Source organism: Micromonospora sp. NRRL B-16802 (assembly GCF_001279555.1).
GTDB classification, from domain to species: Bacteria; Actinomycetota; Actinomycetes; order Mycobacteriales; family Micromonosporaceae; genus Micromonospora; species Micromonospora profundi.
This window is the reverse complement of record NZ_LGEB01000075.1, coordinates 230,687-320,632: the sequence shown is the minus strand read 5'-3', so window position 1 is coordinate 320,632 and position 89,946 is coordinate 230,687. Positions and strand designations below refer to the sequence as shown.

70 protein-coding genes, 1 tRNA gene and 2 pseudogenes (1 of these 73 running past the window's edge) are annotated in these 89,946 nt (G+C 71.4%); 27 read left to right on the top strand and 46 right to left on the bottom strand.

What is annotated here, in order from left to right; all coding sequences use genetic code 11:
* Nucleotides 1-827: 827 nt before the first annotated feature.
* The 4 genes from uvrC to rsgA all read right to left on the bottom strand — a co-directional run bounded on the left by uvrC (nt 828) and on the right by rsgA (nt 8,084).
* Entirely contained in the window at nt 828-3,032 is a 2,205-nt protein-coding gene (gene uvrC, locus ADK66_RS22110; RefSeq protein ID WP_082377595.1) for an excinuclease ABC subunit UvrC, read from the bottom strand.
* 167 nt (nt 3,033-3,199) lie between these two features.
* A complete protein-coding gene (locus tag ADK66_RS22105) occupies nt 3,200-3,688 on the bottom strand; it encodes a Rieske (2Fe-2S) protein (protein WP_053658296.1) in 489 nt (162 codons plus the stop codon).
* A 190-nt stretch (nt 3,689-3,878) separates the two neighbouring features.
* Nucleotides 3,879-6,824 carry an excinuclease ABC subunit UvrA gene (uvrA, locus tag ADK66_RS22100; RefSeq protein ID WP_053658294.1) on the bottom strand — a complete coding sequence of 982 codons (2,946 nt, stop codon included), beginning with the start codon at nt 6,822-6,824 and terminating at the stop codon, nt 3,879-3,881.
* A gap of 189 nt (nt 6,825-7,013) precedes the next feature.
* Complete coding sequence (gene rsgA / locus ADK66_RS22095) at nt 7,014-8,084, bottom strand: ribosome small subunit-dependent GTPase A (protein WP_053658291.1); 1,071 nt, start codon at nt 8,082-8,084, stop codon at nt 7,014-7,016.
* Nucleotides 8,085-8,261: 177 nt separating this feature from the next.
* Between rsgA and ADK66_RS22090 the strand changes: the two genes are divergently transcribed.
* Together ADK66_RS22090 and ADK66_RS22085 are read left to right on the top strand one after the other, a co-directional pair.
* A complete protein-coding gene (locus tag ADK66_RS22090; protein WP_053658289.1) occupies nt 8,262-8,978 on the top strand; it encodes a maleylpyruvate isomerase family mycothiol-dependent enzyme in 717 nt (238 codons plus the stop codon).
* Between the two features lie 7 nt (nt 8,979-8,985).
* The gene (locus ADK66_RS22085; protein ID WP_053658287.1) at nt 8,986-9,639 is read left to right on the top strand and encodes an MBL fold metallo-hydrolase; all 654 of its coding nucleotides are present in this window, start codon (nt 8,986-8,988) and stop codon (nt 9,637-9,639) included.
* Here ADK66_RS22085 and ADK66_RS30875 read toward each other — a convergent pair.
* Nucleotides 9,634-10,266 (bottom strand): annotated as a pseudogene (locus tag ADK66_RS30875) (DedA family protein); the annotation flags it as partial. The gene ADK66_RS22085 and the pseudogene ADK66_RS30875 sit on opposite strands and share 6 nt — an antisense overlap.
* Nucleotides 10,267-10,361: 95 nt before the next feature.
* Nucleotides 10,362-11,057, bottom strand: a complete 696-nt coding sequence (locus tag ADK66_RS22075) for a methyltransferase (protein ID WP_053658283.1) — start codon at nt 11,055-11,057, stop codon at nt 10,362-10,364.
* A gap of 181 nt (nt 11,058-11,238) precedes the next feature.
* Here ADK66_RS22075 and ADK66_RS22070 point away from each other — a divergent pair, with 181 nt between their 5' ends.
* Nucleotides 11,239-11,442 (top strand): cold-shock protein, encoded by a 204-nt coding sequence (locus ADK66_RS22070; RefSeq protein ID WP_007462771.1) that lies wholly within the window; start codon nt 11,239-11,241, stop codon nt 11,440-11,442.
* A 48-nt stretch (nt 11,443-11,490) separates the two neighbouring features.
* Here ADK66_RS22070 and ADK66_RS22065 read toward each other — a convergent pair whose 3' ends face one another.
* The 5 genes from ADK66_RS22065 to ADK66_RS22045 all read right to left on the bottom strand — a co-directional run bounded on the left by ADK66_RS22065 (nt 11,491) and on the right by ADK66_RS22045 (nt 16,648).
* Entirely contained in the window at nt 11,491-12,759 is a 1,269-nt protein-coding gene (locus tag ADK66_RS22065) for an MFS transporter (RefSeq protein WP_053658281.1), read from the bottom strand.
* Nucleotides 12,756-13,331 (bottom strand): helix-turn-helix transcriptional regulator, encoded by a 576-nt coding sequence (locus ADK66_RS22060; RefSeq protein ID WP_053658280.1) that lies wholly within the window; start codon nt 13,329-13,331, stop codon nt 12,756-12,758. Before ADK66_RS22060 ends, ADK66_RS22065 begins: the two co-directional genes overlap by 4 nt.
* An 85-nt stretch (nt 13,332-13,416) precedes the next feature.
* Entirely contained in the window at nt 13,417-14,271 is an 855-nt protein-coding gene (locus ADK66_RS22055) for a hypothetical protein (protein ID WP_231640126.1), read from the bottom strand.
* A 181-nt stretch (nt 14,272-14,452) separates the two neighbouring features.
* A complete protein-coding gene (locus ADK66_RS22050) occupies nt 14,453-16,129 on the bottom strand; it encodes a CocE/NonD family hydrolase (RefSeq protein ID WP_053658276.1) in 1,677 nt (558 codons plus the stop codon).
* A gap of 3 nt (nt 16,130-16,132) precedes the next feature.
* Nucleotides 16,133-16,648 (bottom strand): MarR family winged helix-turn-helix transcriptional regulator, encoded by a 516-nt coding sequence (locus tag ADK66_RS22045; RefSeq protein ID WP_053658275.1) that lies wholly within the window; start codon nt 16,646-16,648, stop codon nt 16,133-16,135.
* 120 nt (nt 16,649-16,768) lie between these two features.
* On the opposite strand from ADK66_RS22045, the gene ADK66_RS22040 reads away from it, so the two are divergent.
* Nucleotides 16,769-18,898, top strand: coding sequence for an efflux RND transporter permease subunit (locus ADK66_RS22040; RefSeq protein ID WP_053658273.1), 2,130 nt, complete (start codon nt 16,769-16,771; stop codon nt 18,896-18,898).
* A gap of 58 nt (nt 18,899-18,956) precedes the next feature.
* On the opposite strand, the gene ADK66_RS22035 is transcribed toward ADK66_RS22040, so the two are convergent.
* Nucleotides 18,957-19,871 (bottom strand): lytic transglycosylase domain-containing protein, encoded by a 915-nt coding sequence (locus tag ADK66_RS22035; protein WP_053658271.1) that lies wholly within the window; start codon nt 19,869-19,871, stop codon nt 18,957-18,959.
* 9 nt (nt 19,872-19,880) lie between these two features.
* Nucleotides 19,881-21,281 (bottom strand): DedA family protein, encoded by a 1,401-nt coding sequence (locus ADK66_RS22030; RefSeq protein WP_053658269.1) that lies wholly within the window; start codon nt 21,279-21,281, stop codon nt 19,881-19,883.
* 133 nt (nt 21,282-21,414) lie between these two features.
* Here ADK66_RS22030 and typA point away from each other — a divergent pair, with 133 nt between their 5' ends.
* From typA to ADK66_RS22015, 3 genes are all read left to right on the top strand, one after another.
* Nucleotides 21,415-23,283 (top strand): translational GTPase TypA, encoded by a 1,869-nt coding sequence (typA, locus tag ADK66_RS22025; protein ID WP_053658267.1) that lies wholly within the window; start codon nt 21,415-21,417, stop codon nt 23,281-23,283.
* A gap of 112 nt (nt 23,284-23,395) precedes the next feature.
* Nucleotides 23,396-24,256, top strand: a complete 861-nt coding sequence (locus ADK66_RS22020; protein WP_053658265.1) for a serine hydrolase — start codon at nt 23,396-23,398, stop codon at nt 24,254-24,256.
* A 56-nt stretch (nt 24,257-24,312) separates the two neighbouring features.
* Nucleotides 24,313-25,014, top strand: coding sequence for a lysoplasmalogenase (locus ADK66_RS22015; protein WP_053658263.1), 702 nt, complete (start codon nt 24,313-24,315; stop codon nt 25,012-25,014).
* Here the strand turns inward: ADK66_RS22015 and ADK66_RS22010 are convergent.
* A complete protein-coding gene (locus tag ADK66_RS22010; RefSeq protein ID WP_053658262.1) occupies nt 24,983-25,780 on the bottom strand; it encodes a tyrosine-protein phosphatase in 798 nt (265 codons plus the stop codon). The genes ADK66_RS22015 and ADK66_RS22010 overlap by 32 nt on opposite strands.
* A 44-nt stretch (nt 25,781-25,824) precedes the next feature.
* On the opposite strand from ADK66_RS22010, the gene ADK66_RS22005 reads away from it, so the two are divergent.
* Nucleotides 25,825-26,922 carry a mandelate racemase/muconate lactonizing enzyme family protein gene (locus ADK66_RS22005; protein WP_053658260.1) on the top strand — a complete coding sequence of 366 codons (1,098 nt, stop codon included), beginning with the start codon at nt 25,825-25,827 and terminating at the stop codon, nt 26,920-26,922.
* Nucleotides 26,923-26,951: 29 nt separating this feature from the next.
* The gene (locus ADK66_RS22000) at nt 26,952-27,899 is read left to right on the top strand and encodes an NlpC/P60 family protein (protein ID WP_231640125.1); all 948 of its coding nucleotides are present in this window, start codon (nt 26,952-26,954) and stop codon (nt 27,897-27,899) included.
* A gap of 84 nt (nt 27,900-27,983) precedes the next feature.
* Here ADK66_RS22000 and ADK66_RS21995 read toward each other — a convergent pair whose 3' ends face one another.
* The 3 genes from ADK66_RS21995 to pnuC all read right to left on the bottom strand — a co-directional run bounded on the left by ADK66_RS21995 (nt 27,984) and on the right by pnuC (nt 31,070).
* The gene (locus tag ADK66_RS21995; protein WP_053658258.1) at nt 27,984-28,982 is read right to left on the bottom strand and encodes a TerC family protein; all 999 of its coding nucleotides are present in this window, start codon (nt 28,980-28,982) and stop codon (nt 27,984-27,986) included.
* A gap of 310 nt (nt 28,983-29,292) precedes the next feature.
* Nucleotides 29,293-30,417, bottom strand: a complete 1,125-nt coding sequence (locus tag ADK66_RS21990; RefSeq protein WP_231640124.1) for an AAA family ATPase — start codon at nt 30,415-30,417, stop codon at nt 29,293-29,295.
* Nucleotides 30,414-31,070, bottom strand: coding sequence for a nicotinamide riboside transporter PnuC (pnuC, locus tag ADK66_RS21985; protein ID WP_053658255.1), 657 nt, complete (start codon nt 31,068-31,070; stop codon nt 30,414-30,416). Before pnuC ends, ADK66_RS21990 begins: the two co-directional genes overlap by 4 nt.
* Before the next feature lie 94 nt (nt 31,071-31,164).
* Here pnuC and ADK66_RS21980 point away from each other — a divergent pair, with 94 nt between their 5' ends.
* Nucleotides 31,165-31,458, top strand: coding sequence for an antibiotic biosynthesis monooxygenase (locus ADK66_RS21980; RefSeq protein WP_053658253.1), 294 nt, complete (start codon nt 31,165-31,167; stop codon nt 31,456-31,458).
* A gap of 118 nt (nt 31,459-31,576) precedes the next feature.
* Here the strand turns inward: ADK66_RS21980 and ADK66_RS21975 are convergent, their stop codons facing one another.
* Both ADK66_RS21975 and uvrB read right to left on the bottom strand, forming a co-directional pair.
* Entirely contained in the window at nt 31,577-32,434 is an 858-nt protein-coding gene (locus ADK66_RS21975; protein ID WP_053658251.1) for a helix-turn-helix transcriptional regulator, read from the bottom strand.
* Nucleotides 32,435-32,607: 173 nt separating this feature from the next.
* Nucleotides 32,608-34,716: an excinuclease ABC subunit UvrB gene (uvrB, locus tag ADK66_RS21970; protein WP_053658249.1), complete on the bottom strand. Its 2,109-nt coding sequence runs from the start codon at nt 34,714-34,716 to the stop codon at nt 32,608-32,610.
* A gap of 300 nt (nt 34,717-35,016) precedes the next feature.
* Between uvrB and ADK66_RS21965 the strand changes: the two genes are divergently transcribed.
* The gene (locus ADK66_RS21965; protein WP_157552752.1) at nt 35,017-36,549 is read left to right on the top strand and encodes a hypothetical protein; all 1,533 of its coding nucleotides are present in this window, start codon (nt 35,017-35,019) and stop codon (nt 36,547-36,549) included.
* 30 nt (nt 36,550-36,579) lie between these two features.
* Here ADK66_RS21965 and coaE read toward each other — a convergent pair whose 3' ends face one another.
* Both coaE and rpsA read right to left on the bottom strand, forming a co-directional pair.
* Nucleotides 36,580-37,761, bottom strand: a complete 1,182-nt coding sequence (coaE, locus tag ADK66_RS21960) for a dephospho-CoA kinase (RefSeq protein ID WP_053658247.1) — start codon at nt 37,759-37,761, stop codon at nt 36,580-36,582.
* 364 nt (nt 37,762-38,125) lie between these two features.
* Entirely contained in the window at nt 38,126-39,631 is a 1,506-nt protein-coding gene (rpsA, locus tag ADK66_RS21955; RefSeq protein ID WP_053658244.1) for a 30S ribosomal protein S1, read from the bottom strand.
* 489 nt (nt 39,632-40,120) lie between these two features.
* Here rpsA and ADK66_RS21950 point away from each other — a divergent pair, with 489 nt between their 5' ends.
* The 3 genes and pseudogenes from ADK66_RS21950 to ADK66_RS21940 form a co-directional block, all read left to right on the top strand.
* A complete protein-coding gene (locus ADK66_RS21950) occupies nt 40,121-40,924 on the top strand; it encodes a class I SAM-dependent methyltransferase (protein WP_053658242.1) in 804 nt (267 codons plus the stop codon).
* A 55-nt stretch (nt 40,925-40,979) separates the two neighbouring features.
* Nucleotides 40,980-41,582: a Uma2 family endonuclease gene (locus tag ADK66_RS21945; protein ID WP_231640123.1), complete on the top strand. Its 603-nt coding sequence runs from the start codon at nt 40,980-40,982 to the stop codon at nt 41,580-41,582.
* A 144-nt stretch (nt 41,583-41,726) separates the two neighbouring features.
* A pseudogene (locus ADK66_RS21940) lies at nt 41,727-42,074 on the top strand (DUF3140 domain-containing protein); the annotation flags it as partial.
* A gap of 221 nt (nt 42,075-42,295) precedes the next feature.
* On the opposite strand, the gene polA reads toward ADK66_RS21940, so the two are convergent.
* The 8 genes from polA to ADK66_RS21900 all read right to left on the bottom strand — a co-directional run bounded on the left by polA (nt 42,296) and on the right by ADK66_RS21900 (nt 52,424).
* Complete coding sequence (gene polA / locus ADK66_RS21935) at nt 42,296-44,995, bottom strand: DNA polymerase I (RefSeq protein WP_053658237.1); 2,700 nt, start codon at nt 44,993-44,995, stop codon at nt 42,296-42,298.
* 182 nt (nt 44,996-45,177) lie between these two features.
* On the bottom strand, nt 45,178-45,891 hold the full coding sequence (locus tag ADK66_RS21930) for an ABC transporter ATP-binding protein (protein ID WP_053658236.1): 714 nt from the start codon (nt 45,889-45,891) through the stop codon (nt 45,178-45,180).
* On the bottom strand, nt 45,878-46,819 hold the full coding sequence (locus ADK66_RS21925) for an ABC transporter ATP-binding protein (protein WP_053658234.1): 942 nt from the start codon (nt 46,817-46,819) through the stop codon (nt 45,878-45,880). The genes ADK66_RS21930 and ADK66_RS21925 overlap by 14 nt, the downstream gene beginning before the upstream one ends.
* Nucleotides 46,812-47,990 carry a branched-chain amino acid ABC transporter permease gene (locus ADK66_RS21920; protein WP_053658232.1) on the bottom strand — a complete coding sequence of 393 codons (1,179 nt, stop codon included), beginning with the start codon at nt 47,988-47,990 and terminating at the stop codon, nt 46,812-46,814. Before ADK66_RS21920 ends, ADK66_RS21925 begins: the two co-directional genes overlap by 8 nt.
* Nucleotides 47,987-48,970, bottom strand: coding sequence for a branched-chain amino acid ABC transporter permease (locus ADK66_RS21915; protein WP_053658230.1), 984 nt, complete (start codon nt 48,968-48,970; stop codon nt 47,987-47,989). The genes ADK66_RS21920 and ADK66_RS21915 overlap by 4 nt, the downstream gene beginning before the upstream one ends.
* A gap of 67 nt (nt 48,971-49,037) precedes the next feature.
* On the bottom strand, nt 49,038-50,189 hold the full coding sequence (locus tag ADK66_RS21910; RefSeq protein WP_053658228.1) for a branched-chain amino acid ABC transporter substrate-binding protein: 1,152 nt from the start codon (nt 50,187-50,189) through the stop codon (nt 49,038-49,040).
* 367 nt (nt 50,190-50,556) lie between these two features.
* On the bottom strand, nt 50,557-51,747 hold the full coding sequence (locus tag ADK66_RS31545) for a hypothetical protein (RefSeq protein ID WP_053658226.1): 1,191 nt from the start codon (nt 51,745-51,747) through the stop codon (nt 50,557-50,559).
* Between the two features lie 56 nt (nt 51,748-51,803).
* Entirely contained in the window at nt 51,804-52,424 is a 621-nt protein-coding gene (locus ADK66_RS21900; protein WP_053658223.1) for an ANTAR domain-containing response regulator, read from the bottom strand.
* Nucleotides 52,425-52,506: 82 nt separating this feature from the next.
* Here ADK66_RS21900 and ADK66_RS21895 point away from each other — a divergent pair.
* A tRNA-Leu gene (locus tag ADK66_RS21895) sits at nt 52,507-52,589 on the top strand.
* A gap of 372 nt (nt 52,590-52,961) precedes the next feature.
* Here the strand turns inward: ADK66_RS21895 and ADK66_RS21890 are convergent.
* Nucleotides 52,962-54,140, bottom strand: coding sequence for a PLP-dependent aspartate aminotransferase family protein (locus ADK66_RS21890; protein ID WP_053658221.1), 1,179 nt, complete (start codon nt 54,138-54,140; stop codon nt 52,962-52,964).
* 83 nt (nt 54,141-54,223) lie between these two features.
* Between ADK66_RS21890 and ADK66_RS21885 the strand changes: the two genes are divergently transcribed.
* A complete protein-coding gene (locus ADK66_RS21885; RefSeq protein ID WP_053658219.1) occupies nt 54,224-54,703 on the top strand; it encodes an Lrp/AsnC family transcriptional regulator in 480 nt (159 codons plus the stop codon).
* An 87-nt stretch (nt 54,704-54,790) separates the two neighbouring features.
* On the top strand, nt 54,791-55,786 hold the full coding sequence (locus ADK66_RS21880) for an LLM class flavin-dependent oxidoreductase (protein ID WP_053658361.1): 996 nt from the start codon (nt 54,791-54,793) through the stop codon (nt 55,784-55,786).
* A 193-nt stretch (nt 55,787-55,979) separates the two neighbouring features.
* On the opposite strand, the gene ADK66_RS21875 is transcribed toward ADK66_RS21880, so the two are convergent.
* A complete protein-coding gene (locus ADK66_RS21875) occupies nt 55,980-58,256 on the bottom strand; it encodes a cellulose binding domain-containing protein (protein ID WP_053658217.1) in 2,277 nt (758 codons plus the stop codon).
* A 246-nt stretch (nt 58,257-58,502) separates the two neighbouring features.
* On the opposite strand from ADK66_RS21875, the gene ADK66_RS21870 reads away from it, so the two are divergent.
* Nucleotides 58,503-59,573, top strand: a complete 1,071-nt coding sequence (locus ADK66_RS21870; RefSeq protein ID WP_231640122.1) for a pyridoxal-dependent decarboxylase — start codon at nt 58,503-58,505, stop codon at nt 59,571-59,573.
* A gap of 272 nt (nt 59,574-59,845) precedes the next feature.
* Here ADK66_RS21870 and ADK66_RS21865 read toward each other — a convergent pair whose 3' ends face one another.
* Together ADK66_RS21865 and ADK66_RS21860 are read right to left on the bottom strand one after the other, a co-directional pair.
* The gene (locus tag ADK66_RS21865) at nt 59,846-60,811 is read right to left on the bottom strand and encodes a sulfite exporter TauE/SafE family protein (protein ID WP_053658215.1); all 966 of its coding nucleotides are present in this window, start codon (nt 60,809-60,811) and stop codon (nt 59,846-59,848) included.
* 133 nt (nt 60,812-60,944) lie between these two features.
* Nucleotides 60,945-61,409 (bottom strand): Rrf2 family transcriptional regulator, encoded by a 465-nt coding sequence (locus ADK66_RS21860; RefSeq protein ID WP_053658213.1) that lies wholly within the window; start codon nt 61,407-61,409, stop codon nt 60,945-60,947.
* A 265-nt stretch (nt 61,410-61,674) separates the two neighbouring features.
* On the opposite strand from ADK66_RS21860, the gene ADK66_RS21855 reads away from it, so the two are divergent.
* Nucleotides 61,675-62,337: a YceI family protein gene (locus tag ADK66_RS21855; protein WP_053658211.1), complete on the top strand. Its 663-nt coding sequence runs from the start codon at nt 61,675-61,677 to the stop codon at nt 62,335-62,337.
* A gap of 74 nt (nt 62,338-62,411) precedes the next feature.
* Here ADK66_RS21855 and ADK66_RS21850 read toward each other — a convergent pair whose 3' ends face one another.
* The 3 genes from ADK66_RS21850 to ADK66_RS21840 all read right to left on the bottom strand — a co-directional run bounded on the left by ADK66_RS21850 (nt 62,412) and on the right by ADK66_RS21840 (nt 65,420).
* Complete coding sequence (locus tag ADK66_RS21850) at nt 62,412-63,296, bottom strand: acyl-CoA thioesterase II (protein WP_053658209.1); 885 nt, start codon at nt 63,294-63,296, stop codon at nt 62,412-62,414.
* Nucleotides 63,293-64,741 (bottom strand): pyruvate kinase, encoded by a 1,449-nt coding sequence (gene pyk, locus ADK66_RS21845; protein WP_053658208.1) that lies wholly within the window; start codon nt 64,739-64,741, stop codon nt 63,293-63,295. The genes ADK66_RS21850 and pyk overlap by 4 nt, the downstream gene beginning before the upstream one ends.
* A 313-nt stretch (nt 64,742-65,054) precedes the next feature.
* On the bottom strand, nt 65,055-65,420 hold the full coding sequence (locus tag ADK66_RS21840; RefSeq protein ID WP_053658206.1) for a YciI family protein: 366 nt from the start codon (nt 65,418-65,420) through the stop codon (nt 65,055-65,057).
* A 234-nt stretch (nt 65,421-65,654) separates the two neighbouring features.
* On the opposite strand from ADK66_RS21840, the gene ADK66_RS21835 reads away from it, so the two are divergent.
* Nucleotides 65,655-66,527: an aldo/keto reductase gene (locus ADK66_RS21835; protein ID WP_053658204.1), complete on the top strand. Its 873-nt coding sequence runs from the start codon at nt 65,655-65,657 to the stop codon at nt 66,525-66,527.
* Nucleotides 66,528-66,575: 48 nt separating this feature from the next.
* On the opposite strand, the gene ADK66_RS21830 is transcribed toward ADK66_RS21835, so the two are convergent.
* Complete coding sequence (locus tag ADK66_RS21830; RefSeq protein ID WP_053658202.1) at nt 66,576-67,352, bottom strand: triacylglycerol lipase; 777 nt, start codon at nt 67,350-67,352, stop codon at nt 66,576-66,578.
* Nucleotides 67,353-67,675: 323 nt separating this feature from the next.
* Nucleotides 67,676-68,257, bottom strand: a complete 582-nt coding sequence (locus ADK66_RS21825; protein WP_197281601.1) for a TetR/AcrR family transcriptional regulator — start codon at nt 68,255-68,257, stop codon at nt 67,676-67,678.
* 217 nt (nt 68,258-68,474) lie between these two features.
* Between ADK66_RS21825 and ADK66_RS21820 the strand changes: the two genes are divergently transcribed.
* The 4 genes from ADK66_RS21820 (at nt 68,475) to ADK66_RS21805 (ending at nt 72,787) form a co-directional block, all read left to right on the top strand.
* Nucleotides 68,475-69,941, top strand: coding sequence for an MFS transporter (locus tag ADK66_RS21820; protein WP_053658199.1), 1,467 nt, complete (start codon nt 68,475-68,477; stop codon nt 69,939-69,941).
* A gap of 103 nt (nt 69,942-70,044) precedes the next feature.
* Nucleotides 70,045-71,022: an SEC-C domain-containing protein gene (locus ADK66_RS21815; protein ID WP_053658197.1), complete on the top strand. Its 978-nt coding sequence runs from the start codon at nt 70,045-70,047 to the stop codon at nt 71,020-71,022.
* Between the two features lie 170 nt (nt 71,023-71,192).
* Nucleotides 71,193-71,600 (top strand): hypothetical protein, encoded by a 408-nt coding sequence (locus ADK66_RS21810; RefSeq protein WP_053658195.1) that lies wholly within the window; start codon nt 71,193-71,195, stop codon nt 71,598-71,600.
* 137 nt (nt 71,601-71,737) lie between these two features.
* Nucleotides 71,738-72,787 (top strand): phosphotransferase family protein, encoded by a 1,050-nt coding sequence (locus ADK66_RS21805; RefSeq protein WP_231640121.1) that lies wholly within the window; start codon nt 71,738-71,740, stop codon nt 72,785-72,787.
* Here the strand turns inward: ADK66_RS21805 and ADK66_RS32360 are convergent.
* The 3 genes from ADK66_RS32360 to ADK66_RS21790 form a co-directional block, all read right to left on the bottom strand.
* Entirely contained in the window at nt 72,757-73,623 is an 867-nt protein-coding gene (locus ADK66_RS32360) for a hypothetical protein (protein WP_082377599.1), read from the bottom strand. The two genes, ADK66_RS21805 and ADK66_RS32360, sit on opposite strands and share 31 nt — an antisense overlap.
* A 2-nt stretch (nt 73,624-73,625) precedes the next feature.
* Entirely contained in the window at nt 73,626-76,205 is a 2,580-nt protein-coding gene (locus ADK66_RS21795) for an FtsK/SpoIIIE domain-containing protein (protein ID WP_053658191.1), read from the bottom strand.
* A 155-nt stretch (nt 76,206-76,360) separates the two neighbouring features.
* Nucleotides 76,361-77,158 carry an SGNH/GDSL hydrolase family protein gene (locus ADK66_RS21790; protein WP_053658189.1) on the bottom strand — a complete coding sequence of 266 codons (798 nt, stop codon included), beginning with the start codon at nt 77,156-77,158 and terminating at the stop codon, nt 76,361-76,363.
* A gap of 183 nt (nt 77,159-77,341) precedes the next feature.
* Here ADK66_RS21790 and ADK66_RS21785 point away from each other — a divergent pair, with 183 nt between their 5' ends.
* Nucleotides 77,342-78,892, top strand: a complete 1,551-nt coding sequence (locus tag ADK66_RS21785) for a M1 family metallopeptidase (protein WP_369814815.1) — start codon at nt 77,342-77,344, stop codon at nt 78,890-78,892.
* A 134-nt stretch (nt 78,893-79,026) separates the two neighbouring features.
* Here the strand turns inward: ADK66_RS21785 and ADK66_RS21780 are convergent, their stop codons facing one another.
* Together ADK66_RS21780 and gltB are read right to left on the bottom strand one after the other, a co-directional pair.
* Nucleotides 79,027-80,565: a glutamate synthase subunit beta gene (locus tag ADK66_RS21780; RefSeq protein WP_053658187.1), complete on the bottom strand. Its 1,539-nt coding sequence runs from the start codon at nt 80,563-80,565 to the stop codon at nt 79,027-79,029.
* Nucleotides 80,558-85,243, bottom strand: a complete 4,686-nt coding sequence (gene gltB / locus ADK66_RS21775) for a glutamate synthase large subunit (RefSeq protein ID WP_053658186.1) — start codon at nt 85,241-85,243, stop codon at nt 80,558-80,560. The genes ADK66_RS21780 and gltB overlap by 8 nt, the downstream gene beginning before the upstream one ends.
* 145 nt (nt 85,244-85,388) lie before the next feature.
* Here gltB and ADK66_RS21770 point away from each other — a divergent pair, with 145 nt between their 5' ends.
* A complete protein-coding gene (locus ADK66_RS21770) occupies nt 85,389-86,234 on the top strand; it encodes a GNAT family N-acetyltransferase (RefSeq protein WP_053658184.1) in 846 nt (281 codons plus the stop codon).
* Nucleotides 86,235-86,247: 13 nt separating this feature from the next.
* On the opposite strand, the gene ADK66_RS21765 is transcribed toward ADK66_RS21770, so the two are convergent.
* Together ADK66_RS21765 and lgt are read right to left on the bottom strand one after the other, a co-directional pair.
* The gene (locus tag ADK66_RS21765; RefSeq protein ID WP_053658180.1) at nt 86,248-87,435 is read right to left on the bottom strand and encodes an NAD(P)/FAD-dependent oxidoreductase; all 1,188 of its coding nucleotides are present in this window, start codon (nt 87,433-87,435) and stop codon (nt 86,248-86,250) included.
* Nucleotides 87,436-87,450: 15 nt separating this feature from the next.
* Entirely contained in the window at nt 87,451-88,602 is a 1,152-nt protein-coding gene (gene lgt / locus ADK66_RS21760; protein WP_053658177.1) for a prolipoprotein diacylglyceryl transferase, read from the bottom strand.
* A gap of 101 nt (nt 88,603-88,703) precedes the next feature.
* Here lgt and ADK66_RS21755 point away from each other — a divergent pair, with 101 nt between their 5' ends.
* Nucleotides 88,704-89,255 carry an NUDIX hydrolase gene (locus ADK66_RS21755; RefSeq protein ID WP_053658175.1) on the top strand — a complete coding sequence of 184 codons (552 nt, stop codon included), beginning with the start codon at nt 88,704-88,706 and terminating at the stop codon, nt 89,253-89,255.
* 146 nt (nt 89,256-89,401) lie between these two features.
* On the opposite strand, the gene trpA is transcribed toward ADK66_RS21755, so the two are convergent.
* Nucleotides 89,402-89,946 carry the 3' portion of a tryptophan synthase subunit alpha gene (gene trpA, locus ADK66_RS21750; RefSeq protein WP_053658173.1) on the bottom strand. 259 nt of this gene lie beyond the right edge of the window, so the window shows 545 of its 804 coding nt (coding positions 260-804); the start codon falls outside the window, past its right edge — the gene reads right to left on this strand; it ends in the stop codon at nt 89,402-89,404.

The following is an 89,946-nucleotide window of genomic DNA, read 5'->3' as shown; positions in this document are numbered from 1 at the left end:
TCAGAGCGGTCTTACGAATCAGATCGGTACGCATGATGGCGTGCTCCTCTGCAATGTCGGGGGCGACCCGCGTAACGCACCAATAGGGGGACGGTGCGCTGCGAGCAGGGGGAAGAAGTTTCGGGGGGATCTCACCCGGCGACCCGGGGGGCCTGCACGAGGTGGTCCAGGGATGTAACCAGCCGGGCCGGCGAGTCATTCCGCCGCGCTCCGGGGGATCTGCCCGACAGCCTCGGGGAGGCGCTGCTCGGGGTGGTTCAGGGGGATGTAACCGTGGCGGCCGGGCGGGTGTTCCCGGATACCGGAGACCGCCGGGCCGGGGGCCGGGGGGCCGCGACCTGTCGTCGGTTACCCCCTGTACAACCACCGGGCCCGGCCCATCATTCCGCCGCCACAGTGCCGCCGGCCACCCCACCCAAACCCCAAATGACCCCAACCCGGACACGCGACCTGCAGGTCGTGTCTGAACCCCGAGCCCGAACCGGACAAAACATCCGTCACGGGCCGACGCTCGGCGCAGGTCGGCGATGATCCCCTCGGCTTCCTTGAAATCGGGGCATCCTCGCGATCCGGACACCCCGATTTTCAGGAAAGCGAGTCGATCACCCGCGCCGACACCCGATATGCACCTCTTGTGAAGTTCTCCGCCAAGAGGTGCGCACCAGGCACCAACCTCATGACGCAGCCCACCTCAACGCTCGGCGCCGCACCGCTACCAAAGGCCAACCCCGACGCCAGGCGTCACCCTCACAACCGGAGGCCCACTGTCGCCAGGCGTCACTCCGCCAGCAGAAGCCACTCCGGGAGTGGCCACCCGTCGCCGGGCGTCACCTCACAGCAGGGGCCCCGCCACCAGACGCGGCTCCGCCTCCAGACGCGGCCCCGCCTCCGGGCGCCGCTTCGCTGCCGTCTGCCGGCGCGAAGCCATTTGCCGGGGCTGCGCCGTTTGCCAGAACAGCACCGCCTGCCGGAGCAGCACCGCTTGCCGAGGCTGCGCCATCTGCCGGAGCAGCATCGCCCGCCGGAGCAGCACCATCTGCCGAGGCGGCGCCATCCGCCGGGACGGCGCCGTTGGCGGACCCCTTGCCCGTGTCGAGGGCGGCCAGGATCGCCTCGGCGGTACGTCGGCCTACCCCGGGCACCTCGGTGATCTCGTCGACGCTCGCCGTGGACAGGCGCTTGAGGGAACCGAAGTGCCGCAGCAGCGCCTTGCGGCGTACGTCTCCGAGGCCGGGAACGTTGTCCAGGGCCGACTCGGTCATCCGCTTCGAGCGACGCTGGCGGTGGAACGTGATGGCGAAGCGGTGCGCCTCGTCTCGGACCCGTTGCAGCAGGTAGAGCCCTTCCGAGGTGCGCGGCAGGATGACGGGGAACTCGTCGTCGGGGAGCCAGACCTCCTCCAGCCGCTTGGCCAGGCCGCACAGCGCGACATCGTCGATGCCCAGGTCGGCGAGGGCCTGCGCGGCAGCCGCGACCTGCGGCGCACCGCCGTCGACGACCACCAGCTGCGGCGGGTACGCGAATTTCCGGGGCCGGCCGGTGGTCGGGTCGACAAGGGTGCCGACCTGCGGTTCGGCTTCGCCGTCGGGAGCAGCGGGGTCGTCGGCGGACTCCACGCCCACCTCCCCGGTCTCGGCCCGCGCGTCGAGGTAGCGGGCGAAGCGGCGGCGCAGCACCTCGGACATCGCGGAGAGGTCGTCGGTCGCGCCGCGGACGATGAACCGTCGGTACTCGCTCTTGCGGGGCAGCCCGTCTTCGAAGACCACCATGCTGGCGACGACGTCGGTGCCCTGGATCTGCGAGATGTCGAAGCACTCGATGCGCAGCGGCGAGGTGCGCATGTCGAGCGCCTCGCTGATCTCGTCGAGCGCCTTACCCCGGGTGGTGAGGTCGCCGGCCCGCTTCAGCTTGTGCCTGGCGAGGGCGTCCTTGGCGTTGCGCTCCACAGTCTCCATCAGCGAGCGCTTGTCGCCGCGCTGCGGCACCCGCAGCGACACCCGGCTGCCCCGGTGGTTGGTGAGCCATTCGGCAAGCGCCTCGGCGTCCGCGGGCAGCTCGGGCACCAGCAACTCGCGGGGTACGTCGGTTTCGCCGTGCTCGCCGCCGTACACCTGGGTGCAGAAGTGGTGGACGAGGTCTCCGGTCGTCAGTTCCTCGGTCTTCTCCACGACCCAGCCGCGCTGGCCGCGGACGCGGCCGTCGCGGACGTGGAAGACCTGCACGGCCGCCTCAAGGGGGTCGTCGGCGAACGCGACCACGTCGGCGTCGGTGCCGTCGCCAAGCACCACTGTCTGCTTCTCCATGGCCCGGCGCAGCGCTGCCACGTCGTCGCGCAGGCGGGCGGCCCGCTCGAACTCCAGCTTCTCGCTCGCCTCGGTCATCTCACGTTCGATCTTGCGGACCATGGTGTCGGTGCGCCCGGCCATGAAGTCGCAGAACCCGTCCACTATCGCTCGGTGCTCGTCGGCGGAGACGCTGCCGACGCACGGCGCCGAGCACTTGCCGATGTAGCCGAGCAGGCAGGGACGGCCGACCTGGCCGGCGCGCTTGAACACTCCGGCGGAGCACGTCCGGGCGGGGAACACCCGTAGCAGCAGGTCGAGGGTCTCCCGGATGGCCCAGGCGTGCGAATACGGACCGAAGTAGCGCACGCCCTTGCGCTTGGCGCCGCGCATCACCTGTAGCCGGGGGTACTCCTCGTCGAGGGTGACGGCCAGGTAGGGGTATGACTTGTCGTCGCGGTAGCGGACGTTGAAGCGGGGGTCGTACTGCTTGATCTCGGTGAACTCCTGCTGGAGCGCCTCGACCTCGGTGCCGACGGTGATCCAGTCCACCGATTCGGCGGTGGTGACCATCTGCCGGGTGCGCTCGTGCAGGTTCCAGATGTCGCCGAAGTAGGAATTGAGCCGGCTGCGCAGGTTCCTCGCCTTGCCGACGTAGATCACTCGGCCGGTGCCGTCGCGGAATCGGTAGACCCCCGGCGACTCCGGAATGGTGCCGGGCGCGGGACGGTAGGTCGAGGGGTCAGCCACGCCGACAAGCCTAGTCCGCACCACCGACACCCACCGCCGGCACTAGATCCACTCGTGTCCGGGGCGTCGGGATGTCCGCAGGTCACCGGACACCCCGACGCCCCAGGCCGCGAGTCGATCAAACCCAACCCCGCTGGGGTACGCGCCAACGGGGCGAGACCCGACGATCAGGCCAGCGAGATCTGATCCCCGGTGACCTTGATGTTCTTGGGCGGCAGTGGCTTGGTGGCTGGGCCGGCCTTCACCGAACCGTCCTCGATCGAGAACCTGCTGCCGTGGCAGGTGCAGTTGATGGTGCCGCCGTCGATGTTCGACACCGGGCAGTTCTGGTGCGTACAGATCGGGCTGAAGCCCTTGAACTGCCCTGCGGTCGGCTGGGTGATCACCACGCCCTCGGCGGCGAGGATCTTGCCGCCACCGACAGGGATGTCGGCGGTCGTGGCCAGCGACTGGGCGTCCTGCCGGTTGCCGCCGCCGGCGTCGCCGGTGCTCGGCACGGCCGGGCCGCCGCTGGTGGGGGCGGGGGTGGCGCCGTCGCCGGTGTCGTCGCTGCCGCAGGCAGCCAGGACGACGGCTGCGCCGGCCGCCCCGACGCCGGTGAGCAGAGCCCGTCGGGTCTGCGTACCTGGACCGGTCAGCGCCTGATCGTCACTCATGCCTCGCCTCTCTGTAGCCCGCCGGCCGGCCGAAGAGCCGGCCACACTTCTCCACACGGGCAACTGTGCCGGATGGTTCATCGCCGCATCGGTCGACTCGGGAATGGAACGGGGGCGGACCGGACCGGCTCGCGCACGCCGCGATCGGCGTGCGCGAGCCAGCGCCGGAGCCCGCCCCCGACACGTGCGGTCAGCGCGCGGCGGCCGCCACCTTGCGGCTGGCCCGCGCCTTGGTGGTGCCGTTGGCCTTGGCGGCGCGGGTGGTGGCCGCCGCCGCACCCTTGGCCTCGCCGTCGAGCTTGAGCACCCCGCGCAGGAACTGACCGGTGTGACTCTCGGGCACCTCGGCGACCTCCTCCGGGGTGCCGGTGGCGAGCACGGTGCCGCCGCGGTGCCCGCCCTCCGGGCCCATGTCGATCAGCCAGTCGGCCGTCTTGATCACGTCGAGGTTGTGCTCGATGGTGATCACCGTGTTGCCCTTGTCGACGAGTCCTTCCAGCACCATCAGCAGCTTGCGGATGTCCTCGAAGTGCAGGCCGGTGGTCGGCTCGTCGAGCACGTAGACCGTTCGCCCGGTGGAGCGCTTCTGAAGCTCGGAGGCCAGCTTGACCCGCTGCGCCTCACCGCCGGAGAGAGTCGGCGCGGGCTGGCCGAGGCGTACGTAGCCCAGACCGACGTCGACAAGCGTCTTGAGGTGCCGGTGGATGGCCGGGATGGCGGAGAAGAACTCGGCGGCCTCCTCGATCGGCATCTCCAGCACGTCCGAGACGGTCTTGCCCTTGTAGTGCACCTCAAGGGTCTCCCGGTTGTACCGGGCGCCCTTGCAGACCTCGCAGGGGACGTACACGTCGGGAAGGAAGTTCATCTCGATCTTGATGGTGCCGTCGCCGGAGCACGCCTCGCAGCGGCCACCCTTGACGTTGAACGAGAACCGGCCCGGCCCGTACCCCCGCACCTTGGCCTCGGTGGTCTCGGCGAAGAGCTTGCGGACGTGGTCCCAGACCCCGGTGTAGGTGGCCGGGTTGGAGCGCGGCGTGCGGCCGATCGGCGACTGGTCCACGCCGACGACCTTGTCCACGTGCTCCAGGCCGGAGACCCGGGTGTGCCGGCCGGGCACCAGCCGGGCGCCGTTGATCTGGTTGGCCAGGACCGCGTAGAGGATGTCGTTGACAAGCGTCGACTTGCCCGAGCCGCTGACCCCGGTGACCGCGATCAGCTGACCGAGCGGGAACCCGACGGTCAGGTTGCGCAGGTTGTGCTCCCGCGCGCCGTGCACCACCAGCTCGCGGTCCTTTGTCTGCGGGCGGCGCTGCTGCGGCGTCGGGATCGACCTGCGGCCCGCCAGGTACGCCCCGGTGAGCGACTCGGGGTTGTCCAGCAGCGCCGGCACCGACCCGCTGTGCACGATCTTGCCGCCGTGCTCGCCAGCGCCGGGGCCGATGTCGACGATCCAGTCGGCGGTGCGGATCGTGTCCTCGTCGTGCTCCACCACGATCAGCGTGTTGCCCAGCCCACGCAGCCGGATCAGGGTTTCGATCAGCCTGTGGTTGTCGCGTTGGTGCAGCCCGATCGACGGCTCGTCGAGCACGTAGAGCACACCCACCAGGCCGGAGCCGATCTGGGTGGCCAGCCGGATGCGCTGCGCCTCGCCGCCGGACAGGGTGCCCGCCGGCCGGTCCAGGGAGAGGTAGTCAAGGCCGACGTCGAGCAGGAACCGCAGCCGGGCGTTGATCTCCTTGAGGACGCGCTCGGCGATCATCTTCTGCCGGTCGGTCAGCTCGATGCCCGCGAGCAGGTCGGCGCACTCCCCCACGGACAGGTTGCAGACCTCGGCGATGCTCTTGCCGGCAAGCGTGACCGCCAGCACCTCGGGCTTGAGCCGCGCGCCGCCGCAGGCCGCGCACGGCACGTCGCGCATGTAGCCCTCGTACTTGTCGCGGGACCACTCGGACTCGGTGTCGGAGTGCCGGCGCTCGATCCACTGCACCACGCCCTCGAACCCGGTGTAGTAGGAGCGCTCGCGGCCGTACTTGTTGCGGTAGCGCACGTGCACCTGGTCGTCGGAGCCGTGCAGGATCGTCTTCTGCGCGCGGGCCGGCAGCGCCCGCCAGGGCGTGTCGACGTCGAAGTGCTGGGCCTCGCCGAGCGCCTCCAGCAGGCGGAGGAAGTATTCCAGGTTGTGCCCTGTGGACCAGGGCTGGATGGCGCCCTCGCGCAGGCTGCGCTCCGGGTCGGGCACCAGCAGCTCCGGGTCGACCTCCTTCTTGGTGCCCAGGCCCGTGCACTCCGGGCAGGCGCCGTAGGGCGCGTTGAAGGAGAAGACCCGCGGTTCGAGATCCTCGATGGCCAGCGGGTGGTCGTTGGGGCAGGCCAGGTGCTCGGAGTAGCGACGCTCCCGCTCCGGGTCGTCCTCCGGCAGGTCGACGAAGTCGAGCAGCACCAGCCCACTGGACAGGCCCAGCGCGGCCTCGACCGAGTCGGTAAGCCGCTGCTTGGCGCTCGGCTTGACGGTGAGCCGGTCGATCACCACCTCGATGGTGTGCTTCTCCTGCTTCTTGAGCTTCGGAGGCTCGGTCAGCGGGTGCACGACGCCGTCGACCCGGGCCCGGGCGTAGCCCTTGCCCTGGAGTTCGGCGAAGAGGTCGACGTACTCGCCCTTGCGACCGCGCACCACCGGGGCCAGCACCATGAACTTGGTGCCCTCGGCCATGGCCAGCACCCTGTCGACGATCTGCTGCGGGCTCTGCCGGGAGATCCGCTCGCCGCAGACCGGGCAGTGCGGCTCGCCGATCCGGGCGTAGAGCAGACGCAGGTAGTCGTAGACCTCGGTGATGGTGCCGACGGTCGAGCGCGGGTTGCGCGACGTCGACTTCTGGTCGATCGAGACGGCGGGGCTCAGCCCCTCGATGAAGTCGACGTCGGGCTTGTCCATCTGGCCGAGGAACTGCCGGGCGTACGACGACAGCGACTCCACGTAGCGCCGCTGGCCCTCGGCGAAGATCGTGTCGAAGGCCAGGCTCGACTTGCCCGACCCGGACAACCCGGTGAACACGATGAGTGCGTCCCGGGGCAGGTCGAGACTGACGTCACGCAGGTTGTGCTCGCGCGCGCCACGGATGATGAGTCGGTCGGCCACAGTGCGTGTACTCCCGGATGAAGGTGAAGCGGAGGGTTCTGTCCCGCTCTGCGATGATTCCGAGCGGTCGTGCGGGCGCGGAAAACGCGCCTCGGCAACTCTAGCCCCGAGGTACGACAGTTTCCCTCGCCCGCACATTCCCCCAGCTCAGCACGGTCGGCCGCATCGACCGACAGCCCGGGCCACGCGTCAGTAGCCGCCTGGTGACGGCGGGCGGACGGCCCTGCGCCGGGCCGCGCGCCAACCGCCGCGCCGTTCGGCGGCCAGCCGCGACTCCCGCCGCCGGCTCTCGTGGGCCACCTCCCCCTGCAACCGCCGCCAGCTCTCCCACCGCCGCGCGGTCAGTTCCCCGGTACGCAGCGCGTCCCGGACCGCGCAGGCCGGCTCGCCGTCGTGCCCGCAGTCGGCGTACCGGCAGCCCTGCGCCAGCCCGGCGATGTCGGCGAACGCCCGGTCCAGCCCGGCCACGCCGTCGAGCAGACCGACCGCCCGCACGCCGGGCGTGTCGATCACCGCCCCGCCGCCCGGGATCGGCACCAGGGCCCGCCAGGTAGTGGTGTGCCGGCCCTTGCCGTCGACCCGCCGGATCGCCTGTGTCGGCATCATCACGGTCCCCGCGAGGGCGTTGACCAGGCTCGACTTGCCGGCACCGGACGGACCGAGCAGGCCCAGCGTGCGGCCGGGCGCCACCTCGGCGCGCAGCGGTTCCAGCCCGACGCCGCGCTCGGCGCTTACCGGCAGCACCGGCACCCCGGGCGCCACAGTGGCGATCTGGCGGGCCAGTGCGTCGGGGTCGGCCGCGAGGTCGACCTTCGTCAGCACCACGAGCGGTCGCGCGCCGGACTCGTGGGCCAGCGAGAGCAGCCGCTCGATGCGGCCGACGTCCGGCTCCGGGTGTACGGGCTCGACCACCGCGGCGGCGTCGAGGTTCGCGGCCAGCACCTGGCCGCTGGCGTCCTTGCCGGCGGTACGGCGGATCAGCGCGGCCCGCCGGGGCAGCACGCAGGCCACCGTGATCCGGCGGTCCGGCCAGTGCGTGAGCAGCACCCAGTCACCCGCGCAGGGCAGCGCGGAGGGATCCTGGGCGGCGGCGGTGAGCACCGCCGGGCCGAGGCTGGCCCGGACGGGGCCGGCGGCGGTGAGCACCGTGCAGACCCCCCGGTCCACCCGGGCGACCCGGCCCGGGTGGTGCTCGCCACGTCGTGCGGCGTACTCCGCCCGGTCGGCGTCCCAGCCGAGGGCGGTCAGATCGATTGTCATGTCATCCTCATCGGTGTCGAAGCTGGTGATGGCGGAACACGCGTGCCACGTCCGGCATGAACACCACCTCCGTTCGACGTCCGGTGCCGCGTATGGCGCCGACGGTAGGTCGCTTGCCGACGCGCCGAAAGCGATTTCCCCAGCGACGGCGCGCCAGCGGACCGCTAGGGTCGACGCGTGACCACGGATCCGCTGCTGCTGATGGGCGAGGTGGACGCGGCCACCACACGGCTGATGCGTACCGCCGCCTCGTTCGACGCCGCCGACCTGGCGGCGGCGTCGCTGCTGCCGGGCTGGTCGCGCGGGCACGTGCTGGCGCATCTGGCCCGCAACGCGGACGGCTTCGTCAACCTGCTCACGGCGGCCCGCACCGGGGAGCCGCTGCCGATGTACGCCTCGCTGGCCGCCCGTACGGCGGACATCGAGGCCGGGGCCGACCGTCCGCCCGCCGAGCACCTGGACGACCTGCGGCGCAGCGCGGACCGGTTCGCCGAGGCGGTCGAGGCGATGCCGGCGGCGGCGTGGGGCGCGACGGTACGCGCGCGTCGGGGCCCGTGGCCGGCCGCCCTGCTCGTCTGGGGCCGCCTGCGTGAGATCGAGGTGCACCACCTCGACCTGGCCGCCGACTACCGACCCGGTGACTGGTCGGAGGCGTTCGCCCACCGGCTGCTGCGCGAGGCGGCCAGCCATCACGCCGACGGGCCGACCCCGCCGTCGATGGTGCTGCGCTTCGACGGCAGCCAGCACGATCTCGTCATCGGGGACCGGGCCGGCGCGCCGACAGTCAGCGGGCCGGCCTCCGACCTGGCCGCCTGGCTGACCGGCCGGGACTCCGGCCACACGCTCACCGTCGCACCCGACGGCCCACTGCCAACTCCACCGGAATGGATATAGACACCCCATGACCTACACCGGAGACGTCACCTCAGGCGGCGCACCAGCGGTACGGGAGCTGGACGGCCTCACCATCAGCAAGCTGTCGGTGGGCCCGATGGACAACAACGCCTACCTGCTGCGCTGCAACCACACCGGCGACCAGGTGCTCATCGACGCCGCCAACGAGGCGCCGCGGTTGCTGGAGTTGATCGGCGACGGCGGGCTGACCACAGTGGTGACCACCCACCAGCACATGGACCACTGGGTGGCGCTGGAGGAGGTCGTTGCCAAGACCGGCGCGCGGGCGCTGGTGCACGCCGACGACGCCGCCGGGCTGCCGATCGAGGCCGACCATCTCACCGACGGCGACACCGTCGCTGTGGGTGACTGCGCGCTGGAGGTCATCCACATCAAGGGGCACACGCCGGGTTCGATCGCGCTGCTCTACCGCGACCCGAACGGCACCCCGCACCTGTGGACTGGCGACAGCCTCTTCCCGGGTGGCGTGGGCAACACCGACAAGGACCCGGAGCGTTTCGCCGCGCTGATCGACGACGTCGAGCACAAGCTGTTCGACAGGCTCCCGGACGAGACGTGGTTCTACCCGGGCCACGGCAGCGACAGCACCCTCGCGGCGGAGCGTCCGGCCCTGCCACAGTGGCGCGCCCGGGGCTGGTGACGCCGGACGGGCCGGCGGGACGACTCGGACCACGCGCAGCCGCCGCCGCGCGCCCAGCAGCACGACGGCGGCCAGCAGCAGCCCGACCGCCATGGTGACCAGCAGCGGGCTGGGTGACCCCGGCAGCAGCCCGGCCAGCGACCGGGAGGCGGTGCCCAGCGCCAGGTAGAGCCCGGCCCAGGCCGCCCCGCCGATGGTCGCGCAGGCGAGGAACCGCCGGTACGACATCCGCAGCCCACCTGCGGCCAGGGGCAGCAGCGCGTTGAACACCGGCAGGAACGGCGCGACCATCAACATCGCGCCGCCGCCGCGGTGCAGGATGCCCTCCGCCGCGCTCCAGCGTGACTCGCCGATCCAGGTGCCGATCCGGCTGCGCCGCAGGTGTTCGGCGTACCGGCGGCCGGCGAGGAAGCTCAGCGACCAGCCGGCCAGGCAGCCGGTCAGCACCGCCGCGAAGGTGGCCAGCCCGGTGGCCGGTCGGCCCACTCCGACGGCGGCCAGGATCGCCACGTCACCGGGGACGAGGACGCCCACCAGCGGTACGGCGTCGAAGACCATGACCAGCCCGAGGGCACCCATCAGCACACCGATGGGCAGTTCCCCGACCTGAGCCAGCCATTGCGTCATGCTGCGTACGCTATGGCCGTCAGGCCACGATGGACATCCGGTCGCAGCCCCCACGGTGCCCTGGTATCGGCCTAGGGGTCACCCCTGAGGCGGCCTCAGGCGGGGCGCAGCACCTGTACGTGGCGCAGCGACGAGTCCACCGACGGTTCGGTGGTGGGCACCGGGTAGTCGGCGAGCACCGTCAACCCGTCCGCCGGCAGGTGCCCCCGGCCGGGGTCGCCGACGAGCACGTCGGCGCCGGCGGCGGCGGCCCGTTGCAGGAACGGCAGCACCCGGGCCGTCATGGCGCGGCTGTAGAAGGCGTCCCCGGCGACCACCAGGTCCGCCTCGGTGTCGACGTCGTCGAGCAGGTCGTCGCCGCTGGCGTCGACGTCGACCCGGTTGGCGCGGGCGTTGATCGTGACGGCCGCCACGGCGTACGGGTCGATGTCGTTGGCGACGACCCGTGCCGCGCCGGCGAGCGCGGCGGCGATGGCCACCAGCCCCGAGCCGGCGGCCAGGTCGAGGACCCTGCGGCCGGCGGCGAGTTCGGGATGGTCCAGCAGGTGCCGGGCCAGGGCCTGGCCACCAGCCCAGGCGGAGGCCCAGTAGGGCGGGGGCAGTGCGTGACCGACCGCTGCCTCCATTCGGGCCCACCACACGATGGCGTCCTCGGCCAGGTGCAGGCGTACCTCGGGGACGAACGGAGTGGGCATCAACCGGAGCCGGTCCAGGCCGTCGCCGGGCGCGTCGATCTCGCGCTCCAGCTCGGACAGCGCAGCGGCTGCGGTACCTTTCATCGGCGCAAGCATGCCCCAGTGGGGGATGGCGGGGGCGGGTTTCACATGCCGCCGCGCAGAGTTCACCCGACTTCACACAAAGACCTACGGCACTTCGGCCGGCAGAACGGGGCTTCGCCCGTTACTGTCGAACAGGTACGGGCGATCATCGGCCACAGGTCGGTGGTCAGCCGCTTTGAACAGGGAGAGATGCATGGCAACCGGCACGGTTAAGTGGTTCAACTCGGAAAAGGGCTTCGGCTTCATCGAGCAGGACGGTGGAGGGCCGGACGTGTTCGTCCACTACTCCGCCATCGCTTCGAGCGGCTACCGGGAGCTCAACGAGGGCCAGAAGGTCGAGTTCGAGGTGACCCAGGGGCAAAAGGGCCCGCAGGCGGACAACGTCCGCCCGATGTAGCTCCGTGCCGGTGACGGCGGTCGGTCTCCGGCCGCCGTCGCAGCGCACTCAAGACGCCGGGGCGGCGGGCAGGTCCCGCCGCCTCCGGATTGGCCCGATCAGCAGGATCAGCGGGGTGAGCGCCAACCAGGCGGTCATCGCGCTGATTGCTGTCCGGGCGCCGTATCGAGCCCCGAGGGCACCGGCCAGCACGGCCGCCAGCGGGATCGCGCCGTAGTTGAGCAGGTGCATGCTCGCCGTCACGCGGCCGAGCAGGTGATGCGGCGTGTACGTCTGCCGGAAGCTGCCCTTGACCACGTTGCCGATGGTCACACCGAGCCCGATCAGCAGGCCGCCGAGGGCCGGCCAGGCCAACCCGGTTGCGGGCCCGGCGAGTGGGATGAGCAGCGCGGGCGGGCCGGTGAGCACCGCCCCGATCAGCAGGGCCCGCGCGGTGCCGAAGCGCCGACCCACCACGGTGGCCAGCAACGCACCGATGATTCCGCCGGCGCTCATCACACCGACCAGCAGGCCCACCACGCCCGGCGCGAGCCGCAGGTCGCGTACCAGGAACACCACCAGGACCGCCTGGTAGCCGGTCAGCCCGATGTTGCTGGCCGCGCCGAAGACCGTCAGCACCCGCAGGTACGGGTCGCGGGCGACGAAGCGCAGTCCTTCGGCGACGTCCCGCCACAGCGACCGGGATGTCTTCGGCCTGTCGGGGCGTGTCTCGACGGTGCGGATGCGCAGCAGGAAGGCTGCGGAGAGCAGGAATGTGAGCGCGTCCAGCAGCAGCGCGGCGACGGCACCGGCGAGTTGGGCGATCAGGCCGGCGAGACCGGGACCGGCGACGTTGCTCACGGTCTGGGTGCCGTGCAGCTTCGCGTTGCCCTCGGGCAGTTGGTCGGGGCGCAGCAGCACCGGCAGGTAGACCTGGTGGGCGGTCTCGAAGAACACCCGGGCGGCGCCTGCGGTGGCCGCCACGAGCAGCAGGTGCCCGATCGTGAGCAGGTCGGCCACGGCGGCCAGCGGCACGCTGAGAAACGCCAGTGCGCAGAACACGTCACAGGCCACAAGCACCGGTCGACGTGACAGTCGGTCCACCCACGCGCCGGCCGGCAGCCCGATCAACAGCCAGGGCGCCCAGGCGGCGGCGGTGAGCACCGCCACCTGGAAGGTGCCGGCGTCGAGCACGGCCACCGCTACGAGCGGCAGCGCGACAGTGGTGACGTTACTGCCGACGCTGCTGACCGCCTGGCCGGCCCAGAGCAGCCGGAAGTCCCGGTGCCGCAGCAGCCCGCCAGGCGGCTCGCGATCGGTGCGGGTGGCAGTGGTCACGGCCGGGCCGGCACGCCGTAGGCGAACACGAACACCGGCTGCCTCTCGACCCCGTCGTCGGGGATGTCACGGTCGCCCCAACGCGCCAGCAGCTCGATCATCTCGCGGCTCAACGCGGCCAGTTCGTCAGGCGTGAGGTGCAGCCAGCGGTCGGTGGAGAACGGCGCGTCGGCCCAGGCGGCCTGCGCGGACTCGTCGGCGGCGTGCCACGCCCGGGCCAGGGCGACGTGCCGGTCCAGGTTGAGCGAGGTGGCGGCGTCGGCGACCGCCCGGGCTGCCGGGTCGGCGTCGAAGTCGGTGTTGGACCAGCGCACCCCCCGTGTGACCAGTTGCCACCAGCGCTCGCGGCGGTCCCGTGCCAGCTCGGGGGCCTCGGTGACGAGATCGGCGGCGGCGAGCACCTTGAGGTGATGGCTGACGTTCGCGGGCGCCTGGTCGGTGCGGTCGGCGAGCGTGCCGACGGTGGACGGCCCGTGCACTTTGAGCACGTCCATCAGGCGGCGGCGCAGCGGGTGGGACATGGCGGCCAGCACCCGCGAGTCGGTGACCTGGCGTACGTCGGGTCTCTCCATGACGCCAGCATCACACCCGCAACGACCATTGCGCAACAGTTATTGCCCAATGGTCGTTGCGGATCTTGTGTAGAGGCCCCCTACCTCAGGCGGCCAGTCGGCGTGCCAACTCGTCGACGACCTGCTTGGCCATAGTGGGCGGGATGGCCGCGGCGATCTTCTCCGGCGTCAGCCCGGCCAGCACCCCCCTGACGATCGCCGGCTCGTCGGTGAAGTCACGCCCCGACAACGAGCTGAGCGCGGTCTGCAGCGCGGTCAACTGCAGGCCGAGGCTCTTGAGGTTCGGGTGACCGGTCACCGGAGCGCCGGTGTCGTCCCGACCCTCCGCCAGCCGCAGGTAGACCTGCCCGATCGGGTTGCGACCGTCGAGGACCGTGAGGTTCTTGTGGATGGTGGCCAGCCATTTGTGCTCTTCGGGGGTCATGTCGTCCTCCAGGAGTCCGATGGAGCTGAGATAGCGGCGGAACAGGGGCCGCTGGTCGCGACCCGCCTTGATGGCGTCACGGAAGAAGCTGAAGTGGGTGTGCCAGCGGTGCGAGTCGTCCCCCGTGGTGCGCTTGCCGAGCCGGTCCCACCGCTTCACGGTCTTGCCGTCGGGGCTGTAGATGATTTCGCGGATGTCCCGGGTGTCTGCCGCGTTCGCGGCACACTGCCCCACGCACCAGGCCGAGAAGCTGGCCAGAGTGTGCGTACGGCCGCCGGAGCGGACCTCGAAGCCGCCGACGTCAAGCGCCGCCGCGTCGAGGGTCAGGCCGGTCCGGTCCCGGGACGACTCCACCACCGAGTAGTCGTTGGTGACCACCCGGTCCGATCCGCAGTGGTAGCCACCGCGATGGGCCGGGTCACCGACGATCCCGACCTCGGCCGGCTCCAGGTCGGCGGCGCGGGAGGTCTTCGGGTCGACGTCCAGATGGGTGAGGAGCAGGCTTCGAACGGCCAAAAGGTTAGCCGGGGCCCGGGTCATGGGGTCCCCCTTTCAGTGAGCGGGGGCCGGGCACGACGTCACACCGCGTACACGGTGCGGGGCTTCGGGCGAGCCCGGCCTGCTGGTGCACGGCGCCGGGCGTTGGGCCAAACCTAGCGCGCGCTTCCGGCAAACGCCCAGCTCACAGGGGCTACAGTCAGATTCGTGACGGAGGCGCATCAGTGTGGACGATCGGCAACAGCACCGCCGAGGAGTGCTCGGGGTCGTGCAGGACCTGCCTCTTTCCGGCACGCAGCGTGACCGCCGCGCCGAGCGGTTCACCGGTGCCCGGGTTACGCGCCCACCGCGGGTGTGCACCACCGGAGACCTGCACGCGCAACCGGTGGCCGGCCGCGAACCGGTACGCGGTCGGCCAGAGGGGCACCGGAACCCGCACCGCGCCGGACGGGTCCGTCGGGAACCGCCCTGGCGCGACCCGGACCAGCCCGTCGCACACGTTCCAGGACCGCCCTCGACGGTCCACGTCACACAGTCGAACGAAGACATCCAGGTACGGCAGCTCACTGCGGACGTGGATCTCGGCGCGTACCGGGCCGATCACCTCGACCGGCCGGGCCAGCGGGGCGCTGGTGTAGGTCAACACGTCGGGCCGGGCCTCGACGCGCCTGTTGTCCACCGGGCCGGCCCGCTGCGCGACAAGCAGCGGCCCACCGAGTGACGGGGTGGGATCGGCCGGGTCGTAGCGGAACTCGTCCGGCGCCGACGGGACGGGTGGGCGCACCGCAAGCTCACCGTCCGGGTGCAGGTGCCATGCCGTGTCGACGGCCGGTGGCGGCCAGTCCGGCAGGTCCCGCCAGCCGCCGTCGGCGCCGCTCACGTACAGCCGCACCGGCGCCTCTCCGATGCGGCGCGACGGGCCGCGCGGCGGTGCGCTCAGGTGCTCGTCGAGCCAGGTCAGCCCCTCCCGCAGGGCGGCCACGAACAGGCCAGGGCTGCCGTGTGTCCACGGGCCGACCACCAGGCGCGGCCGGGCGCCGGTGGCGCGCAGGGTGGCGTGGTCGTCGAGCTGGGCGGGCAGGAAGATGTCGTGCCAGCCGGTGACCATGAGCACCGGCGCCCGCACCCGGGCCACCCGGTCGGTGAACACCCGGGTCCGCCAGTACGCGGCGTCCGGCGTGTGGTGGCGCAGCCACTCCTGGAAGAACCCGATGGTGGCGCCGGTGGCGACCCGGTCCGCGCCGGCCAGAGGCAGGTGCTCAAGCGCGGCGGCCAACCGGGGCTGCCCGCGCTTGAGCTCCCACTGCCGGGCCAGCCACGGCACGGTCTGCGCGTGCAGCAGCTCCGCCCAGGTCAGCACGGTGTCCAGGGCGAAGGACTCCCCCGCGTACGTCGAGTCCCTGGTGGCCGAGGCTGTCACCACGGCGACCATCGCGCGCAGGTCGTCGTCGGCGTCGTCGGCAAGTGCCCACTGGGCGAAGCCCTGGTAGCTGACACCGAACATGCCGAGCGCTCCGGACCACCAGGGCTGGCGGCGCAGCCAGTCGAGGGTGTCCACCCCGTCGTCGCGCTCGTGCACCAGCGGCGCGAACGTCCCGCCCGAGCCGCCGGTGCCCCGGCAGGACTGGATCACCGCGTGCTTGCCGCGCGCGGCAAGCAGCCGGCCGAGCAGCCGCAACGGCCCACCCCGCCCGTACGGGGTGCGAATGAGCACTGTGGGCGCGTTCTCGTCGGCGGGCGCGTAGTGGTCGGTACGCAGCATCACGCCGTCGCGGACCCGGACGGGGATGTGGCGGGTGACCCGTACCGGGCCGGGGCGGGTCACTGGCAGCCGCAGCGCGGCGGAGGCGAGACGTGCGACGAGCCGGCCCGGCACCGGTCAGCCCGTCGGGCGGCGGGACTGCTCGGGTCGGGCGGCGCGGACCATGTCGCGGTGTGCCCGCACCGATTCGCTCATCTCCACCATGAACCGGTGCACCACGTGTAACTCGTCATCGCTGAAGCGGTCCATCACCGTGTCGGTGCGGGCGCCCAGGGGCCGGAAGAACTCCATGGCCAGGGCGGCGCCCTGGTCGGCGTAGTGCAGCAGCACCTTGCGCCGGTCGGCGGTGTCCCGGTCGCGGCGGATGTGCCCGGCCCGTTCCAGCCGGTCGATCAGGGCGGTGATGGAGCCGGAGGAGAGGTTGAGGTGTTCGCCGAGCCGGCCGGGGGTGATCGGGTCACCGCGCAGTTCGGCGTCCATGACCGCGATCAGGGCGTTGAGGTCGGTGGGGTTCAGGCCGTGCAGGTTCGCGAAGGCGTGGCCGACCTGCTGGGCGTCCACCGCGTACCGCCGGAGGTCAGTGGTGATCTCGGCGACGAGCCGTTCTCGGGGCGTGTCCCGCCGCCGGTACATGCCGTGAGTTGCCACGTCGCGCCGCTTCCCCCATCTCGTTTCCCGAGTTGCAGCTTAGAGTAGCCCTCGTTAATCTCGCTAATCAAGATACTCGACTTTCGAAGGACCTAGAGGTCACTGATGTCTGTGTTCACCAGGGTCGCCCGCGGGCGGTTGGCCGCCTGGATCACCGTGGCCGTCGCCGTCGTCGTCGGCGTGGTCGTCTTCGCCATCCCCCAGCCGGACAACCCCAAACCGGTCTCGGCGACCGGCCTGTCGGTGGAGTGGCAGTCGACCCAGGTGGAACGCCTACAGGAGCAACTGCCCTCCAGCGAGGTCCAGCCCGCCATCGTGGTGGTGAGCCGGGACGACGGCGGCGCGCTGAGCGAGGCCGACCGGGCCGCCCTCACCGCCCGCTCCGGCGACCTGGCCCGCTTCGCCGTGGGCGGGCAGGTCAGCCCGCCGCAGATCTCCCCGGACGGCAGTGTCGCGCTGCTCGCCGTGCCCGTCACCACCGACGGTGGCCAGGAGGCGGTGACCGCGAAGGTCGACGACCTGCGCGCGACGCTCTCCGGCCTTCCGGACGGGCTGAAGGCCGAGGTCACCGGCTCCCCCGCGTTCACCGCCGACCTGTCCTCGGTCTTCGACGGCGCCGACGTCACACTGCTCGCGGTGACCGCTGCAGTGGTCGCGGTGCTGCTGCTCATCACGTACCGCAGCCCGTTCCTGTGGATCGTGCCGCTCGTGGTGGTCGCGGCCACCGAGCAGATCACCCTGCGGGCGGTGGACACGATCGTCCCGGCCTTCGGCATCAACCTCCAGTCGGGCCAGGTCACCGGCATCGCCAGCGTGCTGGTCTTCGGCGCCGCCACCAACTACGCGCTGCTGCTCATCGCCCGCTACCGGGAGGAGTTGCGCCGCGAGGAGGACCGGTTCGCCGCGATGCGTGCCGCCCTGCGGCGTACCGCCGAGCCGATCCTGGCCAGCGGCTCGACAGTGGTGCTCGGCGTGCTCACCCTGCTGCTCAGCGAGCAGGAGACCAACCGGGCGCTGGCGGTCGCCTGCGCCACCGGTGTGATCCTCGCCATGCTCTCTGCCCTGTTCGTGCTCCCCGCCGTGCTGGTGCTCTTCGGCCGCGGCCTGTTCTGGCCGTTCGTCCCCCGGGTCGGCGGCCCGGTCCGTGAGGGCAAGATCTGGGGCCGACTCGGCAGCGCCGTGGAACGCCGCCCGGCGGTCGTGGCGGTGCTCGCCATCGTGCTGCTCGGCGGCCTCGCGCTGGGTGGGCTGGGCATCCGCACCGGCCTGTCGGAGACCGAGCAGTTCCGGGCCCAGCCCGAGGCGGTCACCGGCGCGCAGACCCTGGCCCGGGCCTTCCCCGCCGGCAGCACCCAGCCGGTGGCCGTGATCACCACCCCGGCGGCGGTACGGGCCGTCACCGACGTCGCCACCGGCGTGCCCGGTGTGGCCTCGGCCCGCCCCGGCGACGCCGGTGACGCCGTCGCCCAGGTCGACGTGGTGCTGGAGGCCGAGCCGGGCACCGCCGCCTCCGACCGGGCCGTCGAGGCGCTGCGCGAGGCGGTGGCCGCCGTGCCCGACTCCGCGCCGCCGGCCGCTCCGGGCGCGGACGCGCCGTCCGGGGCGATCGTCGGTGGTTCCGTGGCCGCAACGTACGACTCCGACGAGGCCAACAGCCGCGACCTGCGGCTGATCCTGCCGATCATCCTGCTGCTGGTCGCCGCCGTGCTCGTGCTGCTGCTGCGGGGCCTGCTCGCACCGGTGCTGCTGGTCCTCACCGTGATCGCGTCGTTCTTCGCCAGCCTCGGCGCGGCGTGGCTGCTCTTCGACCACGTGCTGGACTTCCCCGCCCTGGACAGCGGGGTCCTGCTGCTCGCCTTCGTGTTCCTGGTGGCGCTCGGCGTGGACTACAACATCTTCCTCGTCACCCGAGCCCGGGAGGACGCCCGCACGGCCGGCACCCGCGCCGGGATGCTCTCCGCACTGCGGGTCACCGGCGGCGTCATCACGAGCGCCGGAGTGCTGCTCGCCGCGGTGTTCGCCGTGCTCGGTGTGCTGCCGCTGATCACGCTGACCCAGATCGGCATCATCGTCTGCATCGGCGTACTCCTGGACACCCTGCTGGTCCGCACGGTGCTGGTGCCGGCGTTGGCGTTCATGCTCGGCGACCGCTTCTGGTGGCCGGGAAGCATCGGCGCCCGCCCGGAAGGGGACGACGCCCCGGCCCCGACGGCGCCGGCGACCACACAGGACTGACCGCACACGCGACGGGGCGGGGTCGGGTTCTCCACCCGGCCCCGCCCCGTCGGCGCATTCAGTAGGTGAGGCAGACGCACTCGGTCATCAACGCCCGGACGTTGCGCACGTAGGACGGGTTGGGGATGGTCAGCGGCTCGCCCTCCCGCGCCACCGCCCCGTGCCCGTAGTTGTACGCAGCGATCACGGCGTTGAGCAGGCAGGAGTTCAGCTCGGTGGTGCACAGGTCGGCGTCGAGTCGGAAATCCGACTCGAAGTACATGTCGCCGATGTACTTGGTCAGCCAGGCCAGGTAGTTGGCGCCGAGGTACGCGTTGTCGCGGTAGTCGGCGATGTCGTAGCTCTGCTCGAACCGCTGGTTCATCCAGGTCGCGGTGCCCGGCATCACCTGCATCAGCCCGACGCCGCCGTCGCAGGCGTAGATGTTGGACTGCCAGCCGCTCTCCTGCCAGGCGGTGGCCTTGACCAGGTCGAGCGGAATCTTGATGTCCGGTGCGGAGGTCGGCCAGTAGGTGCGGGCCGCCGCATCGGTGAGCGCTGCCTTCGCCGCCGCCCGGCTGGCCTGGGTGCCCTTGTACGAGGGCTTGCAGGACGCGGGGGCGGGCTTCGGGGGCGCCGGCGGGACCTTGGTCTCGGTGGGCGGCTTGGCCACCGCGCGCGGTTTCGGCGCCGTGGCCGCGGGCCGGCTCGGCTTCTTCGACGGCGTGGGCGGGGCAGACGCGCTGCGGCTCGGCGCCGCACCCATCGCCGCCACCCCACTGGGACTCGGCTCGGCGCTCGCCTCGTCGACCGGTTCGGTGCTCGTGTCGTCGGTCGGCTCCTCGGTGGCCGACACGGGGGCGGCCTGGCCCGGTGGGCGTTCCCCCCGGTCGGCGCACCCAGCTGTCGTGCCGGCGAGCAGCAACCCGACGAGCGCCACGGCACCCACCTGAGTGATCCGTCCACGCACCGCGTTTCTCCCCCGTGTGACCATCGACGCAGGCTAGCAAGGTTCCGCCGGGCTCCGGGGCCCCTGCGGCGGCAGGACCGGGTCGACCGGCTGGTCCCGCTCCCGTACCGCCCGGTCGCGGGTGGCCCAGGCGACCATGAACACCACAGTCCACAGCACACCGAGCAGCACCGCCGCCGCCGTACCGCTCGCCGTGTCCAGTCCGAGGTAGAGCCGCGCGCCACCGATGCCCAGCACGCCCGCGGCGGCGGCCGTCCACGCGGCCACGGCCACCGGCCAGTGGGCGCTGCGCGACACCAGCCAGGCAAGGGTGCAGAAGCTCGCCGCGACCACCGCGTTCTGGGTCGGGAACCGGGCGGGCTCGTTGCCGTCCGGGCCTGTCGACTCGGCCACCACGGCAAGCACCACAAGCGGCACGAACGCGCCCACCGAGCCGACCACGCTGAGCAGGTCCGCCCGCCAGGGCCTGTTACGCCACGCCAGCACCGCGGCCACCACCGCCACCAGGACGATCAGGACCCACCCGCGAACCACCGACACCAAGACCAGTGTGGCCTCGGCAGCGTCCGGCGTACGGCGGGCAGAGAACCAGTTCCCGATCGCCCCGTCCAGCGCGGCCAGACCGCTGTTGCCCACGGCGACGGCCAGCAGGCCGGCGATGGCGAACCCGGTGGCGAAGAGCAGCACCAGCCCGGCGGCGAGGTTGAGCAGCAGCGTCCAGGCCGGGCCGATCCGCATGGCCAGCAGGAAGAACAGGATCCCGTAGCGGGCGCTGAGCCAGCGCACCGGCGGCAGCGCACCGGCCCGGGACAGCAGGGCGCGTACCGGGTCGGGGTTGCGACCGAGCCACCGGCCGGCGAGCACCACCCCCAACAGCCCGGCCAGCAACACGAGCACCGCGCCGGTGGCCCGGCCGAGCAGCCGGGAGACAGTGTCGTACGACTCACCGGCGAGGTGACCGAGCAGCACCGAGCCGCCCACCCAGGTGATGACGCCTGCCAGGTTCCACGGGGCGAAGCGCCGGTACGGCATGCCGGCGGAGCCGGCCAGCCGGGGAACGAGGGTGCGGGCGAAGGCCACCCACCGGGCAGCGAACACGCCACGTCCGCCCAGCCGGGCGAGCATGGCATCGGCCCGGCGCCACCGCTCGGGCCCGACACGGTGACCCAGCCCGGCGCGCAGTTTCGGGCCGTACCGTCGACCGGCGCGGAACGCCAGCGTGTCGCCTGCCACTGCCGCGGCGATCATCGCAAGCAACGCCGGACCGAGCCGCAAGGTACCGTTGTAGGTGAGGAAGCCGACGAGCAGCAGGGTAGCCTCGCCCGGCACCAGCAGGCCGAAGATCACCGCGGTTTCGCCCGCCACGATGAGCGCGGCGACCAGGTAGATCCACAGGGTGGGCAGACCCTGCACCACGGTCAGCAGGTCGTGCACTCAGGCCCCCGGGACACGGGAGTCAGCATGCCAGCCGGGGGAACCACCGGCACAGCAGTTTCACCATAGATCAGGGGCACCTGGGGGTGACCCCGACGCAGCCTGCGCGAGCGCAGGCGGAAGGATAGAGGGTATGCAGCTTCGCACCGACCTCCGCAACGTCGCAATCATCGCTCACGTCGACCACGGCAAGACCACCCTGGTCGACGCCATGTTGCGGCAGGCCGGGGCGTACGGCGCCCGGGGCGAGAACACCGAGCGGGTGATGGACTCCGGAGACCTGGAGCGGGAAAAGGGCATCACGATCCTGGCCAAGAACACAGGCGTGCGCTACCTGCCGGCCGACGGCTCCGACCCGGTCACCATCAACATCATCGACACCCCTGGTCACGCCGACTTCGGTGGCGAGGTCGAGCGCGGCCTGACCATGGTCGACGGCGTGGTGCTGCTCGTCGACGCCAGCGAGGGTCCCCTGCCGCAGACCCGGTTCGTGCTGCGCAAGGCGCTGCAAGCCCGGATGCCGATCATCCTGGTGATCAACAAGGTGGACCGTCCCGACGCCCGGATCAAAGAGGTCGTGGACGACACCTACGAGCTCTTCCTCGACCTGGACGCCGACGAGGAGCAGATTGACTTCCCGATCGTCTACGCGTGCGCCCGCGACGGCATCGCCTCGCTGACCCAGCCCGCCGACGGTTCGGTGCCCGACGACAGCGACTCTCTGGAGCCGCTGTTCCGCACCCTGCTGGACACGATCCCGCCGCCCGCGTACGAGGACGGCGCGCCGTTGCAGGCCCACGTCACCAACCTCGACGCCTCGCCGTTCCTCGGCCGTCTGGCCCTGTGCCGGGTCCGCCAGGGCACGATCAACAAGGGTCAGACGGTTGCCTGGTGCCGCACCGACGGCAGCACCCAGCGGGTCCGCATCTCCGAGATGCTGATGACCGAGGGCCTGGAGCGCAAGCCGGCCGAGACCGCGGGCCCGGGCGACATCATCGCCGTTGCCGGCATCCCCGAGATCATGATCGGTGAGACCCTCGCCGACGTGGACAACCCGGTTCCGCTGCCGCTGATCACCGTCGACGAGCCGGCCATCTCGATGACCATCGGCACCAACACCTCGCCGCTCGTCGGCCGGGTCAAGGGCTCCAAGGTCACCGCTCGGATGGTCAAGGACCGGCTCGACAAGGAGCTGATCGGCAACGTGTCGCTGCGGGTGCTGCCCACCGAGCGGCCGGACGCCTGGGAGGTGCAGGGCCGCGGCGAGCTGGCGCTTGCCATCCTGGTCGAGCAGATGCGCCGGGAGAGCTACGAGCTGACCGTCGGCAAGCCGCAGGTGGTCACCAAGGTGATCGACGGCAAGACCTGCGAGCCGGTCGAGCGGCTGACGATCGACGCCCCGGACGAGTACCTGGGCGCGATCACCCAGCTCCTCGCGACCCGTAAGGGCCGGATGGAGCAGCTGGTCAACCACGGCACCGGCTGGATCCGGATGGAGTGGCTGGTCCCGGCGCGCGGCCTGATCGGCTTCCGCACCGAGTTCCTCACCGACACCCGGGGCACCGGCATCCTGCACCACGTCTTCGAGTCCTACGAGCCCTGGTTCGGTGAGCTGCGGACCCGCAACAACGGCTCGCTCGTCGCCGACCGGGCCGGCGCGGTCACCGCCTTCGCGATGATCAACCTTCAGGAGCGCGGTCAGCTCTTCGTCGACCCGACCACCGAGGTGTACGAGGGCATGATCGTCGGCGAGAACTCGCGCTCCGACGACATGGACGTCAACATCACCAAGGAGAAGAAGCTCACGAACATGCGGGCCTCGACCTCCGACGAGACCGAGAAGCTGATCCCGCCGCGCAAGCTCTCGCTGGAGCAGGCGCTGGAGTTCTGCCGCGAGGACGAGTGCGTCGAGGTCACCCCGACCGCGGTGCGCATCCGCAAGGTGGTCCTCGACCAGCAGCTGCGCGGTCGGGCCGCCGCCCGCCGCAAGCACGCCGGCTGACCCCCCGCACCCGGCTTCCGGGCGCGTCGGCCGCAAGCGGTCGGCGCGCCCGTCCGCTTTCCGACGCGGGTACGCCGACCCGACTCGCCGATGATCGGCTACGGTCACCGACATGACCTGGGAGGATCTCGACGCCCACCTGGCGCGGGTGCCGGGCACCGTCTCGGCGTACGTGGGGCGGCTCGACGGGCCAGCGACCTGGACCCGGCACGCGGACGCCAGCCACTACGCGGCAAGCACCATGAAGGTGGGTGTGCTCGCCGCGCTGTACCGCGCCGCCGAGGCGGGCTCGCTGGAGCTGGACGCCGAGGTCCCGGTGGTGAACGAGTTCGACTCGGCCCAGCCCGGCGCACCACGGTTCTCCTGCGCCCCGCACTACGACAACGACGACGCGGTGTGGGACCGGCTCGGCGGCGACGCGTCGCTGCGGTGGCTCGCCGAGCGGATGATCGTCCGGTCCAGCAACCTGGCCACCAACCTGGTCATCGCGCACGTCGGCCTGGACGCCGTCGCCGAGGTGTGGTCGCTGGCCGGCGCCCGGCACAGCGTCACCGGCCGGGGCATCGAGGACTTCGCGGCCCGCGGGGCCGGCATCACCAACGCGGTCACGGCCGCCGACCTGGCCGCCCTGCTGGGCGCGCTGGCCACCGGGGCCGCGACGCCCGGCCGGCTCGCCTCGCCGGCCAGCTGCGCTGCCATGCTCGACGTGCTGCTCGCCCAGGAGCACCGCGAGGACCTGGCCGCCGGCCTGCCGGAGGGCACCCGGATCGCCCACAAGAGCGGCTGGGTACGCGGGGTGCGCCACGGCGCCGGCGTGGTGCTGCCCGACGACGCGCCGCCGTACGTGATCGCCGTGTGCACCACCACCGACCTGGCCGACGGCGGCAGCAGCGGCGAAGACGTCGAGGACGACGCCTGTCTGCTGATCGCCCACATCTCCGCCCAGGTCTGGGCCGCCCGCCACCGGCTCTGACCGGCCATCAGCCGATCCGGCTAGGCTGCTGCTCCACCCCCACCCCGGAGCCGCTGATGCCCCGCAGTCGCACCCTGCTCGTCGTCTTCCTCGTCGTGACGGCGGCGAACCTGCTCGCCAACGCCACCGACAGTGGTGTTACCGAGCTGCTCACCAAGCCGCTGTTGATGCCGCTGCTTGCCGCGTACCTCTGGCGGGCCAGCGCGGAACGCGGCATCCGCCCGGACCGGCTGGTGCTCGCCGCGCTGGCCTGCTCCACCGCCGGCGACGTGGCGCTGCTGGGCGACGGCACCGGCTGGTTCATCGCCGGCATGGTCTTCTTCCTGGCCGCCCACGTCTGCTACCTCGTGGTCTTCACCCGGCACGGCGCCGCGCGGGCGCTGCTCCGCCCGCCACTGGTCGCGGTCCCGCTGGGGTACGCGGTGCTGACCGTCGTCGCGCTTGCCTGGATGTGGGCGGGGCTCACCGACGCCGGGCTGGCCGTGCCTGTCGCCGGGTACGCGTTCGCGCTGGCCGCGATGGCCGCCACCGCCGTCACCCAGGGCTGGAGGGTCGGTCTGGGCGCCGCGCTGTTCCTCGGGTCCGACCTGTTGATCGCCACCGGGGTGGCCGAGGTGGCCCAGCCACCCGGCGCGCCGGTGCTGGTGATGGCCACGTACGCGGCGGGCCAGGCGCTGATCGTCATCGGACTGGTCGCCCGCGCGACCGCGCCGCCCGGCGCAACGGTCACTCCAGCAGTTGCGCCCGCAGCGCCGTGAGGACGTCGTCGGTGAGCCCCAGCCCGTTCCGCAGGTAGCCGTCGAACGAGCCGTGCCGCAGGCGCACCTCCTGGTAGCCGGCGTCGAGGTATTCGGGCCGAACCTCAAGCACCGGCAGCACCGCGTCGACATCCATTGTGGGCCGCCGCCGCCGCATCGCCTCGATGAGCACCGCGCGGAGGCTGTCGGTCAGCTCGTTGTTGCGCAGGTACTCGGCGCGGATGGCGGCCTCGTCCACGCCGAGCGCGCTGAGCAGGATGACGGTGAGCCAACCGGTGCGGTCCTTGCCGGCCGAGCAGTGGTAGACGAGCGGCAGGTTCTCCGGCTGGGCGGCCAGCCGTACCGCCGCGCCGAAGTTGGCGCAGGCCGCCTCCCCGGCCACGAACCACCTGTAGATGTCGGCCATCGCCCCCGCCGTGCCCTGCCGGGCCAGCTCGGCGTACGCGTCGAGGTCGTGACCGAGCAGCACCGCTGAGACGTACGTGAAGACCGGGTGGTCCGGATCGTGGACCGGGAGGTGCACGACGCGCGGTTCACCGGTCAACCGGTCCGCGGGGGCGACAGCGATCTCGGTGTGGTCGCGCAGGTCGAGCACGCATGTCGGTCCGAGCTTCGCGAGCACCGGCAGGTCCTCGTCGGTGAGCCGGCCCAGCGCCGGGGTGCGGATCAGCCGTCCGGGGCGTACCCGGCGGCCCTCGACGGTGACCAGACCGCCCAGGTCACGCGCGTTCGGCGCACCGATCAGCTCCCAGTTCCGCCCGCCCATTCGGTGTCCCCTTCCGCCGCGTACCTGCGTATAGGGTGCCCCACATGACGATCTCGGCGGTACGCACCCACCGGGTTTCCGCCCCCTTACACACACCGTTCATCACCGCGCTGCGCCGTACGACCACTGTGGAGACTCTTGTCGTCGAGGTTATCGACGCCGATGGTCGGTCCGGTTTCGGCGAGGCACCCCAGGTCTGGCAGGTCACCGGCGCGTCGGTAGCCGGATCGCAGGCCTGCGTGCAGGAGTTGCTCGGGCCGCTGCTCGCCGGCCGCGACCCGGACGATCTGGTGACCCGCTGCGGCGAGGTGCAGCGGTCGGTGGTCGGCAACGAGGCCGCGAAGGCGGCGGTGGACGTGGCGCTGCACGACCTGGCCGCGCGGCGACTGGGCGTACCCCTTGTGCGATTGCTCGGCGGCACCACCCTGCGGGTGCCGACGGACGTCACGCTGGCGGTGGGCGACGCCGTGGACCTGGCGGCGGCCGCGCGGCAGCGGCAGGCCGACGGCTTCGGCGTGCTGAAGCTCAAGGTCGGCACGGACGCGGCCGGTGACCTGGACCGGGTGCGCGCGGTCCGGGCGGCGGTCGGCCCTCAGGTGCGGATCCGGGTGGACGCCAACCAGGGCTGGACGCCCCGCGAGGCGGTCCGGGTGATCCGCGGCATGGAGGACGCCGGGTTGGACGTGGAACTGGTCGAGCAGCCGGTGGCCCGCTGGGACCTGGACGGGCTGGCCTGGGTCAGCGACCGGGTGTCGGTGCCGATCCTGGCCGACGAGGCGGTCTTCGGGGTCCGCGACCTGGTGGAGGTGATCCGCCGCCGGGCCGCCGACCTGGTGAACGTCAAGCTTGCCAAGTGCGGTGGGCTGCACCCGGCGCGCATCCTGCTGGAACTGGCCGCCGCGCACGGACTCGGCACTGTGGTCGGGTCGATGATGGAGACCCAGGTCGGCATCGGGGCGGCGGCGAGCCTGGTCGGCGCGTACGGCACCACCGCGGTCGCCGACCTGGACGCCGCCTGGTGGCTGGCCTGGTCGCCGGTGCGGGGCGGCATCCGGTACGAGGGACCGACCGTTGTGCTTCCCGACGCCCCTGGCCTGGGCATTCCTGGTCTGACTGAAGTAAAGATGCAGACCCGTGGTTGATGGCCGTTGGTTTCTTTCATAGAGTTCCAGTGAACAGCCGACACGAGCTGGGGGTTGACGTGGAGCTCCAACCGGGCCGCGAGGCCCTCGTCCGGGTCGCCGTGGCGACGCTGTGGTCCTCCCCCGAGGCCATCCGGCCGATCGACGGACCAGCGCTGACCACCGGCGCGGACATCCCGACCTGGGTCTCCGGCATGGACACCGAGCAGCAGGTGGGCGACTGCGTGCTGAGCCAGCTCCTGCTCGGCGAACGGGTGCTCGTCACCGAGCTGCGCCCGGACGGCTGGGCGCACGTGATCGCCGTCGAACAACCGGCGGCCAAGCTCGACCCGCACGGCTACCCCGGCTGGCTTCCCGCCGACCAACTGGTCGGTGTCGACCCGGCCTGCACCGGCGACCCGCTTGTGGTGGACGCCACGATCACCGCGCTGCGCGCCGACCCGGACGGGCCAGTGGTGCTGCCCGGCGTCATCGTCGGCACCCGCCTCGTTCCGGCCGGCCCGGCGTGCGACGGCTGGCGGCCGGTGCACGTCCCCGGTCAGCCCGCCCCGCTCTGGCTGCCCGACGGCCAACTCGTGCCGATACCGATCGGGCCACCCGAGGCCGCCGACGTGTTGGCCGTGGCGCAGCGGCTGCTGCACGTGGCGTACATCTGGGGTGGGCTCTCCGCGTACGGCATCGACTGCTCGGGTCTGGTCCACCTGGCCTGGCGCCGGTTCGGGGTTCTTCTGCCGCGCGACGCCGACGACCAGGCGGTGGCGACGAACCCGCTGCCGCTGGGCGCGGAACGCCCCGGCGACCTCTACTTCTTCGCCCGCCCCGGCCGCAAGATCCACCACATCGGGATCGTCACCGCCGTCGCCGGAGGTCGCGGCAGCCGGCGGATGCTGCACGCCTGCTACCGACGGCGGCGTGTGGTGGAGGAGCCGATGCCCGCCGACCGCGCCGCCACCCTCGTCGGCGTGCACCGGGTCTGACCGGCCGGAAGCCCAGGGGCTCCCGGCCGGCGACGGTTAATCCTCAGGCCCCGACCGCTGCGGCGCCGGCCCCGGGGCGGCGGTTCAACGTCGCGCTTCGGCCAGCTCCCGGCGGCGGTCCCGGGCGGACTTGATCAGGCTGGCGACGGTGGCCACGCCCAACGTGCCGACGATGACCAGCAACGAGAGCCAGATCGGGATGTGCGGCGCCCAGCCGACGTGCTCGCCACCGTTGATGAACGGCAGGGTGTTGTCGGCCAACGCCTCCAGCACCAACTTGACCCCGATGAAGCCCAGCACCACTGCCAGCCCGTAGCTCAGGTAGATCAGACGGTTGAGCAGCCCGCCGAGCAGAAAGTAGAGCTGCCGCAGGCCCATCAACGCGAAGACGTTGGCGGTGAAGACCAGGTACGGCTCCTGGGTGATGCCGAAGATCGCCGGGATCGAGTCCAGAGCGAAGATCAGGTCGGTGGTGCCGATGGCGATCATCACGATGAGCAGCGGGGTGAAGAGCCGGCGACCGCCCTCGTGCGTCGTCAGCTTCGCGCCGTCGTACGTCTTGGAGATCGGCAGCGCCTTGCGGCTCCACCGGATCAGCATGTTCTCGGAGAACTCGTCCTCGTCCGGCTCGCCCTGCCGGGCCAGGTTCACAGCCGTGTAGATGAGAAACGCACCGAAGATGTAGAACACCCAGGAGAACTGGCTGATCAGGGCCGCGCCCGCGGCGATGAAGGCGCCGCGCATCAGCAACGCCAGCACGATGCCGACGAGCAGCACCTTCTGCTGGTACTGCCGTGGCACCCCGAAGCGGGCCATGATGATCACGAAGACGAAGAGGTTGTCCACCGAGAGGCTGTATTCGGTGAGCCAGCCGGTGTAGAACTGCCCGGCCGCACTCGCTCCCGAGGTCAGCCAGACACCGGCGCCGAAAAGCAGTGCAAGGCCGACGTAGAAGGCGACCCAGAGGCTCGACTCCCGCACGCTCGGCTCATGCGGGCGTCGACCGATGATCAGCAGATCGACGAGTAGCACCGCGATCAGTGCGACGAGAGTTCCCGCCCACACGAGCCCGGACACGTCCAACGTTTCATTCCTCCGGCAGACACGCGGCGTCGGGCAAACCGTACGCCTCAACGCGTGCCGGCGTGCCTCTGTCGCTCACTCTGGTGACTGTCGGAGGTCTCTTCCGCCGCCGTCCGCGAACGAACGGCGACCGACGAAACCGGGTCGGGCGCCGAAGATCCGGCGATCGACCGTGCTGACGACTTCGTCGCGGGGGAATACTCCCCTCCTCGCCGACCATTGTTGCCCACCACTCGCCGTGATCACACTCCGGGCGGGTGGTGGGGCGTCTGCCGTGCCGGCGTCACGCCGTCTCCAGCTTCCTAGGCAGCTAGTGTGACTCGGATTCGACGATCGGGTCCGCCAGCGCCCAACCCGCCGAGAGCAGGGCATCGCACGCCTCGACGGCCCGCGCCAGCCGCTCGGCGTGCGACCCGGTCAGCTCCACCACCGGCACACCGCAGCCGGCCAACTCGGCACGGAACCGGCCCGTCATCCAGCTCCGCAGATGCTCGCCGTCGCGCAACCCGTCGTCGGCGAAAGGTACGCCCCGATGGTCGGTCAACAGATACAGCGCCGGACGCCGTGCCGCCGCCCGGACCTGCGGCGACGCGCTGCCGAGGTAGCGCTCCTCCCAGACCGCTGTGGCCCGCGCGTCGGTGTCGCAGAACAGCAGCGGCCCCGACGAACGGGCCGCCGCGTCCTCCGCCTCCTGCTGCTTTCGGACCACAGTACGAAAGTCGTCCCGATCCCAGCTGACGTCGAAGACAGTCGCCGACGGCGAGACCTCCCGTAGTCGAGCCAGCTTGCGGGCCGTCAACTCGCGCCCGAACTCCGGCACCCAGACCGTGCCGTAGTGAGCGGCCAACGCCGCCGCCATCGTCGTCGTGCCCGTCGACTCGGCCCCGACCACCACCACCCGCCGGACGAACCAGGCACGCACCGGCGGGCTCAGCCACCGCCAGTGGGCCGCCGGGTCCGCGCGCACCGCCGTGCCCGACACCGGCACGGTCCGCCGATCCGGATCCACCGACACGGGTACGGCGTCGAAGCGGCGCGCCAACTCCACGCCGTACGCCTCGGAGGAGAAGACGGCGTCCACCCGCCCCGGCCCGACCGCCGCGCGGAACACCGCGCAGTGCGCGTCCCAGACAGCCGGGTCGGCATAGTCCACCGGGAGGTCGTCGTAACGCCCGACGAAGCGCACCCACTGTGTGTCCGCGTGCGCCTCCCGCAGCCAGTCCAGCCGTACCGCCAGCGGGATGGACTCCCGGCGCGACGGCGCCACCACCACTGTCACCTCGGCGCAGCGGGCGGCGGCGGCCGCGATCAGCGCGTGGTGCCCGGCGTGCGGCGGGTAGAACTTCCCCACCACCATCCCGTGCCCGAACTCGGCCACCGACGCCCGTGCCGTCCGCTCCGGCGCCGACGGACCCTCCGGTGCCCGCCCGGTCACGCGCTCACCGGCGACGGGCCGGGTGCGACAGGGGTCGGCGGGTCGAGCCGGCGCAGATCGGTCCGCCAGGCACGCAGACCCAGCACGCACAGGGCGAGGAAGACCAGATACAGCACGGCGGTCAGGTGCAGCCCCTTGTACGCGTACAGCGGGATGTAGATCAGGTCGGCGGCGATCCACAACCACCAACTCTCCACCCGCTTGCGGGTCTGCCCGTACGTGGCGAGCAGCGACAGAGCCGTGGTCAAGGCGTCCGGCAACGGCACTGTCGAATCGGTGGCCCGGTCCAGCAGGGTCCAGAGCGCGCCGGTGAGCAGCACACCGACGACGGCAAGCACCAGCCACTCCCCCCGCCCGGTCCGGCTCACCGTCAACCTGCTCCGGCGCTCGCCGCCGAACAGCCAGTGCCACCAGCCGTAGCAGCCCAACGCGACGTAGACGACCTGGAGCCCGGCGTCGGCGTACAGGCCCGCCGTCCAGAACAGCAGCATGAGCAGCAGCACATTGGCGATGCCCACCGGCCAGTTGGCGATCCGCTGCCGGGCCACCAGCCACACGTTGAGAACACCAGTGGCGAACCCCAGCAGCTCCGCCCAGGTGGTGCCGGTTCCGGCCGCCTCGAACGCGGTGCCGGTGAGCCAGTCGATGATCACGATGCCCCTCCCGGGCACCCACCCTAGGGGCATCGACCCGGACCGCACAGACCCCGTGACACAAGGACTCCCCCAACCGTGGGAGGCTTCCCCCATGGTGCTTGAGGTCGCGCTGATCGACGTACTGCCCGGACACGAGGACGCGTTCGCCGCCGCGTACGCCCAGGGTCACCCCGTTCTCGCCGGAGCACCCGGCTGCCGGTCGGTGCGGATGACGCGGGGCGTCGAGTCCCCGACTCGGTTCGTGCTGCTTGTCGAGTGGGACTCGGTCGAGGCGCACGAGGACAACTTCCGGGCCACCGAGCGGTTCACCACGTGGCGCGACCTGATCGGGCCGCACTTCGCCGGCCCGCCGATCGTCGAACACTTCATCGACGTCCCCGCCTGAGACGTTCCCGCCTGAGCGGAGCTGTCGTACCCCCGGTTTATCGTGCCCACCGCACGCGTCGGTCACCGGTCCCGACGGTCTCGGGGGCGCCGGGCCCGGTGGCCGCGCGGCGTGCCCCTCACTGGCCGACGCGTCGCGCCAACGCCGTGACCGTCTCCTCCGGTGACAGGGCAGCCGCCAGCAGCGCCTCGGTCATCAGCTCGTACCTGTCGACGTCGAGCACCGTCGCCAGCCGGACGTCGGTGGTCAACGCCTCAAGCATCACCGTCCGTGGGTCCGCCGGGTCGGGAAAGGAATACCAGGAGTACGGCGTGAGCGGGTGCAGCCCGTCGCCGGACGCCCCGCGTGGCAGCAGGCGCACCGTCACGTGCTCCAGCCCTGTCACTGCCACCAGGTGGCGCAGCTGCTCCCGCCACACGTCGACGGGCAGGTCACCCGGCTCGCACACCGCCTCGGTGAGCACCGCCGTGTACTCCGGAGGGTCGGCCCGGTGCAGTACCTCCTGCCGCAGCGCCCTGGCGCGCACCTCCGCCTCGATGTCGACCTTCGGCGTGAGGACGGCACCCGCCGCGACCCGCGCCCGTGCGTACGCCGGTGTCTGCAGCAGCCCCGGCACGATCACCGGCTGGTATTCGACGATGTGGGCGGCACCCGCCTCCAGCTCGGCGTAGACCCGCTGGCGCTCGCTCATCTCGCCAAGCGTCTTCCACCAGCCGCGACTGGTGGCGGCATCCCTCGCGATCACGATCAACGTGTCCCGAACCGGCACCGGCACCTGGTAGACGTCGAGCAGGTCAAGCACGTCGGCGAGGTCCGGGCGGCTCTGGCCCAGCTCGATGCGGGACAGCTTCGACGTCGAGGCCCACCCCAGCCGGTCGCAGACCTGCTCCAGGGTCAGCCCCTCACGCCGGCGCAGCTGGCGCAGCTCAGCGCCGAGGCGCGCACGTCGAATGACAGGACTTGTTGGCAACGGCATCCGGCCTCCCCATCGTGGGAGCGTACGCAGCGCGGTAACCCAGTGCAATAGCTTGCTTGCTCACCGCAACCGGATGCCCCGTCGCGGTGAGCGGTCGAACAGCCTTTACCTGCCGTTCGACCGCTCCCGACCACGGCCGCCAGGGTCGCACCCGCCGGACCGCGCCCGGCCGGTCACTTCACGCCGGCGACGTCCATCCCGCGCAGCTCCTTCTTCAGGTCGGCGACCTCGTCGCGGATCCGCGCCGCCAGCTCGAACTGCAACTCGCGGGCGGCGGCCAGCATCTGGTCGTTGAGCTCCTGGATGAGCTGGGCGAGGTCGGCGCGGGCCATCCCCTCCCGTGAGGTGGTGGCGACAGCGGACCGACTGCGACTGCGGGTCTCCTTGACCGGCGCCTTGCCACGGGAGAGTTGCCGCGCCGCGCCGCCCACCCGCGAGTTTTCGGTGTCCTCCGCCTCGCGGTAGATGTCGTCAAGGATGTCGTGGATCTTCTTACGCAGCGGCTCAGGGCTGATCCCGTGCGCCTCGTTGTGCGCGATCTGCTTGGCGCGACGCCTGTCGGTCTCGTCGATCGCCGCCGCCATCGACGGAGTGATCTTGTCGGCGTACATGTGGACCTGGCCGGAGACGTTACGGGCAGCCCGACCGATGGTCTGGATCAGCGAACGACCGCTGCGCAGGAAGCCCTCCTTGTCGGCGTCGAGGATCGCCACCAGCGACACCTCGGGCAGGTCCAGACCTTCGCGGAGCAGGTTGATGCCCACCAGCACGTCGTACTCGCCCTGGCGCAGCTCGCGCAGCAACTCCACCCGGCGCAGCGTGTCCACCTCGGAGTGCAGGTAGCGCACCCGGACGCCGTTCTCCAGCAGGTAGTCCGACAGATCCTCGGCCATCTTCTTGGTGAGGGTCGTCACGAGCACCCGCTCGTCGTTGTCGGTGCGCAGCTTGATCTCGTGCATGAGGTCGTCGATCTGGCCCTTGGTCGGCTTGATCACGACCTGCGGATCGACCAGGCCGGTGGGGCGGATGACCTGCTCGACGAACTCGCCCTGGGCCTGCTCCATTTCCCACGTGCCGGGCGTCGCGGAGAGGTAGACCATCTGGCCGACCCGCTCCAGGAACTCGTCGAAGCGCAACGGCCGGTTGTCGGCGGCGCTGGGCAGCCGGAAGCCGTGGTCGATGAGCATCCGCTTGCGCGACGCGTCGCCCTCGTACATGCCGCCGATCTGCGGGATCGTCACGTGCGACTCGTCGACAACGGTGAGAAAGTCGTCGGGGAAGTAGTCGAGCAGGCAGTGCGGTGGGCTGCCGGGCAGCCGCCCGTCCATGTGCATCGAGTAGTTCTCGATGCCGGAGCAGAAGCCCACCTGCCGCATCATCTCGATGTCGTAGGTGGTGCGCATCCGCAGGCGCTGCGCCTCCAGCAGCTTGCCCTGCCGCTCCAGCTCGGCGAGCCGCTCGGCCAGCTCGGCCTCGATGTCGCGGATGGCCCGCTCCATCCGCTCCGGGCCGGCCGCGTAGTGCGTCGCCGGGAAGATCACCAACTGGTTGACCTCGCGGACCACGTCACCGGTCAACGGGTTGAGGTAGTAGAGCTTCTCCACCTCGTCACCGAACAACTCGATGCGGACGGCCAGCTCCTCGTACGCCGGGATGATCTCCAGAGTGTCGCCGCGGACCCGGAAGGTGCCCCGCTGGAATGCCATGTCGTTGCGGGTGTAGCGGATGTCGACAAGCCGCCGCAGCAACTGGTCGCGGTCGACCTCCTGGCCGGCCTCGACACGGATCGCCCGGTCGAGGTATTCCTCAGGGGTGCCCAGGCCGTAGATCGCCGAGACGGTCGCCACCACGACCACGTCGCGACGGGTGAGCAGGGACATCGTCGCCGAGTGCCGCAGCCGCTCCACCTCCTCGTTGATCGAGGAGTCCTTCTCGATGTAGGTGTCGGTCTGCGGGATGTACGCCTCGGGCTGGTAGTAGTCGTAGTACGACACGAAGTATTCGACAGCGTTGTGCGGCAGCAGCTCGCCGAACTCCTTGGCCAGCTGCGCGCAGAGCGTCTTGTTGGGGGCGAGCACCAGGGTCGGGCGCTGCAACCGCTCGACCAGCCACGCGGTGGTGGCGCTCTTGCCGGTGCCGGTCGCGCCGAGCAGCACCGTGTTGCGGTCGCCGCGCCGGACCCGACGCTCAAGGTCGTCGATGGCGGCCGGCTGGTCACCGGCCGGCTGGAAGTCGCTGACGACCTGGAAGCGGCCGTCGAGCCGGGGAATGTCGAGCGCCATGACCTCAACGGTACGCCGGAGGTCCGACAGGTTCGCGCCATCGCGCAGGGTACGTGATCGGCTTCGATATTCCCATTGTGTGTCACATGTCACCGGGACTACCCTCTTCATGTAGGCCGCTCGCGGCGGCCGACCGGGCAGGTGGCCAGGCCGTCATCACGGCCGGCCCGCCCCCGGCACAGCGGTCGCAGCACCCGGCTCGTCCGGCGTGCGCACCCGTGTGGTCGCGCTCACGGCGCAGACCGGCCGCCGCGAGCGCCCCTGCACGTCACCCCACGCCGTCCCACCCGTTTCACATCCGTGGACACCTCAGCGCCCCCGACACCCGAGCCCGGCCCCGGGGACGCGTCCCGGTCCGACCACACCACCGACGCCACCGACACCGACACCGGCGTGCCGCCCCGGGCGAGCCGCCGCCGGCGTACGGTGCTGCTGGCGCTCGGCCTGACCGCTGCGACGTCCGCGACGGCGCTCGTACTCGGGCTGCTGAGCTGGGCGCCCGAGCCGCCCGAGCCGGCCCGACCGCTGACCGTCGCCGAAGCCGAGCGGCTGGCCGCGATGCGGGTCACCAACCTGCGGGACCTCCGCTCCGGGGTTCACGTCACGGCCGGCACCGGCGCCGCCCGTACCGAACTGGTGGGGTGGGTGGACTGGTCCCGGCCGCTGCTCTACCTGGACGTGGGCGGGCCGGGGGCGGGCGCCGAACGAGGTCTGTTGCAGAGCACCGGGTCGCTGCTGGTGGTCCGGCCGGACCCGACGGCGGTGCCCACCCCCGCCGCGCCGCCCCTGGTGCCGCCGCCGGACCGGTGGCGGCTGCACCGGCTGACGCCCGGAACGGCGTTGGCGCCGGTACTCGACCTGCTCCGCGACCTGGCCGCCGACCGCCCGGACCCGGGTGACGGCGACGCCCGCTGGATCGCCCGGGACGTCCTCGCGGCCGGGCCGGTGGACGTCGTGGCGGCACCGCCGCCTCCCGCGACCCCACCCCTCGCCAGCGGCACGGCCACGGCAGGCACGCCGTCCGCCGCCGCCGAGGCCGCGCCGGACGGGTCCACCCGCTACTGGCTCGACCAGGACGCGCGCCTGCACAAGCTGACGACACGACTACCCGGCGTCGGCCCCGTCACGGTGCTCCTCAACCGGGCCGACCGGCCCACGCTGCGTCCGGTGGAGGCGCTCGGTGGCCGGCCCGGTCTGCCCCGCGCCCTGACCGACGCGGAGCAGCGCCGCATGAACCGGCTACCGACCCGACTACGCGCCCTGGGTGGGGCCACGGTGACGGTCAGCGGGCCGGTCGGGACTGACACCAACCTGCGAGGTGCCGGCTGGTTGAACTGGACCACCGGCACCGCATACCTGGCGGTCGCCGACCTGGGCGTACCGGATCGCCGGACCCTGCTGCGCCGGGACGCCGCCGGCCTGTCCCGGATGAACGTGCCGGCCACCGCCGGTGGCGGCGGTACCGCGGAGGCGCCCGGTCGGCCGCCCCTGCCGGCGCCCGCAGGGGCGTGGCGGCACGCCCGGTCAGCCGGGGACGACCTGGACCTGCTCGTCGACGCGGCGGTCGCGGCCGCCGGCCCGGTACGGCAGCGGGCCGCAGCCGTGCGGATCCGTGAGGACGTCGCCGATGGCCGGATCGTGGACGTCGTGGAGCTGCGCACGACCGCCGGGCGGCTGCGCTACTGGGTGGAGCGCGACGGGTCGCTGCGCCGGGTGGAGCTGCTCACCGGCAGCAGCGCGTGGGCACAGCTGGACCTCAACCCCGCGGTGGTGCCCCGCCTCGGCGCGCCACCCCGCCCGGCTACCACCGCGCCACGGCCCGGCGCCCGCTGACCCGGCGCTGGCCGATCGCGCTGGCAGTGCTCAGGGTCGCCAGCCGGTCTGCTCGGCCCACTGCTCGGCCCGCAGGTACTCCTCGTCGAACCAGGGATCGCGCGCCGTCCCGGAGCCGTCGACGTGCGGTGCGGCCTCGACCAGATCCCGCTTGAGCATCAGGTACGCGGCCCGCTGGTCCGGGTCGGCGCGCAGGTGGTCGCGCATCAGCAGCGCATACCGCCAACCCGGGGAGTCGGCGGCCCGCACGTGCAGGCGCACCGGCCGGCCCGGATCGGCGCTGCCGTGCAGCCGCTTCTCCCACCGGCCCGGCCCGGCCGGACGCGGATCGTCCCACCAGTGCCCCGGCACCCGGGGGAACCCGGCGTTCGCCAGCCGGTCGGCAAGTGTCCCGTCGGCGTCGGCGAGCGTGGGCACGGCCACCTGCACGTCGATGACGTCGGCGGCGGCCGAGCCGGACACCGCTGTGGCGCCGATGTGGTCGATCCGGAGGTCGGCCGGGGCGAGCGCGTGGCGGATCCGGGCGGCCAGCCGGGCGTACTGCTCGGGCCAACTCGGGTCGCTCCTCGCCACCTCGCCCTGGCCCGGCGGGGCCACCCGCCGCTCCCGCAGGTTGTGCTCGTAGGGCTGCAACCTCCGCCGCCACAGCGCGTCGACGGCGGCGTGCAGCGCACCGAGGCTCGCGTCGTTTGTCAGCACCACGTCCGCCGCCGCGCGGCGGCGCGCGTCGTCGGCCTGCGCGGCGATCCGCCGCTCGGCCTCCACCCGGTCCATCCCCCGGAGACGCGTCAGCCGGTCCAGTCGGGTCGCCACAGCCGTCTGCACCACGACCACCAGGTGGTACGTCGGCGCGAGCCCCACCTCCACCAGCAGCGGTACGTCGTTGACGACTATCGCGTCCGGTGCCGCCGCGGCCATCAGCTCGGCGGTACGGGCGCGGACCCGGGGATGGGTGATCGCCTCCAGCCGGCGGCGGGCCGCCTCGTCGGCGAACACCACAGCGCCCAGTGCGGCACGGTCGAGCGCGCCGTCAGCGTCCAGCACCCGGTCGGAGAAGGCGGCGACGATCTCGGCGAGCCCTTCGGAGCCCGGCGCGACGACCTCCCGCGCGACGCGGTCGGCGTCGATGAGCACCGCACCCAACTCGACAAGCCGCGCGGCCACCGCGCTCTTGCCCGACCCGATTCCGCCGGTCAACCCCACCCTCAGCACCCGACCAGTCAACCGGATCACGTGCCCCACCACCAAACCACCTCCCGCCTGCCGGGTTCACGGCTAGCGGTGGCACGGGCTCGGCCTTGATCACACTCGATCCAGGATGCAGTGGCATCCGAGCACAACCGAAGCCCCTGGAACCAGGATCGAGCGCGCTCAGGCGGGATGCCGGCGCAGCGGGCGAGGGCCGCGCAGCGGGCACGGCGCGGGGCTGCGCGGCGGACAAGCGCGGGGCTGCGCAGCGGGCACGGCGCGGGGCTGCGCGGCGGACAAGCGCGGGGCTGCGCGGGCGGGCATGGCGAAGGCCCCGCCCCCGGCGATCGGAAAGATCGCGGGGACGGGGCCTTCGTTGTTCAGCGGGTCACTTACCGCCGGCGAGCTTCTCCCGCAGTGCGGCGAGCGCCTCGTCGGTGGCCAGGGTGCCGGCCGGCTCCTCGGCCTGCCGGCTCGGGGCCGGGCTGGACGAGGAGGTGGTGCCGCCACCGCCGGCAGCGGCCGGAACGGCCGGAGTCGGGTTGGCAGCAGCCTCGGCGTCGGCGGCCCGGGAGGTCTGCACCTGCTTGGTGTGGGCCTCCCAGCGCTGACGAGCCTCCGCGTACTGGTTCTCCCAGGTCTCGCGCTGCTTGTCGTACCCCTCGAGCCACTCGCCCGTCTCCGGGTCGAAGCCCTCCGGGTAGATGTAGTTGCCCTCGGTGTCGTACGTCGCGGCCATGCCGTAGAGGGTCGGGTCGAAGTGCTCCTCGCCCTCGACGAAGCCCTCGTTGGCCTGCTTGAGCGACAGCGAGATCCGGCGGCGCTCCAGGTCGATGTCGATGACCTTGACCATGACCTCGGAGCCGACCTGCACGACCTGCTCCGGGATCTCCACGTGGCGCTCGGCCAGCTCGGAGATGTGGACGAGGCCCTCGATGCCGTCGTCCACGCGGACGAACGCACCGAACGGAACCAGCTTGGTGACCTTACCCGGCACGATCTGCTGGATCGCGTGGGTGCGGGCGAACTGCCGCCACGGGTCCTCCTGCGTCGCCTTCAGCGACAGGGAGACGCGCTCGCGGTCCAGGTCGACGTCCAGGACCTCGACCTCGACCTCCTGGCCCACCTCGACGACCTCGGACGGGTGGTCGATGTGCTTCCAGGACAGCTCGGAGACGTGCACCAGACCGTCGACGCCGCCGAGGTCCACGAAGGCGCCGAAGTTGACGATCGAGGACACGACGCCCTTGCGGACCTGGCCCTTCTGCAGCTTGTTGAGGAACTCGGTGCGCACCTCGGACTGCGTCTGCTCCAGCCAGGCACGGCGGGACAGGACCACGTTGTTGCGGTTCTTGTCCAGCTCGATGATCTTGGCTTCGAGCTCGCGCCCGACGTACGGCTGCAGGTCACGCACGCGCCGCATCTCGACCAGGGACGCGGGCAGGAAGCCACGCAGCCCGATGTCGAGGATGAGACCACCCTTGACAACCTCGATGACCGAGCCGCGGACGACACCGTCCTCGTCCTTGATCTTCTCGATCGTGCCCCAGGCCCGCTCGTACTGCGCCCGCTTCTTGGAGAGGATCAGACGACCCTCCTTGTCCTCCTTCTGGAGGACCAGGGCCTCGATGTGGTCGCCAACCGTCACAACTTCGGCGGGGTCCACGTCGTGCTTGATCGACAACTCACGAGAGGGGATGACACCCTCGGTCTTGTAGCCGATGTCGAGCAGGACCTCGTCCCGATCGACCTTGACGACGGTGCCTTCGACAATGTCGCCGTCGTTGAAGTACTTGATGGTCTCGTCGATCGCGGCGAGGAAAGCCTCCTCGGAACCGAGATCGTCGTGGGTGACCCGGGTGGCGCTCGAGGGGGCCTCGATGCTGCTCGTCATGTGGGCGGTTGCTCCGGTCGGTGGGTTGTCACAGCAGGCTGGTGTCGCAGTGACCTGTTCGCGCCAGCGGATCCGTCGCCGGACACACCGAACGATCGTCTAGTGAGATCATGGTGTGGCTCCGTCGACCGCGCACCTGCTCCCTGCCGAGACACACGATCCGCGAGCGCATCGTCTAGCCTACCGTGCGCATTACCACAGCGTGCAAGCCCTCCCGTCTCCTCGCCGTGTGGTTACCTGCGAAAGCCGAACAATCGCCCGGAAACCACCACTGCTGTCTCGTACGTCACAGGAGCCCCACGCGCCGCGCCGCCCAGCCGTCCCGGCGGCTTGATCGACTCGGCTTCCTGGAAACCGGTGTGTCCCGCCGGGGCCCGGATACCGCGATTTCACGGAAGCCGAGTCGATCAAGCAGTCAGCGCGAGGATTCGCGCAGATCATGGACGCGCCGCCGTACCCAATGGGGTGGGTGGGGCCTAGCGTGAGCGCGTGGATGACGACAGCCGGGTTACCCGGCGCCGGGTGGGTGACGCCGAGGCCCGGCGGGCCAACCGCGGCTGGTGGGACACCGACGCCGACGACTACCAGGCCGAGCACGGCGCGTTCCTCGGCGACGTGGACTTCGTCTGGTGCCCCGAAGGGCTGCGCGAGGCCGACGCCCGGCTGCTCGGCGACGTGGTCGGGCGCCGGATTCTGGAGGTGGGCTGCGGAGCGGCGGCCGCCGCCCGCTGGTTGGCCACCCAGGGCGCCCGGCCGGTCGCCTTCGACCTGTCCGCCGGCATGTTGCGGCACGCCGCGCAGGCAGCCGACCGCAGTGGGGTACGCGTGCCGCTGGTGCAGGCCGACGCGCTCGCCCTGCCGTTCGCCGACGAGTCGTTCGACACTGCCTGTACCGCGTTCGGCGCGATCCCGTTCGTGGACGACTCGGCGGCCCTGCTCGCCGAGGTGCACCGGGTGCTGCGCCCGGGCGGCCGGTGGGTGTTCTCGGTGACCCACCCGATGCGGTGGATCTTCCTGGACGACCCGGGCGAGGGCGGGCTGCGGGCCGTGCACTCGTACTTCGACCGCTCCCCCTATGTGGAACAGGACGAATCCGGCGTGGCCACCTACGTCGAACAGCACCGCACGCTCGGCGACCGGATCCGCGAACTGGTCGGCGCCGGGTTCCGACTGCTGGACCTGGTGGAGCCCGAGTGGCCGGAGGGGCACGAGGGGATCTGGGGGCAGTGGAGCCCGCTGCGCGGCAGGCTCTTCCCAGGCACCGCCATCTTCGTCACCGAAAAGCCGGAATGACGGCGTCGCACGCGCGGTCCGACCCCATCTGATCGATGGACGGTAGGCTCGCCCCATGAGCGCCGAGCCCATCCGGACACCACCTGGCCCCTGGTGTCCGGACCCGATGCGGCAGCAGCGCGCCGACTACACGGTCGAGGATCTGCTCGACCTGCCGGATGACGCCCCCCGCGTCGAACTCGTCGATGGAGTCATCCAGGTGACACCTTCCCCCACCCTGGGCCATCAGGACATCTCATTCCTGGTACGTCGGTGGCTACAAGCCCACGCGCCCAGCAACCTCCGGGTCGCCCAGGCCGTCGGCGTCGGGCTCGGTTTCAACACCAGCCGACATCCGGACGTCCTGCTGTACCGCGCCGGCGTGCCGTCTGATCAGTCAATGCTGCGTTCGGAGGACGTCGTCCTCGCCGTGGAGATCGTTTCGCCGGGCACCCGGCGGATCGACCGGTTCGCCAAACCCGGCGAGTACGCCGCCGCCGGCATCCCCTTCTACTGGCGCATCGAGCAGGACCCGCTGCATGTCTACGCGTACCGGATCGGCGACCACGTCGGGCCCGGCGGCGAGCGGCAGTACGAGCTGGCGGCCGACGGCGCCGACGTGATCGAGCTGACCGAGCCGTTCGAGATCAAGCTGCCGATCAACGAGATCACCCCGTAGTCCGCGCAGGTCGTTTCGCCCCGGCGGGGTCGGGTAGCCGAAGGGCATGGCCGAACGGAGCTTCCACGAGGGCGACCGTGTCTCGCTGGTCGGCCCACGGCACCCGCGCGTACGGCGTGGCGCGGGAGATCAGCGAGCTGCGTCATGAGCAGGGCTGACGATCAGGGCCGGGACATCTACCGGGAGTTCACCGAGGCGGTGAACATGAAGCCCGGCGAGCTGTCCAGCTGGCTTGAGACCGACGAGTCGAAGCAGGTCGGCTGGCACAAGGGCGGCCAGTCCGGTGGCGGCGAGTCAGTCGGGCACGACTCGGGGCGGAAGATCGTCAACCTGTTGCGGCGCAAGCGCGCGGACCTGTCCGAGGGCGACTACAAGCACATGCGCAAGGTGGTCGGCTACGTCCGCCGGCACATGGCCCAGCGCCCCTCCGGCGACGTCCGCGACACGAAGTGGCGCTGGTCCCTGATGAACTGGGGCCACGACCCCCTCAAGTAACAACCCGAAGCGTCCCGCCCCACAAAGATCAACCCCAGGAGCACAGTAGCCCAGGAGCACAGCAACGCAGGCTCAGACCACCGGGTGCAGGCTGCCGGCAAGCGACCAGGATGACCCGGTCGGGGTTCCGGGGCAGCCCGACCCGCGCAGGGATCAAGCCTGACCGCCCGGAGCGGGTCGGGCTGCCCCGGAACCCCACCAACCCCAACCACAAACCCTCAGTGATCAGCGCTGTTCCAGTCCCGCCCCTCGCCCACCGACACCTCAAGCGGCACCGACAGCGGGTACGCCTCGCCCATCTCGCGCCGGACCAGCGCCTCCAGTGCCTCGCGCTCGCCGGGGGCGACCTCGAAGACCAGCTCGTCGTGCACCTGCAGCAGCATGCGGGAGCGCAGGCCTGCGTCGTTCAGCGCGGTGTCGACGTGCAGCATCGCCACCTTGATGATGTCGGCCGCGGAGCCCTGGATCGGGGCGTTGAGGGCCATCCGCTCGGCGATGTCGCGGCGCTGCCGGTTGTCGCTGACGAGGTCGGGCAGGTAGCGGCGGCGACCGAGGATTGTCGAGGTGTAGCCGTCCTGGCGGGCGCGGGCGACGACCTGGTGCAGGTAGTCGCGCACTCCGCCGAAGCCGGCGAAGTAGTTTTCCATGAGCCCGCGCGCTTCTTCGGTGCCGATATTGAGCTGCTGGGACAGCCCGAACGCGCTCAGCCCGTACGCCAGGCCGTAGTTCATTGCCTTGATCTTGCGGCGCTGGTCGGGGGTGACCTCGTCGACCGGCACTCCGAAGACCGACGAGGCCGTGGCCGCGTGGAAGTCGGCGCCGGAGTTGAACGCGTCGATGAGCGCGTCGTCCGACGAGAGATGCGCCATGATCCGCATTTCGATCTGGCTGTAGTCGGCGGTGAGCAGGCACTCGTAGCCCTCCCCCACGACGAAGGCGCGACGGATGCGCCGGCCCTCCTCGGTGCGGATGGGGATGTTCTGCAGGTTGGGCTCGGTGGACGAGAGCCGCCCGGTGGCCGCCACCGTCTGGTTGAAGGTGGTGTGGATCCGGCCGTCGTCGGAGACGGACTTCAGCAGGCCGTCCACTGTCGACTTGAGCTTGGCCACGTCCCGGTGGCGCAGCAGGTGGGCCAGCACCGGGTGCGGCTGCTGGGCGTAGAGCCACTGGAGCGCGTCGGCGTCGGTGGTGTAGCCCGTCTTGATCTTCTTGGTCTTGGGCAGGCCCAGCTCGGTGAAGAGGATCTCCTGCAACTGCTTGGGCGAGCCGAGGTTGAACTCCCGGCCCACCGCCTCGTACGCGCCCTGCGCGGCGGCCTTCACCTCTGCCGCGAAGTGCGCCTCCAATTCGGACAGGTAGTGGGTGTCGGCGGCGATGCCGGTGCGTTCCATGCCGGCGAGGACCCGCATCAGAGGCAGCTCCACCCCGGCCATCAGGCGGGCGGACTGCTCGCCGTCGCGGGACAGCTCGGCGTCGATCGCGTCGGCGAGGTCGAGGGTGGCCCGCGCCTGGAGCATGAGGTTCTGCTCGGCCACGCCCTCGTCGCCCAGCCCGTCGAGGGTGAGTTGGCCGGTCTCCGGCACGTCCACCCGCAGCTCACGGTGCAGGTAGCGCAGCGCCAGGTCGGTCAGGTCATAGGAGCGCTGGTCGGGACGGGCCAGGTATGCCGCGATCTGGGTGTCGCGGACGATGCCGGCCAACTCCCAGCCGTGCGCGGAGCAGGCCAGCACTGCCGGCTTGCTGTCGTGCAGCACCTTCGGTCGCTGCGGGTCGGCCAGCCAGGCGGCCAGCGCGCTCTCGTCGGCCGGGTCGAGCTGCGCCGGGTCGACCCAGGCGGCAGCGCCACCGGCGGTGGCCAACGCCAGGCCGGTGATCGAGGCGGTGTGCCGGCGGTTGGGGCCGGTGTCGAGCTTGACGGCCAACCCGACCGAGGTGCCGGCCGGGGTGTGGGTGCCCAGCCAGGCGCTCAGCGCCCCCGGCACCGTGAGCACCTCGCCGGTGAGGTCGAAGCCGGACTCGGCCTCCGGCTCGACGGCCTCGAGGTACTGGTAGAGCCGGTCACGCAGGATGCGGAACTCAAGGGTGTCGAAGACCTGGTGCACCGCCTCGCGGTCCCAACCGGTCCAGCGGGTGTCCTCCGGGCGCAGCGGCAGCTCCAGATCGGACACGAGCCGGTTGATCTCGTAGTTGCGGATCACGTCGGCGAGCCGCTCGCGCAGGCTGTCGCCGGCCTTGCCCTTGATCTCGTCGGCGCGGGCGATCACGCCCTCCACCCCGCCGTACGTGGTGATCCACTTGGCGGCGGTCTTCGGGCCGACACCGGGGATGCCGGGCAGGTTGTCGCTGGTCTCGCCGACAAGTGCGGCCAGATCCCGGTATTGCGCCGGCCCGACGCCGTACTTCGCCTCGATCGCCGCCGGGTCCATCCGGGCCAGGTCGGAGACGCCCTTGCGCGGGTAGAGGACTGTGATCTGGTCGTCGACGAGTTGGAACGCGTCCCGGTCGCCGCTGCTGATCAGCACCGACATGCCCTGGTCGCGGGCCTGGCAGGCGAGCGTGGCGATGACGTCGTCGGCCTCGAAGCCCTCCTTCTCCACCACCGGGATCTGGAGCGCGGCCAGGACCTCCTTGACGAGGCTTACCTGGCCCTTGAAGTCGGTGGGCGTCTCGCTGCGGCCGGCCTTGTACTCCGCGTACTTGTCGGTGCGGAAGGAGCGGCGGGAGACGTCGAAGGCGACGACGATGTGGGTGGGCTGCTCGTCGCGCAGCACGTTGATCAGCATCGACGTGAAGCCGTAGACCGCGTTGGTCGGCTGACCCGTCGTGGTGGAGAAGTTTTCCACGGGCAGGGCGAAGAAGGCCCGGTATGCCATGGAATGTCCGTCGACGAGGAGCAGGCGCGGCGTCGTAGCTGTCACGGCAGCGACTCTAGTCCGTCGCACCGACACCCCCGGGTGGCGGCACCGCGCGACCGCCGCGAAAACGGACAGCCGGCCCGCCAACGCCGACGGCTGACTACCTCGTGTGAGGACAGCCGGCCTTCCAACGCCGGCGGCCGGCTACCCCCGTGTGGGGACAGCCGGCCGCCGGACGGGATGGCTCAGGCCACGCCGAGGTACGCCTCCTTGATCGACGGGTCATGCAGGAGGTCCTGACCGGACCCCTCCTTCACGATCCGGCCGGTCTCCAACACGTAGCCCCGGTGCGCCCGGGAGAGCGCCTGCTGGGCGTTCTGCTCCACCAGCAGGATCGTGGTGCCCTGCTGGTTGATCTCCGTGATGATGTCGAAGATCTGCCGGATCACCAGCGGAGCCAGACCCATCGACGGCTCGTCGAGCAGCAGCAGCTTCGGCCGGCTCATCAGCGCCCGACCGACAGCGAGCATCTGCTGCTCGCCGCCGGACAGGGTGCCGCCAGCCTGCTTGCGCCGCTCGCGCAGCCGCGGGAAGAGGGTCATCACCCGGTCCAGGTCGGCGGCGATGCCGGCGGAGTCCCGCCGGGTGTACGCCCCCATGTCCAGGTTCTCCATGACCGTCATACCTGGGAAGATCTGCCGGCCCTCCGGGGACTGGCACAACCCCCGGACGACCCGCAGGTCGGCCCGGAGCTTGCTGATGTCCTCGCCGTTGAAGGTGATCTTTCCGCCGGCCAGCGCCCGCGTCCCGGAGATGGCCCGCATGGTGGTGGTCTTACCGGCGCCGTTCGCGCCGATCAGTGCCACCACCTCACCCTCGTTGACGCTCAGGCTGATGCCGTGCAGCGCCTCGATCCGGCCGTAGGCGACGGAGACGTTCTCGAGATCAAGCAGCGTCATCGGCGGACTCCCCCAGGTACGCGGCGATCACCTTCGGATCGCGGCTGACCTCCGCGGGCGCACCCTCGGCGATCTTGCGGCCGAACTCCAACACCACGATCCGGTCGGTGACCCCCATGACCAGCCGCATGTCGTGCTCGATGAGCAGCACGGTCAGGCCCATGTCGCGGATCTTCCGGATCAGGGTGAGAAGCTCCTCCTTCTCCGCCGGGTTGAAGCCGGCGGCCGGCTCGTCCAGGCAGATCAGCTTCGGCTCGGTGGCCATCGCACGGGCGATCTCCAACCGACGCTGGTAGCCGTACGGGAGGTTGCGTGCCTCGTCGTTGGCCCGGTCGGCGATCCCGACGAAGCGCAGCAGCTCCAGCGCCTTGGCCTCGGCCGCCCGCTCCTCCAGGATGTGCCGGGACAGACCGAACGTCTTGGCGAACGTCCGGCGCGTCTCCTGCCACGTCCGCTGGATGCCCGACTCGGCGGTCACCTGCGGCAACTCGTGCGGCTTAGCCTTCTTCCGGGGGAACCGGAAGAGCGCCCCGGGCACGCTTGTCTTGTGCCGGGAGTCCGTGCCGACCATGACGTTCTCCAACGCCGTCATCTCCGGGAAGAGACGGATGTTCTGGAACGTCCGGGAGATGCCGAGCTGGCTGATCTGGTGCGGCTTGCGGCCGGTCACCTTCTGGCCACGGAACCGGACCGCACCGGAGGTCGGCTTGTAGACCCCCGTCATCACGTTGAAGCTGGTGGTCTTGCCGGCGCCGTTCGGCCCGATGAGACCGAGGATCTCACCCTCGTAGATCTGGAAATTGATCTTGTCGAGGGCGACCACGCCGCCGAAGCGGAGCGTGACGTCGTCAACTTCGAGAAGCACCTGCCGCGGCCCCGGTTGAGTCGGGATCTTCGGCGTCGCAGTGCTGGTGGGCTGGTCAGACATGAGCGGGCGCCTCCTCTGCCTCCGCCGCGCGATCCTTCAACTCGCGGGCTCGCCGCCGGCTGGGGATCAGACCCTGCGGACGCAGGATCATCACCAGCACCATGGCCAGGCCGAAGACCAGCCACCGGTAGTCGGCGAAGTCGCGGAACCGCTCCGGCAGGTACGCCAACAGCACGGCGCCGAGCGAGACGCCGATCATGTTGCCGGAACCGCCGACCACGACCATGGCGACGAAGAGGATGGACAGATTCGCGTTGAACTGTGTCGGGTCGATGAACGCGTTCCGGCTGCCGAAGAGGAAGCCCGACAGGCCACCGAGCGCCGCACCCATGGCGAACGCCCAGAGCTTGAACTTGAACGGGTACACGCCCATCACCGCGGCGGCGTCCTCGTCCTCACGGACCGCCAGCCACGCCCGGCCGACCCGGCTGTGCTCCAACCGGCGGACCAGGACCACCATCAGCAGCACGAACGTGATCGCCAGCCAGTACCAGGGCTTCGCGTCGATCAGACCGAAGACCTTGTTGTCCGCCGAGGGCGGACCCTCCGGACCGGGAATGGCCGAGATACCGACCGGGCCGTTGGTGACCCCAGTGGCGTTGCGGGCCACGATCCGGATGATCTCACCGAAGCCGAGCGTCACGATGGCGAGGTAGTCACCGCGCAGCCGAAGCGTCGGCCAGCCCAGGATCACCCCGGAGATCATCGTCAGCACGATCGCGAGCAGGAGACAGATGCCCCAGGTCACCGCCCAGGTCGGCGGCAGGTCGAACTCCTGCTGGATCCACTTGACCACCGGCGAGTTCACCGAACCGAACAGCGCCACGCTGTACGCGCCGATGGCGAAGAAGCCGATGTAGCCCAGGTCGAGGAGGCCGGCGAGGCCGACCACCACGTTCAGGCCGATCGCGACGAGCACGTAGATGGCGCAGACGAAGAGCACGCCCGCCCAGTTGTTGCCGCCCTCGATCGAGTCGGTACGCAGGTTGTTCAGACCGGGGATCATGAGACCACCGGGCAGCTTGCCCAGGTACGGCAGGTGGTAGAGGAAGACCAGCAGAGCGACGACGCCCACGGCCTTCTGCCACCTCGGCAGTGCCTGCCAGCGGTCGCCGACCGAGTTCAGAATACCGACCCGGCGGCGGTCTGCGGTGCGAAGCTTGTCAATCATGCGCGGGCCCTCCCGAGCGACTCGCCCAACAGACCGGTGGGCCGGAACATCAGCACCACGATCAGCACCACGAAGGCGATGACGTCCTCCCAGTTGGACGCGAAGAGCGTGGCGCCGTAGACCTCGACGATGCCGAGGAAGAGGCCACCCAGCAGCGCGCCGCGCAGGTTACCGATGCCGCCGAGCACCGCTGCGGTGAACGCCTTGAGGCCGAGCACGAAGCCGATGCTGTTCTGCGTGAAGCCGAACCGCATGCTCCACAGCAGAGCGGCGGCGCCGGCCATGATGCCACCGATCACGAAGATCAGCATGATCACGCGCTCCTGGTTGACGCCCATCAGCGCGGCGGTTTCCGGGTTCTGCGCCACCGCCCGCACACCACGGCCGTACCGGGTGCGGTTGATGAACCAGTCCAGCAGCGCCATCATCACCACGGCCGACACGAAGACGATCAGCTGGATGTTCGTGATCGCCGTGTTGCCGATGGTGAACAGGGTTTCCTGCTGAATGATCGTCGGCATACCGATGATCTGCCGGGGCCGGCCGAACACATCCGGCAGCATGCTGCCGAACAGTTTGGGCAGCACCTGCCCGAAGAGCTCCACGAAGACCAGCGACAGACCGATGGCGGTGATCAGGAAGATCAGCGGCGGCGCGTTCTTGCGCCGCAACGGCCGGTACGCGATCCGTTCCAGCGCCAGGGCTGTGCCGCCGGAGGCGGCCGCCGCGACGACCAAACCGAGCACCAGGAGCAGGATCGCCTGGCCGATAGGTGGGTTATTTTCCACCCCGAGCTGGTTCCAGAGGATCAGCACCGCGAAGGTGCCGACCATGAAGACCTCGGAGTGCGCGAAGTTGATAAGGCGCAGGACGCCATAGACGAGGGTGTAGCCGAGGGCGATCAGGGCATAGATGGCGCCCTTGGACAGGCCATCGACCGTGTGCTGGCCGAAATGGCCGATCAGTTCATCGAAATGCACCGGGGGTCTCCTTGAATCGAGTGCGGCCGGGGTGGATAGACCCCGGCCGCACTCCAGCGCCTGGGCGTCAGCTGAGCTTGAGCTCCTGCAGCGCCTCGATGGCCTCGCCCTTGATCTGGTAAGCCCAGATGACGACCTTCGACGGGTCGACGTCACCCTTGTCGTCGAACTTGATGTACTTCGACACACCCTGCTTGTCGTACGACTTCACGTACGCCAGGATGTCGGCCCGGGTCTTCTTGCCGTCCTTGAAGGCGTCCAGGTAGACCTTCGCGCCGTCGAAGCCCTCAGCGCCGTAGGAGCCCGGCGGGATGCCGTACTCCTTCTGGTAGTCGGCGGAGAAGGTGCCGCCGGCCTTGTCGGCCGGGAGGCACGGGCAGGTGATGATGGCGCCCTCGGCGCCGCCGGAGGCACCCTTCGGGAACGCGGTGTCGTACAGACCGTCCGGGCCGACGAACTTGGCCTGGACACCGGCGGCACGCATCTGCTTCACCAGCGGAGCGGCCTCACGGGTGTAACCGCCGTAGAAGACGAAGTCCGCCTGCGACGACTTGATCTTGGAGATGGTGGCGTCGAACTGCGACTGCCGCTCCTGGATCTTGTCCTTGTTGACCACCAGCGGGCCGAGCTGCTTGCCCAGCTCGTCGGTGATACCCGCGCCGTAAGCGCTGGCGTCATCGACCATGAAGACCTTCTGCGCGTTCTGCGACTTCATGTAGCTGGCCACCGCGCCGGCCTGCGTGCCGTCGTTGCCGACGACCCGGAAGAAGGACGTGTTGCCCTTCTGGGTCAGGTCGGTCCGGGTCGCCGACGGGCTGACCATCGCCAGGCCCGCGGCCTGGTAGATCGGCATCGTCGCGTCCGACTCACCGGAGAAGTGACCACCGATGACACCGAGGAACGAGTTGTCCCCGGCGATCTGGTTCGCGAACGGGGTCGCGACAGCCGGGTCACCCTGGGTGTCGAACTCCTGCATGGTGACCTTGCAGTCCGGGTTCGCCTCGTTGAACTGCTTCACGGCGAGCTTCGCGCCGTTGAGCGACGGGATCACCAGGCCCGCGTTGTCACCGGTGAACGCGCCGAAGATAGCAATCTTGCCACCGCAGTCACCGGACGCGGTTCCACCCTCGCTGCCACCGGAATCCTGGCAACCGGCCGCGACCACCAGGGACGCGGCGAGCGCGACAGTTCCCAGCGCCCGTACATAGCTTCGCCTCACGGCTTCCTGACCTCCTCCAGATGCGGACGCGGCTGACCCGCTAGTGACGGCGACAGCAGCTGACCCGCAATTCCACCCACCCCGCAAGGACTCCCCCTGCGTTACGGCTCGTGATGGCGGAGCGTACCGACATCGCGCACCGTCGTGGAAGGCCTGAACGGGGGGTCTGCGAAACCGTTACGAAGACGTGCACCATCGTGCCGATGCCCGTAACAGGCGAATCCGTCGATCGGTCCTTAAGTCTGCGTCCGGAGGGGACCGCGCCACCCCCGTCGGACCCGGCAGAAGCCGCGAAAACACTGCCTGAGCTGGGAAAATTCCCGATCGTCGGCACGACTGCGCCGCGGTGCCGCCCATTCGCCGCCCGTCAGGTGCCCGACCCGCTCGCCCACCACAGACCGGCTCGTGAACCGTCGTCCGCCGCCAACCACCACCGGTCACCCACCGCCACCAGCGCAACGTCCCGATCGGCGCCCGCCGCTACCTCCAGTGGCAGCACGGCCTCCCGCCACGACCCACCCCGGTCCGTCGAGATCCACAGCGAGTGACGGGAACCGTCGGTCACCGCCGCGACCAGGCGATCTCCCGCCGTCACCAGCGACGCCACCGTCGGCACGCCCGTCGACGACCGCCGCCCGAACGATCCCGCGGCCACCCAGCCCGACGGCTCCTGCCGCCACGCGCCGAACGTCGACCCACGCAACCCGACAGCCACCGGCACCCCGCCGACCACTGCCACCCGCTGCAACTCCTCGTACTCCGAGCCGCCCGGCAACACCGTGCGCCGCCACGACCGCCCGTCCGGCGACGACCACACCGCTGGGTCCCTGTCGATCCGACCAGCCGGCAGCAGACCGCCCACCACCAACCAACCCGACGGTACGGCCACCGCGTCGAACGCCCAGGTCACGCCCACGGCGTCACTCGCCAGCTCTGGTGCGCCCTCGATCAGCGCGAACTCCTCCGCGGCCGGCGTCGACACCCACGAGGCCGCGCCCGCCGAGCGGTTGCCGACGATCAGCCAGCCCGACGGACCCGCCGCCAGCCGGGACACGTTCACCGCCGTCGGCCCGCCGTACGTCTCGAACGGCGCCTGCACCTCGACCAGGGCGCCGTCGGCCCGCTGCCGCCAGGTGCTGATCCGCGGATAACCGTGTGCCCCACCGACCTTCGCGCCGATCACCGCCGCCGCACCGTCGCGGCAGGCCACTGAGGACAGCACGTTCTGCCTGCCGTAGAAGGAATCCGCGCGTACCGGCAGCGACGTCCAGGTCGTACCGTCCACGCTGGTCCACGCCGCTGGACGGGTGCCGCCGGCGGCGTCCGCGACGCCACCGGCCAGGAACCACCGACCCGCACAGGCCGCCAGGTCGCGGACCAGCAACCGCCCGGCGGCGCCCGGCGGCGCCGGCAGCGTCAGCGCCTGCCAACCCGGCCGCAGCGCCGGCGCGGCAGCCGTCGTCGGCCCGGCCGACCCGTCGCCCGTCGGTGGCCCGTCACAACCCGCGAGCAGCAGCGCGAAGAGGCCGAACACCGCGACAACCCGTCGGACCGACATCTGTCGATGCTAGCCACCGACCGCCCGGCGGTGTGCCCTCCACGCGGGCCGGGCACTCAGACGGTCGGCTGAGTCGCCTCGCCGCCGGCGGTCTCCGTGAGGATCCGCTCGGCGACATCTTTCATTGTCATCCGGTGGTCCATGGCGGTGCGCTGGATCCACTTGAACGCCTGCGGCTCGGTCATCCCGTAGGTGGTCATCAGCGCGCCCTTGGCGCGCTCCACCGTCTTGCGGATCTCCAGGCGGTCGGTGAGGCTCGCGACCTCGGCCTCCAGGGCCGCGACCTCCGAGTAACGCGACAGCGCGATCTCCACCGCCGGGACCAGGTCGCTCTTCTGGAAGGGCTTCACGAGGTACGCCATCGCGCCCGCCGCCCGCGCCCGCTCCACCAGGTCACGCTGGCTGAACGCGGTCAGGATGATCACCGGGGCGATCCGGGCGCCGGCGATCCGCTCGGCGGCGGCCAACCCGTCCATGATCGGCATCTTGATGTCGAGGATGACGAGGTCGGGCTTCAACTCCTCGGCGAGACGGACGGCGGTCTCGCCGTCGCCGGCCTCCCCCACCACCTCGTAGCCCTCTTCGACAAGCATCTCGGCGAGGTCCAGCCGGATCAGCGCCTCGTCCTCGGCGATCAGTACGCGCCTGCGCTCGGCATCCGTCGGCATCTCAGCCACCAGCCCTACCCCCACCATCGCTTCTGCACGGCTACCACCCATGCTCCCGCAGAAGCGTAGTCGGGTACAGTAAGCGGCACCCGCCGGGATGGTGGAACGGCATACACGGAAGTCTCAAACACTTCTGCCCGAAAGGGCTTGCGGGTTCGAATCCCGCTCCCGGCACCTCGTCGCACACCTGTTCGACCAGGCAGGTGTGCGCACACCGCAGATGCGGCACGCGCCCGCATTCTCCGCGCTCGCGGGCACACCATCCGCTCGACAGCGAACGCCCACACCACGCTTCGGCGAGGGCGCGTCAATCGACTCGCACCAGCGATGTCCGGCACTGGTGCCACGGTGTCGTCGTCGCCCGCTGGATGTCGACAATCCGACCGACCCGTCAGCTACCTGGTCCCTCATTTCGGTGACAGCGCCTCGTGACGACCGACCGGTGCCGGTGCTGCGCCGGCTGCTGCTCCGACGGCGCCTCAGCGACGCCGGTGACGTGGCGATGCGCAGCCCGCGCAGCGGGACGGATGCGCGGGCTGCGGGTCGTCAGGCGATCGTGTCGAGCGCGCGTGCGAGGTCGGCGCGCAGGTCCTCGGGGTCCTCCAGACCGACCGAGAGGCGCAGCAGGCCGCCTGCGGGCTTCGCGTCGCCTTCGACCGGCCGGTGGGTCAGCGAGGCGGGGTGCTGGATGAGGGTGTCGACGCCACCGAGAGACACCGCGTGGGTGATGAGCTCGCAGGCGCCGGCGACGGTGGCCGCGGCGGGTGCGCCGCCGCGTACCTCGAAGGCGAGCAGGCTGCCGGGGCCGGCCATCTGCCGGCCGACGAGCGCCGCCGGGTCGTACACCGAGGGGTGGTGCACCCGGTGTACGGCGGGGTGGTCGGCGAGCCAGCCGGCGAGCTTCTCGGCGCCGGCCTGCTGGGCGCGGACGCGCAGCGGCAGGGTCTGTAGGCCGCGGTGCAGGAGGTAGCCGCCGAGGGGATGCAGGATCGCGCCGGTGACGGCGCGGACCTGGCGCAGTCGGGTGGCCCAGTCGGCGTCGCAGGCCACGACTCCGGCCAGGACGTCGCCGTGGCCACCGATGCTCTTGGTGGCGCTGTGCAGGACGAGGGCTGCGCCGTGGCGGGCGGGTTGTTGCAGGACGGGGGTGGCGACGGTGTTGTCGACGAGTAGCGGCACGTCGCCGGCCGCGGCCGCGAGGGCCGCGATGTCGACCAGGTCGAGGGTCGGGTTGGCGGGTGTCTCGATGACGACGAGTGCGGTGTCCGGGCGGATGGCCGCGGCGACCTGATCCGGGTCGGCCCAGGTGACTGTGGTGCTGAGCAGGCCGGTGGCCAGGACGTGGTCGGTGCCGCCGTAGAGGGGCCGGACGGCGACGATGTTGCGCTTGCCGTCCCGGGTGGCGGCGAGCACTGTCGCGGTGAGAGCGGCCATGCCGCTGGCGAAGGCGACGGCCTGGGCGGTGCCCTCCAGTTCGGCGAGGGCGGTTTCGAAGCGGGCGACGGTGGGGTTCCAGAGCCGCTGGTAGACGGCGCCGCCCTCGGCGGGGAGCGTGCCGCCGGTGGCGAGCTGCTCGTAGGCGTTGCCGCCGTCGTCGACCGAGGGCAGTGGGTTGGTGGTGGAGAAGTCGATAGGCGGTACGTGCACGCCGAGCGCGCGCAGGTCGTCGCGGCCGGCGTGTACGGCTTGGGTGTCCACCGTCATCATGGCGGTAGCGTCGAACATCTGGTGCCATGGCGGCAATAGATCCGCAGATGATTCTATGGATGACTCTAGATTTGTTCGCTGATTCGGGCAAGGATGCTCGGATGCCCCCTGAGCCGAACGATGTGCGGTCGTATCCACCGCTGGACGAGGTGGATCGCGCGATCCTCGCCGAGTTGGCCGCGGACGGCCGAATGCCGAACAACGCCCTCGCCGAGCGGGTGGGGGTGGCGCCGTCGACGTGTCTGACGCGTACGCGGGCGTTGCGCGAGCGCGGGGCGATCCGCGGGTTCCACGCCGAGGTGGACCCGGCGGCACTGGGGCTGCCGTTGCAGGCGCTGGTGTCGGTACGGTTGACCGCGCACGAACGGGCGGCGGTGGACGCGTTCCGGGCCCGTTCCGTGCGGCTGCCCGGAGTGGTGTCGGTGTTCCACGTGGCCGGCGCGGAGGACTACGTGCTGCACGTGCGGGCGGCCTCGGGTGACGCGCTGCGGGACTTCGTGCTGGACCACCTGGCGGTCGACCCGGCGGTGCAGCACACGCAGACGAGTTTGATCTTCGAACAGGTCCGTGGGCTGGGCTGAGCAGCGGGTGAGTTGCCCGACGAACACGGCGAGGCCGGAACAAAACCGGCCGGCGGCGGGTTGGCCACGCGTGTGATCACCGTACCGATGTCTGTTCTTGATCTTGCCCCGGTTGCCAAGGGAACCACCGCTGGCGCGGCGTTGCAGGCCACCACCGAGTTGGCGCGACGCACTGAGGAGCTGGGCTACCGCCGGTTCTGGGTGGCCGAGCACCACAACATGCCGGCGATCGCCAGCTCGGCTCCGGCGGTGCTCCTGGCCCACCTGGCAGCGAACACCTCGACGATCCGCCTCGGCTCGGGCGGGGTGATGCTGCCCAACCACGCGCCGCTCGTGGTGGCCGAGCAGTTCGGCACCCTGGAGGCGCTGCACCCGGGTCGGATCGACCTGGGCATCGGCCGGGCGCCGGGCACCGACCAGGTGACCGCGTTGGCGTTGCGCCGCACGATGGAGGGGCTCTCGGCGGAGGGCTTCCCGCGGGAGCTGGCCGACCTGATGAACTACTTCAGCGGGGAGCGTCCCGGGCAGATCATCGCCACCCCCGGTCAGGGTGAGCAGCCGGCGGTGTGGCTTCTCGGGTCCAGCGGGTTCAGCGCCCAGCTCGCTGGCCTGCTCGGCCTGCCGTTCTCCTTCGCGCACCACTTCAGCTCGGCGAACACGCTTCCGGCGCTGGCGCTTTACCGGCAGAACTTCAGGCCGTCGCAGTGGCTGGACAAGCCGTACGCGATGGTGGCCGTCAACGCGGTGTGCGCCGAGACCGACGAACGGGCCGAGTGGCTGACCGGGCCGAGCGCCCTGTCGTTCTTGAAGCTGCGGTCCGGGCGGCCGGAGCCGCTGTCCACCCCCGACGAGGCGGCGGCGTACCCGTACACCGAGATCGAGCGGGAGTTCGTCCTGCAACGGCGCGACGGTCAGGCCATGGGCTCGCCGGAGACGGTGCGTCGGCAGTTGACAGACCTGCTGGAGCGTACGGGCGCCGACGAGCTGATGTTGACCACGCTCGTCTACGACGTGCAGGACCGGGTGCGCTCGTACGAGTTGATCGCCGAGCAGGTGGCGGGCGGTTTGCGCCGGGACGCGTGAAACACGATCTTCACGTCAGCGTCACCCCCGCGACCCGGACGGTGCCTAATGTTGGTTCCGGTGGTGGTACGGCATCCCCGGTCGGGACGGGTCGGAGGTGCCGCGGTGTGGAGCACCGGGCTGCAGCTGTGCGGATTCCGCGGCTGCGGCCCGGTGCCTGCCACCTTAGGCGAACCCGATCAGGACCGCCAGATCAACGTAGGTAGATGTTCGGGGTCGGCGGGGTGCCCATCTGGTCGCCGATGAAGAACCCCGGGTGCGGCGGCTGGTTGTAGGCGGTGTTCTGCCAGGCGACAGCCACGCGGTACTGCGGGTCGTGCATCAGCGTGTAGATCCGGGTGCTGGTCGGCGTGGGCGTGCTGTAGATGCGCAGCGCCCGGCTGTCGCTGGTCCGCCAGATCACCTCTTCGCGCCAGTCGCCAAGGATGTCACCGGAGAGCGCCGGCGTGGACTTGGTGCCGTTGTTTGACGCCACGCCATTGCCGGTGAGCAGCCGGGTCTCCCCGCCCGTGCCGTACTTGTCGATCTTCGTGGCGTCGAGCAGCTCCCGCACCGGGTCGCCGTCCCACCAGGCCAGGAAGTTGGCCGACGACGGCTTGCGGCCGACGTTCTGCCCCCTGGTGTTGGCCAGCCCGTTAACCGCCGACGACCACGACTCGGCACCGGGGCTGCCCGCCCAGATGTCCGCCGAGACGCCCCGGCCGTTGTCGCCCGAGGCTGGCGTGGACCACAGGATCTGACCGGTACGCGCGTCGGCGAACCAGGAACTGGGCTTGCTGGCGTCCTCGTCGACCTTGAACACCTCCAGGCCGGCACGGCCCGGGTCGAGGTCGCCGACGTGCAGGGCGTCACCGTGCCCATTGCCTGTGGAGTAGAGCAGCCGGCCGTTGTCGTCGATGGTGGCGGCGCCGTACACGATCTCCTGGCGGCCGTCCCCGTCGACATCGGCGACCGAGAGCTGGTGGTTGCCCTGACCGGCGGCGGCGCCGTTGCCCGAGGAGTTCGAGTCGAACGTCCAGCGCTTGGTCAGCGTGCCGTTGCGGAAGTCCCAGGCCGCGATGACCGCACGGGTGTAGTAGCCCCGCGCCATGATCAGCGAGGGGCGCTGCCCGTCCAGATAGGCGGTGCCGGCGAGGAACCGGTCGACGCGGTTGCCGTACGAGTCGCCCCAGGACGACACGGTGCCGCGCGGCGGGTCGTAGTTGACGGTGGACAGGATCGCGCCGGTCTGGCCGTTGAACATGGTCAGGTACTCCGGGCCGGAGAGCACGTAGCCGCTGGAGTTGCGGTAGTCCGCAGACGACGAACCGATGAGCTGACCGGTGCCGGACCGGGTGCCGTCGGCGGTCTTCATTGCCACCTCTGCGCGGCCGTCACCGTCGTAGTCGTACACCTGGAACTGGGTGTAGTGCGCGCCGGCCCGGATGTTGCGGCCCAGGTCGATGCGCCACAACCGGGTGCCGGTGAGGGTGTACGCGTCGACGTAGACGTTGCCGGTGTAGCCGGACTGGGAGTTGTCCTTGGCGTTGGACGGATCCCACTTCAGCACGATCTCGTAGCTGCCGTCACCGTTGAGGTCGCCGACGGAGGCGTCGTTGGCGCTGTAGGTGTAGCTCTCCCCACTGGGGGTGGTGCCCCCGGCGGGGACCTGCAACGGCACGTCCAGGTAACCGTCGCCGAACTGGAGCGCGGGTGCCGACGCCGCCTGCTCGGCGCCGCCCACCACGGCCCGCACCGTGTACGTCGAGCCGGCCGCCGCGCCGTTGTCGAGGTAGTTGGTGGCGCCGGTGATCGGGCTGGAGTTGACCCGGGTCGAGCCCCGGTAGAGGTTGAACGCCACGCCCGAGGTCTCGGTGCCGAGCAGCCGCCAGGAGACCAGGTTGCCGCTGCCGGATCGGACGCTGACGAGCCCCCGGTCCAGGTTCTCCATCTGAAGTACGCCTGAGGTCGGCGGCGGGGTCGTCGGTGGCGGCGTCGTCGGTGGCGGAGTGGTCGGCGGTGGGGTCGTCGGTGGCGGAGTGGTGGGTGGCGGCGTCGTCGGGCCATCGGTGGCCGGCGCGCCGGTGCAGGTGACACCGTTGAGCGCGAAGCTGGTCGGCACCGGATTGCTGCTGGTCCACGAGCCGTTGAAGCCGAACGAGGCGGTGCCGTTGGTGGCGATCGCGCCGTTGTAGTCGACGTTGCGCGCGGTGACCTGCTCGCCCGACTGGGTGACAGCGGCGCTCCACGCCTGCGTGACCTGCTGCCCGGCGGCGTACGACCAGGTCAGAGCCCAGCCGTTGACCGGGTCGCCGAGATTGGTGACGGTGACGTTGGCGCCGAAGCCGCCCTGCCACTGGTTGGTGACCTGGTAGTCGACCCGGCAGCCGGCGGCGGCGGCCGAGGCGACGACCGCCCCGACACTGCCGGCCACGACCGCTGTCGCCGTTGTGGCGGCCAGCAGGATCAGCCGTTGTTTGGACGGGTGCATGAACTGCCTCCGGAGATCCGGTGATGACCGCTGTAGGTCCACCGGCCCTGCCCGGGAAGCACGGTGGACGACCCGTCACGACGGCGACGGACGGCGATCTGATCGGGTGGGACGCCCTGGGGAATGCGCGGATCCGGCTCAAGGCGCATCGTAGGGCAAGCGCTTTCCGGTCCGCAATATCGATGGCCATCACGGCCTGTGCCGGCCGCTCCGACCTACGGTCTTGCCCTCGGTAACCGATGCCTGATGGACTGGCTGGCCCAACTGCTGGATCTCCCCCAGCGGTTCCGCTCGACCGGCACCGGCACCGGCGGCGGCGTCATACAGGACTCGGCCTCCTCGGCGACCCTTGTCGCCACCCTCGCAGCGCTGCACCGGGCCAGCGGAGGTCGGTGGCGCGACGTCGGCGTCGACCGGCGCTACCGCGCGTACACGTCAGTGCACGGGCACTCCTCGATCGAGAAAGCCGCACGCATCGCCGGTCTGGGCACCGACGGGATCCGGTCGATCGCTGTGGACCCGGCAACGCAGGCACTGCTACCGGACGCGCTGCGGGCCGCGATCCAGGCCGACCTGGCCGCCGGGGACGTACCCACCATCGTGGTCGCCACCATCGGCACCACCTCCACCACCGCCGTCGACCCGCTGCCCGAGATCGGGGCGATCTGCGCCGAGTACGGGATCTGGCTGCACGTGGACGCCGCCTACGCGGGGGCCGCCGCCGTCTGCCCCGAGCTGCGCTTGTCGCACGCCGGACTGGAGTACGCCGACTCGTACTGCTTCGACCCGCACAAATGGCTGCTCACCGGCTTCGACTGCGACGCGTTCTGGGTGGCCGACCGGGTTGAGTTGATCGAGGCGCTGACCGTACTGCCGGAGTTCCTGCGCAACGCGGCCTCCGATTCCGGTGCGGTGATCGACTACCGGGACTGGCAGGTCCCGCTGGGCCGCCGTTTCCGGGCGTTGAAGCTGTGGTTCGTGCTGCGCTGGTACGGCGTCGAAGGGCTGCGCGCGCACATCCGGTCCGGGGTGGCGCTGGCCGCCCGGTTCGCCGACCGGGTCCGCTCCGACGACAGGTTCGAGTTGGCAGCGGCGCACCCGTTCTCGCTCGTCTGCTTCCGGCTGCGCGCCGACGACGACGCAAACGCCGACCTGCTGGCACGGGTGAACGGCACCGGACGGGCGCACCTGACCCACACGCGGGTGGACGGCCGGTACACCCTGCGGCTCGCGGTCGGCTCGCCGCAGACCGTCGAACGACACGTCGACGAGACGTGGGCGCTGCTGGCCGGGACGGCCGACGACCTGCTCACCTGACCGGCCGAGCCCGTCAGGTAGGTGATACCTGTGAGTCATCAAGATGACTCACAGGTATCACCGATCGCGCGGCAATCCCCGACTGACATGCGCCGGGCTCAGCCGGAGCCGAGGCGCCCTCAGGTATCGCGCTCGCGCGGCAATTCCGACTGACATGCGCCCGGCTCAGCCGGAGCCGCGGTGGCGTGCCGTAGGACCGCGCCTACCGCCGCTCAGCGGACGGGCGGCCCACCACCGGGGGGGGTCCGAAGACTGCCGGCCCTCGCCGGAGGTCAGTGGGCGGCTGGCGTGTCGGCGCTGCTGAGACCGGCCGAAACGACCTCGGGGGCCGGGGAGACCCCGACAGTGGCTGCGGCAATGGCTGCGGCTGCGGCCTGGTCTCGGCGGGTGCGGCGCAGGGCCCGCACGGCCAGGACCAGCGCTGCCACCCAGCCGGCCGCCAGGAGGACGTAGAGAACGGGAGGGACCGGGCCGTCCAGCTCAGCGGCCCGGATCAGGGTCCGGGCGTTGGTCAGGACGATCACGCCGCCGACCGCCGCGCCGAGCAGTTGCGCCGGGACGATGCGCACCAGCCAGGCAGCCAGCGGGGCGGCGATGAGGCCGCCGACGAGCAACGCGCCGACGATGGGGAGCAGGAACCCCTCGGTGCCCAACCCGATCAGGAAGCCGACGCTCGCCGCGCCCGCCACCACGAACTCGGCGGTGTCCACCGAGCCGATGACCTTGCGCGGCTCCATGCGGCCGGAGACCAGCAGCGCCGGGGTGGCCACCGGACCCCAGCCTCCGCCGCCGGTGGCGTCGACGAAGCCGGCGACCAGGCCGAGGGGGCCGAGGAAGCGCCCGCGCAGTCGCCCACCGACCCGGTCGGTACGCAGGGGCCTGGCGAAGCGGACCAGGAGGAACGCGCCGAGCGTGAAGAGGATGCCGGCCATCCACGGCGCGGCCGACTCGGTCGAGATCGAGCTGAGCAGTGTGGCACCGGCGAACGCGCCGATCGCGCCGGGAAGCGCGATGCGGGTCACCACCCGCCAGTCGACGTTGCCGAACCGCCAGTGCGCCACGCCCGCGGCCAGTGTGGTGCCGATCTCGGCCAGGTGCACCGAGGCGGACGCGGCGGCGGGGGCAACCCCGACGAGCAGCAGCAGGGTGGACGAGGTCAGCCCGTACGCCATGCCGAGCGAACCATCGACGAGCTGCGCGGCAAGTCCGACCAGAGCGAGGACCAGCAGCTTGCGCACGAGCGCCCCCTAGCTTTTCGGTATCTCCTATCAACTTGGTCGACAATGCGGCACGGGGAAGCCTGGGTCAAGTGCCTGATCGGTGGATGGGACGCCGCCGAGCGGTACGGCGGGCCGGACCGGCGGAGCGGGATCAGATCCAGGCGCGGGGGTCGGCAACCAGTTCGGTGACCCGGGGAGGCAGGGTGCCGGCAGCCACGTCGGCGACGCTCACCAGTTCCAGGATCTCCCGCTCGCTTGCCCGCAACGCGATCCAGACCTCCTGGAGGGCGCGGGCCGGACCGTGGTAGCCGAGTTGTTCCGGGCGCTGCCCGCGGACGTGCGCGAGCGGCCCGTCGATCACCCGGATCACCTCTGCGAGGGAGATCTCCTCGGCGGGGCGGGCCAGCCAGTAGCCGCCCTCGGGGCCACGCTGGGCGTGCACGATGCCGCCCCGGCGCAGCTGCAGCAGGATGCTCTCCAGGAACTTCGGCGGAATCTCCTGGGCGCGGGCGATCTGGTCGGCGGTGACCGGCCGGCCACGCCCGGGGCCACTGGCCGTCGCGGCGAGCTCGGCGGCCGCGCGGAGGGCATAGTCGACCCGGGCGGAGAGACGCATGCCGGCAAGGTTAGCCCGCTGGTCGTCCGCCCGGCCGGGCGACCCTCGGCCGATCGGTCAGGCATCGACATATATCGGGGCCGCGCCGGATTCCGCGACAAATTCGTGAGATACGTCATGATCGACGGCCTTCGGGGGCCTGGGGAGCTGATTCGGCGCGTCCCTATGCTGGGTGGAGGTACGACTGTCTGACCGTTTACGGGGGCTCGGGCAGCACATTGATAAACACCCGGGTTCTTTCAGCCTCGGGGGGAAGGCACCACCAATGACCGATGTCGCCACACGCACCTGGGATGGCATGACCATCCCGGTCGCCGGCACCTATCGCCTCGATCAGGCGCACAAAAGGATCGGTTTTCTGGCCCGCCACATGATGGTCAGCCCCGTACGCGGCGAGTTCTCCGAGGCGACCGCCGAGATCTCCGTGGCCGAGGATCCGCTGCTGTCGGGCGTGACCGCCACCATCCAGACGGCGAGCATCACCACCGGCAGCGAGGACCGGGACACCCACCTCAAGAGTGCCGACTTTCTCGACGTCGAGCACTATCCGACGCTCGAATATCGAAGCACGGGTATCCAGTGGAAGTCCACTGAGGACCCCATTTTCTACTGGGCGCGTCTGCGAAACCACCGTTTCGGTGGGCGAGGACGAGGTCACAATCCGCCACCGCAGACGGACCCCGGTCGATTCGTGCTCAGCGGCGAATTGACGGTGAAGGGAATCACGCGAGCCGTCGACCTACAGGTGAATTTCGGTGGCGCCCGCCGTGACCCGTACGGGCAGAGCATCTTCGGTTTCAGCGCGAGCGCCGAAATCAACAGGGAGGACTACGGTCTGCTCTGGAATGTCGCGCTGGAAAGTGGCGGCGTTCTGGTCGGCCGGACCGTCCAGATCGAGATCGCCGGCGAGGCCATCCACCAGGCGTGACTCCGCCCGGCGGTCGTCCCCGCCATGACGCCGCCTGCGTGCAGGGGCGTACCTGGCGGGGATGACCGCGAACGTCAGGCGCCGACGCGGCGCAGCAGACCCTCCTGCACGGCGCTGGCGATCTGCCTGCCGTCGGTGGTGAACATCCGGCCGGTGGCCAGGCCGCGGGCACCGGACGCCGACGGGCTCCAGCAGTCGTAGAGGAACCACTCGTCGGCGCGGAACGGCCTGTGGAACCAGAGCGCGTGGTCGAGGCTCGCGCCGACCACACCGCCGGGCCCCCACACCTCGCCGTGCATGGACAGCACCGAGTCCAGCAGGGTGAGGTCCGAGGCGTAGGTGAGCAGGCAGGCGTGCAGCAGCGGGTCGTCCGGCAGCTTGCCGTCGACGCGCATCCAGACCCGCTGGTGCGGGTCAGCCGGGCGGTCGCCGGGACGGACCCAACCGGGCTCGCCGACGTACCGCACGTCGATCGGGCGCGGGATCTGACCCCAGATGCCCAGACGCTCCGGGTAGCGGGCGAGCCGGTCGGACATCGTCGGCACGTCCTGCGGCTCCGGCACGTCCAGCGGGGAGGTGGCCTGGTGGTCCAGCCCTTCCTCGGCCCGCTGGAAGGACGCCGACATGAAGAAGATCGGCTTGTCGTGCTGGAGAGCTACCGCGCGGCGGACCGAGAAGGACCGGCCGTCGCGGATGTTCTCCACCTGGTATTCGATCGGCTCGGCGGGGTCGCCGGGGCGGACGAAGTAGCCGTGCAGCGAGTGCACGAACCGCTCCGGGTCGACAGTGCGGCCGGCGGCGACAAGCGCCTGACCGGCCACCTGGCCGCCGTACACCCGTTGGGGGCCGACCGGGGGGCTCATCCCCCGGAAGGTCATCTCCCCGGTCGGGTCGAGGTCCAGCACCTCCAGCAGTTGGTCCACGGCGGCCTGGCCGACCGCGGCGCGGCCGTCGCTCACTGCAAAGCCCGCGCCGACGCGGCGTCGACAAGCGAGCCGAGCTGGTGGACGCGCAGCGTGTTTGTCGAGCCGGGGGTGCCGGGCGGGCTGCCCGCGACGATCACCACGTAGTCGCCGGGGTTGGCCCGGTTGAGGCCGAGCAGCGCCTGGTCGACCTGACGGAACATGTCGTCGGTGTGCTGCACGAACGGCATCAGGAAGGTCTCGACGCCCCAGCTCAGGGCGAGCTGGTCGCGCACCTCGGGGACCGGGGTGAAGGCAAGCAGCGGCAGGTCGCAGTGCAGCCGGGAGAGCCGACGGACGGTGTCGCCGGTCTGCGAGAAGGCGACGAGCGCCTTGGCGTTGATGGCCCGGGCGATCGACGAGGCGGCCACTGTGAGCGCGCCGCCGTGGGTACGCGGGTCGTGCTGCAACCGGGGCACCCCGATCGAGCCGGACTCGGTGGTCGTCACGATCTTGGCCATGGTGCTGACGGTCAGCACCGGATATTTGCCGACGCTCGTCTCGCCGGAGAGCATCACCGCGTCCGCGCCGTCGAGCACGGCGTTTGCCACGTCGGAGGCCTCCGCCCGGGTGGGCCGGGAATTCTCGATCATGGAGTCGAGCATCTGGGTGGCCACGATGACCGGCTTGGCGTTCTCCCGGCACAGCTGCACGGCGCGCTTCTGCACCAGCGGCACCTCGTCCAGCGGCATCTCGACGCCGAGGTCACCGCGGGCGACCATGACGCCGTCGAAGGCCAGCACGATGGCTTCGAGGTTCTCCACGGCCTCCGGCTTCTCGACCTTGGCCAGCACCGGGCGGAACACGCCCTCCTCGGCCATGATGCCGTGCACCAGCTTGATGTCCTCGGCCGAGCGGACGAAGGAGAGCGCCACCAGGTCGACGCCGAGCCCCAGGGAGAAGCGCAGGTCCTCGGCGTCCTTGTCCGACATGGCGGGCACACTCACCGCCACGTTGGGCAGCGAGACACCCTTGTTGTTGGAGACCGGGCCGCCCTCGGTGACCAGGCAGCGGATGTCGTTGCCGGTGACGTCGGTGACCTCGACGGCGACGCGGCCGTCGTCGATCAGCAGACGGTCGCCGGCGCGCACCTCCTGCGGCAGCTTGCGGTAGGTGCAGGAGACCCGCTCCTTGGTGCCGACGACGTCGTCGCCGGTGATCACGACCGAGTCGCCGGTGCGCCACTCGTGGGGGCCGTCGGCGAACCGGCCGAGCCGAATCTTGGGCCCCTGGAGGTCGGCGAGGACGGCCACCGGCTTACCGGACGCCTCGGACGCCTCCCGGACCAGTCGGTAGACCGCCTCGTGGTCGGCGTGGCTGCCGTGGCTGAAGTTGAGCCTCGCCACGTTCATGCCGGCCTCGACGAGACCCCGGATGCGCTCCGGGGACGAGGTGGCGGGACCAAGAGTGCAGACGATCTTCGCGCGGCGTGTCACGCCCATCAGGCTAGTCTCTCCTTCGGGTCGGACTCGGGGCCGACCCCTTGCAGGCAGCGGAACTTTTGTCCAACGACGCGCGGTGCGCGTCGGGCCGGCGGGCGGAACCGCACCGGGAACGTTGTGGCGACGGGCATCGGCGACCGCGCGCCCGGAATGGTACGCCTCCATCGGCGTGTCCACTCGGGGGTGCTCCCGCGCCAGCGCCCGGACCACGGCTCCAGTGCACGCCCGGACCAGACCCCCCGTGGGCGCGACCGTAGCACCGGTGGACCACACCCGCGGTCGTCCGCCCGACACCCGCCGCCGGACCGGCCGGTCAGCTCTCGGTCTTGACCAGCGGAAACTCAAGCGAGCCGGCCGGGCACAGGAAGGTCAGCACGTCGATCCGGTAGAGGCCGGCCTGCACGGCCGGGTCGGCCTCCAGCACGCTGCGTACGTCGTCGACGCTTCCGGTGCGGGCCAGCCCGAATCCGATCGGGGGTTCCGGATTGCTCGTGGTGCCGTCGATCGAGCCGGCAACCAGCACGATGCCGCGCCGCTGCAACGCCTGCATGTGCTCGGCGTGCTCGGCCTGCAACCGCTGCACCGTCTCGGCGGGCAGGGCACGGCCGGCCGCGCCGGGATAGATCACAATGCACTCGTACGTGTCGAGCGCGAAGTCGACCTGCGGCTCCCCCGCCATGGTGCTCCCTCCGCCGTCGCGCCGGCCCGCATCGGTCGGGCTGCCCGAGCCCTCCGTACCGGCACGCGCTCAGCGTCGCACGTCACCGACGGCGGTACCGGCCGCTCGGCGCAACTGCCGTGTCGCGGCGCACAATCGACGCGCCGGACGCATGGCGAGCCGGTCCCAGGGCACGATCAGTAGGTGATCGGGTGTTTCGTCCCGGTCACGACCAAGACGATTGGGGATCCGCGTATGGCGACCGACCTGAGCAAGCAGCCGGCGAAGGCGTCCGGCACGTACCGGATCGGGGGCGACGTCACTGTCAACCGGCTCGGCTACGGGGCGATGCAGCTCACCGGGCCGGGTGTGTGGGGCGACCCGAAGGACCCGGCCGAGGCGGTACGGGTGCTGCGCCGGGCCGTCGAGATGGGCGTGACGTTCATCGACACCGCCGACTCGTACGGGCCGTTCGTGTCCGAGTTGCTGATCCGTGAGGCCCTGCACCCGTACACCGATGATCTTGTCATTGCGACGAAGGCCGGGCTGAGCCGTTCCGGCCCCGGCGACTGGCGCCCGCTGGGCCGCCCGGAGTACCTGCGCCAACAGTGTGAGCTGAGCCTGCGCCACCTCGGCCTGGACAGCATCCCGCTCTATCAGCTGCACCGGATCGACGCGAAGGTGCCGCTCGCCGACCAGTTGGGCGAGCTGGCGTTGCTGCGCGAGGAGGGCAAGATCCGCCACATCGGGCTGTCCGAGGTGAGCGTGGAGCAGATCGAGCAGGCACGCGCGATCACCGAGATCGTGTCGGTGCAGAACCTCTACAACCTCGTCAACCGCAGCGCCGAGGACGTGCTGGACCACTGCGAGCGCAACGACCTCGCGTTCATCCCGTGGTTCCCGATCGCCACCGGTGAGCTGGCCCGGCCGGGCGGCCCGCTGGACGCCATCTCCACCGAGCACGGCGCGACGCCCGCGCAGCTCGCGCTGGCCTGGCTGCTGCGCCGCTCGCCGGTGATGCTGCCGATCCCCGGTACGTCCTCGGTGGCGCACCTGGAGGAGAACGTGGCTGCGGCCGAGGTGCAACTCACCGACGACGAGTTCGAGGCGCTGAGCAAGGCGAGCTGAGCACAGTCACCGGCGTGGGGTGGTCCCGAGCGGGACCACCCCACCCGGTCAGACCGCCAGGCAGTTGGGTCGCACCGGGCCGTCGGCCAGGGCGCCGCGCACGATTGTGTACGCGGTGCCGTCGAGCACCAGGCCGAGGTGCCCCACGACCCGCAGCGGACAGTACGTCTGGATCAGCACGTTCGTCGCCCCGTCGTTGACGGCGGCGTTGCCGGTGGGACGGACCAGCTCGTCCTGGAGGGTGCGGATTGTCGTGTAGCGCACCGCGCCCGGTGTGTCGTCGCCGGCGTTGAGGTCGGCGAGGAACGCCGAACCGATGCTCATCTGCTGGCAGGCCACGACGCCGGCGCAGCTGCCGAGGCCGAGGAACGCCACGATGTTCGCGACATACGTGCCGTAGTGCGGTGTGCCGAGGCTGACGTACCGGCCGATCGTGGCGGTGCCGCCGAGCCGTTTGAGGTAGTAGCGGCTGACCAGGCCGCCTTCGGAGTGGGCGACGACGTCCACAGTGGACGCGCCGGTGCTGGCGCGTACCTGCTCGACGTAGCCGGCGAACGCGCGGGCGGAGGCCGGGATGTCGCCGAAGCCGAGGCCGGGCAGTTGGTAGACGAAGGTCCGGTAGCCGTCGGCGCGCAGCCGGTTGGCGATCGGCTCGTACGCGACGGCGATGCCGCTGAGCCCGCCGACCACGATAACGGTTCGGGCCGCCGCCACGGCTGGCGCGGAAGTGGGGGCGGCTGCGCGGGCGGCTGCCGCCGGTGTGGTGGTGGCGAGGACTGCGGCGGTGGCGAGGGTCAGGGCGAGGGCGGTCTTTCGGAGCAGCATGGTGGCACCTCTGGGTGGAGGCACCCGGCGAACCGGGCAGGTGGGTGGGGGTGTCCGGTCGACCGTGCGACGATGATGCCCGCAACAATTCGGAAACGTCAATGGCTTGTTACGCGCGGGTAACCCGTTGTTCCGCCGGAGGCGCAGACGGGCATAACCACCACGCTCCATATCGGACGCAGCTGGTGGCTGGCATGCCGTGGCCGTGGCCGCGGACGAACCTCAGGCTCGAGCGGTGGTCGACAGCGGTCACCGCTGGCCGGAGGGAGCTGTCGTCGACAAGCTCGACGACGAATGGCTGTTACTCGTCGACCGTTGAGCGGTCAGCGGGTCAGGGCCGGGGGACGCAGCCCGTCGAGAGCCACGCCGAGCACCCTGTCGCGCTGCCCGGGTGAGGGGAACTGGGCCATGGTGAGGCCGCTGATCAGCCGCAACACGTCGTCGAACCCGATGTCGTCGCGCACCACGCCGGCGGCCTGCGCGCGGCACATCAACGGCTCGCCGGCCGCGTAGATCTCCGTACGGCAGGTCCGGAAGATCTCCGAGTCGTGCAGCAACTGCTCGGCGAGCGCCCGCTTGGTGGCGGCGTACGCGACGAAGCGGTGCAGCCACGCGACGAAGGCATCCCACGGGGGCAGTTCGGCGAAGTCCTCGGCGGAGCGGCTGAGCGCCCGGACCTCCTCGACGTAGACGGCCTCGAAGAGGTGCTGTCGGGTCGGGAAGTTGCGGTAGAGCGTGCCGATGCCCACCCCGGCACGCCGCGCCACGTCCTCCAGGGAGGCGGTCGCGCCGTTCTCGGCGAACGCGTCGCGTGCGGCGGCGATCAGGGCGTGGTAGTTCCGCCGCGCGTCGGCCCGTTTGGGTCGCCGTGCGAAGACCTCGGGCATGGGTCCGCCGCTGGACATGACGCGGGTCACCTCACTATTGCAACCGGAGGCAGCCCTCCACTAAGTTTATCGGAGGCACCCCTCCGTAATCCCGGAGGCTTGCCTCCGCTTAGCTTACCCCGGGCCCGCCCGATCCGTCTGGCCACCCGAACGCCCGGGCCCGCGACCTCCGCCCCGCGACCAGACCGCAGGCCCAGAACCTCCTTCCGTATGCAACCAGGGGAGCTCCCTTCTCGTGGCAGTAACCTCCCGACGCAGCTCGCGTCGGCTCACCTTCACCGTGCTCGCCGCTGGCGCCGGTTTCTTCTCGATGCTCCAGTCGCTGATCACGCCGGTGCTGCCGACCATCCAGCAGGATCTGCACACCTCCCAGAACACAGTGACCTGGGTCCTCACCGCGTACTTGCTCTCCGCCTCGATCTTCACGCCCATCCTCGGACGGGTCGGCGACATGGTCGGCAAGGAGCGGATGCTCGTCGTCTCGCTCGCCGCGCTCGCACTCGGCTGTCTGGTGGCCGCCGTCGCGCCGAACATCGGCGTACTGATCGTCGCCCGGGTCGTGCAGGGCATCGGCGGCGCGGTCTTCCCACTGTCGTTCGGCATCATCCGCGACGAGTTCCCCGCCGCCCGGGTCTCCAGCGCGGTCGCCGCCATCTCGGCGATCGTCGCCGTCGGTGGTGGGCTCGGCATCGTGCTCGCCGGACCGATCGTCAACTCGCTGAGCTACCGCTGGCTGTTCTGGATCCCGATGGTCGTGGTCGGTTTGACCGCCGTGGTCGCCTACCTGTTCGTGCCCGCGTCGCCGGTGCGCAGCCCCGGCCGCATCGACTGGCGCGCCACAGTGCTGCTCTCCGGCTGGCTTGTCGCGCTGCTCCTGCCCATCAGCCAGGGCGGGGCGTGGGGCTGGACCTCCGCCTGGGTGCTCGGCCTGCTGGCGCTCGCCGTGGTGCTGCTGGTCGGCTGGCTTGTCGCCGAGGTCCGCTCACCCAACCCGCTCATCGACATGCGGATGATGCGCCTGCCCGGCGTCTGGACCACGAACCTGGTCGCCCTGCTCTACGGCGCGTCGATGTTCTCCGTGTACGCGTTCCTGCCGCAGTTCGTGCAGACCCCGACAGTGGCCGGCTACGGCTTCGGCGCCAGCATCGGCCAGTCAGGGCTGCTCCTGCTGCCGATGCTCGTCGCGATGTTCGTCGCCGGGCTCGTCGCCAGCCGCCTTCAGGCGGTGTTCAGTGCCAAGGCGCAGCTCGCCACCGGCGCCACGTTCAACGTGATCGCCGCGGCGCTGCTGACCCTCGCGCACGACGCCCGCTGGCAGGTCGCCATCGCCGGCGGTCTCATGGGCCTCGGCATCGGCCTGGCCTTCGCCTCGATGGCCAACCTGATCGTCGCCAGCGTGCCCGCCAGCCAGACCGGCGTGGCGACCGGCATGAACGCCAACATCCGTACCATCGGCGGCGCGATCGGCGCCGCCGTGATCAGCGGAGTGATCACCGCGAACCCGCAGGCCAACGGCCTTCCCCGGGAGGCCGGCTTCACTACCGGGTTTCTCGTCCTCACGGCGATCGCCCTGGCCGCCGCGCTCGCGGCCCTCGCCGTCCCGTCCGCCCGGCGGGCGTCGGCCGGTCGCCGGCCGACCACCACGACGGTCATCGAGTCGGAGCTAGCCGCCGAGTTGGCCCCCGTGCCCGCGACCCGCTGAGCGCACCGGAGCCCGCGGCGGCTCGCCGTCCCGGGCTCCGGCATTCCCCGGGGGTACGCTTGCCGCTTTCCCGCCCGCCGTTCGCCGCCGTCAGGATGCGCCCATGTCCGAACAGCTGACCGCCGACCGGATCGAAGAGATCGGCGCCCGGGGCCTTGAGAGCCCGGATCCGGCCGCGCTTGCCGCCGAGCTGGTAAGCGCCGTCGACGAGGGACGGGTCGCCGACCCCGACGACACCGGGTACGCGCTGCTTGTCGCGGCGGACATCCTGAAGCAGGCCGGCGACCTGGCCGACGCGCTCGCCCTGGCCACCCGCGCCATCGCCGAACAGCCCGACGAGAACGCGTACGCCCGCGCGGTGCGCGGCGGCCTGCTGCTGCGCCTCGACCGCGAGGACGAGGGCCTTGCCGAGCTGACCGAGCTGCGTCCCCTGCTGGAGACCAACCCCGACGCCACGTACCTCATCGACGAGCTGTCCGAATCCGGCCACGCCGAGACGGCGTTGGAGTGGATCACCGGCGCGCTTGACGCGATCATGGAACGGACGCGGAGCCAGCAGCACGCCTCCGAGGACGCGCAGGACGAGGCCGCCGCCATGATCTACGGCCTGGCCCAGCAACGACACGACCTGCGCGAGGAGATGGGTCTCCCCCACGACGAGTACGACACCCTCGCCGACCGGCTACGCGCCGCGAGCAGCCACGCCCTTGAGGCGCTCGACGACGGCCCGGCGACGCTGCTGTTCTGGCCGGAGGCCGAGTTCACCGCGTTGCTGACGCGCTGGCCCGCGCTTGTCGACAGCTACCCGAAGACGTGGGACGAGCACCGCGCCCAGATCGAACGCGCGCTCACCGAGGCGTCCGGGTTGGCCGGCGCGGACCTGGGCGTGGTCGCCGGCACCGTCGAGGGCCTGGCTGCCTTCGCCGGCGACGACCCCATCGACGAGGAAACCCTCGACGGGTACGCCGACAGCCTCGACGAGGTGGGCCTGACGTCCTGGCCGCCCGGCCGCAACGACGCCTGCTGGTGCGGATCGGGCGCGAAGTACAAGAAGTGCTGCCTGCCGCGCTCACGCGGCTGACCTCTCCTCCGTCAGGTACGCCAGCTACGAGTAGGAGACCGACCGCGAGATCCGGTCGTCATCATTGAGCGCACGTCCGCGGAACAATCCACGATCGATTGATAGATGTGAACGCCGGCGAGGGCTACGGTGACCGCAGGTAAGCACCCACTCCGACAAGGAGAACCGCCGTGCGCCGCATCACCACCACCATCGCACTGCTCGGGCTGTCACTGTTCGCCCTGTTGGCACCGTCGCCGGCGAGCGCGGCGAGCACCATCGAGGTCACGTCCGCCACCATTGTCGCGAAAGGCGTCGCCCTGGACGTCACCCTCACCGTCACCTGCCCGGCCGGCATGTCCGGCGGCACCGAGCTGATCATCAGGCAGCGCTCGGGCAACACCGTGGCGTACGCCTCCGGTTGGGCACCCCTTTCCTGCTCCGGTGAGCCGCGAACCGCGACCGGCCGGGCGTGGGTGGCGGAGGGCGAGCGCATCCTCCACAACGGCGAGGCGCTGATCGGCGGAAACGCCGAGGTCTGCGGCGACAACGGCTGTGACTACGCGAACTTCGAACAGACGATCCGCATCACCCGCTGAGCTTTCGGAAGCCCGCCGGGCATGCGGGCCGGAAAGCCCGCATACCCGGCGCGGAGGCCGCTTCTGGCACTCTGACGGGCGTCACGACGGGGAGGCGGGGGCGACAGGTGGAAGGGCTCAGCCGCACCCAGCGGTCATTGGACCACGATCAGGTGCAGCGTTTTGTCGAGGCGTCCGTCGGCGCGGACCGGCGCGTGGTGGACTGCGGTCGGCTCGAAGGTGGCGGCTTCGCGACGGTGTGGCGGGTGGCGCTCGACGACGGGCGCGCTGTGGTGTTGAAGGTGGCACCGCCGCCCGACGCACCGCTGCTGCGCTACGAGCGGGGCCTGTGCGGCGCCGAGGCCCGGTACTTCCGCCTGGTGGCCACGTACGCGCCGCAGGTGCCGGTGCCACCGCTGCTGCACCACGGCACCGATCCGGACCTCGGCGAGTGGCTGGTCAGCGGCCTGCTGCCGGGACGGTCCCTCTGGGAGTGGTCGGAGTCGGAGCGGCACCTCGACGACGCCCCGGCCCGCTACGACTTCGGCGCCGCGATCGCCGCCCTGCACCGGGTCAGCGGCGACCGCTACGGGTACGACGGCGGCCGGGCCAGCGGTGCGACGTGGCGCCAGGCCTTCGCCGCGATGCTCGACGGCCTGCTCGCCGACGCGGCGGACTGGGACGTGCCGCTGCCTACCTCGCCGGCACGGATCCGCGAGCTGCCCGAGCGGTACGCGTCAGCCCTCGATGAGGTACGCCGGCCGTCGCTGCTGCACTTCGACGGCTGGGACGGCAACCTGCTCGCCGAACCCGAACCCGAACCCGAACCCGACGCCGACGCCGCTGGCACCCTGCGTCTGCGCGGCATTGTCGACGGCGAGCGGTTCCTCTTCGGCGATCCGCTCATGGACCTGGTGTCTCCACTGCTGTACCGGCGGGTCGAGGACGACCCCGACCATCCGTTCCTGCGTGGCTACCGCGCCGCCGCGCCCGGCCCGGTGGTCTTCGACGAGGCCGCCCTGCGGCGACTCAGCCTCTACCGCCTGCACCTGTACCTGTTGATGACAGTCGAGATGCCCAGCCGGGGAATCACCAGGGAGACTCACCTGGCGCGGTTCGAGCGACTGGCTGACCTGCTGGATCAGGAGCTGACCGAGCTGGGGCGGGCTGGGAGCGCTCAGCGCAGCGCGCGGAACAGCAGCAGGTAGGCGCAGTAGCCCAGCGGCACCAGCAGGAAGCAGATCAGGAACCCCAACGGCAGGTAGCGCGGCGGGGTGCCGGCCACCGTGTGGGGCCTCCCCCACCGGCCCAGCACCAGGTAACCGCCGAAGAACGCCAGCGCCGGCAGCCCGGCACAGATCCACGCGCCGAGCGTGAAGCCGTCGACAAGGCCGACGCCGGAGGCGAGCACAAGCGTCAGCATGAGCACCCCGGCGGCCGCCCCGCAGCCGGCGTACACGGCGACAGCCCGCGCCAGCGGCGACCACGTCGGCAGCAGCGCCGGCCGCTGGGCCAGCAACTCGGCCTGCTGCCCGTGGCGGTCCGCCTCGTCGGCCATCCGCCGCGCCAACTCAAGCTCCATCGCCGGGTCGACCGCCGCCGCGCGCTGCGCCGGCACCCCGACGCCCACCGGGCTCGCCGCCGTCGGCAGCGCCAGCCGCGCCTCAGGCATCTGGGGGTACGCCTCGACACCCGACCGCCCCGACGGGCCGGCTACGCCGGCGGACCCGCCGTCCCCCGACCCGGGTGTGGTGGGCGGGCCGGGCCAGGCGGCGGAGGGCCCGGTTGCCGCCGGCGGGCCGAACGGGGCGCCCGCACCCGAGACGGGCGCGTCATTACCCGGGCCGGCGGGCGGCTGGTCGATGCCGATCGCGCGGCCGAGCTGGTCGAGGCGGTGCCCCTGGGCGGTCAACCGCTGGTGCAGGTAGTCGGCGGTGGCGTGCAGGTCGCGGCGGCGTTCGGATTCGGCGGCGGCGTCCCGCTCGCCGGTGCGGCGCTGCTCGGCGAGCTGTCGGGCCAACGCCGCGTACTCCTCGAAGGACACCGTCACCGCTCCCCGTCCGGCTCGTGCCCGTCCCGGGCGAACGGCACGATCAATCTGGTGCGCTGGTCGTGCCTGTCGACAAGCAGCGCCCGGTCGGCGCGCGGCGTGTAGGCCAGGTCGTGCACGCCCAGGTGCAGGGCCAACTCCGGACCGGGCACGTTGAGCGCGACGAGGCAGGCGACGTCGTCGCGGTTCTGTGTGCCGCCGAGGTCGTCGGCGAGCCGGCGCAGCCCACGCCACCAGCCGAGCAGGTGCACACCCTGGGCGGGGCCGTGGCGCAGCAGGGTACGCAGGTCGTCCAGGCCGGAGCGGAAGGTCACCGGGTCGGCCGCCGCGAGGACCGGCGCGGCGGCGTCCATGCCGAACACCACAAGGTATTCGCGGCCGGGCGGCTCGGCGGCCAACGCGGCGATCCGGTCGCGCAGCCCGGCGGTGTCCAGGCGGTGCACCGGGTGACCGGCTGCCCGCAGGGCCGCTTCGGTCTCGTCGACGACCGGGTCGGCGGCGCTGACCAGCGAGGCCAGCTGGAACCGTGCGTCGCCCGGGATGTGCTGGCGGGCCAGGCTGAGTGTCGCGGCACGCAGCACGTCCGCGCCGCCCGGTGTGGTGCCGACGACCGCGAGGTGCCGGCCCGGAGTGCTGTCCATGAGGAAGAGCGCCGTGGTGCCGTGCACGTCGACAGTCCGACCGACGAGTGCCATCGGGCGGCGGCCACCGGGGCGCAACCCCGCGAACGTGGGATCGTCCTCGACGCGCGCCGCCTCGTACCCCTTGAAGACCGCCGGTGCGCGCGAGCCCGGCGGGCGGGCCTGCCACAGCTCGTGGCGCAGGGCGGTGAGGTCGGCGGCGGCGGCGTGCGCGTCGGGGAAACGCAGCACCGTGTCCGCGCCGACCGCGCCGGCCGCGGTGTTGACCACGGCCGAGCCGATCGGCAGGGCCGCCGCTGCGTCGTTGAGCGGGTCGAGCACCCCACCTCCGCCGGGCAGCGCCACCCGCAACGCGAACTGCCCGAAGATCGCCTCGGCCCGCCCGTAGAGGGCCTCGATGCCGGTCATGCTCTGGCTGGCCAACACCAGGTGTACGCCGTAGGAGCGCCCCTTGCGGGCCAGCTCCTCCAGCAGGTCGACGGACTCGCGGGCCAGTGCGTCGTTGCCGGCGAGCAGTACGTGGAACTCGTCGATGACCGCCACGATGCGCGGCAGCGCGTTGGCCGGGGGCAGGTCGGCGAGTTTGGTGACGCCGTGCCGTTTGAAGGTGGTGGCCCGGCGCTGTGCCTCCCGGCGCAGTTCACGAAGGACGGCGAGGCCGTACTCGCGGTCGGACTCGATGCCGACCGCGCGGGCGTGCGGCAGCCAGGACGGGTCACGCCCTGTGGGCACGAACTCGGTGAAGCTGACACCCTCCTTGAAGTCGAGCAGGTAGAGCTGAAGCTCAGCCGGTGAGTAGCGGGCGGCCAGCCCGTAGAGGACGTCCAGGAGGAAGACTGTCTTGCCGGCACCGGTGCGCCCGCCCACCAGCCAGTGCGGGGTGGCGTCGTCGAAGGCGACAGTCAGTGGGGTGTCGAAGGCACCCGTCAGCGAGGTGTTGGCGGTTGCGGTCAGCGGGCCGGAGCCGGCACGGCCGATGACGGTCCGCAGGCCGTTGCCTGCGGATTCGGCCCAGCGCCGCTCGGGCAGCAGGTCGGCGAAGGGCAACGCTTCGGTGCGCCGGGCGGCGGCGCCGAGGTGCTCGGCGAGCGCGCGTACCGAGGCGGGGGGCGGATCGCCGTCGAGCCGCACGGGCGCGGCGAGGCCCTGCCCGTCGACGCTGAACGGGATGCCGGGCGGGTCGCCGACGTGCGCGTACCCCTCGGTGAGCCGGATGGCGGTGGTGCCACCCAGCGGCGGGGAGGTCTCGCCGGGCAGCCGGGACGGGTGGCCGGCGAGCAGCACGCAGACGGCGGCGGCCGGGCCTGCGTGGGTGAGCGCGGCGAGCCGCGCCAACTCGCGCGGCGGTGGGGCGGCGGTAGCCACCACAAGCAGCAGTTGCCTGTTGTGCGGCTCGGCGTGCTGCGCGGCGCGGGCGTGGCGTTCGGCGGCGGCCAGCAGGGCCGTCACCTCGGCGTCGGTGCTGGCCGGCGGGTCGAGCACACCGGCGTCGAGCAGCGGACGCAACGGACCGAACGTCGCGCCCAGCGCGGCGGTGTCGATGCCGGCGACCCGGACGTGCCCGGGTGGCGCGGTGGCGACCAGCCGCAGCACCAGCGCGCGCAGCAGCGCGGCGACCCGGGGATCGCGGGCGTCGGTGTCCAGCGCCAGGTGGTGCCCGCCGCCGAGTGGCACGAGCACCGGGAAGCCGCCATCCGGAGTGGACGCCTCGCCGACCCGGACGGCGGCCGGGGCGTCGGTCACTGTGGTGGCGCCCGGTGTCGGGGTGGCGAGGGTGCCGCCGAGTCGTGCGAGGCGGGCCACCAGGTCACTTCCGCCAGCCGGTGAGGTGGGGGGCGGGGCCGCGCCGAGCGCGCCCCGGGCGGTGTCGAGGTGGACGCGGGCCGCCCGGTGGGCGGTGACCGCCTGCCCGTACGCCGACGCGAGCCTGCCCACGCTCTGCCTCCCACGCCACGGCCGTCCGGTTCGCCGAAACCCTAACGGACGGCGGTGACACCGGCACAGTACCGACGCGGCGCACACGGGTCGGGTCGGCGCGCGGCGGTCGACGGTCCGCGGTGGACCGTCGACCGCCGGGCACTGGGTACGGGTCAGCCGGTTACCGCGTTCAGCGCCGGCAGGTAGCCGTAGCGGTAGCCGTCGGCGTCCGGGTGGTACGCCTCGATGATCCCCGAGATGTCGTTGATCCACGGGTCGCCGGCGCAGACGCCGTGCCCGGAGAAGTAGCCGCGGGTGTCGGCGAAGGTGGCGCCGGCCGCGCTGGCCCGGCTCGCGGTGACCGAGGCGAGCACGTCGGCCGCCTCGTTGAGGATGGTGCGCTTGTAGGTGCTCATCGCCAGCCAGCCGCAGGAGTTCGTCTCGAACAGGCGCGGATAGCCCAGGACGATCAGTCGGGCGTTGGGCGCCCGGTTGCGGATGGCGGCGTACGTGGCGTCGAGCCGGGCGGGCAGCGTCGAGGTGGCGAAGCTCTTGGCGGTGTTGACGGCGTTGGTGCAGGACGACGTGCTGCCGAACCGGCAACTGGTGATGACGTTGACGAAGCCGGCGTCGTTGCCACCGATGGTGATGGTGACAAGTGTGGTGCTGGCGCTGAGCGCACTCACCTGGTCGTTGAGGACGTCGGCGGTGACCGCACCGCCGCAGGCCCGGAAGTTGAAGCTGGTCACGCCGTGGGCTGCCGCCCAGAGCGGGGCGTACGACTTCTGGCTGCGCAGGCAACCCGACGTGTCGTACGGGCCGGCGCCGACACCTGAGGAGTAGGAGTCGCCGAGCGCGACGTAGTTGACGGCGGCGGCCTGCGCGGTGCCGGGAACCAGCACGGCGCCGAGGGCGGCGGCGAAGAGGGCGACAAGCGCGGCGAGGGCGCGGGCCAGCGGGCGGTGGGGCATGACGGACCTCCACAGGACAGGGGTGGTGGGATCCTGCGACCGCGCGCGTGGCCAGGGACGGAACAGTTGTTACTAGGCGGTAATGCTAGCGAAACATGCACATCAATGGAATAGCTCGTCAGCACCGCGCGGCGGGCCAGCGACGTTCACGGTCGTCGATTAGGTTGGCCCTGCGAACACTCGATGGAGGGAGTCCACCCGGTGCGACGAATCCTCACGGCGGCCACCGCCGCCCTGACCCTCACCACCGCCGGCACCATGCTCGCCGGCACCTCCGGCCAGGCCGCGCCGACCGCCTGGGGGCGGCCCAGCGTCATGGTCGCGCCGCAACCCGGCGCGCCCGGCCTGGGCGACAGCTATTTCCCCGACTACGGCAACGGCGGCTACGACGTCTCGCACTACGACGTCCGGCTGCGCTACGAGCCGGCCACCGACCGGCTCACCGGCACCACCACGATCCTCGCCACCGCGACACAGGACCTCTCCCGGTTCAACCTGGACTTCCTGCTCGACGTCGAGTCGGTCCGGGTGAACGGCTGGGAGGCCAGCACCAGCACCGAGGGCGCGCACGAGTTGGTGGTCACCCCGGCCCGCACGATCACCCGGGGTCAGCAGCTGACGATCGTGGTGCGCTACAACGGAATCCCGTCCGAGACGCTCATCGGTGGCTACACCGGCTGGACGCGCACCGACGACGGGGCGCTCGCTGTCAACGAGCCCGAGTCGGCGTGGTGGTGGTTCCCGAGCAACGATCATCCCCTGGACAAGGCCACATTCGACATCTCGGTCTCGGTGCCCACCGGTGTCGAGGTGATCAGCAACGGCGTGCAGCCCCGGCCACCGCTGGCCGAGCCCGGCAACCGCACCCGGTGGATCTGGCGGACCACCTCCCCCACCGCCACCTACCTGGCCTTCATGGCCATCGGCCAGTACGACATCGTCACCGACACCACGCCCGGCGGCCAGCCGGTGATCAACGCGTACAGCACGTCGCTGGGCGCGCTCGGGCCGGCCGCGCGGGCGAGCATCGAGCGGACCGGCGAGATCGTCGACTGGGCGAGCGGGATCTTCGGCCCGTACCCGTTCGAGGCGCAGGGTGGCGTGGCCGGGCCCGTCGACGGCATCAGCTTCGCCCTGGAAACGCAGACCCGACCGGTGTACGGCCCGGGCTTCTGGCGGCGCGGCGCCAACACGTACGTGGTGGTCCACGAGAACGCCCACCAGTGGTTCGGTGACTCGGTGTCGGTGACCGGGTGGCGCGACATCTGGCTCAACGAGGGCTTCGCCTCGTACGCCGAGTGGCTGTGGTCGGAGGAGCAGGGCGAGGGCACCGCGCAGGAGGTCTTCGACTTCACCTACGCCAGCTACCCGGCCGATTCGGAGTTCTGGCAGGTGCTGCCTGGCGACCCGGGTGCGGCGGGGATCTTCGACGACGCTGTCTACGACAGGGGCGCGATGGCCCTGCACCAGCTCCGGCTGGCGGTCGGCGACGACGCGTTCTTCGCGATCCTGCCGGCCTGGACCGCCGAGCACCGCTACGGCAACGGCACCATCGCGCAGTTCCAGGCCCTCGCCGAGCGGATCTCCGGACTGGACCTGGACGAGTTGTTCACCACCTGGCTGTTCACCGCCGGCCGGCCGGACGTGGCCTCGGCCGCCCGCAAGGCCGGCCCGCCGGCCGAGCCGAAGTCCTGGGCCAAGATCCGCGAGGCCCACGACCTGCTGAGGCACTAGCCCCGTCCGTCGACCCGGAAGGCCCGCCGCCCCACGCGGCGGGCCTTCCGCGCGTCCAACCTCGACCGTCGGGGACGTCGGCCAGTCACCGTCGCAGCGGCGGTACCTCGACCGGCCTCAGCGCATCCGGCGGATCACCGCGCGGCGAGCGGCTGCGCGGCCGGGCCGACCGGAGCGGGCAGCGCCCCGCCAGCGCCCAGGAAGCCATGGATGGCGGCGGCCACCGCACGGCCCTCGGCGATGGCCCAGACGATCAACGAGGCGCCCCGGTGCATGTCGCCGGCCACGAACACGCCGTCGACGTCGGTCTGCCAGTCGTCCCGGGCGTCGATGGCACCCCGAGCGTTGCGGGTCACCCCGAACTGGGTCAGCAGCGGCTGCTGCTCGGTGCCCTCGAAGCCGATCGCCAACAGCACCAGATCCGCCGGCAACTCCCGCTCGGAGCCGGGCACCACGGTGACCACCCGCCGACCGTCGTGCTTCTCCACAGTCACCTCGGCGATCCGGACCGCCCGCACCTGACCGGTGCCGTCGTCCACGAACTCCTGCACCGCCACCGCGAAGACCCGCTCGCCACCCTCCTCGTGCGCCGGGTAGCTGCGCAGGAGCCAGGGCCAGGTCGGCCACGGGTCCCGTGCCTCGTCGCGCTCGCTGGGCGGCTGCGGGTACAGGTCGAGCTGGTGCACGCCAGCGGCACCCTGCCGGTGCGCGACACCGAGGCAGTCAGCGGCGGTGTCACCGCCGCCGATGATCACCACGTGCTTGCCGGCAGCGTCGATAGGAGTGCCGTCCGGCAGCACCGCGCGGGCCGCCCGGCCCTCACCGGTGACAGTGGTGGCGTCAGGCTGGTCGATGGTCGCCGCGGCGACCGCACGATTGGCCGCGACCAGATGCGCCATCGCCTGGTGTACGCCCCGCAGCGCCCGCCCCGGGGTCTCCGGAGTGTCCCGGCCCTGCAACGCGCCGCAGGCCAACAGCACCGCGTCGTGCTCGGCGCGCAACTGCTCGGCGGTGACGTCGACACCGACGTTCACACCGGTGCGGAAGCGCACCCCCTCGGCGGCGAGCTGCGCCAACCGGGCGTCGATGTGCCGCTTCTCCAGCTTGAAGTCCGGAATGCCGTACCGGAGCAGACCACCGATCGCGTCGTCGCGCTCGTACACAGTCACCGCGTGACCGGCGCGGGCCAGTTGCTGGGCAGCGGCAAGGCCCGCCGGCCCGGAGCCGACCACGGCGACCGACCGGCCGGACGGCGGCGGTACCGGCAGGGGCGTCAGGCCACGCGCCGCGGCGGCGTCGGCGATCTCCACCTCCACCTGCTTGATGGTCACCGGCTGCCCGCCGGCGATACCCAGCACGCAGGCCGCCTCGCAGGGCGCCGGGCAGAGCCGACCGGTGAACTCGGGGAAGTTGTTGGTGGCGTGCAGCGACTCCACGGCGGCGTCCCAGCTGCCGGTGCGGACCAGGTCGTTCCAGTCCGGGATCCGGTTGCCCAACGGGCAGCCGTCGTGGCAGAACGGGATGCCGCAGTCCATGCACCGGGTGGCCTGCTCGCGGACCAGTTCCTCGCCGGCCGGTGGGTACACCTCACGCCAGTCGCTGATCCGCACCGACACCGGGCGGCGGGCCGGCAGTCGCCGGTCGTAGCGCAGGAAACCGTTCGGGTCAGGCACGGGCCACCTCCTGGGCGACCACCCGCGAAGCGGGCGGAACGGGCGCGGCCGAGGGTGCGCTGAGCGCGCCCATCACCGCGTCGTCGACATCGCGGCCGGCGGCTTCGGCGGCCCGCATGATCTCCAGCACCCGGCGGTACTCGCGGGGCACCACAGCGGTGAACTCGGCCACCGCCTCCGGCCAGCGCTTGAGCAAATCCTCGGCGACCGACGAGCCGGTCTCGGCCACGTGCCGCTGGACCAGCTCGTGCAGCAGCGCCTGCTCCTGCTCGCCCAGCGGCGTCAGGTCGACCAGCTCCGCGTTGACCCGGGCCCGGTCCAGCCGGTGCACGTACGCCGTACCGCCGGACATGCCTGCGGCGAAGTTACGGCCTGTCGCGCCGAGCACCACCACCGTCCCGCCGGTCATGTACTCGCAGCCGTGGTCGCCCACACCCTCGACCACCGCGACCGCGCCGGAGTTGCGCACCGCGAACCGCTCACCCACCCGGCCCCGCAGGAAGACCTCGCCTGCGGTGGCCCCGTACAGGATGGTGTTGCCGGCGATGATCTGGTCCTCGGCGCGCTCGCCCGGTGCGGCGTCGGCGTCGAGGAACGGCGCGGCGGCGTCCGGGCGGACGACGATCCGCCCTCCGGAGAGGCCCTTGGCCACGTAGTCGTTGGCGTCGCCGTGCAGCCGCAGGGTCACCCCGCGCGGCAGGAACGCGCCGAACGACTGCCCAGCGGTGCCGTGCAACACGAACTCGATGGTGTCGTCGGGCAGCCCCGCGCCACCGAACCGGCGGGTCACCTCACCGCCGAGCATCGCGCCGACGCTGCGGTGCTCGTTGCGCACCGCCACCTCGACCCGCACCGGCGCGCCCGAGGTCAGGGCGGGCTGCGCGAGCGCGATCAGCTCGTTGTCCAGGGACAGCTCCAGGCCGTGGTCCTGGGCGCGTACGCCACGGCGGGCCGCGCCGGCGGGCAGCTCCGGCAGGTGCAGGACCGGCGCGAGGTCGAGCCCGTGCGCCTTCCAGTGCGTCACCGCCGGGGCCACGTCGAGCAGCTCGGTCTGCCCGATCGCCTCCTCGATCGACCGGAAGCCCAGCTCGGCCAGGTAGCCGCGGACCTCCTCGGCGAGGAACAGGAAGAAGTTCTCCACGAACTCCGGGGTGCCCGTGTACCGCTCCCGCAGCACCGGGTTCTGGGTGGCGATGCCCACCGGGCAGGTGTCCAGGTGGCAGACCCGCATCATCACGCAGCCGGAGACGATAAGCGGCGCGGTCGCGAAGCCGAACTCCTCCGCGCCGAGCAGCGCCGCGATCAGCACGTCCCGGCCGGTCTTGAGCTGGCCGTCGACCTGCACAGTGACCCGGTCGCGCAGCTTGTTGAGCAGCAGCGTCTGCTGCGCCTCGGCAAGCCCCAGCTCCCACGGGGTGCCGGCGTGCTTGAGCGAGTTCAGCGGGGACGCACCGGTGCCACCGTCGTGACCGGAGATCAGGATGACGTCGGCCTTGAGCTTGGCCACGCCTGCGGCGACGGTGCCGACACCGACCTCGCTGACCAGCTTGACGTGCACCCGGGCGGCCGGGTTGACGCACTTGAGGTCGTGGACGAGCTGGGCGAGGTCCTCGATGGAGTAGATGTCGTGGTGCGGCGGCGGCGAGATCAGGCCCACGCCGGGGGTGGCGTGCCGGGTCCGGGCGATCCACGGCCAGACCTTGTTGCCGGGCAGTTGGCCGCCCTCGCCGGGCTTGGCGCCCTGGGCCATCTTGATCTGGAGGTCGTCGGCGTTGACAAGGTATTCGCTCGTCACGCCGAAGCGGCCGCTGGCGATCTGCTTGACCGACGAGCGGCGCAGCGGGTCGTGCAGCCGGTCGACGTCCTCGCCGCCCTCGCCGGTGTTGGACTTGCCGCCGAGGCGGTTCATCGCGATGGCGAGCGTCTCGTGCGCCTCCGCCGAGATCGACCCGTACGACATGGCGCCTGTGGCGAACCGCTTGACGATCTCGGTGGCCGGCTCGACCTCCTCGATCGGCACCGCCGGCCGGACCCCCGTACGCAGGGTGAACAGCCCACGCAGCGAGCCCGCCTGCGCGGCGAGCGCGTCGACCTTCGCCGTGTACTTGCGGAAGACGTCGTACTGCCGGCTGCGGGTGGCGTGCTGGAGCAGGAAGACCGTCTCCGGGTTGAACAGGTGCAGCTCACCTTCGCGGCGCCACTGGTATTCGCCGCCGACCTCAAGCCGGTCGGAGGCGGGGGTGCCGGCCTGCGGCCAGGCCAGGGCGTGCCGGGCGGCCACCTCGGCGTGCACACCCGCAAGGCCCACTCCGCCGATGCGGCTGGGCGTGCCCCGGAAGTAGCGCTCGATCAGCCGGGTGTCCAGCCCGACCGCCTCGAAGACCTGGGCACCGCAGTACGACGAGACCGTCGAGATACCCATCTTCGACATGATCTTCAGGACGCCCTTGCCGAGGCCCTTGGCGTAGTTGCGCACCGCGACGGCCGGCTCGACACCGGTCAGCGCGCCGGTGGCGATCATGTCCTCGACAGACTCGAACGCCAGGTACGGGTTGACCGCCGCCGCGCCGTACCCGATCAGGACAGCCGCGTGGTGCACCTCCCGGCAGTCGCCGGACTCCACGATCAACGCCACCTGCGTACGGGTCTGCTCACGCACCAGGTGCTGGTGCACTGCGGCGGTGAGCAGCAGCGACGGGATCGGCGCGAGATCGGCGTTGGAATCCCGGTCGGAGAGCACCAGGATGCGTACGCCGTCCTCGATGGCCTCGGAGACGTGCCGGCAGATCTCGGTCAGCCGGGCCTTGATGCCGGCGGCGCCCTCCCGGATCCGGTACAGGCCGGAGACCCGGACCGCTTTGAAGCCGGGCAGGTCACCGTCCTCGTCGATGGAGAGGATCTTCGCCAGCTCGTCGTTGTCGATGATCGGATGCGGCAGCACGATCTGCCGGCAGCTCGCCGCGTTCGGGTCGAGCAGGTTGCCCTCCGGCCCGATCGTCGACGCCAGGCTGGTCACCAGCTCCTCGCGGATGGCGTCCAACGGCGGGTTCGTCACCTGGGCGAAGAGCTGGTGGAAGTAGTCGTAGAGCAGCCGCGGCCGGGTGGACAGCGGCGAGATCGGGGTGTCCGTTCCCATCGAGCCGATCGGCTCGGCGCCGGCGCGGGCCATCGGCGCGAGGAGGATCTTCAGTTCCTCCTGCGTGTAGCCGAAGGTCTGCTGGCGGCGGCGGACCGAGTCATGGGTGTAGACGGTGTGCTCGCGGGCCGGCAGGTCGTCCAGCTCGATCAGCCCGGCGTGCAGCCACTCGCCGTACGGCTGCGCGGCGGCCAGTTCGGACTTGATCTCGTCGTCGTGCACGATCCGGCCCGCGACGGTGTCGACAAGGAACATCTTTCCCGGCTGGAGCCGCCCCTTGGCGACCACGTGGGCCGGGTCGAGGTCGAGCACGCCCGCCTCGGAGCCCAGCACGACAAGGCCGTCGTCGGTCTGCCACCAACGCCCCGGGCGCAGCCCGTTGCGGTCCAGCACCGCGCCGACGATCTGGCCGTCGGTGAACGCCACCGACGCCGGCCCGTCCCACGGCTCCATGAGGCTCGCGTGGAAGCGGTAGAAGGCCCGCTTGTCCGGCTGCATGCCGGGATCGTTCTCCCACGCCTCGGGGATCATCATGAGCACCGCGTGCGGCAGGCTCCGTCCGGCCAGGTGCAGCAGCTCCAGGACCTCGTCGAAGTTCGCCGAGTCGGAGGCGGCGGGGGTGCAGACCGGGAAGACCCGCCGGATGTTGCCCGGTACGTTGGGCGAGCGCAGCAGCGCCTCGCGGGCCTGCATCCAGTTGCGGTTGCCGCGGATCGTGTTGATCTCGCCGTTGTGGGCGATGAACCGGTACGGGTGCGCCAGCGGCCAGGACGGGAACGTGTTCGTGGAGAACCGGGAGTGCACGAGCGCGATCGCGCTGTCCACCCGCTCGTCGCGCAGGTCCGGGTAGAACTCCGGCAGTTGGTCGGGCGTGAGCATGCCCTTGTAGACCATGGTCCGGCTGGACAGCGACGGGAAGTACGCCGGCACGCCCCGCTCGGCGCTCTCCCGCTCGGCCTGCTTACGCAGGCAGAACGCCACCCGGTCCAGGTCGATGTCGCGCAGCGGGGTGCCGGCCCTGCCGGCGGGCGAGTCGGTGAGACGACGCGCGGCGAGGAAGACCTGCCGAACCCGGGGCATCGCCGCCAGGGCGGTCTCGCCGAGTCCGGACGGCTCGACCGGTACGTCCCGCCAGCCGAGGACGTCGGCCCCCTCGACCACCGCGTACTTCTCGATGACCCGGCGGGCGCGAGCCTCGTCGTCGTCGTTGTCGGGGAGGAAGACCAGGCCGGTGGCGTACTCGCCGGCGGGCGGAAGCGCGATGTCGGCCACCGCGCGCAGGAACGCGTCCGGGACCTGGATCATGATGCCGGCCCCGTCGCCGGTGTTGGGCTCCGCGCCGCGGGCGCCGCGATGGTCCAGCCGGCAGAGCGCTCCGAGCCCGTTGGCGACGACCGAGTGTGACCGTCGACCGTGCAGGTCCGCTACGAAGGCCACCCCGCAGGCGTCGTGCTCGTGCGCCGGGTCGTAGAGCCCCTGCGCGGACGGGCGGGGGCCGGGCGTCGGCAAAGCCTGCGGGCTCTGCGGGTACGGAAAGGCCACCGGGCCTCCTGTCGTCACTCAGGGTCTGATCATGGTGAGGGACGACGTCGGCCCGGGGTCTATTGAGTCTACGTTAGGGCGGTCAGCGCAAGGCCAGTCAAGATTGATCACACCGCCCAGAGTCTGGGACGTGTAGTCTCGCGCGGTGGATTCGCTACACAAGGACGTCTTCGACCGGTTGGAACGCTTCTACGACGCCGTGCCCCGGGACGTCGCAGCTGTGGAGGACCACGGCGCGCTTGTGCTGTTCGTCCGCGAGGGCGACGGTTGGCCGTTCTACGCCCGACCCCGGATCGACGCCAATGAGCCGCCGTCCCTGGCCGACATTACCTCGGTACGGGAGCGACAGCGGAAACTGGGCCTGCCCGAGTCCCTCGAGTGGGTGCACGAAACCACGCCTGAGCTGCTGGCTGTGGCCCGCTCGGCGGGGCTGAACGTGCTGGAGGCGCCGCTGATGGTGCTCGATCCGGCCGCGCTGCCGGACCCGGCGACGCTGTGCGACGTACCGGTGCGGGTGCTGGCGGCAGACTCACCGGACTTCGCCGCCGACGTCGCGGCCCGGCGGGCGGTGGCCGCCGTGTCGTTCAGCACCCCCGGCACCGCGCCCGGTGAGGCCGGACCGGCCGAGCGGGACGCGGCCGTCACCGAGTTGGAGCTGGCCGCGCTGGAAGAGGAGCGCGCCCGGATCGCCGACGGTCGGCGGATCTCCGCGCTGGCCGGTACGCCCACGGAGGGCGCGCTGGCAAGCGGCATGGCGATGCGTGTGGACGACGTGGCGGAGATCGCCGGGGTGGCCACCCTGCCTGCCGCCCGCCAACGCGGGATGGGCGCCGCGCTGACCGCCGCCCTCGCCCGGGTGCTGCTCGCCGCCGGCACCGACCTCGTCTTCCTGTCCGCTGGCAGCGAGGAGATCGCCCGCGTCTACCTGCGGGTCGGCTTCCGCCGGATCGGCACCGCCTGCATCGCCGAACCCGCCGCCCTGATCCCCTGAACCCGGGGAACGGTCAGGCCGGCGGACGCCACTGGACTGCGGACGCGGCGGTGCTGGAGAGCAGCCGCGAGTTGATCGTGCCGAGTGCGGCGTCCCGGGCGCGCAGCGCCAGCCGGCCCCGGGTCTGGAGCACCGCCGACATGCGCCGGGTCTGCCGGACCACTGACGCCGCCCGGGGACGGCGCACCCGGTCGTACGCCTGCACGGCGTCGGGCAGTCGAGCCTCGCGCAGCAGGGAGGCGAGTGTGGCGGCGTCCTCGAATGCCAGGCACGCGCCCTGGCCGAGGTGCGGCGGCATGGCATGCGCCGCGTCACCGAGCAGCACCACACCGCCCGGCCCGACCGGGAAGCCGTACGCGCGGGGCAACGGGCGCAACTCCCGGACCTCCTGCTGGACGAGGTCGGTCGGGTCGGTGGCGTCGAGCAGGTCGGCGATCGGCGCCGGCCAGCCCGCGTACCAGCGGCGCAGCAACGCCAGCTGGGTCTCCGGAGGCTCCGGACGGGGAGCGCCGGCTGCGGTGGCCACCCAGTAGATGCCGCCCCGGGTGGAGCCACCCGACGAGCCGCGCTCACCCAGCGAGGCGGCCACGAACCGGTAGCCCGCGCCGAGGACCTCGCCGGCGATCGGCTGGTCGGCGGGCAGCCGAGGTGCGCGGTACCAGGGGATGACGGCTCGCCAGGCCGCGCAGCCGGAGCTGACCACCCTGGACTCGGGTGCCAACTGGCGGCGAATGACGCTGTCCGTGCCGTCCGCGGCGACCACCAGGTCGGCCTCGATGGTGTGCCGCCCGTCGCTGACGCCCGGGCGCTCGCCCGGCTCGACCCGGACGTGGCGCACTGTCACACCGGTACGCAGTTCGACACGGTCACCGAGCCCGGCGATCAACGCGTCGTGCAGGTCCTCCCGGTGCACCACCACCGGCATCCGCTCGACCGAGGTCGGCCGAGGCTGCACCAGCCAGTGCCCGTCCGGGCGGCGGACCCCACCGTCGGGCAGCGGGGTGGCGATGGCGGCCAGTCCGGCGCCACGATCGAGGGCCTGCAACGCGCGTACCCCGTTGGGCCAGAGCACGACGGCGGTCGGCTCGGGGCGGACCCGCTCGGCGCGGTCCAGCAGGGTGACCTGCCAACCGGAGCGGGCCAACGCGCCAGCGACCGCGAGGCCACCGACCCCGGCACCGACCACCACCGCGCTTCGCATCGGTATCGCCCTCGCTCAGCTGTCCCGGTCGGCGGGGCGCGCGTCGGCCCGCTCGCCGTCGTGCGCGTCCCGCGTGCCGTCGGTCCGCGCGGGGTCACCGGTCGGTGCCGGCTCGTCGCTCCCGTCGTCGTCGCCGTCGGCCGGTTCGGGTGGTGCCACGCCGGTGTCCTGCCAGGTGCGGAACTGTTCCTCGCTTACCACCCGGTAGCCCTCCGGGGCGGCGGCGCGCGCCCCGGCCTCCTGCTCGGAGAGGTCGACCTGGGACACGTCGGACGTCGTGGGCGGAGTCGGAGTGGCCGCCGCGCCGAGCGGGATCAGGTACTCCCGGGGGCCACGGACCCGCACGAAGTAGAGCAACGCGCCGAGGAAGACCAGGGCTGCGGTCCATACGTTGAGCCGGACACCGAAGATCTGGTTGGCCTCGTCAGTGCGCATCAACTCGATCCAGAACCGACCGACGGTGTAGCCCATCACGTAGACGGCGAACGCCCGGCCCCGACCGAGCCGCAGCTTGCGGTCCAGCACGAGGACCAGTGCGACCACGCCGAGGTTCCACAGCGCCTCGTAGAGGAACGTCGGCTGGTAGAGGCCCGGTTCGAGAATCGGCTGGCCGGCGTCATCCCGCAACGCGTGCCCCGGGTTGTCCGGGTCCATCCGGTGGATCTCCAGGCCCCACGGCAGTGTCGTCCGGCCGCCGTACAACTCGTTGTTGAACCAGTTGCCGACCCGCCCGACCGCCTGGGCCAGCGGCAACCCGGGGGCAAGCGCGTCGGCCACCACTGAGAACGGGATGCCGAGCTGCCGGGCCGCGATCCAGGCGCCGATCGCGCCACCGGCGACGGCACCCCAGATGCCGAGACCACCCTCCCAGATGGCGAACGCCTTCATCGGGTCGCCACCGGCGCCGAAGTATTTTTCCGGCGAGGTGAGCACGTGGTAGATCCGTGCGCCGATGATGCCCGTGGGCACGGCCCACACGGCGATGTCGAGCACCGCTCCGGGCGCGACACCCCGCTGGCGCAGGCGACGCTCGGTGACCCAGCAGGCCAGCACGATGCCGACGATGATGCACAGCGCGTACGCCCGGATCGGAACCGGCCCGAGCTGCCAGACCGCGGTGCTGGGACTGGGAAGAGCCGCCTGGGGGGACAGCGAGGCGTAGGTCACGGGTGCACACGCTACCGCTGTCCACCCCCGCAGCGGCACCCCGGGCCACCGCCCGGCCATCCCGATGACTTCTGGTTTGCGCCGCCGTAGGCTCTTTGTCCATGAGCACGCTCACCTGGGCGGTCGCCGCGGTCGTCACCGACGCCGCCGGTCGGGTACTGCTCTGCCGGCAGGGTCGGGGCGAGCGCCGGTACGCGCTGCCCGGCGGCCGGTTGCGCCCGGCGGAGAGCCCGGTGCGGGCGGCGCTGCGCGACATCCGCGCCGAGACCGGCTGGGAGATCGAGCTTGTCGACCTGGTCGGCGTCTACCACCTGAGCGGCCCACCGGCGGACACTCCGGCCGGCCGGGCCGGGCCGCTGCCGGACGTCCTGGTGCACGTGTTCCGGGCCCGCGCGGCGGAGGTCGGGCCGAGCGCCGGCCCGCCGCCGGGCTGCCGGCTGTCCTGGCATGCCCCCAGCGAGCTGCCCGATGAGGTCACCCCGCTCACCCGGGCGGCCGTCGTCGACGCGGTCGCCGGCCGCTCCGGCGTTCTTCGCGAAACCACCTGGGCTACCGGCTCCGGGGATCCCGCCAGCCATGGCGGGCGGGCGGGAGCCGGGCGGCCGCCGGAGCAACGCGGCGAAGCAGCGACAGGCCCGTCGCTGCGTCCGTGACCGTGCCGGCACTGCTGTCGACCGCCCCCGGGCCGGTGCTACGTCTTCGAGCCTGATTCCTGTGAGTCATCAAAATGACTCACAGGAATCAGGCTCGGAAGGAACTGACCGCCGAGCCCGCTCACGTCCGTCGTGGGGGGCGTCACTCAGCGAACGGGGTTACGGACGCCCTCGGCGAGTTCGGCGCTGAGGGTACGCAGCGCGGCCATCCCTTCGGCCTCGGACGACGCGTCGAGCACGCAACGCACCAGAGCGCTGCCGACGATCACTCCGTCGGCGTACCCGGCGACAGTGCCTGCCTGCGCGCCGGTGCCAACACCCAGACCGACACCGACGGGCAGGTCGGTGACCTCCCGGACCCGGGAGACCAGGGTGGGCGCGGCATCGGAGGTACGTGCGCGGGCACCGGTGACGCCCATGACGGCGGTGGCGTAGACGAAGCCACGGCAGTGCTGCACGGTCATCGCCAGCCGGGCGTCCGTCGACGACGGCGACACCAGGAACGTGCGGTCAAGCCCGTGGGCTTCCGAGGCGGCCAGCCACTCGTCCGCCTCGTCGGGGATGAGGTCCGGGGTGATCAGGCCGGTGCCACCGGCGGCGGCGAGGTCGCGGGCGAACACGTCCACGCCGTACCGCTCGATGGGGTTCCAGTAGGTCATGGTGACCACCGGGGCGCCCGTGGCCGCCACCG

Coding starts and splice junctions, on each gene's coding strand:
- ADK66_RS21755 (WP_053658175.1), top strand. CDS start 88,704: ATGAGCACGCTCACCTGGGCGGTCGCCGCGGTCGTCACCGACGCCGCC.
- ADK66_RS31545 (WP_053658226.1), bottom strand. CDS start 51,747: ATGTCGGTCCGACGGGTTGTCGCGGTGTTCGGCCTCTTCGCGCTGCTG.
- ADK66_RS22040 (WP_053658273.1), top strand. CDS start 16,769: ATGTCTGTGTTCACCAGGGTCGCCCGCGGGCGGTTGGCCGCCTGGATC.
- rpsA (WP_053658244.1), bottom strand. CDS start 39,631: ATGACGAGCAGCATCGAGGCCCCCTCGAGCGCCACCCGGGTCACCCAC.
- typA (WP_053658267.1), top strand. CDS start 21,415: ATGCAGCTTCGCACCGACCTCCGCAACGTCGCAATCATCGCTCACGTC.
- ADK66_RS21975 (WP_053658251.1), bottom strand. CDS start 32,434: ATGCCGTTGCCAACAAGTCCTGTCATTCGACGTGCGCGCCTCGGCGCT.
- ADK66_RS21885 (WP_053658219.1), top strand. CDS start 54,224: ATGCCCCCTGAGCCGAACGATGTGCGGTCGTATCCACCGCTGGACGAG.
- rsgA (WP_053658291.1), bottom strand. CDS start 8,084: ATGACAATCGATCTGACCGCCCTCGGCTGGGACGCCGACCGGGCGGAG.
- ADK66_RS21945 (WP_231640123.1), top strand. CDS start 40,980: ATGAGCGCCGAGCCCATCCGGACACCACCTGGCCCCTGGTGTCCGGAC.
- ADK66_RS21880 (WP_053658361.1), top strand. CDS start 54,791: ATGTCTGTTCTTGATCTTGCCCCGGTTGCCAAGGGAACCACCGCTGGC.
- ADK66_RS22105 (WP_053658296.1), bottom strand. CDS start 3,688: ATGAGTGACGATCAGGCGCTGACCGGTCCAGGTACGCAGACCCGACGG.
- ADK66_RS22005 (WP_053658260.1), top strand. CDS start 25,825: ATGACGATCTCGGCGGTACGCACCCACCGGGTTTCCGCCCCCTTACAC.
- ADK66_RS21840 (WP_053658206.1), bottom strand. CDS start 65,420: ATGGCGGGGGAGCCGCAGGTCGACTTCGCGCTCGACACGTACGAGTGC.
- ADK66_RS22085 (WP_053658287.1), top strand. CDS start 8,986: ATGACCTACACCGGAGACGTCACCTCAGGCGGCGCACCAGCGGTACGG.
- ADK66_RS21980 (WP_053658253.1), top strand. CDS start 31,165: ATGGTGCTTGAGGTCGCGCTGATCGACGTACTGCCCGGACACGAGGAC.
- ADK66_RS21870 (WP_231640122.1), top strand. CDS start 58,503: ATGGACTGGCTGGCCCAACTGCTGGATCTCCCCCAGCGGTTCCGCTCG.
- ADK66_RS22045 (WP_053658275.1), bottom strand. CDS start 16,648: ATGTACCGGCGGCGGGACACGCCCCGAGAACGGCTCGTCGCCGAGATC.
- ADK66_RS22015 (WP_053658263.1), top strand. CDS start 24,313: ATGCCCCGCAGTCGCACCCTGCTCGTCGTCTTCCTCGTCGTGACGGCG.
- ADK66_RS21930 (WP_053658236.1), bottom strand. CDS start 45,891: ATGACGCTGCTTGATCTCGAGAACGTCTCCGTCGCCTACGGCCGGATC.
- ADK66_RS22075 (WP_053658283.1), bottom strand. CDS start 11,057: ATGCTTGCGCCGATGAAAGGTACCGCAGCCGCTGCGCTGTCCGAGCTG.
- ADK66_RS21875 (WP_053658217.1), bottom strand. CDS start 58,256: ATGCACCCGTCCAAACAACGGCTGATCCTGCTGGCCGCCACAACGGCG.
- ADK66_RS21765 (WP_053658180.1), bottom strand. CDS start 87,435: ATGCGAAGCGCGGTGGTGGTCGGTGCCGGGGTCGGTGGCCTCGCGGTC.
- ADK66_RS21855 (WP_053658211.1), top strand. CDS start 61,675: ATGACCGATGTCGCCACACGCACCTGGGATGGCATGACCATCCCGGTC.
- ADK66_RS22070 (WP_007462771.1), top strand. CDS start 11,239: ATGGCAACCGGCACGGTTAAGTGGTTCAACTCGGAAAAGGGCTTCGGC.
- ADK66_RS21825 (WP_197281601.1), bottom strand. CDS start 68,257: ATGTCCAGCGGCGGACCCATGCCCGAGGTCTTCGCACGGCGACCCAAA.
- pyk (WP_053658208.1), bottom strand. CDS start 64,741: ATGGGCGTGACACGCCGCGCGAAGATCGTCTGCACTCTTGGTCCCGCC.
- ADK66_RS21920 (WP_053658232.1), bottom strand. CDS start 47,990: ATGATTGACAAGCTTCGCACCGCAGACCGCCGCCGGGTCGGTATTCTG.
- ADK66_RS22020 (WP_053658265.1), top strand. CDS start 23,396: ATGACCTGGGAGGATCTCGACGCCCACCTGGCGCGGGTGCCGGGCACC.
- ADK66_RS22035 (WP_053658271.1), bottom strand. CDS start 19,871: ATGGTCACACGGGGGAGAAACGCGGTGCGTGGACGGATCACTCAGGTG.
- ADK66_RS21790 (WP_053658189.1), bottom strand. CDS start 77,158: ATGCCCCACCGCCCGCTGGCCCGCGCCCTCGCCGCGCTTGTCGCCCTC.
- ADK66_RS22010 (WP_053658262.1), bottom strand. CDS start 25,780: ATGGGCGGGCGGAACTGGGAGCTGATCGGTGCGCCGAACGCGCGTGAC.
- ADK66_RS21815 (WP_053658197.1), top strand. CDS start 70,045: ATGTCCGAACAGCTGACCGCCGACCGGATCGAAGAGATCGGCGCCCGG.
- ADK66_RS21835 (WP_053658204.1), top strand. CDS start 65,655: ATGGCGACCGACCTGAGCAAGCAGCCGGCGAAGGCGTCCGGCACGTAC.
- ADK66_RS21925 (WP_053658234.1), bottom strand. CDS start 46,819: ATGTCTGACCAGCCCACCAGCACTGCGACGCCGAAGATCCCGACTCAA.
- ADK66_RS21785 (WP_369814815.1), top strand. CDS start 77,342: ATGGAGGGAGTCCACCCGGTGCGACGAATCCTCACGGCGGCCACCGCC.
- ADK66_RS21860 (WP_053658213.1), bottom strand. CDS start 61,409: ATGCGTCTCTCCGCCCGGGTCGACTATGCCCTCCGCGCGGCCGCCGAG.
- ADK66_RS21890 (WP_053658221.1), bottom strand. CDS start 54,140: ATGTTCGACGCTACCGCCATGATGACGGTGGACACCCAAGCCGTACAC.
- uvrB (WP_053658249.1), bottom strand. CDS start 34,716: ATGGCGCTCGACATTCCCCGGCTCGACGGCCGCTTCCAGGTCGTCAGC.
- ADK66_RS22060 (WP_053658280.1), bottom strand. CDS start 13,331: ATGGAGAGACCCGACGTACGCCAGGTCACCGACTCGCGGGTGCTGGCC.
- ADK66_RS21830 (WP_053658202.1), bottom strand. CDS start 67,352: ATGCTGCTCCGAAAGACCGCCCTCGCCCTGACCCTCGCCACCGCCGCA.